The organism is Micromonospora sp. RP3T (assembly GCF_003027925.1).
In the GTDB taxonomy this organism is placed as follows: Bacteria; Actinomycetota; Actinomycetes; order Mycobacteriales; family Micromonosporaceae; genus Micromonospora.
Genome location: NZ_PYPS01000001.1, coordinates 169168 through 280281 on the forward strand (window position 1 = coordinate 169168; position 111114 = coordinate 280281).

Sequence of the window (111114 nt, forward strand, 5' to 3'; positions counted from 1 at the left end):
GCACGCTGATGGCGGTCTTCCTGTCCAACTCCGGCGGCGCCTGGGACAACGCCAAGAAGCTCGTCGAGGACGGCGCGTACGGCGGCAAGGGCTCCGAGGCGCACTCCGCCACCGTCATCGGCGACACCGTCGGCGACCCGTTCAAGGACACCGCCGGCCCGGCGATCAACCCGCTGATCAAGGTGATGAACCTGGTCTCGCTGCTGATCGCCCCGGCCGTGGTGGCCTGGAGCGTGGGCGACGACAAGAACCCCGCGCTGCGGATCACGATCGCCGTGGTGGCCGCGCTGATCATCGCGGCGGCGGTGGTGTTCAGCAAGCGCAAGGGCGTGGTGATGGACAGCTCGGACCACGGTGCGGGCACCTCGGACCAGCACCCGGAGACGGTGGGCGCCTGACCGACGGGACGGTTCCCGGCCGGCCCCGGTCGGCCGGGAACCGTCCCGTGCACGAAACCTGACCGGTGGCGGTTCCCCCCGGAGGTCGTACGCTGCAACGCATGCGTACGCGCCGGGCGGCAACCGCCGGAAAGCTCACGGTGGTCCTGGCCACGCTGGTCCTCGTCGCCGCCGGCTGCGGCGGCCCCAGCCCACGGGCCTGGGCCGCGTCGGTGTGCCAGGCGCTCACCCCGTGGCGCGCGGAGATCTCCAAGCTGACCAGCAGCACCCGGCAGCAGATGACCGCGCAGACCACCCCGCCGCAGGCCAAGGAGAACCTGGTGCGGTTGTTCGCCGGGGCGGAGCAGGCCAGCGAGACGGCCCGACGCAAGGTCGAGGAGGCGGGCGTGCCGGAGGTCGACCACGGCCCCGAGGTCTCCGCCGGGTTCCGTGGCTCGCTGAGCAAGATGCGGGACGCGTACGGGCGGGCCCGGACCACCATCGACCGGCTCGACACCGCCCAGGCCGGCCCGTTCTACGACGGCGTGCGCGCCGCCGTGGACACCCTGAACCAGGAGTACGACGCGAGCGCGCTGGACACCAGCAAACTCAACTCACCCGAGCTCAAAGAGGCCTTCGACGAGGTCCCGGAGTGTCGCTGACGCCACCCTCCCCGAATCCGAACCCGGCCCGCCAGCCCTCGCTGTTCTCCACCGAGGCGGCCGATCCCGCGCTGGCGGACCTCGCCGGCCTGCTCGCCGGGCCGGGTGAGGTGGTGCGGATGGGCGGCACGGCCCGGCTCTCCGTGGTGGTGGACGCGGCCTGGCGGGTGCACGTGCTGGTGGCCGAGTTGGGCGCCCGGGGTGTGCCGGCGGGCTGGGAGCCGACCGGGGACGGCCGGTACCGGGTGCGCACCGCGTACGCGAGCACGTTGACGCCGCTCGCCCGGGGCTGGCTGCTCGGCGCGGTGAAGCGACCGCCGGCCCGGTTCCACCTCGACGGGCGGCGGTTGCGGCTCTGGGCCGCCGCGGCCGGGGCCGCCGAACCGGCCGGGTTCCGGCTCGGGCTCGGCCCGGCCGACGAGCAGTGCTGGCCGGCGGTGCGCGCCGCGTTGGCCGTGGTGGGGCTGCCGGCCGCGTTCGTGGAGCCGGGCGAGGGCGGGCCCGCGTACCGGATCGGTGGGCGGCGGGTGACCCGGCTGGCGGAGTTGGTGGGGGAACGGCCGCCGGCCGCGCCGGCCGCCGACTGGCCGGGCCCGCACGGCTGACCCGCCGGCGCAACCCCGCCGGCTGTCCGATCGCCGACCGTTCCGGCGGCGGTTTGCGCAGGAATTCGACTGGAGCCGCCTCCGCCGGGGGGTGTGTGATCGTCACAGTGACCCGCCCGGCGCCCTACCCACGGTGTACGGTGGCGCCGTCCGGCAGGGTGCGGCCGGCGACCGCCGGGGAGGCGGGCCCGTTCGCCGCCCACGAAACCCGGGGCGCGGACGGCGCGTTACGTTGGACGTCCGGGCCGACCGCGGTCCGGGCGGGGCAACACGGCCCGGAGTGGGCGTGGCGTAGGAGTGAGGTCGGGGAGAGACGTGCCGAGCAACGCTGGAACCACCCGTCTGGTCATCGTCGAGTCACCGGCGAAGGCCAAGACGATCTCGGGCTACCTCGGCCCGGGGTACGTCGTGGAGGCCAGCTTCGGCCACGTCCGGGACCTGCCCCGTAACGCCGCCGACGTGCCGGCGAAGTACAAGGGCGAGCCGTGGGCGCGGCTCGGCGTCGACGTCGACAACGGCTTCCACGCGCTCTACGTGGTCTCGGCCGACCGCCGCCAGCAGATCAACAAGCTGGTGAAGCTGGCCAAGGAGGTCGACGAGATCTTCCTGGCCACGGATGAGGACCGCGAGGGCGAGGCGATCGCCTGGCACTTGGTGGAGACGCTCAAGCCCAAGGTGCCGGTCAAGCGGATGGTCTTCCACGAGATCACCAAGCCGGCCATCCAGGCTGCGGTGGCCAACCCCCGGGAGATCGACCGCGATCTGGTCGACGCCCAGGAGGCCCGGCGCATCCTGGACCGGCTCTACGGCTACGAGGTCTCCCCGGTGCTGTGGAAGAAGGTCATGCCGAAGCTCTCGGCGGGCCGGGTGCAGTCCGTGGCGACCCGGATCGTGGTCGAGCGGGAGCGCCAGCGGATGGCGTTCCGCACCGCCGAGTACTGGGACATCCTGGCCACCCTGGCGGTGGCGAAGCCGGGCGAGGGCCCGCGCACCTTCAACGCCACGCTCGTCGCGCTCAACGGCGACCGGATCGCCACCGGCAAGGACTTCGAGCCGACCACCGGCCGGGTGCGCGCCGGCGCGGGCGTCGTGCACCTCGACGAGGGCGGCGCCAGAGGGCTGGCCGCCCGGCTGGCGGACCGGCCGTTCACGGTCACCCGGGTCGAGGAGAAGCCCTACCGCCGTCGCCCGTACGCGCCGTTCATCACCTCCACGCTCCAGCAGGAGGCGGCCCGCAAGCTGCGGTTCTCGTCCCAGCAGACGATGCGCACCGCGCAGCGGCTCTACGAGAACGGCTACATCACCTACATGCGTACCGACTCGGTGAACCTGTCGGAGACCGCCATCGCGGCGGCCCGCCGGCAGATCGTCGAGCTGTACGGCGAGCGCAGCGTGCCGCCGGAGCCCCGCCGCTACACCGGCAAGGTGAAGAACGCGCAGGAGGCGCACGAGGCGATCCGCCCGGCGGGCGACAACTTCCGCACCCCGGGCGACGTGGCCAAGGAGCTGTCCGGCGAGGAGTTCAAGCTCTACGAGCTGATCTGGCGGCGCACCATCGCCTCGCAGATGACCGACGCGGTCGGCTCCAGCGTGTCGGTGCGCATCCGGGCCGTCTCCTCCGCGCAGGAGGAGGCCGACTTCGGCGCCACCGGCAAGACCATCACCGACCCGGGCTTCCTGCGCGCGTACGTCGAGTCGAGCGACGACGAGAACGCCGAGGCGGAGGACGCCGAGCGGCGGCTGCCCACCCTGGTCAAGGACCAGCCGCTGACCGCCGACGAGCTGGCCGCGCAGGGCCACCACACCCAGCCGCCGTCGCGCTACACGGAGGCGTCGCTGGTCAAGGCGCTGGAGGAGCTGGGCATCGGCCGCCCCTCCACGTACGCCTCGATCATGCAGACCATCCAGGATCGCGGGTACGTCACCAAGCGTGGCCAGGCGATGATCCCGACGTTCCTGGCGTTCGCGGTGATCGGGCTGATGGAGCGGCACTACCCGCGTCTGATCGACTACGACTTCACCGCCAGCATGGAGAACGAGCTGGACGAGATCGCCGGCGGCGACCACGCCGCGGTCGACTTCCTCACCTCGTTCTACTTCGGCAGCGCCAACGGCGCCGGCGACCAGGCCATCGCGCACGCCGGTGGGCTGAAGAAGCTGGTCACCGAGAACCTCAGCGAGATCGACGCGCGCAGCGTCAACTCGATCCCGCTGTTCACCGACGACGAGGGGCGCGAGGTCGTCGTCCGGGTCGGCCGGTACGGGCCCTACCTCCAGCGCGCGGTACCCGGCGAGCAGCAGGCGCCGGCCGCCCCGGCCGAGGGCGAGGAGGGCGGCTCCCAGGGCGACCGGGCGCCGATCCCGGAGGGCCTGGCGCCCGACGAGCTGACCCCGGAGAAGGTGCACGAGCTGTTCCTCGGCGGCGGGGGCGAGCGCAAGCTCGGCGACGACCCGTCGACCGGCGAGCCGATCCTGCTGAAGTCCGGCCGGTTCGGCCCGTACGTGGCCAGCGGGGAGCGCAAGTCGTCGCTGCTGCGCTCGCAGTCGCCGGACGACCTCACGCTGGAGCAGGCGCTGCGGCTGCTCAGCCTGCCCCGGCTGGTGGGCGTGGCCCCGGACGGCGGGGAGGTTCTCGCCAACAACGGCCGCTACGGCCCGTACGTCAAGCGTGGTGACGAGTTCCGCTCGCTGGACTCGGAGGACAAGATGTTCACCGTCACGCTGGACGAGGCGCTGGCGCTGCTGGCCGCCCCGAAGACCCGCCAGCGTCGGGCCGCCGCGCCGCCGTTGCGGGAGATGGGCGTCGACCCGCTCACCGAGAAGCCGCTGGTGATCAAGGACGGGCGCTTCGGGCCGTACGTCACGGACGGGGAGACCAACGCGTCGCTGCGGCGCGCGCAGACCCCGGAGGCGCTGACGCTGGAGGAGGCGTCGGAGATGCTCGCCGAGAAGCGGGCGAAGGGCCCGGCGCCGAAGAAGGCCACCAAGAAGGCCGCCGCCGCGAAGAAGACCACGGCCGCGAAGAAGACGACGGCCGCGAAGAAGACGACGGCCGCGAAGAAGACCACGGCTGCGAAGAAGGCCCCGGCGAAGAAGGCGGCCCCCCGGAAGGCGACCTCAACCCCCAGCGAGTGATCTTGGTTCGGATCCGCCCCAGATCCGGGTGGTGGGCGTGGGCGGTGGGCGTGTCGCGCCGGAAGCGAGGCATCGCTGGTGAGCGGTATGCCTCCTGGTCATAATTATGACCAGGAGGCATACCGCATTTCCCTCGAGTTTCTTCCGCCGCACCACACGGAGGGTGGACCCGGAAGATCCCACAAGATTTCGGTCAGGAGCCGAGGACCTGGCGCAGGTAGGGGTTCTCGAAGACGCTCTGCGGGTCCAGGCGGGCGCGGAGGGCCTGGAAATCCGTGAACTTCGGGTAGGCGGGGGCGAGCGAGGCGGCGTCGCGCCAGTGCAGCTTGCCCCAGTGCGGGCGACCACCCAGCTCGGTGGCCACCTGCTCGAACGCGCGGAAGTACGGCTCGTACGGCAAGCCCACGTACTGGTGGACCGCCACGTACGCGGAGTCCCGCCCGTACGAGTGGGAGAGCCAGATGTCGTCGGCGGCGGTGAACCGCACCTCGACCGGGAACAGCACCTTGAACGGCAGCCGGTCCACGATCCGGCGCAGCTCGGCCAGCGCGGTGGGCAGTGCGTCGCGCGGCAGGCCGTACTCCATCTCCACGAACCGGACCCGGCGCGGGGTGCAGAAGACCCGGTCGGAGCGACCGGTGTAGGTGCGTTCGGTGAGCGCCCGGGCGGAGACGGCGCTGATGCCGGGCGCGAGCGCCGGCACCGCGCGGCCGAGGCGGCAGGCCCCGGCGAAGACGGTGTTGGCGAGGAACTCGTCGTCCAGCCAGCCGCGCCAGCGGGGCAGCGGCCGGTCGTCGGCGGGCACCCGGTCGTTGGTCTTGACCTGCACCCGGTCGGTGTACGGGAACCAGTAGAACTCGGCGTGGTCGTGCGCTCCCCACAGGCCGGGCAGGTCGGCCAGCACGTCGGCGAGCGCGGCCGGCCGTTCGTGTGCGCGCAGCACGAAGGCGTCCACGCAGCGCAGCGTGACCTCGACCAGGATGCCGACCGCGCCGAGCCCGACCCGGGCGGCGTCGAACACGTCGGGGTGCTCGTCGGCGGAGCAGCGCAGCACCTCGCCGGTGCCGGTGACCAGCGTCAGGCCGGCCACGAACGTGGAGAGGCAGCCGAGTGTCGCGCCGGTGCCGTGGGTGCCGGTGGAGATCGCGCCGGCGATGGTCTGCGCGTCGATGTCGCCGAGGTTGGGCACCGCCAGACCGTGGCCGGCGAGCAGGTCGTTGAGCGCGTGCAGCGTCATCCCGGCCGGTACGGTGACGAGGCGGCGCGCCACGTCGACGGTGACGTCGGTCGCCAGGTCGGCGAGGTCGAGCCGGTGCCCGTCGGCGACGGCGGTGGCGGTGAAGGAGTGACCGCTGCCGACCGCCCGGATGGTGGTGCCGGCGGCGGCGGCCCGGCGGACCGCCTCGGCGACGTCCGCCACGCTCCGGGGTCGCGCGGTGACCAGTGCCGTGCTGCGTTGGTTGCCGGCCCAGTTGGACCAGTCGGCGGGGCTACCGGCCATGGCGAACACTCCTCGACATGAATATGAACTGAATTCATATCAGGAACGTTGTGCCTGGTAAATACCGCAATCGAGGTCGGCTCGTTGTACCGGTAGTCACAGACTCGTGACGTGCGGATATGTTCAACCGTCGAAGGGGGGTGGCGCCGAGTGTCCACACCAGCCGCCACGACCGGGCCGCTGCGTCGGGTACCGGTGCAGGGTCGAAGTGTCGCGCGCGTCCAGCGGATGCTGGACGCCTGCGCCGAGCTCGTCGACGAGGTGGGGTACGAGGGGTTGACCACGACCCTGCTCGCCGAGCGTGCCGAGGTGGCGATCGGGTCGGTCTACCAGTTCTTTCCGGACAAGCGGGCGATCGTGCAGGCGCTGACGTTGCGGACCATGGAGTCCTACCTCCAGCGGCTCGACGAGCGCTTCGCCTCGGACGATCTGACCCACTGGTGGGACGGGGTCGACGCGGCGATCGACGAGTACATCTCGATGCACCGCACGGTGCCCGGTTTCCGTACCCTGCACTTCGGCGACGTGGTCGACCTGCACCTGCTGGACGACCAGCGCGACAACAACGGGGTCATCGCGGAGCAGCTCGCCCGCGTGCTCACCGAGCGGTTCGGTCTGGCCGGCGTGCCCGACCTGCGGTTCCACCTGGAGGTCGCGGTGGAGGCCGCCGACGCCCTGATCAAGCTGGCGTTCCGCCGCCGTGCCGACGGCGACGAGCGGGTGCTGGTCGAGGCGAAGGCGCTCATCCGGGAGTACCTGCACCGTCAGGTCGACGCCCCGACCGAGGCCGTCCCACAGGCCTGAGCGGCACGCCGAGCGGCGGGTACCCGAGTGCGCCGGGGCCCGCCGTCGTCATGTCCCGACCTGTTCCCGCCCGGTCAGAGGAACGCGTGGCCCTCGCCCCGGTAGGTGGGCACGGTCGCCACCACGGCGTCACCGTCGACCAGGTGCACCTCGTTGACGTGCTCGCACACCTCGCCCGCCTTGGCGTGGCGGAACCACACCCGGTCGCCGACCCGCAGGTCGTCCGCGGCGTCGCCGGCGAGCGGGGTCTGCACCTCGCCCGCGCCCTCCGCGCCGAGCAGCTTCAGCCCTTCCGGCAGCCACGGCCGGGGCAGCCGGCTCTCCGCCGCCGGGCCGGAGGCGATCCAGCCGCCGCCGAGCACGGTGGCCAGCCCGGGTGCCGGCCGGCGGACCACCGCGCAGGCGAAGAACGCCGCCGGGGTGGGCCGCCAGGCGCGGTACGCGTCGAACAGCGTCGGGCCGTACAGGCCGGAGCCGGCGGTGACCTCGGTGACCGCCGGGTCGGCGCTGGTGGCGGCCACGCTGCCGGTGCCGCCGCCGTTGACGAACTCCAGGTCGGCGTGCTCGCGTACCGCGGCGACCGCGGCCGATCGGCGGGCCAGCAGTTCCCGGTACGACCCGCGCTGCGCGACCCGGATCGCCGAGCCGAGCGCCGCCTGCCCGGGTGGGGCGTCCCCGAGACCGGCGATCTGTGCCTCGTACGACATCAGACCGACCAGTCGGAAGCCCGGCCGGCCGGCGACGGCGGCGGCGAGCGCGCCGGCCGCCCGGGCGCTGTGCACCGGGGAGCGGCGCACGCCGACGTGCACCCGGCCGCGCAGCGGTCGCCAGGAGGCGTCCAGGTCGAGGCAGACGCGCAGCGCGGGCCGGCTGCCGGGCGGGCACACCCGGTCGATCAGGTCGAGCTGCCCGGCGTCGTCGACCATCAGCGTGACCGCGTCGGTGAGCGCCCGGTCGGCGGCCAGTTCAACGAGCGCCCCCCGATGTGCGGTCGGGTACGCGACCAGCACGTCGTCGGCGACGCCGGTGCGGGCGAGCCAGAGCGCCTCGGGCAGCGTGAAGGCCATCACACCGTGCCAGCCGGGGCGCTTGAGCGCGCGGGTGAGCAGCTCGCGGACCCGCACCGACTTGCTCGCCACGCGCAGCGGCTTGCCCCCGGCCCGGTCGGCCAGCGCGTCGGCGTTGTCGTCGAACGAGGAGAGGTCGACCACCGCGTACGGCGGGTCGAGGTGGGCGGTCGCCCGGTCGAGACGATCGCGAAGTTCGGCACGGTCGATGGCCACGTCTGCACGCTAACTGTCCGGACGGCAATGCGAAATACCCTCGCGTCTGTCCGGGCTGCGGGTGGTGGTCCCGGCGGCCTAGGCTCGGCGAACAGGCGATGTCACGGGGGGCGACACCCTCCGCGCGGCTAGAGTGTTCCACCGGGGATGCCCAGACCTGGGCCGGCACGTGGAGGTACGGCCATCGAAAGCCAGAAGAACGGCGAGTCGTCCGGCGTGTCGTCGTCCGGGACAGCCGCCGACCGGTCCGGGTTCGCCGCCATCCGCTCGGTGCTGCGCATCCGGCCGTTCCGCCGGCTGTGGATCGTGCTCAGCGCCGCCTCCTTCGGTGACTGGCTCGGCCTGCTCGCCACCGCCCTGTTCGCCGCCTCGCAGGTCTCCGGCAGCACCGCCCAGGGCGCGGCGTTCGGCGGCGTCACCGCGATCCGGCTGCTGCCGGCGCTGGTGCTCGGCCCGGTGGCGGGCGTCTTCGCCGACCGGTTCGACCGCCGGTGGACGATGGTCATCTGCGACGTGCTGCGCTTCGTGCTGTTCGCCTCGATCCCGCTCTACGCGCTCACCGGCGCGGCGGGCGGCCTGGTGGTCGGCTGGGCGCTGATCGCCACCTTCCTGATCGAGTCGATCACGCTGCTGTGGATTCCGGCCAAGGAGGCCGCGGTCCCCAACCTGATCCCGCGTACCCGGCTGGAGGCCGCCAACCAGCTCACGCTGATCACCACGTACGGCCTGACGCCGGTGGCCGCCGCCATCGCGCTGGCGGTGCTGACCCGCGGCCTGCCCGGCGCGGTCGGCGGCAACCTGCCCGACTGGGCCCAGCCGGCCCAGCTCGCGCTCTGGTTCAACGCCTTCTCCCGGCTGGCCACCGCGCTGGTGGTGGCGTTCGGGATCAAGGAGATCAGCGAGGCCCAGCGCGGCGAGGCCCAGCGCACCGAGCAGAGCATGTTCCGCCAGTTCGCCGACGGCTGGAAGTTCATCGGCCAGACGCCGCTGGTCCGTGGCCTGGTGCTGGGCATCTTCGGCGCGTTCGCCGGCGGCGGCATCGTGGTCGGCACCGGCAAGTTCTTCGCCAACTCGCTCGGCGCCGGCGACGCCGCGTTCTCGCTGCTCTTCGGCGCGATCTTCGTCGGCCTGGCGCTCGGCATCGGGCTGGGGCCGATGATCGTGCGGGACATGTCCCGGCGCCGCTGGTTCGGTATGAGCATCGTGCTGGCCAGCGCCTCCGTGCTGGTGCTGGCGTTCGCCATCCACCTGTCCATGGCCATCCTCGGCGCGATCCTGGTCGGCGCCGGTGCCGGCATGGCGTTCCTGGCCGGCACCACGCTGCTCGGCGGCGAGGTCGCCGACGAGGTGCGCGGCCGGGTCTTCGCGGTGGTGCAGATCGGCACCCGGCTGGTGCTGATCCTGGCCATCGCACTGAGCAGCCTCCTGGTCGGCGTCGGCGGCTCCCGTCAGCTCACCATCGCCGACCTGGGCATCTCCATCTCCTCGACCCGCCTGCTGCTGCTCGCCGCCGGTGCGGCCGGGATCTTCGCCGGGATCAGCGCGTTCGGCCAGATGGACGACAAGAAGGGCGTGCCGGTCCTGGCCGACCTCTGGGGCTCGATCCGGGGCCGCCCGCTGATGCCGGCCGAGTCGTTCGTCTCCTCCGGCCTCTTCGTGGTCTTCGAGGGCGGTGAGGGCGCCGGCAAGTCCACCCAGCTCGCCGCGCTCGCCGAGCGGCTGCGCGGCGGCGGGCGGGACGTGGTGGTCACCCGCGAGCCGGGCGCCACCGGGATCGGTGAGCGGATCCGCTCGCTGGTGCTGGGCACCACCTCCGACGACGCGCCGTCGCCGCGTGCCGAGGCGCTGCTCTACGCCGCCGACCGGGCCCACCACGTGGCCACCGTGGTCCGCCCGGCGCTGGTGCGGGGCGCGGTGGTGATCAGTGACCGGTACGTCGACTCGTCGCTGGCGTACCAGGGCGCCGGCCGGACGCTGCCGGTGGACGAGGTCTCGTGGCTCTCCTCCTGGGCCACCGGGGGGCTCAAGCCCGACCTGGTGGTCCTGCTCGACGTCGAGCCGCACACCGGGCTCGGCCGGGTGACGGCCCGCCGGGAGGGCACCGACCGGCTGGAGGCCGAGTCGCTGGCGTTCCACGAGCGGGTCCGGTACGCGTTCCTCGACCTGGCCGCCGGCGACCCGAAGCGTTACCTGGTCCTCGACGCGTCCCGCCCGGCCGAGGAGATCGCCGACGCGGTCGCCCGCCGGGTGGACGAGTTCCTCGTCGACCCGGCCGGCATCGTGCACCCGCGTCCGGCCCAGGGCCCGGACACCTCGGTCCAGCCCGAGTTATCCGAATCGGAGCTGGTGACGATGGAGCAACGCCGACGATGACGGACGTCTTCGGCGATCTGGTCGGGCAGGACGAGGCGGTGGCCACGCTGCGGCACGCCGCCGCCTCGGCCGCCGCGCTGCTGCGCGCCGCCACCCTCGCGGTGGCCGGCACGGGCGCCCCGACCAACGGCGGAGACCCCGGCGGGTACGACGACCTCGACGCGCTCGCCGAGCAGTTCGACGAGCCGGGTGACCCGGACAGGGCCGGTGCGACCGGTGACCCGGGCGCGACGACGTCCACTGCCGACCCCGTCTCCGCCGACCCCGGTGCCGGGATGACGCACGCGTGGATCTTCACGGGGCCACCCGGTTCGGGCCGGTCGGTGGCCGCCCGGGCGTTCGCCGCCGCGCTCCAGTGCGTGCACGGCACCGGCTGCGGGCGCTGCCCCGGCTGTCACACCACGCTGGCCGGCACCCACGCCGACGTGCGGCTCGTGGTGCCCGAAGGGCTCTCCATCGGCGTCGGCGAGATGCGCGCGCTGGTGCTGCGGGCGGCGAGCACGCCCTCCGGCGGTCGCTGGCAGATCGTGATCATCGAGGACGCCGACCGGCTCACCGAGGCCGCCGGCAACGCGTTGCTGAAGGCGGTCGAGGAGCCGCCTCCGCGTACGGTCTTCCTGCTCTGCGCCCCGTCCACGCACCCGGACGACGTCTCGGTGACCATCCGGTCGCGGTGCCGGGTCGTGCCGCTGCGCCAGCCGCCGGCCGGCGCGGTGGCCGAGGTGCTGGTCCGTCGGGACGGCATCGCCCCGGACGTGGCCGGGTGGGCCGCCGCAGCCGCGCAGGGGCACGTGGGCCGGGCCCGGCGGCTGGCCCGCGATCCGGAGGCCCGGCAGCGGCGGGACGCCGTGCTGGCCGTGCCGCGCCGGCTCACCGGCGTGGGCGCCGCGTTCGACGCCGCCTCGGCGCTGATCGAGGCCGCCGAGGCGGAGGCCGCCGCCTCGGTCGCCGAGGTTGACGAGGCGGAGCGGGCGGCGTTGCAGACCGCGCTCGGCGCCGGCGGCACCGGCCGGGGTGCGGCCGGGGCCATGCGGGGCGCCGCCGGCCAGCTCAAGGACCTGGAGAAGCGGCAGAAGTCGCGGGCCACCCGGGCCCAGCGGGACGCGCTGGACCGGGCGCTCGTCGACCTGGCCGCCTTCTACCGGGACGCGCTCACCATGGCGCTGCGGGCGCCGGTCGCCCCGGTGCACACCGACACCGCGTCGCTGGCCGCCGCCGGCGCCCAGAAGTGGGACGCCGAGGGCTCGTTGCGCCGCCTGGAGGCGGTGCTGGAGTGCCGGGCGGCGATCGAGACGAACGTCAAGCCGCGGATCGCGGTCGAGGCGATGATGGTGTCGCTCTGGCGGGGCTGACCCCACCCCACCCCACGCTGTCCACAGGGCATCGACACGCGCGATTGACGTGCGGTACGGTCCGGGGAATGCCGTGGTCACCGAGGCGGCACGCTCAGTGAGGGTGGCGTCGGGGTGGGGCGGCGGCGCCGACCGGGGAGGAGTCCGCCGATGGCGCGGGGGGAGATCGACGAGGCCTGGATCGAGGAGGCGGTACGGCGTTACCGCCGCATCGAGATGCTCCAGGCCGAGTTCGACCAGGCGGTCGCCACGGTGGAGGTCACCGTCCGTTCGCCCGACGGGCTCGTCGAGGTGGTGGTCACGGCCGGTGGGCGGATCACCGACGTGCGCTTCCTCGGCCCGCTGCACCAGCGCAACCCGCGTGACGTGGCCGGTTCGGTGCGGGCCGCGGTGAGCGCCGCCGCGGACGCGGCGCAGTGGGCCCGGGAGAAACTGCACAACGAGACGTTCGCGGCCTACCGGCCGCTCGCGGGAGCCTGACATGGAATCGCTGCGTGCGCTGGCCGCCCGCCTCGACGAGGCCGCCGCCGGTCTCACCACGCTGGCCCGCACCGTGCCCGCCACCGACCCGCCGCACCCCGCGTTCGGCGCCCACGCGGCCGGCCGGCCCGGCGAGGTCGGGCGTGCGCTGCACCGGCAGTGGACCGCCGCCACCGCCGACCGGGCCCGCGAGGCGCAGGCGGCCGCGAACCGGCTGGCCGCCGCCGCAGCGGCGCTGCGGAGCGCCGCCGAGCGCTACGCGGCCACCGACGACGCGGTCGTCCGCCGGCTGGCCCGGGAGGCCTGATGGACGCGCTGGACCGTCTCGCCGAGCCGGGCCTCGACCTGCTCACCCGCGTCGACGCGCTGCTCGCCGCCGGCGCGCCCGAGGGCCACCGGCTCTGGCCGCTGCTGCGCCGCATGCAGGTGCTCCCCGGCGTGGCCGTGCGGGAGTTCCTCGACCTGCACCCGGCGCCGCTGACCGGCGCCGGCCACGCCGTGCGCCGGCTCGTCCGGGGGTACGACGACACCTGCGCCGTGCTCACCGACCCGGTCGCCTGGTCCGGGTCCGCCGCGTCGGCCTACGACGAGGCGCGCACCGCCCTGCTCCGGCATCTCGACGAGGGGCCGGAGAGCCTGGTCGGGCGGCTGGAGTCGACCGCTGGCTACGCGGACGCGCTGGCCGGCTGGGTGGAGAGCAGCCGGGCCGCGCTGGCGCGGGCGCTCGCTGAGGTGGTCGGCTCGGCCGAGGCGGTCGCCGTGCACGCCGCGAGCCGGCCGGGCGTCGAGCCCGGCCCGGTCGGCGCGTCGGCGGCGGCCGAGATCGCCACCCGGGTGCTGGGGGTGCTCGGGGTGGCCTACGACGGCGCCGAGACGCTGCTGCGCCAGTGGGGGCCGAGCCTGACGGAGACGACCTGGCGGGACCGCGCCGTCTCCGCGCCGCGCTACGGCGGCACCACCCGGATCGGCTACTGACGGCCCACGGCGTCGCACGCCGCTCCGACCGTGGCCGGGCACCGGCGTGCGACGCCGTGGCTTTCCCCTGCACCCCCCGCAGGTATGCCTTCACTCAACGCGGTGGATGGGCGTTTGTCCCGGGGGCGGCCCAGGTTTCAACCGTCCGGGCGAGGCGCGGGGGCCGGTTCGGTCGGGTCGACCGGGATGGATCGCTGCGCGGTGTGACCGGACGGCGACCGGTGGACCGTCCGACCGCTCCGGTCCGCGTAGGGTAGGCGCATGGGCATGCTCTGCGCGGTCAGCTTCAACCGGTACGGGCGCCTCTACTACCTCGATCCCGGTGAGTTCCGCCCCCAGGTGGGGGACCGGGTCCTGGTGCCCACCGACGAGGGCCCCGAGGTGGCCGAGTGCGTCTGGGCCGCGCAGTGGGTCAGCGAGGACACCGACGTTTTCCCGAAGCTGGCCGGGCTGGCCGGCGAGGACGACCTGCACCGCGACGAGCTGCTGCGCCGGCGCAAGGCCGACGCGAAGGTGGCCGCCAAGCGGCTGATCCGCGAGCACGGCCTGCCGATGAAGGTGGTGGCCGTCGACCACGTCCTGGCCACGCCGGAGTCCGGCAGCGACCGCACGACCATCTACTTCACCGCGCCGCACCGGGTGGACTTCCGTTCCCTGGTCCGCGATCTGGGCGCGACGCTGCACTGCCGGGTCGAGCTGCGGCAGCTCTCCGCCCGCGACTCGGCGCGCGTGCAGGGCGGCATCGGCTCGTGCGGTCGTGACCTGTGCTGCGCCACGTTCCTCACCGACTTCGAGCCGGTGACGATCCGGATGGCGAAGGACCAGGACCTCCCGCTCAACCCACTGCGCATCTCCGGCGCGTGCGGCCGGCTGATGTGTTGCCTGAAATACGAACATCCCCTGTACCAGCGTTTCCAGGAGTCCGCTCCGGCGGTCGGCACCCGGGTGGAGACCCCGCAGGGCGAGGGCAAGGTGGTCGGCCACAGCGTTCCGCGCGACGCCGTCACGGTCCGCCTGGACGCCGACGGCTCCCGCTGCCAGTGCAGCCGGGCCTCCGTCTGCGCCCCCCGTCAGTCCCACGACCAGCACTACAACCCCACCCCCTGACCGCCCGGCGGGGGTGGGCGGTCAGCGGAGCGTGATGGGAGGTTCGGCCAGGCGGGGCGTCAGCGGGGTCTTCGGGGTCAGCCACGGGGCCGTGGCGGACGGGTCCGGGTTGAGCTGCCAGGCGTGGGACACCCGGTCCAGCGCGACCGGGTAGATCGTCACCGTGCCGTCGGGGTCGAACCGGAACCGGAGGAACGCCTTCGAGTCCTCGATGCCCTGACCGGCGAACAACTCGTTCAGGTTCACTCCGAACGCGCCCGCCACCAGCAGGTAGAGCGCCACCAGTTGACTGGCGACCAGCCCGCTGACCGGGCCGTAGAGCACCGCCGCCGCGACCGCCGGCAGCGGCCACGGCCAGTCGTAGAACGGCAGGTGCAGCCAGAGCCAGGTGCCGCCGGCCGCCAACGCCACCTGCGCCACCCCGTGCGCCACCCCGAGGATCCAGTGCCGGGCGTGCCGCTTGCCGCCCGCGCTGGGCGGCTTCGCGAAGAACGCCGCGCCCAGCAACGTCACCGCGAGCATCGCCACCAGCGGGACGCTGAACAGCCGCTGCGCGGTGGTGTCGGCGCGCTGTGCCGTCACACCGGCCATGGCCAGCATCAGCAACGTGTGCAGCGTGCCGAGCAGCGTGGTGAAGCCCGGGTTGCGCAACGGCAGCCGACGGAAGATCCCCCAGCCGTACCGGCGGGAGCGGGCCTTCTCCGGATAGCGGGCGGCCAGCTCGTACTCGCGGGTGCGGCTGGCCCGTCGGGTCAGCGTGTCCCGCGGCGGCACCTCCAACCGCTCCGGAAGCTGGTGCGTCGGATAGAGGTACGCGCCACCGCCACCGCAGGTGATGAGCTGCCGCTCCGGACCGGAATACCGGGCGTAGTGGTGCAGGTCGCCGGAGACCAGCAGCCGGACCTGGGCGCCGGTGGGCGCCACGATGGTGCGGATGAAGTAGTCGACCGAGTCGTACGCGTTGGGGTGGTCGGCGGCCTTGACCCACGTCGGCGCCGGCACCGCCACGATCACCCGCGACCGCGGGGTGAGCTTGCGGGCCACCGCGTCGAAGTAGGTGAGCTGCGGATCGTCCAGGTACGAGCCGGACTGGTCGTCGAGGCCCAGCAGCCACCACCCGGCCGGCAGCTCCACCGCGAAGTAGGAGCGGGACTGGCCGGTGCCCCAGCCGGCGAAGTGGCGGTCCCGGGAGCGCACGAACAGCCGCAGGAACGCGGTCAGGCCGTCGTACCAGTCGTGGTTGCCGGGGACCGCGAAGAGCGTCGGCCGCTCCGGCGGGGCGACCGGCAGCGCCGCCTGGTACGGGCCCTTGCACCGGTCCTCGTACGCCTCGTAGCCGGCCGACGGATAGACCTGGTCGCCGCCCATCACCAACGTTTGCGCCCGGGGCAGCCGGTGCCCGTCCACGGTCAGCTCCGGCTGGGCCAGCAGGTACGCGATCGAGTAGGTGGCGTCGAAGCCGTCGCCCAGGTCGGCCACGTAGTCGAGCCAGAGCCCGCCGTCCGGCCCGACCTGCCGGAACGTGTCGTCGCCGAACGCGTTCTGCAACTCCCGCTTGTCCAGGTACGCCCCGAACAGCATGGCCAGCAGCGTCCGCAGGCCGGTGCTGATCAGCAGCAGCGGCGCGAGCCAGGGCACCGGCCGGCGTGGGGTGAACCCCAACTCCCGCGGGTCCAGGCTGTGCGGCCGACGGCTGGCCCGCTCGCCCGGGCGCACCTCCGGATCCGGCTGTCGCGGCGGTACGTGGTCGTCGCTCACCCGCCGCAGGGTAGTCCGGACCGGCCGGGAAGTCTCTCCCGTGTCGGGGCCGAGGGGCCCCGGTTGTCCGGTTCCGGACGAGGGGGATCCGGTTCGGCTCCCGGCGGCGCGTGCCGTACACTTGGCGGTCGTTGCCGCCTTAGCTCAGTCGGCTAGAGCGACGCACTCGTAATGCGTAGGTCGACGGTTCGATTCCGTCAGGCGGCTCGGTAGCGAAGCCCAGGTCATCGACCTGGGCTTCGCCGTTTCCCGAGGTTGACCGCGCCGCTGGTGGTGGAGCAGGCGGGCGGACCAGATGCGCAGCCAGCCGAGCCGCCTTCCGCGATGATTCCTGACCGGCTGGCCGGTCCATCCGGTGACCGCTCCTTCCACCCGAGACCTGGAGTCGCCACCGTGCCCACCTCGCCCGTGACCGTCAGTCTGCCGATCGCCGACCGTGTGACCGCACACCGCTTCTACGCCGAGGCGCTCGGCTGGCCGACGGTCGGTGAGCCGGCGGCGGACGGCATTCCCGAGCCGCTCCAGTTCGCCGTGCACGACGGCCTGCGCCTGATGCTGGTGCCGAGCGGCGGTTTCGGCTGGGTCATCGGCGACCACGAGGTCGCCGAGCGGGGCCGCAGCGAGTGCGTGCTCGGCCTGACCGCCGCGGATCCCGCCGAGGTGCGGCGGGTCGTCGACCGGGCCCGGGCCGCGGGCGCCCGCGTCGTGACGGCGCCGGCGGAACAGCCGTGGGGGTACGCCGCCACGTTCGCCGACCCGGACGGCCACCTGTGGATGGTCACGGCGTCCTGACGCACGCTCCGGAACCGGCGCGCGGAGCCCGGGACGACGGGGGAAACGGTACCGGCCCGACCAGCCGGTACGACATTGCCCGCATCCGTGAGAGCCGCTATCGTTCCCTGGCCAGACGCCCCCGGAGTTCGAGGATCGCGGTGACTTCCCCGGAGTTGACGAACCAGGTTGCCCGGCACGATCCCCGCACCGAGGAGAAGACGACCGAGCGCGTCCCGAGCCGGTTCCGGGGCGACGTCGCCGGCCTCCGCGCCGTGGCCGTCGCGGTGGTGCTGCTCTACCACGCCGGGCTGTCGTTCCTGCCCGGTGGTTTCGTCGGCGTCGACGTCTTCTTCGTGATCTCCGGCTTCCTGATCACCGGGCAGATCGTCGCCGAGATCGAGCGCACCGGCCGGCTCTCCCTCGTCGGGTTCTACGCGCGCCGGGCCAAGCGGATCCTGCCCGCCGCGACGGTGGTGCTCGCGGCGACCGCGGTGGCGGTCCGGCTCTTCGTGCCCCGCGGCGACTGGCAGGCCATCGGCGGCGACATCGCCGCCGCGGCGGTCTACGTGGTGAACTGGCGGTTCGCCGACCGGGCGGTCGACTACCTCGCCGCCGACAACGCGGTGGTCTCGCCGGTGCAGCACTACTGGTCGCTCGCCGTCGAGGAGCAGTTCTACCTGGTCTGGCCGTTGCTGATCGTGCTGGCGCTGCTCGCCGCGCGGGCGCTGCGGCGGGCCAACGTGCGGCCGGTCCTGTGGGTCGGTCTCGCGGTCCTGGCGGTGCCGTCGTTCGTCTGGTCGATCGTCGAGACGGCGAACTCGCCGGCGCGCGCGTTCTTCGTCTCCACGACGCGGTTGTGGGAACTCGCCGTCGGGGCGGGCGTCGCGCTGATCGCGACGCGGGCCGCGCGGATGCCACGGGCGGTGGCGGTCGTCCTCGGGTGGCTCGGGCTGGCCGCGATCGTCGCGGCGGCGGCGCTGGTGAGCGGCAAGACGGCCTGGCCCGGGTACGCTGCCGCGCTGCCCACGCTCGGTGCCGCCGCGGTCGTCGCGGCCGGCCCGGCGGCGGGCTCGCGGGGGCCGGTGGTGCTGCTCGGCACCGCCCCGTTCCGCTGGGTCGGTGACCTGTCGTACTCGCTGTACCTGTGGCACTGGCCGATGCTCATCGTGGCCGCGGCCCGCTTCGGCGAGTTGTCGACGGTCGAGGGACTGGCGGTGGCGCTCGCCTCGGTGGTGCCCGCCTGGCTCACGTTCCGGCTGGTGGAGAACCCGCTGCGGTACTCCCGGAAGATCGCCACGTCGCCGCGGCTCGCGTTGAGTCTCGGCGGCAACTTCACCATGGCCGGGATCTGCGCCGGCCTGGCGCTGGTCCTGCTCGGCGCCTGGGCGGCCGCCGCGGTCCCCACCAGGAGCCGGTACGCGCCGGGCGCGGCGCTGCTGTCCACCACGCCCGGCACCGCCCCGATCGGCCCGGTGCCGGAGCGGTTCGACGTGATCACGCCGGATCCGCTGCAGATCCGGCAGGGGTTCCTGGACGTGCCCGTCACGAAACGGGACAACTGCTTCCAGCAGGTCGAGGGCGCCGAGGTGTTGTGGTGCACGTACGGCAACCCGCAGGGCGCCACCACCGTCGCCCTGGTGGGTGACTCGAAGATGGACCAGTGGCTGCCGGCGTTCCAGGTGCTCGCCGAGCAGAACGACTGGAAGCTGGTGATCGCCGCCAAGGCCGGGTGCGCGTTCACCAGCGCCAAGGTGCTCAAGGGTGACAAGTCCGGCAAGCCCTACACCGACTGCATCGAGTGGAACCGGGCGCTGCTGAGCCGGCTGCTGCGGGAGCGTCCCGACTACGTGGTCACCTCGCAGTCGGCGCCGACCGCCCTGAATGCCACCGGCCGGGGAGTCTCGGTCGACGCGATGGTCGCGGGCGTACGGGCCTCCTGGAAGAAGCTCGACTCGGTGGGCGCGCAGGTCGTCGTGATGGCGAACAACCCGCTGCCGCCGGGCGCACCGGTGGCGTGCGCCGACGAGAACCGCAAGCGGCTCTCCACCTGCGCGTTCGACCGCGTGCTCCACGACCAGGACCAGGCCTACCGGATGCAGCGGCGGGCGGTGACCGGGGTGCCCGAGGTCAGGATGATCGACCTGTTCGACGCCATCTGCCCGACCGAGCGGTGCCCGGTGGTGTTCGGCAACGTGCTGATCTACCGAGGTGGATCGCACATCGGCGCCGCCTACGTGAAGACCACCGCCCCGCATCTCGCCCGCGCCCTGTCCGACGTGGGCGTGCCGGCGGTGTACGCGCCGCAGAAGTGACCGCTCAGACGTAGAGCTTCTTGGCGTAGTCGGGGCCGTAGTGCCGCTCCAGGTCGGCCAGGCTCTCCGCCGGGGCCTCCACCTCCTTGACCAGTCGGGGCCGCGACGGTAGCGCGTCCGGCCGCCAGGTCTCCGGCTGCCACAGCTCGGAGCGGAGGAACGCCTTCGCGCAGTGGTAGAAGATCTGCTCGATCGCCACCTCGACGGCGAGCAGCGGCCGGTGGCCCTTGACCTCCAGGTCGGCGAACCACGGCGCGTCCCGGACCAGCCGGGCCCGCCCGTTGATCCGCAGCGTGTCGGTGCGGCCCGGAATCAGGAAGACCAGCCCGACGTGCGGGTTGGCCAGGATGTTGAGGTAGCCGTCGGCGCGTCGGTTGCCCGGCCGCTCCGGGATCGCGATGGTGGTGTCGTCCCGCACCAGCGTGAACCCGGGCGGGTCACCCTTGGGGGAGACGTCACAGGTGCCGTCCGCGCCGGCGGTGGCGATCAGGCAGAACGGCGAGGCGGCCAGCCACTCCCGGTCCCGCTGGTGCAGCGCGCGGCGCTCCTTGGTGGCAGCGCGCGGCGTCGGCACCCCGATCAGCTCACGCAGCTCCGCCTCGTCGGTGATCTCCCGCGTCGTCACGTCTTCCTCCCCCGTCCGTTGACCTTGACGGCGGTTCCGGCCCGCGACGGGTCGGAATCCGTCATCGTCAGTCTAGGGGCGCGTCGGACGCCGGGTTTGCCCCCGGGAGCGGCGGGTATCGACCGGAACACAGCGCGTGTCCGGAATGTGACGGATGGAGGCCGCGATGGAGAGCCGACTGAAAGTGCTCGGCCATCCCGTGCACCCGATGCTGGTGATGTTCCCGGTGGCGCTCCTGGTCACCGCGGTGATCTTCGACGTGGTCGACACGGTGGGCGGGCCGGACCTCCTCGGCGAGGTCGCGTACTGGAACATCACCGTCGGCCTGATCGGTGGGCTGCTCGCCGCCGTGGCCGGCGCGTTCGACCTGCTCGCCCTACCGACCGGCACCCGCGCCAAGCGGGTCGGGCTGCTCCACGCCGCCGCCAACATCGCGGTGATCCTGCTCTTCGCCGCCGTCTGGGTGGTCCGGCTCAACGCCGGGTCGCGGAACGCCGGCGGCGCGCTGATCGCGATCGAGGTGGTGGCCGTGGCGATCCTCGGGATCAGCGCCTGGCTGGGCGGCGAGCTGGTGGACCGGCTCGGCGTCGGCGTCGACCCGGACCACGACCTCAACGCGTCCAGCTCGCTGCGGCCCACCTCGACCACCCACCGGATCGGAGACGTGCGATGACCGAGCTGGACGGCGGCCGGGGCTGGCGGGGCCGCCAGCAGGGCTGGGACCCGATGGGCGAGTTGCAGGCGCTGCGCGCCGAGCTGAGCCGTCTGGTCGGCGGCCGTTCCGGCACCCCCGACGTGGACGTCACCGAGGTGGCGGACGGCTGGGAGGTGACGGTCCGGCTGCCCGGCGTGGCGCCCGAGGAGGTGGCCGTCGAGCTGGACGAGCGGGAGCTGTGCGTACGGGCCCGGTCGGAGGCCGAGGTCAACGCCGACCAGGGCATCCCGGGCGGGTTCACCACCCGGGGCTTCGAGTACCGCGTCGACCTGCCGTCGCGCGTCGACCCCGAGCGGATCGACGCGGTGATGGACCACGGCCTGCTCCGGGTGCGGCTGCCCCGGGCGGCCCGGCCCGCGCCGCGCACCATCACCGTCGGCCGCACCGGCCCGCGCGACACCGTCGGCCGTACGCCGGCCCCGGTCGACCCGGCCGCGGACCGGGAACTGCACCACCCGGACACCACGCTCGACGAGACCGACCGGCCGTAGGGGCGGCGTGACCAGCCTCCCCCTCGGTCCGGTGGGCGCGCGGGTGCCGGACGTCGAGCGGATCGCCGTGCTCCGGGCCAACGCGCTCGGCGACTTCATCTTCGTGCTCCCCGCGTTGGCGGCGCTGCGGGCCGCGTACCCGTCGGCGGAGATCGTGCTGCTCGGCGCGCCGTGGCACGCGAAGCTGTGGCGCGACCGGCCCGGCCCGGTGGACCGGGTGCTGGTGGTGCCGCCCGGGCCGGGCATCCGCGACGCCGGCCCGGACGAGTCGCCGACCGGCCCGGCGGACTTCCTGGCCGCCGCCCGCGCCGAACGGTTCGACCTGGCGTTGCAGGTGCACGGCGGCGGCGCCAACTCCAACCCGTTCGTCACCGCGCTCGGCGCCCGGGTCACCGCCGGGCTGCGCGCCGACGACGCGCCGCCGCTGGACCGCTGGCTGCGGTACGTCTACTACCAGCACGAGGTGATCCGCTACCTGGAGGTGGCCGCGCTGGTCGGGGCGCCGGCCACCACGATCACCCCGGCGCTGACGGTGACCGACGCGGACCGGGCCGAGGCGGCGGCGGTGCTCGGCGCGCCCGGCCGACCCCGGGTGGCGCTGCACCCGGGCGCCACCGACACCCGGCGCCGCTGGCCGGCGGAGAGCTTCGCCGAGGTCGCCCGCGCGCTGGTCGGGGACGGGTACGAGGTGCTGGTCACCGGCACGCCCGCCGAGCGGGAGACGGTCGACGCGGTGGTCGCGGCGGCCGGGGTGCCGGTACGCCCGCAGGTCGGCACGCTGAGCCTCGGCGCGCTCGCCGCCGCGTACGCGGACTGCGCGCTGGTGGTCTCCAACGACACCGGACCGCTGCACCTGGCCGCCGCGGTGGGCGTGCCCACGGTGGGCATCTTCTGGGTCGGCAACCTGATCAACGGCGCGTCCCCGCTGCGCGGCCGGCACCGCCCGATCGCCGCCTGGACGACCCGCTGCCCGGTCTGCGGCGTCGACTGCACGCCCGGGATCTACCCGCACCGCCCCGGGGACGGCGACTGCCCGCACCGGGTGTCGTTCGTGGCCGACGTGCCGGCCGTCGAGGTGGTGGAGGCGGCCCGCGAGCTGCTCACACCTCCGCGCCCGACTCGTTGAGCACGACCTCCCACGCCTCCACGTCCCGCTCGGTGACCGTGGTCGGCGACTCCAGGTGGTAGGCCCCGCTGGGCAGCACGCCGGCGCCGCCGTGCCGCTCCAGCACCGCGAGCTGCGCGGCCACGTCCTCGCCCTGGTGCCGCTCGGGCAGCCGCTCCCAGAAGTCGAAGCCACCGGCGTCGACCAGCTTCGCCCGGTCGTAGAGCACGCAGCCGCCGATCCAGGAGACCTTGTACGCCCGCCACGCGCCCACTGGCAGGTCGAGCTTCTCGGTGACGTGCAGCAGGTTCGCCGCCGGGTGGATCGACGCCCGGTGCCACTCCGGCGTGCCCGGCCGGATCCGCTCCGGTTCCGGCCGGCCCGACCACTCCTCGTAGTGCCGGTGCGTGTCCGGGCGGACGTCCTCGGTGTAGGAGAGCCCGTGCACCGCGTTGCCGACGAACCCGCAGCCCAGCTCGTGCAGCGCGGTGACCAGCCGGGACAGCGTGCCCGGCTCCAGCCAGACGTCGTCGTCGAGGCAGAGCACGGCGTCGGCCGCCGAGCGGGACAGCAGGTAGGAGCGGTGCTCGGCCAGCCCGCGCCGGGGCAGCCGCCGGGTCAGCAGCACCGGGTGTCCCCGGTGGCGCAACGCCCGGACCATGGTGGCCGCCGCCGGGTGCGCGTACGCGGGGTCGCCGTCGGACTGGTCGCTGACCACCACCCCGAACCCGGGCACGCCCTCCTGGGCGGCCAGCCCGGACAACGTGACCGCCAGCTCGGCCGGCCGGTTGCGGGTGGGGATCAGCACGTCGAGCGGTCGGGGATGCCGGAACCGCTCCGGGGTGTCCGGGTCGAGCGGTCGGGTCACGCCGGCCTGCTCTCGCCGACCGACTGGTTCCGGATCCGGTCGATGATGGCCGAGGTGGAGCGGTCCGGCACGTAGCCGAGCGTGCGGACCTGGCCGCCGAGCCGGCGGACCAGCGGCGCCTCCGGCACCATCTCCGGCGGGTAGTCGCCGCCCTTGACGTAGACGTCCGGGCGGACCGCCTCGATCAGCCGGGCCGGAGAGTCCTCCTCGAAGACCACCACGTGGTCCACGCAGGCCAGCGCCGCCAGCAGCGCGATGCGGTCCTCGACCGGGTTGACCGGCCGGTCCGGGCCCTTGAGCCGGCGTACGCTGCCGTCCGAGTTGACCGCCACGATCAGCAGGTCGCCGAGCGCGCGGGCCTGGGTCAGGTAGCGGACGTGCCCCGGGTGCAGCACGTCGAAGCAGCCGTTGGTGAACACCACCGACCGTCCCGACCGCCGGTGCTCGTCGACGAGCGCGGCCAGTTCGTCGGCGCCGACCAGGGCCGGGTGCCCGGCCTCCTCGCCGCCGGTGCCCAGCGCGGTGAGCAGGTCCTCCCGGCGGCACACGCAGGTGCCGGTGTCGGCGACCGTGATGGTGGCGGCGAGCTGGGCGAGCTGCGCGGCGGTCGGCAGGCCCGCCTCGGCGGCCAGCGCCAGCGTCATGGCCGCCAGGTACGCGTCCCCGGCGCCGACCGCGTGGCTGGCCGGGACCGGCGTGCTGTGACTGCGCCGGGGTGAGCCGTCGGCACCGCCGACCACCGCGCCATCGGTGTCCAGGGTCACCGCGACCACGTCCGCGCCGGTGTGCGCGCGCAGTTCGGACAGGCGCGACTCGGCCAGCTCGGCCCGGTCCACGCCCTCGCCGACGGCCGCGTTCACGGTCACCCCGGTGCCGGTGACGCTGAGCCCGTCGCCGGTCAGCGCCACCCGTTCCTCGCCCGGAGTCGGCTCGCCGGTCGGCCCGGGCGAGCCCCCGGTGGACCCGTGCACGGGCGCGCCGGAGGCGGGGTGCGGACTGCCCGGCGCACGTTCGCCGGGCATGGCGTGCGTCGCCCGTTCACCGGCCTCGCCGGGGCGCGCGTCCACCGCCCGTTCGCCGGCTCCGCCGGGTGCGGCACCGACCACCAGCTCGGACGGGCCGTCGGCCGTCGCCGGATGATCGAGGTGCAGGTCACCGGCGCGGACGACGCCGCGTTCGGCGTGGGCGAACCCGGCGGCGGCGCGGGCCAGCAGTCGGGTCGCCTCGGCGAAGCTCGGCGTCACCACCGTCGGGTTGAGCCCGCGCCAGTCGGCCAGGTCGTGCGCGTCGAGCGCCACCGTGCCGTACCGGTCGCGGTTGGCGACCAGCCAGGCGCGTACCGCCGACGGCAGCGCACCCAGCCCGTAGTCGCAGACCACGAGCGTGAGCGGCTGCCCGGCGGCCACCGCGCGCAGCTCCTCGGTGGCGCAGTGCAGCGCGGTCAGCAGGCGGGCCACCCCGTCGTCGTCGAGCGTGTCCTCCGGGCCACCGGAGTCCTCCCGGAGCAGGATCTGGTTGCCGGCGAGCATCCGGCGCTTGACCGGGGTGGGGCGGCCGGGCTGGCTGACCGTCCGGTCCCAGACCGTCGCCCGGTCCAGGCAGTCGTGCAGCTCGTCGCCGGCGACGTCGGCGCCGACCGGGGCGACGAGCGCGGCCCGGCCGCCGAGCGCGGCGACGTTGACCGCGGTGTTGGCGGCACCGCCGGCGGCGGAGATCCGGCGGCGCAGCGTGAGGACCGGCGCGGGCGCCTCCCGGCAGAGTCGCTCCGACTCGGCGAACCGCCACTCGTCCAGCATGGCGTCGCCGACGACCAGCACGGGACGCCCCTGCCAGCTCGCCACCACGGTGGCCAGCCGGCGCTCTTCCGCTGCTGCTCCTGCCATGCCCTGCCGGGTCCCCCGGCGTCGGCCGGCCAAACCAGTCCGGTCTCGGCCCGGCTGCGACGCGGGCCACCCGGCGCGTCCGGTTTCCGGGCACCGGCCGGGGGAATCGTCCAGACACACCCCGGAGAGGAGAAGCAGCATGGCAGCGACACTTCAGGGCAAGCGGATCGCGTTCCTGGCCGCCGACGGCGTCGAGGAGGTCGAGTACACCAAGCCGCGCGAGGCGGTGGAGAACGCCGGCGCCCGGGTGGAGCTGGTCTCCCTCGAGTCCGGCTCGATCCAGGCGTTCAACCACCTGGACCACGGCAAGCAGTACCAGGTCGACGTCACCACCAAGGAGGCGGACGCCGGCGCGTACGACGGGTTGGTGCTGCCCGGCGGCGTGGCGAACCCGGACTTCCTGCGGGCCGACCCGGACGCGGTCCGGTTCGTGAAGGCGTTCTTCGACGCCGGCAAGCCGGTCGGGGTGATCTGCCACGGCCCGTGGACGCTGGTCGAGGCGGACGTGGTGCGCGGTCGCCGGATCACCTCCTGGCCGAGCCTGCGCACCGACCTCACGAACGCCGGCGCCACCTGGGTCGACGAGGAGGTCGTCACCGACAACGGGCTGGTCAGCAGCCGTAAGCCGGACGACCTGCCGGCGTTCTGCGCCAAGATCGTCGAGGAGTTCGCCGGGGGCCGGCACACCGCCGGCTAGAAAACTCATCCGCCCACCGGGGGCATGATCCGCCCCCGGTGGGATAGGAAGCGGGATGACCGCCCAGGCCGCTGCACCCGCGTTGCCCGCCCGCCAGATCCGGCTGCTGATGTTCGGTCTGATGACCGGCATGCTGCTGGCCGCGCTCGACCAGACCATCGTCGGCACCGCGCTGCCCACCATCGTCGGAGAGCTGGGCGGCATCGACCACTACTCGTGGGTGGTCACCGCGTACCTGCTGGCGTCGACCGCCTCGACGCCGCTCTACGGCAAGATGGCCGACCTGTACGGGCGCCGGCCGGTCTTTCTGTTCTCCATCGGCGCGTTCCTGGTCGGCTCGCTGCTGGCCGGGATGTCGCGGGACATGACCCAGCTGATCGTCACCCGGGGCGTGCAGGGGCTCGGCGCGGGCGGCCTGATGACGCTGGCGTTCGTCATCATCTCGGACGTGGTGCCGCCCCGGGAGCGGGGCCGCTACCAGGGCCTGTTCGGGGCCGTGTTCGGCGTGTCGTCGGTGGCCGGCCCGCTGGTCGGCGGCTACTTCGCGGAGACCAACTGGCGGTGGATCTTCTACCTCAACGTGCCGCTGGCGATTCTCGCCATCGTGGTCTGCTGGCACGTGATGCGGCTGGTGCCGTTCCAGCGCCGCGAGCACACCGTCGACTGGCTCGGCGCGGCGTTGCTGGTCGCCGGCGTGAGCTGCCTGCTGCTGGCGCTGAGCTGGGGCGGCACCTCGTACGCCTGGGGCTCCGGCGTGATCGTCGGGCTGTTCGTGGCCGGTGCGGTGCTGGGCGTGGCGTTCCTGCTCCAGGAGGCCCGGACCCGGGAGCCGATCCTGCCGCTGCGGCTGTTCCGCAGCCGCACGTTCGCGCTGGCCAACACCGCCGGCTTCGTGCTCGGCCTGGTGATGTTCGGGTCGATCATCTTCATTCCGCTCTACCTCCAGATCGTCAAGGGCGCCTCGCCGACCCGTAGCGGCCTGCTGATGCTGCCGATGATGGCCGGCATCATCGTCACGTCGATCCTGACCGGCCGGGCGATGAGCCGGATCGGCAGGTACAAGTGGTTCCCGGTGACGGGCGCCGCCGTGCTGGTGGTCGGCATGCTGCTGTTCCGCCAACTCCAGGTGGGCACGTCGTTGTGGGCCGCGTTCGGTTACATGGTGGTGATCGGCGTCGGGCTGGGCCTGTGCATGCAGTCGCTGATCCTGGCCGTGCAGAACGCGGTGGACGTCCGCGACCTGGGCGCGGGCACCTCCTCGGCCACGTTCTTCCGCTCGCTGGGCGGGTCGTTCGGGGTGGCCATCCTGGGCGCGGTGCTGTCCACGCGGCTCACCGGCGCGCTGGCCGACCGGCTGCCGGGCGCGCTGGCCCAGCTCCCGCCGCAGCAGCGGGCGGCGGTGGCGGCCGGCGGCGCGGAGAACATCTCGATCAACGACCCGGCCACCATCCTCGCGTTGCCCGGCCCGGTACGCGCCGCGATCCAGTCCTCGTTCGTCGACGCGCTGCACCTGGTCTTCCTGACCACCGGGCTGATCGCGGTGCTGGCGGTGCTGGTCACCCTGGCCATGCCGAACCACCAGCTCCGCGGCGCCGGCCCGCAGGGCGCCACCGGCGGCGCGGACCCGCTGGGCGGGAAGGCCGCCGCGCCGGGTGGCAGGCCGTTGCCGAAGGAGTCGAAGGACGAGGCCGCCGCCGAGATGGAGGCGAAGTCGCAGACGATGCTCTGAGCGGGCCCGCCCCGGTCGGGGCCGCCCGGCCTACTTGAGGATCAGGCGGTTGGTCTGCTCGAAGACGTCCAGGTCGGCCAGCGTCTCGGTGACGCTCGACGAGAGCGGGGTGGGGAACTCCGCCCGGTGGAAGAAGCCGGCGTCGGTGGTCTCGTCGGTGAACCGGGACAGCTCGCCGTCCCACTCGTCGACCCGGAACGCGGCGGTGAAGACCTGATAGGTGTGCCCGTACATGTTGGTGTGGGTGCGGTCCGGGCCGGTGTAGAGCGCGAACGCGCTGACCCGCAGCGCGCGGAGGCCGGTCTCCTCGCGGACCTCGCGGACCGCGCAGTCGGCGATCGACTCGCCCAGCTCCATCGCGCCGGCCGGCAGCGCCCACTGGCCGTTGTCGGAGCGCCGGATCAACAGCACCCGGGCGGCGTTGTCGCGCACCACGGCGCGGGCGCCGACGAACATCAGCGTGCGGTCACCGGCCAGCGCGCGGAGCTGCCCGACGTACGAGTCGGCCCAGGAGATGCTCACCCGGACAATCTACGCAGCATTGCCGGCCGGCTCGGCCGTTCCGGGGGTTCCGCTGGTGTGAACGGCGACACTACGTTGTTACCCATGCGTAGCACGATGATGGACGCCCCGCTCCAGGTAGCCCGCATCCTCGAACACGGCGCCACCGTGCACGGCACGGCCGAGGTGGTCACCTGGACCGGCGCCGAACCCCGCCGGATGACGTACGCGGAGGTGGGGCGCGCCGCCGCCCGGCTGGCCCACGCGTTGCGTGACGAGTGCGGGGTGACCGGTGACGAGCGGGTCGCCACCTTCATGTGGAACAACAACGAGCACCTGGTGGCCTACTTCGCGGTGCCGAGCATGGGCGCGGTGCTGCACACGCTCAACCTGCGGCTCTTCCCGGACCAGGTCGCCTACATCGCCAACCACGCGCAGGACCGGGTGGTGCTCGTCGACAGCACGCTCATCCCGCTGCTGGCCCGCGTGCTCGGCGAGCTGGCCACGGTGCGCCACGTGGTGGTGGTGGGCGGCGGTGACCCGGCCCCGCTGGTGGCCGCCGCCGGCGACCGGATCACCGTGCACCACTGGGACGCGCTGCTGGCCGACCGGCCGGAGGTGTTCGACTGGCCGGAGGTGGACGAGCGGGACGCGGCGGCGCTCTGCTACACGTCCGGGACCACCGGCCACCCCAAGGGCGTGGCCTACTCGCACCGTTCGATCTACCTGCACTCGCTGCAGGTCTGCATGCCGGAGGGCTTCGGTCTCGGACCGGGCGACCGGGAGCTGGCCATCGTGCCGATGTTCCACGCCATGTCGTGGGGCCTGCCGTACGCGGCGTTCCTCTCCGGCGCCTCGCTGATCATGCCGGACCGCTTCCTCCAGGCCGAGCCGATCGCCGCGATGATCGCCGCCGAGCGGCCCACACTGGCCGGCGCGGTGCCGACCATCTGGACCGACCTGCTGGCCTACCTGGACACCCACGACGTGGACACCTCCTCGCTGACCGAGGTGATCGTCGGCGGCTCGGCGTGCCCGCCGGCGCTGATGCACGCGTTCCGCGACCGGCACGGCATCGAGGTCATCCACGCCTGGGGGATGACCGAGATGTCGCCGCTGGGTTCGGTGTCCCGAGCCCCGGCCGGTGCGACAGGCGACGACGCCTGGCGCTACCGCTACACCCAGGGCCGCGTCCCGGCCGGGGTGGCGGCGCGGATCGTCGGGCCGCTGGGTGAGCCGCTGCCCGCGGACGGGACGTCCGTGGGCGAGCTGGAGGTGCGGGGGCCGTGGGTGACCGCCCGGTACGTCGGCGACGACGAGCCGGATCCGGAGAAGTTCCGGGACGGCTGGCTGCGGACCGGGGACGTCGGCACGCTCTCGCCGGACGGGTTCATCACGCTCACCGACCGGGCCAAGGACGTGATCAAGTCCGGCGGGGAGTGGATCTCCTCCGTCGAGCTGGAGAACGCGCTGATGGCGCATCCGGCGGTGCTGGAGGCGTGCGTGGTGGGTGTGCCGGACGAGCGCTGGGACGAGCGCCCGCTGGCCACCGTGGTGGTCCGCGAGGGCACCTCGGTCACCGCGGAGGAGCTGCGGGACTTCCTGGCCGGCTCGGTGGCCCGCTGGCAGTTGCCGGAGCGCTGGGCGTTCATCGACGCGGTCCCGAAGACCAGCGTCGGCAAGTTCGACAAGAAGGTGGTGCGCTCGCGGTACGCCGACGGCGGGCTTGAGGTGCGGGAACTGTCCGCGCCGTAACGCTTTCCGGCGTACCGTCGCCTACACAGGTAGGAACACGTTTCCCACGGACATTCCTCCCAGAGGGCGGCCCCGGCGTTCGCACCGCGCCGGGGCCGCCCGTCCGTTACGGGGTGACCCGCACCGCCATTGTTGCGAAACTTGTTCGCCTCTGTCCCGATGTCGGGGAAATCCCCTACTCCTCGGCGGTGCTGACCAGCACCTTGCCCACCGCGCCGTCCCGTACCGCCTGCTGCGCCGCCGCGGTCTCCGCAAGTGGATACCGGTGCAGCGGCAGCCCGGCCTCCGCGCCGACCCGGATCGCGCCCTGCGCCACCGCCGCCGCGATGTCGGTCACCGCCTGCGCCTTGGCCACCTTCGGCGCGGTGTAGACCAGCACGAACTGCCAGCGCGCGTTCGGCCCCATCAACGGCCGGATCGGCAGCGTCACCTCGTCGCCGCCGTCGTCGGCGTAGACGCAGACCGCGCCACCGGTACGCAGCATCCGCACGTCGCCGGCGGCGTTGCGGGCGGCGGAGACCTCGACGATGGTGTGCACCCCGTCGGGCGCGACCTTGCGGACCTCCTCCACCACGTCCTGCTCGCGGTAGTTGATCACGAAGTCGGCCCCGGCCGCGGCGGCGAGCTGCGCCTTCTCCGGCGTGCTCACCGTGGTGATCACGCAGGCGTCGGCCCAGCGGGCGAGCTGGATCGCCGCGTTGCCCACCGCGCCCGCCCCGCCCTGCACCAGCACCACGTGGTCGCTCAACGCACCGGCGTGCAACGTGTCCGGCATGAACTCGCCGACGGTCAGGCAGCGGTGCGCGGTCATGAACGGGATGCCCAGCGCCGCGCCCAGGTCGAACGACGCCGAACCGAGCGGCACCGCGTGCCGGACCGGGACCACCGTGTACTCCGCCGCGGTGCCCCACGGGCGCTGCCAGGCCGCCTCCCACAGCCAGACCCGCTCGCCGATCAGGATCCGGTCGACGCCCTCGCCGACCGCCTCCACCACCCCGGCGCCGTCCTGGTGCGGGATCTGCCAGCCGGCCGGCAGCGGCCACGCCTCGCGCGCCTTCCAGTCCGTCGGGTTCACCCCCGAGACGGCCATCCGCACCAGCACCTCACCCGGGCCCGGCTCGGGCACCGGCCGCTGAACCACCTGGAGCACCGAGGCGTCCCCGCTGCGCTCGTACACGATCGCCCTCATCGCCGTCCCTCCGCCGTCGTTACCCCCACCGTAAGGCGGGGCCCCCGCTTAACGCTTCCGGTAGAGGAAGGGGCCCCGCTTAACACCCCAACCCCGTGAGCAGCTCCGGGGTCAGCGCGCCGATCGAGGGCAGCCGCACGGCGGCGAGGGCCGCCGCGTCCGGATCCAGCGGGTACGACAGGTGCGGCACCGCCACCACCCGACACCCGGCCGCCGCCGCCGACCGAACGCCGTTGGACGAGTCCTCCACCGCCACGCACCGGGCCGGGTCGACGCCCAACCGGGCCGCCACCGCCAGCCAGACGTCCGGCGCCGGCTTGCCCCGGGCGGTCTCCTCCGTCGACAGCGTCGCGCCGAACGCGTCGACCAGGCCCGTCGCCTCCAGCGCCGCCGCGATCAGCCGGGTCGGCGAGGAACTGGCCAACCCCAGCGGCCACCGCGCGGCCGTCCGGCGCACCACCGCGTCCGCGTCGTCGATCAGCGGTACGCGCTGCGCGTACCGCCGGGTCATCTCCGCCACCACCTCGGCGGCGACCTGTTCGGCCGACCGGTCCACGCCCAGCTCACCGCTCAGGTAGGCGGCCCACTCGCCGGTGCTCATGCCCATCAGCCGGCGCTGGGTGTCCGGCTGCCAGACGCCTCCGTGCTCGGCCACGTACGCCCGGCGGACCTCCTCCCAGACCGGCTCCGAGTCCACGATCACGCCGTCCAGGTCGAAGAGCACCGCGTCCACCATGCCGCCATCCTGCCCCAGCCGGCGGCCCGGCTTACCCCGGCAGCGTCGCTCCGACCGAACGCTGCGCCGGCAACCCGATCGGGGCCTGGGCCGGGATGATCGTGCGGCAGCGCGTCGCGACCGGTTCGAGCAGCTCCCGCAGCCGTTGCGTACGCTCCGCGCCCAGCGCCCGCCACGGGCCCGCCGCAGCCCGGTCGGTGGCCTCCTCGACGGCCCGGAACGTGGCGCTGGCCTGCGGGGTCGGCAGCCGGTCGGCGGTCAGCCAGCCCTTGTCGACCAGCCGCTCCTCGGCGGCGGACCACTCCTCGTCGGTCCAGCCCCGGGCCGGCTGGTGGAACTCGCGCGACTGGTCGACCCGGCACCGCCAGGCCACCACCTCGACCGGCTCCAGCCCGGTGCCGACCAGCGCGGCCACGTGCCCGTCGCCCCGGTGCTCGCGCAGCGTGGCGGCGGCCTGCCAGAGCCGGGCCAGCGGGTACTCCCCGCGCGGCAGGGCGGCGTTGACCGCGCCGAGCACCCGCCCGGCGGTGTCCACCCGGTCCGCCGCCGCCTCCAGCAGTTCGGCGGCCTCGACCAGGTGCGACTCGGGCAGCTCGTAGGTGAACTCGGCGAGTGCCTGCACCGCGCCGGTGAGCCGGGCGCGCAGCGCCTCCTCCGGGGTGGCCAGCCGCCACACCGACGGCACCGCGCGGGCCACCATCGGCGGCGCGAAGCTGAAGAACGCGGCCGTCACCGTCGGGGCGTCGACCGGCCCGAGTGGCGCGGCCCGGCCGGCGAAGTAGCCGCGCCAGTAGCCGCGCAGCCCGACCGCCTCGAACGCGGATCGGGCGCGCGGGTGGAAGTAGGTCACCGCGTGGACCGGCTCGAACAGCGTCCACATCTGCCGGGCCACCCCGGGGTCGTCCAGCGCCGCCACGTGCACCTCCGCGTCGGTGGTCAGGTCACCGCGGACGGACGGACCGCCCGCGGTGACCACGAACCTACTGCCGTTGGGTGACCGGACGGAAGCCTGGAGTGATCTACTGCGCAGCCAGCACGTCGACGACGAAGCGCAGCGGCCCGGCCGGACGACCGCCCTCGGCCTTGTCGCCGTACGCCAGGTCGGCCGGGAGGTCGAGCTGCACGCGGCTGCCCACCGGCACGCCGACCAGGCCCTGGTCCCAGCCCTTGATGACCTGGCCCACGCCGATCTGGAAGGTGGCCGGCTGGCCGTTGTCCCAGGACGCGTCGAACTGCTTCCCGTCCTTGTAGAAGACGCCCACGTAGTTCGTGGTGATCGTCTGCCCGGCCTTCACCGCCGGCCCCTTGCCCTTGACCAGCGTGGTGACGGTCAGCTTCTTCAGCTCACCGGAGCCGGCCTTGACCGCCGGCTTGGTCTTCAGCGCCGGGTCGACGTTGGCGGGCAGCTCCGGCGCGGGCGGCGCGGTGGGCTCCGCCTGGTCGGCGGGGGCGCTGGGGCTGGCCGAGGAGGACGTGTTTGCCGGCTTGTCGTCGTCCCCGCTGTTCAGCCAGACCAGGCCACCGACCAGGGCCACCACGGCGAGCACACCGGCGGCCGCGCCCAGCATCGACTGCCGGCGCCGGCGCGCCTCGGCGGCCTTCTTCTCGGCCAGCTGGGCGGCCAGCCGCCGCCCGGCCTTGGTGGCCGGGGCGGCCTGGTCCTCCGACCGGTTCTCCACACGCTCGCTCACGTCGACTCCCTGCAGGTGGGGGGTGGGTACGCCCCCGGCGGGCCGCCGCCGAGGCCAGCGCACACGGTACCCGCCCGCACCCCCACAGCGACGAAAGGCGGGGGCCCTTCTTAACGCATTCGGTATAGGCGGGGCCCCTTCTTCACACCCCGGGCTGGACCGGACACCGAGCGGGTACGTTCTCGGACATGGCGATCCTCACCGCAGAAGACCTGGCCCTGCTCGGCGAGCCGCAGCTCGCGCACGTGGCCACCATCGAGTCCGACGGCACCCCGCACGTCACCCCGGTCTGGGTGGACACCGACGGGGAGCACATCGTGTTCAACACCGCCAAGGGCCGGCAGAAGTACCTCAACATGTCCCGTAACCCGGTCGTCGCGGTGTCGGTGGTCGACAAGGCGGACGACTACCGCACGCTCTGGGTGAAGGGCACTGTCGAGTTCGTCACCGAGGGCGCCGACGAGCACATCGACCGGATGGCGAAGAAGTATCTCGGCCAGGACACCTACCCGTGGCGGCGTGCGGGCGAGGAGCGCGTCATCGTCCGCGTCACCCCGACGGAGAAGCTTGGCCGCGGGTGATAAGCGGGGGCCCCGCCTATACCGAATACGTTAAGCGGGGCCCCTTCCTTACCCCTCAGGCGGTCTTCTTCTTGGCGGCGGTCTTCTTCGCCGGCTCGGCCTTCTTCGCCGCCGTCTTCTTCTTCGCGGCGGTCTTCTTCGCCGGGGTGGCCTTCTTCGCCGGTTCGGCCTTCTTGGCCGGGGTCTTCTTCGCGGCGGTCTTCTTCGCGGAGCGGGCCGACGAGATCGGGGTCGGCTCGGCCCCGCCGCCGGACGGCGCCTCGCCCCGGGCCGCCCGGGCCCGCTCGACGGACGCCTTCAACGCGGCCATCAGGTCCACCGCGGCGGCCGGCGCGGCCTCTTCCTCCTCCGGCTGCACCACCTCGCGGCCCTCCACCTTCGCGTCGATGACCTCCTGCAACGCGGCCCGGTAGTCGTCGGTGAAGGCGTCCGGCTCGAACTCGCCGGCCATCGAGTCGATCAACGAGCTGGCCATCGCCAGCTCCGGCGGGCGGACCTTCAGGTCCTCGTCCAGGAAGCCGAAGTCGGGCTGACGGATCTCGTCCGGCCAGAGCATCGTGTTGAGCAGCAGCACGCCCTCGCGGACCCGCAGCGTCGCCAACTGCTCCCGCTGGCGCAGCGCCACCTTGACGATCGCCACCCGCTCCGAGTCGGTCAGCGCGTCCCGCAGCAGCACGTACGGCTTGGTGGCGGTCCCCTCCGGCTCCAGGAAGTAGGCCTTGTTGTAGAGGATCGGGTCGACCTGCTCGGCCGGCACGAACTCCAGCACGTCGATCGCGTGCGAGGTGCTCAGCGGCAGTTCGGCGAAGTCCTCGTCGGTCAGGATGACCATCTCGCCGCCGCCGAGGTCGTAGCCCTTGGCGATGTCGTCGTAGGTGACCTCCTCGCCGCAGACCGAGCAGGTGCGCTTGTAACGGATACGGCCGCCGTCCTCGCGGTGCACCTGATGGAACCGGATGTCCTTCTCCTCGGTTGCCGAGTAGACCTTCACCCCGATCGACACCAGGCCGAACGACACCGCTCCTTTCCAGATGGCCCGCATTCCCGCGCTCCTCTCCCCGGTTGTAGACCAGAATCCCAAACGATCGAACGGCACGCACGCTCTTCCGTGCCCTACTACAGTCAGGAGGTGCCCGGCGCGCCGTTGAAGCCGATGCTCGCGATGACCGGGCAGCTCCCGGCCGGTGCCGCATGGGCGTACGAGTTCAAGTGGGACGGCATCCGCGCGCTCGCCGACATCTCCCACGGCGACCGGCACTTCTACGCCCGCTCCGGCGTCGAGATCACCACCGCGTACCCGGAACTGCTGAACCTGGCCGAGCAGGTCGACGACGCGCTGCTCGACGGCGAGGTGGTGATCTTCACGGACGGGCAGCCGTCGTTCACCGCGCTGGCCGAGCGGATGCACGTGCGCAACCCGGCCAAGGCGGCACGGCTGGCGGCGACCGCCCCGGTGACGTACATGATCTTCGATTTGCTGCGGCTCGACGGCGTGGACCTGACCGCCCGGCCCTGGCACGAGCGGCGGGCGGCGCTGGAGGCGCTCGGGCTCGGCGCCGCCCGGTGGACGGTGCCGCCGGTCTTCACCGACGGGCCGGCCACCTACGCGGCGGCCGGTGAGCACGGGTTGGAGGGCGTGCTGGCCAAGCGGGCCGACTCGGCCTACCGGCCCGGGGTGCGCTCGCCGGACTGGGTGAAGGTCAAGCTGGAGGTCACCGGCGACTTCGTGGTCGGCGGCTGGCGGCCGGGCGCGCGCCGGGTCGGCGGGCTGCTGGTCGGCGTGCCCGGCCCGGACGGGCGGCTGGTCTACCGGGGGCGGGTCGGCGGCGGCATCGGCGCGGCCGTCGAACGGGAACTGCTGCGCGAGCTGGAGCCGTTGCGCGCCGGCGCGTCGCCGTTCGCCGGGGACGTGCCGCGCGAGGATGCGCGCGGCGCGATCTGGGTATCACCCCGGGTGGTGGTGGAGGTCAAGTACGGCCAACGCACCCCGGACGGGCGGCTGCGCTTCCCCCGGGTCCTGCGGCTGCGCCCGGACAAGCCGCCCGAGGAGGTCGAGGATGCCGGCTGACCGGTTCAAGGTCGAGGTCGAGGGGCGCGCCCTGGAGCTGTCCAACCTGGACAAGGTGCTCTTCCCGCAGGCCGGCTTCACCAAGGGCGAGATGATCGACTACTACACCCGGATCGCTCCGGTGCTGCTGCCACACCTGCGCGACCGTGCGCTCACCCGGATCCGCTTCCCCAACGGTGTCGACGGCGGCTCGTTCTTCGAGAAGAACGCACCGGCCGCGACCCCCGGTTGGGTACGCACCGAGAACCTGCCCGTCCCCGGGTCGACCAAGGGGCGGGAGACCATCGACTTCGTGGTCTGCGACGAGTTGCCCACGCTGGTCTGGCTGGCGAACCTGGCCGCGCTGGAGCTGCACACGCCGCAGTGGAAGGTCGGCGAACACCCGGACATGATGGTCGTCGACCTGGATCCGGGTGCCCCGGCGGCACTGCGACAGTGCTGCCAGGTGGCGCTGCTGATGCGCGACCGGCTGGCCGACGACGGGATCGACGCGTACCCGAAGACGTCCGGGAAGAAGGGCATGCAGCTCTGCTGCCCGATCGCCGGCACCCAGGACGCCGACGTCGTCTCCGGCTACGCCAAGCGCATCGCGCAGGAGCTGGAGCAGGCGCACCCGAAGCTGATCGTGTCGAAGATGGCGAAGAACCTACGCCCCGGCAAGGTCTTCATCGACTGGAGCCAGAACAACGCGGCGAAGACGACAGTGGCGCCGTACTCGCTGCGCGCCCAGCCCGTACCGGCCGCCTCCACGCCGCTGACCTGGGACGAGGTGGCGGCCGGTGCGGCCGGGAAACGGCCGGCGACGCGGCCCTACACGGCCACCGAGGTGCTCAGGCGGGTGGCGAAGCAGGGCGATCTGCTGGCGCCGCTGCTCGACGGCGGTCCCGAGCTGCCCGCCCGCTGACCCGCCACCACGCGCCGCCGACCAGCAGCAGCACGAGCACGCTGATCGCCACGTCACCCACCAGGTCGGCCGCCGGGCCCGCCGGGGTGTAGGTCGGCACGTCGTACGCGAAGACGGCCGCGACGACCACGGCGGCCGAGCCGGCGGCGAGCACGTGGCGCTGCCCCCAGCCGGCCCGCCGGGACCAGCGCGTCAGCAGCGCGGCGGTGACCACGGCGAGCGCCAGCGCGACGCCGATCCCGGTCCACCCCGGCACGGTGCCGGCCCCGGCGTAGGCGACCAGCACCACCAGCCCCGCCCAGACGGGTCGCGGCGCGGTCCTGGCGGTCCGGTCGCCGGGCGTGCCGGCGGCTGGGTCGATGCGCGCGTCGGCGGCGCGTCCGACGCGCGGCAGCGCGGCGGCGATCAGGGCCAGCGCCACGCCGGCGGCGAACGTGAGCTGGACCGGCGAGGCCAGGAAGCCCTTGCGCCCGCCGTCGTCGGCGAAGACCAGCAGGCTGCCGCCGAGCCAGAGCAGCGCGGCCACGACCAGGCCCGGACGACCCAGCCAGGGCCGCGACCGGCGACCCACCCCGAGGTACGACTCGACGAGCGCGATCGACGCGCAGATGGTCAACGCCACGTGGTTGCCCACGTAGTCGACCGCCTGCCGGGCGCTGAACCCGAGGCCGGGCACCAGCGTCGCCTCGGCGACGGCGCGGGCGTCGGCGAACTGGGTGTCGTCGAGGTAGTCCGGATTGAACAGCGACTGGTCGACCAGGCCGGCCTGGACCACGCCGAAGGCGGTGGCGAGCAGCACGATCCCCGGCCAGCCCAGTCCGAGCCGCCGGGCGGTCTCCCGGATCAGCAGCGCGGCCCCGCCGTACATCGGGGCGAGCACCAGCACCACGAACGGCATGCCGGCGAGCGTGAATCCGCCCCAGGAGCACTCGGCGGTCCAGGGTGCGAGCAGCAGCAACGCGACGGCCGGCGCGAGCCGCCGGCGCAGGGGTTCGGTCGTCATGCCCGCACCGTGCCGCAGCCGGCCGGCCCGTCGATACGGCCATCGGCCGAGGGGCCCGTGACCAAAGTCGACGGTCACGGACCCGCGCGGCGGTGGCTCGGCTAGAGCGCGAACAGCAGGGCGGCGTCGAGGAGGATGACCAGCGCGGTGGCGAAGTGGATGCCGAAGGCGACGGCCCGGGTGCCGCCGTGCCGCAGCACGATGACGGTGTCGCCCACGGGGGCGAGCGCGACGACAAGCATGAACCAGGCGACGGCGTCGGCGTTGGTGAAGGCGATCAGGGCGAGTCCGACCAGGCCGTAGGTGAGGTCGCGGACGCCCTTGACGGTGAGGTAGGCGGATTCGGCCCCACCCGCCGACGCCGGAACGCCGTAGCCGGCGGCGGCGTTCCGGGGCGTCGTCAGGAAGCGGACGCCGATGAAGACGATGAACAGGCTGAGGACGACGGCGAGCCCGTAGGCGAGGACATTGAGCATGGTCGACTCCGAATCTAGCGGTGCTAGGGGTGGGAGCGACGCTAGCAGAGCGCCGATAGATTGACTAGCGGTGCTAGAGTTGCGGTCATGTCCATCCAGGCACGCCGAGAGCGGGAGCGGGCCGAGCGCGAGCGGGCCATCGTCGCCGCCGCCCGGGACCTTGCCGAGTCGGAGGGCTGGGACGCGGTCACCACCCGCCGGCTCGCCGCCGAGATCGAGTACAGCCAGCCCGTCCTCTACAGCCACTTCAAGGGCAAGGACGCCATCATGGCGGCGGTCGCCGTGGAGGGCTGCGGCGAGATGGCCGCCGAACTCGCCGCCGCCCGCGCCGCCGCGCCCGACCCCCGGCAGGCGGTGGCCGGCATCGCTACGGCGTACGCCGCTTTCGCCGAACGTCGGCCCGCGCTCTACGACGCGATCTTCAGGCTCCCCGTCGCCCTCTCCTTCGCCAGCCAGGAGGCCCCGGTCGAGCTGGCCCGAGCCTTCGCCGAGCTGGCCGAAACGCTGCGCCCGTTCGCCGGTGGGGACGACCTGGAGACCTTCACCGAGACTTTCTGGAGCGGGCTGCACGGCCTGGTCACGTTGATGCGCGACGGTCGGCTGCGGCGGGCCGAACACGAGCGTCGACTGGCGCTCCTGGTGGACCGGTTCGCCCCGCTAGGCTGAGCCGGTCGTCCGGGAGGAGCGCATCCGATGGCCGTCCACGCACCCGCACCCGCTTCCGTCGTCACCGACGAGCCGCTGCTCAGCTACCTCGACGACGCCACCGGTGAACGCACCAACCTGACCGCGTCGCAGCTCGGCGCGTGGGCCGCCCGCAGCGCCGGGCTGCTGCGGGACGGCTGTGGGCTGCGCCCCGGTGACCGGGTGGCGGTGCTGCTGCCGCCGCACTGGCGTACCGCGGCAGTGCTGCTCGGCGCGTGGTCGGTCGGGCTGACGGTGTCCTTCCGGCCCCGGGCGCTGGCCGGGTTGCCGGCGCTGGAGCCAGGCGCGGACCGGCCCTTCGACGCGGTGTTCGTGACCCCGGAGCGCCTGGACGACTGGCTGGAGGACGTGCCCGAGGGGACCCACCGCTACCTGGTCGGCGTCCGTCCCGGCCCGGTCGACGAGGTGCCGCCGGGCTGGCTGGACTGGTCCGCCGAGGTGCCGCGGCACCCCGCCGACCCGCCGGACCACACGGCCGTGGACCCGGCCGACCCGGCCACCCCGGACGGCACCAGCTTCGGCGCGTGGCGGCGGCTGGCCGCGGAGGTCGCCGCGCAGCTCGACCTGCGCCCCGGCGACCGTCTTCTGGTCGACCCGGTCGAACACGAGCAGCCCGTGAAGTGGCTGCTCGCCCCGCTCGCCGCCCGCGCCACCCTCGTGATCCACGCCAACCCCACCCACCCCGCCCCACCCCATACCCGCCGCCTCTGACCCTCCCCGCCGTCCCTCCCGCGCCCCCGCGTCGATCTTCAGTCGTGGCCCGGCAAATGCCGTTTTCGTGGCTTCTGCCGGGGCGTAAACTGCAAGATCAACGATGCTGGGAGGGGTGCGTGGTGGGGCGGGGGGACGGGCTGGTCTGGCGGGCTCACGGGGAGGGTGACCTCGCCGCGTTGACCGGGCTGGTCGAGGCGTGTCTCGCCTTGGACGGTGGACTGCCGCTGTTCACGCGTACTCCGCTGGTGCGGGCGCGGCTGCTCCAGACGCGTACCCTCGGCGCCTGGCACGACGGTGACCTGGTCGCGGCCGTGAGCGTCGACGCGGACCGCACTCCGGTCACCGCGTGCGGGCTGGTGCATCCAGCGTGGCGGGGGCGGGGGATCGGCACCCGGCTGCTGGACTGGGTCGACGGGCAGGCCGACGACGCGGGTCTGCTGCTCACCACCGAGACGTGGACCGCCGACGCGGAGGCGCTGTTCGTCGCGCGTGGACTACGGCGGACGTTCCTGGAACGGGTGCTGCGGCACGACCTCGACGCGCCGCCCGACGTGGCCGCGCCGGACGGCGTCACGTTGGAGCCGGCCACGCTCTCGCCGGAGCTGTTCGACACGTACCGCGTGTCGTTCGCCGACCGGCCCGGCTTCGTCGAGCCGGCGGCCGAGGAGTGGTTGGGTGACCTGCGCGACGACGAGGACTACCGACCGGAGCTGTCGATGGTCGCGCGTGGGCCGGACGGCGGCGCGGTCGGCTTCGTCACCGTGCTCGACACCTGGATCGACCAGGTCGGCGTGGTGCCCGGCTGGCGCGGCCGGCGGGTCGGCGCGTACCTGGTGGCTCGCGTGCTGCGCGGGCTCGCCGAGGCGGGCGCGGACGCCGCGTGGCTCTGCGTCAACGACGACAACCCGGCGGCCGGGCTGTACCGACGGCTCGGCTTCCGCGAGACCGGCCGTCGCGCCCGCTACCTGCGCCGCTGACGGACGACCCGGCGCCCTCCGATGCTCTCGCCTACGAACTTGATGGCGTGGACGGGTCAGCGTCGTCGGAGCCAGGGCGCGCGACGGGCGCACGCCGAGACGTGATCCGCCGGTAGCGCGCACCGCCCGCCGCCGTCCGGCAACGGCCGATCACAGAAGACCCAATGGTGTACGCGCTGCGCGTCCTCCGCCGACACGGTCACCCCGCCCGGCTTCACCCCGGCGCTGAGCTGGGCCAGCACCCGGGCGGCGGTACGAGACCGGTACGAGGGGCGCCAACCGACTGCAAGGGGCCCTGACGTGCCTATCCCGCCCACCATGGACGAATTGCTCGCTGACCTCTCGAGGAAGATCAAGGACGGTACGTATCCGTCGGGTTCTCAGCTCCCCTCCGGCCGGAAGCTCGCGGACGAATTCGACGTTTCGAAGTCCACGATCAGCCGGGCGGTGGCGCTGCTGCGCGAGCATGGCGTGCTGGTGGGTCGCCCTGGCCGAGGCGTCTTCGTCGCCGAGTCCGATCGCCGCTGACCGCACGAGATCTTGGTAGGAATCGGCCCCTGGAGGGGCCATTTCGCACCAAGATCTCTGCCTCGTCCGGGGAGGTGGGACAGCGATCTCTCCTGTTGGAAGTGGGTGCGCGGCGGCGCGGTGGGTGGCGAGTCGTTGCTGCTGTCAGCTCGAAAGGGAGTGGAAAGCGATGCCACTCCGAGCACCGGGCGCCCGGCCGGGCGGGGACTGTTGCGGAGGCCGCTGACGTGGTCTTATGTCGGAACGACGACGTCATCGACCCGCAGCTTTGACAACCCCGCGTCGGTTCCGTGTTCCTTTCATGCCTCTCGAAAGGTGCAGCGATGCACAGGAGACCGACAATCCACCTGGCGGTGCTGGCCACGGCCGCCGCCACGTTCCTGACCGGCGGAGCGCACGCCACGGCCGCACCCGTGACCGCCTCCGCCCAGGTCGCCGCCTGCCAACCGGGCGCCGACCAGCACAGCGTCGCCCGGGTGAGCGAGGGCGCCACCGCCCAGGAGCCGGAGCTCTACTCGAAGAACGAGGCCAACGCGTACGGCGTGATCAAGGACGTGCCGCGCCTGGCCAACGGCAGCGTCACCGTGCCGACGGTCTTCCACATGATCTCCGACCACGAGCTGGGCGCGGCCGAGAAGGCCCGGTGGAACACGCTGATCGCGGCGCAGATGACCGTGCTCAACGACTCGTACGCCGGCCGCACCGCCGCCGACGCCTCGGACACGCCGTTCCGCTTCTCGCTCGTCGACACCACCTGGACCGTGAACAGCACCTGGTACACGGTCGAACCGGGCAAGAACGAGCGGGACATGAAGAAGGCGCTCTACACCGGCGACTCCCGCACGCTCAACGTCTACGCGGCGAACATCGGCGGCGGGCTGCTCGGCTGGGCGTACTTCCCGAAGGGCTACAACAACGGCCGCGACTACATCGACGGCGTGGTCATGCTCGACGAGTCGATGCCGGGCGGCACCGCCGGCAAGTACGCGCTCGGCGACACGCTCACCCACGAGGTGGGGCACTGGCTGATGCTGGAGCACACCTTCGCGCACGGCTGCTCCGCCTCCGGCGACTTCGTCGCCGACACGCCGCGTGAGGCGGCGCCGCAGTTCAACTGCCCGGTCGGCGCGGACACCTGCACCGCGCCCGGCCTCGACCCGATCCACAACTTCATGGACTACACGCAGGACTCCTGCATGGACATGTTCACCCCGGGCCAGGCCGACCGGATGAGCGACGCCTGGGTCGCGTTCCGCGCCGGCGGCCAGGGCTAGACCCGACAGCGGCGACCGGACGGGTGGGCCCTCACCTCGTAGGCCCACCCGTCCGGTCCCTCGGTCGGTTCATCCAGCCTGGCCGTTCCCGCGCTGTAGTCGTGGTGGTAGCCGGGTCCCCCGATCCGTCCGGGCGCCCGCGAGATCTTCAGCGTCCAGCCCGTGGACGGGATTCCGGCCGTTCGCGTCACAGAGCCGGGCCATCCGTAGGTCGGTGCCTCTGATGTCCGCGCCCGACAAGTTCGCCCCGGCCAGATCGGCGCCCATGAGAGTGGCGCCCCTGAGGTCCGCCTCGCTCAGGTCGACCCCTCTCATCTGGGCTCCCACGAGACGCGCGTCGCGCAGGTCGGCGGATTCCAGAATGGCCTGATTCAGGCTGGAGAATCCGAAGTTCGCCTGCGCTGCCGAAACATGGGCCAGGTTCGCCCCGTCGAAGTGGGAATCGCGAGCCTCCGTCTGACGTAGCGATGCGAAACTCAGGTTTGCGTTGTGGAGGCGGCAACGGTTCAAACGTGCCTGGCTCAGGTCCGCCCAGGTCAGGTCCGCCAATTGCAGGTCGGAGAAGGAGAGATAGGCTCCGCGTAGTCTGCACTTCGACAGGCAGGCATCGAGCAGTAGCGCGTGTGAGATGTTCGTACCCACCAGGCTGGACAGCGTGAGGTCGGCCCCGTTGAGCGATGCCGCGAACAGATCGGCGTGGTCGATGAGAGCCAGATGCAGCTTGGCGAAATTCAGGCTGCTGCGGCTGAGTTCGGCGCCCCGCAGGTCGGCTTTGCTGAACTCGGCGTAGTCCAGCACTGCCCGGTACAGACGGGCTTCCCGCAGCCTGCACCCGGAGAAGTCCGAGTTCCGGAGACGGCCGTACGGAGCGTGCAGGTAGTCGAGCCTCAGGTCGTGCAGGTCCAGTCCCGTCCGCTCGGTCGCGCGGCGGGGCGGCCGGTAGGCAAGCGCGGTTGTGGTTGCCCGGACGTCCTCCGGTAGTTCCTGCGGCAGGTCTTCCGACGGGTCCGTCGACTCGGGACTGGACGCGCTACGGTCGCGCAGAAAGGCGATGAGCACGTCGACCGTGTCGTTGTGGTGGGACGGCGAATCCTGGAGCACCCGAGCGAGGGCGTGCACGCCACCGATGCGAATATGGGTTTTCGTGGAGTCCAACCGCTCAAGTGCCTTCGTGAAGCGATCGGTGACCTGACCTCGATTAGCCAGCCGGTAGTTGCGTGCGGTGTACAAGAGGCCGATGGCGACGACGAACGCCCCGCCGAGCGACGTCACCAGCAGGCGGGCATTGTGATAGGCGCCGAGGCGGGCATCCGGGCTCGCTTGGCGCAGGACGTCTCGATCCAGCAGCCGTGGCGCTTCGGCAATCGCCCAGCCGTAGGCGACAAGCGTCGCGCCGACAGCCAGCGCCGACAGCAACACCGTCCACCAGCGTGCCGAGCCTCGGGCGACGTTCGGAGTGTGCCGTCTGTCCCAGCCGAAGTCCCGAATCAGAAGTCGGACCGCTGCCTTGATCCGCCACCAACGCGCGCGCAGCCTCGCCATCACGACGCAGTTCTAGCGCACCACCGCCAGAACGTCAGTCGACCGTCGGCAGTTTCGGGCCGAGCACGTCGTCGGCGTCCACGATCGTGTACGCGTACCCCTGCTCGGCCAGGAAGCGCTGCCGGTGCGCGGCGTACTCGGTGTCGATGGTGTCCCGCGAGACCACTGTGTAGAAGTGTGCCTGCCGGCCGTCGGCCTTCGGCCGCAGCACCCGGCCCAGCCGTTGCGCCTCCTCCTGCCGCGACCCGAACGTGCCGGACACCTGGATCGCCACCGCCGCCTCCGGCAGGTCGATCGAGAAGTTGCCCACCTTCGAGATCACCAGGGTGCGGATCTCACCGGAGCGGAACGCGTCGAACAGCCGCTCACGCTCCTTGTTCGTGGTGGACCCCTGCACGATCGGCGCGTCCAGATATTCCCCGAGCTGGTGCAACTGGTCGAGGAAACCACCGATCACCAGCACCTGCTCCTGCGGGTGCCGCTCCACCAGCGCGCGGACCACCGGCAGCTTGGTGCGGGCGGTCGCCGCCATCCGGTAGCGCTCCTCCGCCTCCGCCGTCGCGTACGCCAGCCGCTCCGCGTCGGTGAGCGTCACCCGTACCTCGGTGCACTCCGCCGGCGCGATCCAGCCCTGCTGCTCGATGTCCTTCCACGGCGCGTCGTACCGCTTCGGGCCGATCAGGCTGAACACGTCGCCCTCCCGGCCGTCCTCGCGTACCAGCGTCGCGGTGAGGCCCAGCCGGCGGCGGGCCTGGAGGTCCGCCGTGAAGCGGAAGATCGGCGCGGGCAGCAGGTGCACCTCGTCGTAGACGACCAGGCCCCAGTCGCGGGCGCCGAACAGGTCCAGGTGGGTGAAGGCGCCGCCGCGCCGCGAGGTGAGCACCTGGTACGTGGCGATGGTGACCGGACGGATCTCCTTGCGCTCGCCCGAGTACTCGCCGATCTCCTCCTCGGTCAGCGACGTGCGGGCGATCAGCTCCCGCTTCCACTGCCGGCCCGCCACCGTGTTCGTGACCAGGATCAGCGTGGTCGCCTTCGCCTCCGCCATCGCCGCGGCCCCGACCAGCGTCTTGCCGGCGCCGCAGGGCAGCACCACCACGCCCGACCCGCCGGCCCAGAACGCCTCCACCGCCTCCCGCTGGTACGACCGCAGCGTCCACGGCCTGCCGCCGTCGGAGCCGGACTCGGCCAGCTCGATCGGGTGCGCCTCGCCGTCCACGTACCCGGCCAGGTCCTCCGCCGGCCAGCCGAGCTTGAGCAGCGCCTGCTTGAGCCGGCCCCGCTCGGACGGGTGCACCGCGATGGTGTCGTCGTCGAGTTTCGCGCCGAGCATGCCGGCGAGCTTCTTGCTCTTCGCCACCTCGATCAGCACCACCCGGTCCAGGGCGCGCAGCACCAGCCCGTGCACCGGGTCGTTGGCGAGCTGGAGCCGGCCGTACCGGTCCATCGTCTCGGCCACGTCGACGAGCAGCCCGTGCGGCACCGGGTAACGCGAATACTTGATCAGCGAGTCGACCACGCCCTCCGCGTCGTGACCGGCCGCCCGCGCGTTCCACAACCCCAGCGGGGTGAGCCGGTACGTGTGCACGTGCTCCGGGGAGCGCTCCAGCTCGGCGAACGGCGCGATGGCCATCCGGCAGGCCTGCGCGTCCGGGTGGTCGATCTCCAGCAGCAGCGTCTTGTCCGACTGCACGATCAGTGGTCCACCGCTCACGCCGCGTCCTCCTCGCCTGGGCCTGGAAACCTGCCCGCACCGCGGCTGACCTGCCGGAGGCGGACCATCCAGTGTTGCACGCCGGGGAATGTCAGAAAAAAGTCTCGGTGGACAGGCAACGTCATACTCCTCTCACACGTCTAGCAAGCGGGACAACTGTCCAGGGAGGGCCCATGAAGCGTGTCCGGTTTCTCGCCCGGGTCGCCGGCCTGGCGGTGGTCGTGCTGGTCGGCGTCGGCGCGTGCGCGCTCGATCCGCAGACGGAGGGCGCCGGGGTCACCACCCCCGCGCCGGTCGGGCTGACGGAGGGAGCATCGGGGGCGAGCGCGCCGCCCACGCCCGAACGGTCGGCCACGTCCCCGTCGGCGCAGCCGAGCCGGACGGCCACGCCGAAACCCTCCCGGTCGCCGTCGGCGACCGCCGCCCCGAAGCCCAAGCCGAAGCCGAGCCGCTCCGCCGGGTGCCCGCAGGGCGAGCACCAGCGGGCCGTGGAGCGCTACCTGAGCCGGCTGGGCGGGTTCGGGACGCTGACCGTGGACGGCGCGCAGTCCGCCGCCGACTGCGTCGCGATCAAGAAGTTCCAGACCCGGTACGGCATCAGCCCGGCCTCCGGTCGCGCCGGCCCCACCACGTACGACGTGGCGAAGCGGCTCGCCGACACCGACGTGTCCCGCTGCCGGGCCGGCGCCCGGCTCACGTTCTGCGTGGACCTGACCCGGCAGACCGTGTGGGCGATGCGCGGCGGCACGGTGGTGCTCGGCCCGACCGTCACCCGCACCGGCATGTCCGGCTACGCCACGCCGGCCGGCACGTACTCGGTCGGCTGGAAGAACCTGCGCGAGTGGTCCAACCCGTACGAGGTGTGGCTGCCGTACTGGCAGCAGTTCAACGGCGGCATCGGCTTCCACGAGACCACCACCTACCTGCACAACGGCGCGATCGGCTCGCACGGCTGCGTCAACCTGCTGCACCGCGACGCGGTCCGCCTCTGGGAGCTGGGCTCGGTCGGCACCCGCGTGGTGGTGATCGGCCGCCGTCCCGGCACCTGAGCTGCCGGTACCCTGGGAGCCGGGTCCACCACGGGCGGGGAGGGGCTGGCATGACCGTCGATCAGGACGTGCTTCCCGAGGGCGAGCGGACGCCACCGCAGGTCTCCACCGCGGTGCTGGTCGGTTACGCGACCGCCGCCGCGGGCGTGTTCGGTTGGTTTCTCTTCGGGCTGCTGGTGCAGCGGCAGGGCTTCGTCGACTCGGTCGGCGAGTCCGCCGGCGCGGCGTTCACGCTGCTGCTGGCGATCTCGGTGATCGGCACGTTGCGCCGCAACGGGGAGTGACTCACTCCTCCAGCACGGCGGCCGTGATCCGGTGCAGCGCGAAAGTGTGCAGCATCTCGGTGCGGTCGTCCTCGGCGCGCAGGTAGCCGGCGCCGATCGAGACCGGCCGGACCAGCCGGGACGCGGTCGCCCCGTGCGCGTCGACGTAACCCACCCAGACCCGTGCCTTGTCCCGTACCGCCTGCTGGAGCACGGCCAACGCGTCGCCGTGCCCGGGCACCGCAGTCGGGCCGGTGACCGCCGGTCCGCCGCGGACGACCGCCGGGGCCCGCCGCGCCGCCCGGGCCGCCGCCTCGCCCCGGCGGATCTGCTCCACCACGCCGAGCAGGCGGGGCATCGGTAGCCTCGGGGTGGCCAGCGGGTCCACGGCCCGGCCGGTGAGCGGCGTGCGGGCCGGCGCACGCCGGTTCTTCGGCCGGGACAGCACCGTCGCGCCGGTGGCGTCCTCGGGCACCGGCGCGTACCCGGCGTCGCGCAACGCGAGCAGCATCCGGTTGACCTGGTACGGGGTGACCAGCACGGTCGGGGCCAGCCGGCGGAACGCCAGCGACTCCAGCCGCCGGTCCGCCTGCACCTCGGTGAGCAGCGCCTCGTCGTCGCTGCGCACGTAGCCCCCGGCCGAACCGACCCGCAGCCCGCCGTGCTTGCGGGCCACGTCGTCCACCAGATAGGTCAGCCCCTGCGGCACCGGGGTACGCGACCGGCGACGGAACAGCGCGTGCAGGTCGTCGGCGGTGTACCCGGCGTCCAGGGCCCGTCGGATGCTGGCCGTGGTCACCCGGTGCACGCTCGCCCCGCCCGCCGACTCGTGCTCGGCCACCACGTCCAGCTCGGCGGCGAGCGCCGGGTCGGGCGGGCCGGGCACCACCACGCTCAGGTCGGCCTGCACGAGGACGTGGTCGACCGGGGCGGGCAGCAGCCCGTCCAGCGCGCGTACCGCCGTCGACGGGTCGCCCGACTCGGCGTCGGAGCGCAGCCCCAACGGGTCGTCGCCGCGCTCGTCGGCGTCGGCCAGCTCGGCCAGCAGCAGCCGCCCGTACGAGGTGAGCGCGCCCAGCCCGGTCACCCCGAGCCGGGCCGCCTCGGCCAGCACGTCGCGGTGCGCCGTCTCCCGTCCCCGGGCCCGCCGGGGCGCTCGCCACTCCAGCAGCGCCAGCACCTCGTCCGGGGTCGGCGCGGTGGCTGCCGGCAGGTCGGCCAGCACGGCGAGCACCGCGCGGCGGGCGGCCGGCGCGCCGGCGCGTTCCGCCTCCGGCGAGAGCACCGAGATCGGCCGGTCCCGGTCGTCCCGCTGACCGACCAGGCCCACCTGCCGGGTCATCGCCAGCCACGCCCGGGCGAGCTGCTCCCAGCGCTGGGCGAGCGACGCCGCGCGCCACACCTCGTACCCGCCGGTGGGCGCGATCTGCTGGTCGCCGCCGTACCGGGTGGTGGCCGCGCCGGTCAGCTCCAGCTCACCGGTCAGCCCCGCCGCGTACGCCACCTCGAAGATCAGCGCGGTGGTCGGCTCGTCCAGCCCGAGCACCCGGGCGAGCCGGCGCAGGTCGCGTACGCCGACGCCGCCGGACCGCAGCACCGGGGCCGGCTCGACCACGAGCGCCTCCAGCAGCGCCTCGGTGTGCCGGACCACCTCCATGGTCTGCCCGGCCCCGGCCGAGTCGACGGCCTTGGTCTCCCGGGGCGGGGCGGACACCTCGGGCGGGCTGGTGCGCAGCGGGCCGAGCGGACCGGTGTCGCGACGCAGCACCAGCCCCACCTCCCGGGGCAGCTCGACCGTGCCGTGGGGACCGCCGGACATCCGCACCAGCAGGTGGTGCTCGACCAGCCAGCGGATCGGGGAGCCGGTGGGCGCGCCGCCGTTGACCAGGTCGGGCGGGAGCACGTCCTCGCCGCCGGTGGCGGGGGCCTCCAGCGCGCCGGGCGCCACGGTGCCGACCGGCGGCCCGGCGGCGAGCCGGTCCAGGACCGCCCGGGCCGACGGCGGCGCGGCGAGCAGCGCCCGCCGCAGCTTCGCCGGGTCCGCGCAGAGGGCCGCCGCGCGCGTGTCCAGCTCCGCCGCCGGGCGACCCAGCCCCGCCGGGTACGGGGACACCTCGTCGACGCCGCCGACCACGGTCAGGTCGTGCTCGGGGCCGTACAGCAGGAACCGCGCCCGGAGCCGGTCGACGGCGGCCCGGACCGCGGTCGGGGCGGGCGGGTGCGGCCCGGCGGTGGCCGTGGCGAGGATCTGGTCGGTGGAGGTGGCGCCGTCGGGGCCCCGGGTGAGCCGGGCGGCGTCGAGGATCTGGAGGGTGAACTGGTCCAGCCCGTCGAGCGCCCGGGCCACGGAGACCCGGGACTGGGCGCGCAGGGCGAGAGCGGACACGTCCGCCGGCACCGGCACGACGAGGTCCGGCCGCAGTTGGAGCAGGGCGGCCAGCGACTCGTCGGGGAGGGCCCGCAGATGGTCGGCGAGTGAGGTGGTCATCGTCGTACCACGCTAGCCCGCTGGGTACGTTCTCGGCATGCCTCCGCTGATGGTCGGCTTCGACCTCGACATGACCCTGGTCGACTCCCGTCCCGGGATCGCCGCCGCCTACCGCGCCCTGACCGAGCGCACCGGCGTGCCGGTGGACGCGGAACTGGCGGTGTCCCGGCTGGGCCCGCCGCTGCGTACCGAGCTGGCGCACTGGTTTCCGCCGGAGCGGATCGAGGAGGCGGTGACGCTCTACCGCGAGCTGTATCCCGCGTACGCGATCACGCCGACGGTGCCGATGCCGGGTGCGGAGGCCGCGGTGCGCGCGGTGCACGAGCGCGGGGGGCGGGTGATGGTGGTGACCTCGAAGATCGGCCGGCTGGCGAAACTACACCTGGACCACCTCGACCTGGCGGTCGACGAGCTGGCCGGCGACCTGTTCGCCGAGCAGAAGGCGACCGCGCTGCGGGAGCACGGCGCGACGCTCTACGTGGGTGACCACGTGGCCGACATGGCGGCCGCACAAGCAGCGGGAATCCCAGGCGTGGGAGTGGCGACGGGCCCCTGCTCGGTGGCCGAGCTGAGCGCGGCCGGGGCCGAACTGGTGCTTGATGATCTCGGCGAATTCCCGGCGGCGGTGGACCGGATCATCGGGCTAGCCTTGGAGGGGTAGACGTTTCGAGTGGAGCGGGGTTCGACAGGTGCCGACGGGTCGAGTGAAGTGGTACGACGCGGCCAAGGGATACGGGTTCGTCACCAGTGACGAAGGTGGCGACGTGTTCCTGCCCAAGGGCGCGCTACCGGCGGGTGTCGCCGACCTGAAGGGTGGTCAGCGGGTCGATTTCAGCGTGGTGGACAGCCGGCGGGGCGCCCAGGCCATGGGCGTGAAGCTGCTGGAGGCGCCGCCGTCCGTGGCGGAGCTGCGTCGCCGGCCGGCCGAGGAGCTGCACGGCCTGGTCGAAGACATGATCAAGGTGCTGGAGGCGAAGGTCCAGCCGGACCTGCGCCGGGGGCGCTTCCCGGATCGCAAGGCCGCGCAGAAGATCGCTCAGCTGGTCCACGCGGTGGCGCGCGAGCTGGAGGTCTGAGGGACGAGCCCGGCGTCGGCGGCCCGGCCCAGCAGCGCCTCCACGGCGGCGAAGCCGGCCTCACCCAGGTCGGCGGTGAACTCGTTGACGTAGAGGCCGATGTGCCGGTCCACCACGTCGGGCTCCATCTCCTGCGCGTGCGCGAGGACGTACCCGCGGCTGGCCTCCGGGTCCGCCCAGGCCTGCCGCACCGACTCCCGGATCCAGGCGGCGGCCTCGACCGGGTCGACCGCGCCCCGCCGGGCCAGGATCGCGCCGAGCGGGATCGGCAGCCCGGTGTCGCCCTCCCACCATTCGCCCAGGTCGACCAGGGCGGTCAGCCCGTGGCGCGGGTAGGTGAAGCGGGCCTCGTGAATCACCAGACCGGCGTCGTACCGGCCGGCCGCCACGCCCGGCATGATCTCGTGGAACGGCACCACCTCGATCCGCGCCGGCGCCTGGTCCGCCGCCCAGAGCCGGAACAGCAGGTACGCCGTGGTCCGCTCGCCGGGCACCGCCACCGTCGCGCCGGACAGGTCGGTCCGGTCGCCCCGGGTGAGCACCAGCGGGCCGCAGCCCCGGCCCAGCGCGCCGCCGCAGGGCAGCAGGTGATAGTCGTCGAGCAGCCACGGCAGCGCCGCGTAGCTCACCTTCACCAGGTCGAACGCCCCCCGCTCGGCGGCCGTGTTGGTGACGTCCACGTCGGCGTAGGTCACCTCGACCGGAGGCGCCCCGGCCACCCGGCCGTGCACCAGCGCGTCGAAGACGAACGTGTCGTTCGGGCAGGGGGAGATCGCCAGGGAGAGCGCCACCCGTTCACCGTAACTCCGTCGCCGGCGCCGGCCGCCACCCCGGCCCGACCGGTGTGACCGACGCGGCTCGCTCGCTCCCGGGTGGCGGAGAGGTCGTTCGCCGGCCCCTGCGAACTTGATGGCGTGAACGGGTCGGCCATCGGTCCGGTCGTTCACCCCGCCCACGCGGGTACACCCCAGCCGGGTCGGTCCCCGCTCGGCAGCCTCGCCTGTGCTGGTCACGCCGGGGCGTGCACCGCCGGCGGAAGACCTGACTCACTTCTGCCCTCAAGTTTGCAGGGCCCGCGCGCGACCACCTCGTCCCCAACGGCACGGCTTTTCCACATGGTTATCCACAGGTCATGGTTATCCACAGGAAAATGCCGCAGGGTGGAGGACGGCGCGGTGACGGTCGACCATGGCACGGTGACTGACGCCGAACCGAACACCGATCCGCGGGCGCCAGATCCGGGAGCGACGGATCCGGGAGCGACGGATCTGGGAGCGACGGATCTGGGAGCGACGGATCTGGGAGCGACGCTGCGGGCGTTACGCCGGGCGGCCGACCTGAGTCAGCGTGAGCTTGCCGAGAGATCGGGAGTCCCGCAGACGACGGTCGCCCGCATCGAGTGCGGGCGGTCGGTGGGGCCGAGCTTCCGCACCGTCGAACGGCTGGTCGTGGCAGTGGGCGGACGGGTCACCATCGCGCCCCCGAGCGAGAGGCATCGGCCGCTGCCGACGGTGTCGGAACAGTTGCGGGACGCGGCCGGGCGGCACTGCCCGGCGCACCTGGACGCCCGAGAGGTCCGCGAGCCGAAGGACTGGCCGGGGGCCTGGTGGGCGCACTTCCCGGCCCTCTCCGGTTACGCGTCGGCCCTGCCGGCCGTGACCTACCGACTCGACCGCGCACACCGGGACCGCGACCGGGCCCGGGCCCGGGTACGCCGGGAGTGCCAGGTCCGGCGACACCTCGACCCGACGCTGCCGGCGACGTCCTGGCGATTCGTCGCCGAGCTGCCGGACGGCGAGTTGATCGGCGAGCTGCGCGCACACGAGCGCAGCGACGAACTGCTCCTCGGCTTCCCGTTGCCGGGCCGGTGCCACCTCGCGCTGGACGGGGTGCTCGTGGCACCGGCATACCGGCTTCTCGGAATCGGTCGGCGGCTGGTGGCTGCGTTGACCGCCGAAATGGCCCGTTGCGACATGCCCTCGGCACACGCCGTCGCCGACGAGGCGGGAGTGGGCCTGCTGCGCAGATGCGGCTTCCGGGTCGAGTCGGGAGGGGCCGCGGTGATGCGGTTCGAGCTGCCGGTCAGTGGAGAGCCGCGGCTGCGGTGGTGAGCGCGGCGAACGCCTCGCGCATGCGCCACGCGCCACGGTCGCGGGGGCCGATCGGGTTCGAGATGGTCCGCAGCTCGGCGAAGGGGACCCCGGCGTGGGCGGCGGCCACGGCGACGCCGTACCCCTCCATGGCCTCGGCCACGGCGTCCGGGTGCCGGTCGACGAGCGTGGCGGTGCTGGCGGCGGTGCCGGTCACGGTGCTGACCGTGAGCACGGTGCCGACGGTGGCCGCGGGCAGCGCGGCGCGCAGCGTGCCGAGCAGGGCCGGGTCGGCGGGCACGGTCCGGCCGCCGCCCAGCAGCTCGGGCGCCATGCCCAGCTCCTCGACCGGGATGAACCCGGCCGGCGACTCGGCGCCGAGGTCGGCGGCGACGCTGCGGTCGGCCAGCACGGTGCCGCCGACCGCGACCCGGCCGACGAAGCCGCCGGCGACACCGGCGCTGACCACCGCCCGGAACGGCCGGCCGGCCGCCTCGGCCAGCGCCAGCAGGCGCGCGGTGGCGGCGCCGGCGACGGCCGGGCCGACGCCGACCGGTCGTACCGTCACGGTCGGGTCGGTGAGGCCGGCGCGGACCGCCTCGGCCTCGGCGGGCACCGCCGTAACCACCAGCAGACCGGTCACGCCACCGGTCCCCGCGGATCGCGCCGGTTCTCGTCCTCCGCCGCCCCGATCCCGCCGACCGACGAGGAGGGGCGGTAGATGTGGAAGCCGGGCGGAGCGAGCGCGTCGTCGTCCAGCGGGGGCGGGTCGACCCGCTGCGGCGCCGGCGAGGTGGGCGCCGGGTCGTCGAACGAGGTGACCGGCGGTGCCGCCCCCTCGTCGCCGCCGGTCACCTCGTCGTCGCCGAGCGGACGACCGACCAGATGTTCGCCGCGCAGTCGGCCGGCGATCAGCACACCGCGTACGGCCACGAGCGCGGCCACGCCGGCGGCTACCGCCACTCCGATCAGGCCGGTGAACGGCACCAGCCCCAGCCCGCCGCCGGCCACGAACGCGAGCATCAGCGCGGTTTCCGAGTGCGCGAAGGAACTGGCCCGCAGCCGCTCCGGGATGCGTTCCTGGATCGAGGCGTCCACCGCCAACTTGGCGATCCCGCTCATCAGCGCCGCCACCAGGCAGAGCAGCGCCACCATGGGCAGCGAGAACTTGATCGCGGCGAGCAGTGCCACGCCGGCCACGATGATCGAGCCGCTGGACTGGATCGCGGTCGGCCGGTGGATGCGCAGCCGGGTGCCGAGCGCGGTGGCCAGGAACGTGCCCACCGCCAGCGCACCGCCGACCAGGCCCAACGCCGCCTGGGCGCCGAGTTCACGGCCGAAGAAGTCGGTGGTCAGGTCGCCGGCCTTGATGGCGAAGGCGAGGAAGAGCAGCAGGAACCCGTAGATCCCGCGTAGCGCCGCGGCCCCGATCAACGTGGCGATCACCAGGCGGCCGGCGGGGCGACCCCGCCCCAGCGGGCGCTCGCCGTCGCGGCGGCGCATCGCCCGCAGCGGATGCGGCATCCGCTCCGGCGGCTCCGAGTCGGCCTTGGGTGGCAGCCGGAGCGAGATGACCATGCCGATCAGGAAGATCACCGTGGCGACCCGGAGCGGCCACTGCGGTCCGAACCAGAACGCGGCCAACCCGATCGGGGCGACCAGCGCGCCGGCCACCGTGCCGTAGACGCTGGCTCGCGCGCCGACCTGGGACAACCCCAACCCGTCGGGGAGCAGCCGGGGCACCGCCGCGGAACGGGCCACCCCGTAGGCGCGGGAGAGGGCGAGGACTCCGAAAGCCGCCGGGTAGAGCCCCAGCCCGCCCATGTAGTCGGAGATCAGCCAGGCCAGGAACGCCCGGCCGAGCATGGTGGTGGCCAGCGCGTACCGCCGGCCGTGGCGGAAGTGGTCGAGCAGCGGGCCGACCACCGGTGCGAGCATGGCGAACGGGACCATGGTCACCAGCAGGTAGAGCGCGACCTTGTTGCGTGCTTCGCCCAGCGGCACGTCGAAGAAGATCGTCCCGGCCAGGCCGATGGCGATCAGCGTGTCGCCGGCGCAGGAGAGCGCGTGCAGGTCGAACAGGCGGACCATGCCCACCTCGTTGCCGGCGCTGCGGGCCCGGGCGGTGCCGGCCCGGCGGGTCATCCAGCGCCCGCCGTGCAGCGAGCCCCGCAGCAGCAGCCGGGTGGCGCGGATGCCGGTGCCCACGGTCCGCCCGAGAAAGGAGCGGCCGGAGCGGGAGGACAGCGCCATGTGTCCCATCCTGACCCATCTACTCCGTGCGTGCCGCATCACCCGGAGAGAACCCGCCGACGGGCATGGGGAACAATGGTGGAGTGACCAGGCCCGCCTCCGCCCGCGCCCCCCGGCTCGACCAGGTCTGCGCCGCCGCCGTCGAGGTGGCCCGCGACGCCATCACCGAGGTGGAGCCGACCGACGTCGGTGACCACCTCCAGGCTGTCGCCGAGGGCGACCGGGTCGTCACCCACTACTTCGACTGCCGGATGGCCGGTTACCGCGGCTGGCGCTGGGCCGTCACGGTGACCCGGGTGCCGCGCAGCAAGCACGTCACCATCTGCGAGACCGTGCTGCTGCCCGGCCCGGACGCGATGCTCGCCCCCGGCTGGCTGCCCTGGCAGGAGCGGCTCCAGCCCGGCGACCTGGGCCCCGGTGACCTGCTGGTCACCCCGGCCGACGACGAGCGGCTCGCCCCCGGCTACCTGCTCTCCGACGACCCGGCCGTGGAGGAGACCGCCTGGGAGTTGGGCCTCGGCCGGGCCCGGGTGCTGTCCCGGGAGGGGCGCGCGGACACCGCCCAGCGGTGGTACGACGGCGACCACGGGCCGGACGCCGCCATCTCGGCCGCCGCTCCGGCCGCCGCCCGCTGCGGCACCTGCGGCTTCTACCTGCCGCTGGCCGGCTCGCTGCGGCAGGCCTTCGGGGCGTGCGGCAACTTCTTCGCCCCGGACGACGGGCGGGTGGTGAGCGCCGACCACGGCTGCGGCGCGCACTCGGAGACGCTCGTCGACACCGCCGAGACGCCGGTCGCCGAGCTGCCCACCATCTACGACGACAGCGCGGTCGAGGCGGTGCCGGTCGGCCGGGCCAGCGGCGCCGTGGAGGCGGCCGAGCCGGCGGAGCCGTACGCGCACCCGTGACCGGTCAGCGCTGACGCTCGGCGGCCGCCCGGCGGCGACGCCGGTTGGCGTCGTGCCGCATCATGGTGGCCAAACCGGGAAAGCCCCACAGAAAACCGGCAAGGCAGGTCCAGAGCCAGTTCTGGTGGCCATGCGCGGTGAGCCAGCCCCGACAGAAGATCAGCAGCACCAGACCGGCCACCGCCCAGGCGATCAGCCCGGCGACGGCGAACGGCACCATCGGCGGGTCGAGCGGCTCCGGCCGCGGCTGTTGCTCCTGGGGCACCGGCCCAGCGTACGTGATCGTTCTTTCCTGTCCGCCGGGTGATCTGGCACGATGCGCGCGACAAAACCGGTTGATCGACAAGATGAGGACCCGATGGCCATTGCCCCGCCGGCGGACCACGGCACACCGCCCGATCCCGCGCACCCGCGCAACGCGTTCGACCGTTTCTTCGAGATCTCCGCCCGCCGGTCCACCACCGGCCGGGAGATCCGAGGTGGCTTCGCCACGTTCTTCACGATGGCGTACATCGTGGTGTTGAACCCGCTGATCCTCGGCGGCGCGGAGGACGCCGACGGGCGTACCCTCGCCATCCCGGCGCTGGCCGCGGCGACCGCGCTGGTCGCGGGCCTGATGACCATCCTGATGGGGGTGGTGGCCCGGTTCCCGATCGCGCTGGCCGCCGGGCTGGGCGTGAACGCGCTGGTGGCCTTCGAGATCGCGCCGCAGATGACCTGGGCGGACGCGATGGGTCTGGTGGTCATCGAGGGTGTGCTGATCGGCATCCTGGTGCTCACCGGGCTGCGTACCGCGGTGTTCCGTTCGGTGCCGACGCAGCTCAAGACCGCCATCGGCGTCGGTATCGGCCTGTTCCTGACCATCATCGGCCTGGTCGACGCCGGGTTCGTGCGGCGGGTCCCGGACGCCGCGAACAGCACCGTGCCGGTCGGGCTGGGCATCAACGGCAAGATCGTCAGTTGGCCGATGCTGGTGTTCGTGGTCGGCCTGCTGATCACCGTGGTGCTGGTGGTACGCCGGGTGCGCGGCGCGATCCTGATCGGCATCCTGGCCTCCACCGTGCTGGCCGTCGTGGTCGAGGCGGTCGGCAACATCGGCCCGTCCTTCGTCGACGGCAAGCCGAACCCGAAGGGCTGGGCGCTGAACGTGCCCGAGCTGCCGAAGCAGGTGGTGGACCTGCCGGACCTGTCGCTGCTGGGCAACTTCAACGTGCTGGACTCGTGGACCCGGGTCGGCTGGCTGGTCCCGCTGATGTTCGTCTTCACGCTGCTGATCACGGACTTCTTCGACACCATGGGCACGATGGTCGCGATCGGCCAGGAGGGGGACATGCTCGACGAGCAGGGCACCCCGCCGCGCGCCAAGGAGATCCTGCTCGTCGACTCGATCGCCGCCGCCGCGGGTGGCGCGGCCTCGGTGTCGAGCAACACGTCGTACATCGAGAGCGCCGCCGGTGTCGGTGAGGGCGCCCGGACCGGCGTGGCGAACCTGGTCACCGGCGGCCTGTTCCTGCTGGCCATGTTCCTCGCGCCGCTGTCGGCGATCGTGCCGTTCGAGGCCGCGTCGACCGCGCTGGTGGTGGTCGGCTTCCTGATGATGACGGCGGTCCGGACCATCGACTGGACCGACTACGAGATCGCGATCCCGGCGTTCCTCACCATCGTGCTGATGCCGTTCACGTATTCCATCTCGAACGGCATCGGGGCCGGCGTGATCAGCTACGTGCTGGTGAAGCTGGCGAAGGGCAAGGCCCGGGAGGTCCACCCCCTGCTGTACGGCGTGGCCGCGCTCTTCATCCTCTACTTCCTGCGCGGGCCGATCGAGTCCGTGCTGCTCTGACGCTGGTGAGCCTGGTCATAACGGACGTCGTTAGCCAGGCTCATTAGTTAAGCTAACGAGTGTGACGGAGCGGACGGTGACGGCGAAACGCGTGCCACCGGCGCAGCTGGCCCCCCAGCTGCGTGATGCGATCACCCGGCTCAACCGGCGGGTCCGACAGGCCCGACCGGTCGGCGACCTCACGGTCACCCAGCTGTCGGCGCTCACCAGCCTCAAGCTGGCGGGCGCCCTCACGCCACGGGAACTGGCCGACGTCGAACGGGTGCAGCCGCCGACGATGACGAAGATCGTCGCGAAGTTGGAGGAGCGTGGCCTCGTGCAGCGCACTCCCCATCCGACCGACGGACGGCAGGTCATCCTGGCGGCGACCGAGGGGGGACGGGCCGTGCTCGACCAGTTCGAGCGCGCCCGCAACGAGTGGCTGGCCAGCCGACTGGCCGCGCTCACCGAGGAGGACCGCGACACGCTGCGGCGGGCCGCCGACATCCTCCAGGGCATCGCCCGCGGCTGACCCCGCGTCGCGCGGTCCGCTTCGTCAGTTGTCGATGAGGCGTACCTGACGCGAGGAGGCGCACCTAGAGTGCAGGCCAAGCTGAGCACGATGTTCCAGTCCCTAGGAGTCCGCAACTACCGACTCTTCGCCACCGGGCAGCTGATCAAACTGATCGGCGTCTGGATGATGTTCATCGCCCAGGACTGGCTCGTCCTCGAGCTGAGCGACAACTCCGCCACCGCGCTCGGCGTGGTCACCGCGTTGCAGTTCACCCCCGTACTCCTGCTCACGCTGCTCTCCGGCCGCCTCGCCGACCGGTACGACAAGCGGATGCTGCTCTTCGTCGCCAACGCGTTCTGGACCGTGCTGGCGCTGGGAATGAGCATGCTGGTCGTCACCGGCGTGGTGCGGCTCTGGCACGTGTTCGCGTTCGCCGCGCTGCTCGGTGTCGCCAACGCGGTCGAGACCCCGGTGCGGCAGGCGTTCGTCTCCGAGCTGGTCGGCGTGACGCTGCTGCCGAACGCGCTCTCGCTCAACGCGGCCGTGTTCAACTCCGCGCGGATCGTCGGCCCCGCCGTCGCCGGCCTGGCCATCGCCGCGTTCGACGTCGGCCCGGTCTTCCTGGTCACCGCGCTCAGCTCCATCGCGCCGCTGGTCAACGTGGTCAAGATGCGCCCCGCCGAACTGCACCGCAAGGACCTGCCGCCGGCCGGTGAACGCGACCAGGCCCGGGTGGTGGACGGCCTGCGGTACGTGGCGCGCCGCCCCGACCTGCTGCTGCCGATGGTCGTCATGTCGGTGATCGGGATGAGCCTGTTCAACTTCCAGCTCACCCTCGCCGCGCTGGCCAAGACCGTGTTCCAGACCGGGGCCGCGTCGTTCGGCCTGTTCAGCACCGTGCTGGCGGTCGGCGCGCTGGTCGGCGCGCTCGCCGGCACCGGCCGGCGCAGCCGCCCCTCGGTCTGGCTGGTGCTGGGCGCCGCCATCGGCTGCGCCAGCTTCGGCACACTGGTCGGGCTCGCCCCGGCGTACTGGATGGTGGTGGCGCTGCTGCCGCCCACCGGGTTCTTCATGATCTTCTTCGCCCAAGCCGCCAACCAGCGGGTGCAACTCGGCGTCGACGCCTCCTTCCGGGGCCGGGTGATGGCGCTGTGGGTGCTGGTGTTCCTGGGCACCAACCCGGTCGGCGCTCCGATCATCGGGTGGACGGCCGAGACGTTCGGCGCCGGCGCGAGCATCTGGATCGGCGGTCTCATCTCGCTGGCCACCGCGCTGCTGGCGCTCACCTGGCAACTGCGTCGCTCCGGCGCGCGCCTGCGGCTGCGGGTGCTCCCGATGCCCCGCTTCTACGTGGTGTCCCCCCGGGCCGAGTGAAAGGAGGGGCCCCCTCTTAACGCATTCTGCATAAAAGGGGGCCCCGCTTAACACCGCACAAATGCGTACCGCCCGGTTTCGGCAATCGGGTGGCGGGTGCGTCCGACAGGGCTTAGCGTCGATGTGTGGGATTGGGGCAGGGGCTGCTGCTGGCGCTGGCGATCCTCGCTGTCTGCTGCCTCCCTGCCGTGTTCGCGCTGATCTTCTGCGCCGACGAGATCATCGACCGGTTCGCGTGCGGGTGGGCCGAGTGGCGCGAGCAGCGCCGTGAGCGCCGCACCATCGCCCGGCTCGACCGCGCCATCGAGGCCGAGGCGCTGACCCGCGACATCGACCTGACCGAGTTCGAGCGGGCGGGCCGCCGCTCGCTGGAGCAGCTCGCCGCCGATCTGCGCCGGCTCGGCGGCCACCGGCTCGCCGCCGCCGACCGCTCCGTGGTGTGGCACGGCGCGGTCATCGAGGCGTACGACGAGCGGCTGCGCGCCGCCTGCCACGCCCTCGGCATCGCCGAGCACCTGGCCGAGCTGAACGGTGTCGACCGGGAGATCGAACGGGTCCGAGTGGAGGGCCTCCTGCACGCCGCCGGGCTGACGCTGCCGGCCGCCCGCGCGGCGCACCACCAGCGGCACCGCTGACCGGGTGCGGCTCTTCGCGGCGGTCTACCCGCCCCCGGCGGCGGTCACCGACCTCGCCGCCCGGGTCGTCGGGCTGCGCGTCGGTGTCGCCTCCGCCGCTGGCGTGCGCGTCCGGCTCGCCGACCCCGCCCACCTCCACCTCACGCTCGCCTTCCTCGGTGAGGTGCCGGACGACCGGCTGGTCGAGGTGACGAGCGCACTTGGTCTGGCCGCGGAGTCCTTCCGGGACGATCGGGGCAGCGCACCGCGGCTGCGCCTCGGCGGTGGGGGCAGTTTCGGCCAGGGCCGCTCCACCGTGCTCTGGGTGGACGTGCGTGGCGAGACCGACGCGCTGGACGCGCTGGCCCGCCTGGTCCGTCACGCGTTGCGACGGGCCGGACTGCCGCACGACGACAAGCCGTTCCGACCTCACCTGACCATCGCCCGCCCCGGCGACCGCGTCGACGTGCGCGCCGACCGGGAGACGCTGCACGGGTACGCCGGCCCGGAATGGCCCGCCGAGGAGCTGGTCCTGGTCCGCAGCCACCCGGGTGCCCGCACCCACCACGCCCGCCTCGCCGCCTGGCCCCTGTGACCGCCGGGCATGGCAAGGTCCGACCTGTCAACGGTCGATCAGGAAGGCTAGCGGGGCCGGTGACCGTCGGGCACGTCGAGTGCCCGACCTGTCACCGGTTGCTCAGGAGGACTCGCGGGCCGCCGGGCCGCTGCCGAAGAGGACGTCGTCCCAGCTCGGCAGCCGCTTGCGTGGCTTGCCGCCGGCCTCACCGGACTCGGCGCCGGAGCCGCCGGACGCCGGCGGGTTGCCGGTGCGCCGAGGCCGCAGCACGGCCAACGACGGCACGGCGGGGATCTCCTTCGGCGCGTCCGAGTCGTCGTCGAACGCCGAACCCTGCCCGCCGCCGCCGAGCAGCGCCGCGGCACCCCCGGCGACAGCCCGCTGGCGGGGTGCCTCCGAACCGGCCAGCGCGGCCGGGGAACGGGTGTCGAGACCGCGCCCGGACGTGCCGCCGAGCGGCCGGTCCAGCGAGGCGAGCAGCGCGTCCCGGCCGGCACGGATCGGGTCGCGCCCCGGACGGGCCTGCTCGACCCCGGACGGTAGGCCGTGCCCGCCGCGGCTCGGCTCGCCGCGCGACGGGCCGGGCAGTGCGTGGCCGCCCCGCTCGGGTGCCGGCTCCTGGCCGAGGATCGGCGTGGGCCGCTCGGCGCAGAGGTATTGCGCCATGTCGTCGTGCGCGATGACGTTCTGCCGGGACTTGTCGAGATCCCACACCGCCTGGGCGGTGGCCTTGCCGGACGGCCAGGTGGCGATGATCCGCCAGGTGCCGTCGTCGCGGCGGTAGGCGTCCCAGGAGATCTTCTCGGTGTCGATGCCGTGCTGGGCCAGCCGGCCGTTGACCACCTCGGCCAGCGGGGTCGGCTTCTCGGCGCCCTTGAGCCGGGTGCGGCGGGCGTGCTGGGCGAGCATGGCCCGCTCCTGGAGCACCGGGCCGGCGTAGCGCAGCACGCGGTCGACCGGCACGCCGGCGATGCGGGCGACGTCCTCAGCGGACTCGCCGGAACGGATCCGGGCCTGGATGTCGCGCGGGGACAGCGACGGCGTGGGATCGGTGGAGGCCGGCACCACCGCGAGCGGGGTCGCGCCCGGCTCGGCGTGCAGCACCGAGGCCACGCGCTCGTCGATGGGGAGTGCGAGCAGGCGGCCCACCTCGTCGGTGAGCACCAGGGCCTGGCCGTCCTCGGAGAGGGCGACGAAGCGTACTGGGCGCATGGGCTTGCCTCCGTCCCGCTTCGCTGGCCGTCACGCCACGAGCCGGCCACCCGGGGCGTCTCCACCACCGTACGCTCATCTACCCGACGATGGGGACTGCGACACCCCGGCATGTCGCGACTGAGCTGCGGCGATGATCACGGTGGGTGGCCGCCGGAGCCCCGACGACCACCCAGCGTCACGGCGTGATCAGAGTCGCTCGACCACGTAGTCGATGGACGCGGTGAGCGCCTCGACGTCGGCCGGCTCGACGGCCGGGAAGAGCGCGACCCGGAGCTGGTTGCGGCCGAGCTTGCGGTAGGGCTCGGTGTCCACGATGCCGTTGGCACGCAGCGCCTTGGCGATCGCGGTGGCGTCCACCCCGTCGGCGAAGTCGACGGTGGCGACCACGTTGGAGCGCAGCGCCGGGTCGGTCACGAACGGGGTGGCGAACGAGGAGCGCTCGGCCCAGCCGTACACGATGCCGGCGCTCTCGGCGGTGCGCTTGGCCGCCCAGGCCAGCCCGCCCTGGGAGTTCATCCAGTCGGTCTGCTCGGCGGCCAGGAAGATGGTGGCCAGCGCCGGGGTGTTGTAGGTCTGCTCCAGCCGCGAGTTGTCGATCGCGGTGACCAGGTCCAGGAAGGCCGGGATGTAGCGGCCCGAGGACTTGATCTCGGTGGCCCGGGCGAGCGCGGCCGGCGACATCAGCGCCAGCCAGAGGCCGCCGTCGGAGCCGAAGCACTTCTGCGGGGCGAAGTAGTAGACGTCGGTCTCGGCGACGTCGACGTCCAGCCCGCCGGCGCCGGACGTGGCGTCGACAAGCAGCAGGGAGCCCTCGTCGGCGCCCGGCACCCGGCTGATCGGCACCGCCACACCGGTGGAGGTCTCGTTGTGCGGGGTGGCGTAGACGTCCACGCCCGCCTCGGCGATCAGGGACGGCGCGCTGCCCGCCTCGGACTTGCGGACGGTCGGCTCGCCCAGGAACGGCGCGTCCTTGACCGACTTGGCGAACTTCGCGCCGAACTCGCCGAAGCTGGCGAACTGGGCCCGGTCGCGGACCAGGCCGAACGTGGCGACCTCCCAGAACGCGGTGGTGCCGCCGTTGCCGATGATCACCTCGTAGCCCTCGGGGAGGGAGAAGAACTCGGCGATGCCCCGGCGCAGCCGGGCGACCTCGTCGCGGACCGTCTTCTGCCGGTGCGACGTGCCCAGGTAGCTGGTGGCGACGTCGGCGAGCGCGGAGACCGCCGCCGGACGGACCTTGGACGGGCCGCAGCCGAAACGGCCGTCGGCGGGCTTGAGGTCGTCGGGAATCCGGATGGTCGGTGCGTCAGCCACGGTTTTCTCGATCCTTCCGCATGGGGCGAGGGCGGGCCCTTCCTGCGGGCGCGGACCGACGACCGGCTCGTGCGCCGGGCGCACGGGGCGGCCGGGATCCGAACCCGGCCGGCAGCGCTGCCGGCCTTCATCCTCGCACCCGCCCCGCCGGCACCACCCGCTGGTCCCACCGCGAGTGCTGAGGCGTACGCCACAGGGCGGGCGTTAAGAAGGGGCCCCGCCTATGCAGAATGCGTTAAGCGGGGGCCCCTCCTTACCGCTCAGACGCCGTGCGGGATCGCGTCCCAGCCCTCGACCTGCTGCGGCTTGCGGGTGCCCGGGCCGACGTAGGTGGCGGACGGGCGGACCAGCCGGTTCAGCTTCTTCTGCTCCAGGATGTGCGCGGACCAACCGCCCATCCGGGCGCAGGTGAACATCGAGGTGAACATGTGGGCCGGCACCTCGGCGAAGTCCAGCACCACGGCCGACCAGAACTCGACGTTGGTGGCGAGGACGCGGTCCGGGCGGCGGGCCTGCAACTCGGCCAGGGCGGCCTTCTCCAGCGCCTCGGCCACCTCGAAGCGGGGCGCGCCCAGCTCCTTGGCGGTCCGCCGGAGCACGCGGGCGCGCGGGTCCTCGGCCCGGTAGACCCGGTGCCCGAAGCCCATCAGCCGCTCGCCGCGGTCGAGCACGCCCTTGACGTACCCCTCGGCGTCGCCGCTGCGCTCGACCGCCTCCAGCATGCTGAGCACCCGGGACGGGGCGCCGCCGTGCAGCGGGCCGGAGAGCGCGCCGATGCCGGAGGAGATGCAGGCCGCGGCGTCCGCGCCGGTGGAGGCCACGATCCGGGCGGTGAAGGTGGAGGCGTTCAGGCCGTGCTCGGCGGCCGAGATGAAGTACGCGTCGACGGCCTTGACGTGCCGGGGGTCGGGTTCGCCGCGCCACCGCTTCATGAAGCGCTCGACGATCGTCTCCGCCTTGTCGATCTCCTTCTGCGGCACCGCCGGCAGGCCCAGCCCGCGCGCCGACTGGGCGACGAAGGAGAGCGCGGTGACCGACACCCGGGCGAGGTCCTCGCGGGCCTGGGCGTCGGAGATGTCGAGAAGCTGACTGAGCCCCCAGTACGGGGCCAGCATGGCGACCGCGGACTGCACGTCGACGCGGATGTCGCCGGAGTGCACCGGCACCGGGAACGGCTCGGCCGGCGGCAGGCCGGGGCCGAACCGGCCGTCCACCAGCAGCGCCCAGACGTTGCCGAAGGAGACCTGGCCGATCAGATCCTCGATGTCCACGCCCCGGTAGCGCAGCGATCCACCCGCGCGGTCGGGTTCGGCGATCTGGGTCTCGAAGGCTACGACGCCCTCCAGGCCCGGCTTGAAATCGGACATGTCGTCTCCTGGCTTCCGGCTCGGTGCGCCCGGGCGGGCTGATCCAGCCCCGTAGCTCAGGCGACCCTCAGGGATGTGGTTCGAAACATCTTGCCCGGTGGGTAACCGGCTGCGCGACCCGCAGCGACTGTGCGCCACGCGACATCCCCGCCGGTGGACGCGCATGCGGACAGGAGAAGACTAGGCGTCGGGGCCTGGCCAGCGTCGGGGGACGCCGGTACGCCCGGGAGAAGGACGGCCAAAGTGACAGGCGACACACCCGCTCCGGCCGGCATGCGTAACGAGTACGCCGCCGACCTGGGCCTGACCGAACCGGACCTGGCGTCGGACTGGCACACCCAGTTCGCCCGCTGGTTCGCCGACGCGGTGGCGCACCCGCTGCCCGAGCCGAACGCGATGGTGCTCGGCACCGCCGACGACCAGGGCCGGCCCAGCGGACGCACGGTGCTGCTCAAGGGCTTCGACGCGGAGGGCTTCGTCTTCTACACCAACCACCGCTCGCGCAAGGGCGCCGAGGTGACCGCCAACCCGTGGGCCAGCCTGGTCTTTCCGTGGTTCCCGATGCAGCGGCAGGTGACCGTCACCGGCCGGGTGGCGCACGTGGACCGGGCGGAGACCGAGGCGTACTTCGCCAGTCGGCCGCGCGGTTCGCAGCTCGGCGCGTGGGCCAGCACCCAGTCGGCGGTGGTGCCGGACCGGGCCGCGCTGGACGCGGCGTACCGGGTGGCGGCGGAGCGGTTCGCCGGCGTCGGGTCGATCCCCGCCCCGCCGCACTGGGGCGGGTTCCGGGTCCGCCCGGAGACGGTGGAGTTCTGGCAGGGCCGGGCCGGCCGGCTGCACGACCGGCTGCGGTTCCGGCGTACCGCCGACGGGGTGTGGGTCGTCGAGCGGCTCGCACCGTGACGGAGGTCACCAAGGCCCGGTCGCGCGGCCCCCGCCGCTGGGCGATCGACCTGCGCCCGCTGCGCGTGCCCGCCTACCGGCGGGTGTGGCTCGGCAACGCGGTGGCGATGTTCGGCTTCCAGTTCACCGCCGTGGCGGTGCCGGTGGAGATGTTCGACCTGACCGGCGGCTCGTTCTGGGTCGGGCTGCTCGGCGTCGCCGGGTTCGTGCCGCTGCTGGTCTTCGGGCTCTGGGGCGGCGCGGTCGCCGACGCCCGGGACCGGCGGCGGGTGCTGCTCGCGGGCGGCGCGCTGCTCTGGGCGGCGACGCTCGGGCTGCTGGTGCAGTCACTGGTCGGCGCGCGCAGCCCGGTGCTGCTCCTGCTGCTGGTGGGCGTGCAGTCGGTGGCGTTCGCGATCACCTCACCGGCCCGCAGCGCGATCCTGCCCCGGCTGGTGCCGGCCGACCTGGTCCCGGCCGCGACCACGCTCAACTACACCACGTTCACCGCCGCCGCGGTCGCCGGGCCGCTGGCCGCCGGGCTGATCTTCGCCGCCTGGCGGGTCGACGCGGCGCTGCCCATCGCGTACGGGTTGGACGCGCTGCTGTTCACCGTGTCGCTCTGGGCCACCCTGCGGCTGCCGGCGATGCCGCCGGAGCCGGAGCCGGGCGGCGGCGTCCGCCGGGCCGGGCTGCGCAGCGTCGTCGACGGCTTCCGCTACCTGGCCACCACGCCGGTGCTGCTGCTCTCCTTCGCCATCGACCTGATCGCGATGATCCTGGCCATGCCGCGGGCGCTCTTCCCGGAGCTGGCGCAGGAGCGCTTCGGCGGTGGCGCGGCGGTCGGCTGGCTCTACAGCGCCATCGCCATCGGCGCGATGCTCGGCGGCCTCACCTCCGGCTGGATCGGCCGGGTGCGCCGGCAGGGGCTGGCGCTCACCGTGGCGGTGGTCGGCTGGGGCGTGGCCATCGCGCTGGCCGGGCTGGCCGGCCGGCTCTGGCTGGCGGTGCTGCTGCTCGCCGTGGCCGGCGCCGCCGACCTGGTCAGCGCCACCCTGCGGCAGTCGATGCTGCTGGTGTACGCGCCGGACCGGATGCGCGGCCGGCTCCAGGGCGTGAACACGGTGGTGGTGGCCGGCGGCCCGCGCCTGGGCGACCTGCGGGCCGGCGTGACCGCCGCCGGGTTCGGCACCGGCGTCGCCATGGTCGGTGGTGGCATCGCCGCCGCCGTGCTGGCGGTGCTGCTGGTGACGGCGTTCCCCGCGTTGCTGCGCTATCGCGCCACCGCTCCCACCGAGAACCGTCGGTGACGGTAGGGTCGCCGAATGGGGATCGACGAGCGGGCACCGTCCGGAACACAGTGGACCATCTCCGCCGACGGCCACGAGGCCGTCGTGGTGGAGGTCGGTGGCGGGCTGCGGGCCTATCGGCACGACGGGGTGGACTACCTCGACGGGTACGCCGAGGACGAGCTCAGCCCCGGCTCGGCCGGGCACGTGCTGGCGCCCTGGCCGAACCGGATCCGGGACGGCGCGTACACGTTCGGGGACCGCTCGCTCCAGCTCGACCTGACCGAGCCGGAGCGCCACAACGCGCTGCACGGCCTGGTCAACTGGGTCCGGTGGGAGCTGGTCGAGCAGTCGCCGGCGAGCGTCACGCTCGGCTACGACCTGCCGCCCACCCCGGGCTACCCGTGGGCGCTGCGGCTGCGTAGCCGGTGGAGCGTCGGCCCGGACGGCCTGCGCGCCGAGCACGAGGTGACGAACCTCTCCGCCGAGCCGGCGCCGTTCGGCTTCTCCGTGCACCCCTACTTCCAGCTCCCCAAGGTGGGCGTGGACGAGCTGGTGCTGCGGGTGCCGGGGCGGAACCGGGTGCTGGTGGACGGCCGGCTGTTGCCGGTGGGCGCCAGCCCGGTGGCCGGCACCGAGTACGACTTCACCACGCCCCGGCCGATCGGCGACCTGGTGCTCGACCTGGCCTTCGGGGACGTGGAGCGGGACGCCGACGGCGGCTCGGCGGTGACGCTCGGCGCGCCGGACGGCTCGTCCGGGCTGGCGGTCTGGGCGGACCGCGAGTTCGGCTGGTGGCAGGTGTTCACCGGGGACACGCTCGGCGGTGAGCGGCACCGCCGCTCGGTGGCGGTGGAGCCGATGACGTGCCCGCCGGACGCGTTCCGGTCCGGCCGGGACGTGATCACGCTGGACGCCGGGCAGACGTGGCGCGGCGCCTGGGGCGTCCGGCCGGGGCGCTGAGCGTGGAGTTCGCCGAGGTCGTCCGGCGTCGCCGGATGGTCCGCAACTACGACCCCGACCGGCCGGTGCCGCCCGAGGTGGTGGACCGGCTGCTGGCGCACGCGGTCCGGGCCCCGTCGGCCGGGTTCGCGCAGGGCTGGGGCTTCCTGGTGCTGGAGGAGCCGGCGGACCGGGCCCGGTTCTGGGCGGCCACCACGCCGGACCGCGGCGGTCGGGAACGCTGGCTGGCCGGGATGCGCCGGGCCCCGCTGATCGTGGTGCCGCACGCCAACCGGGACGCCTACCTGGACCGGTACGCCGAGCCGGACAAGGGCTGGACGGACCGCGCCGAGGACCGCTGGCCGGTGCCCTACTGGTACGTGGACGCCGGTTTCGCGGCGTTGCTGATGCTGCTCACCGCCGTGGACGAAGGGCTGGGCGCCTGCTTCTTCGGCATCCCGCCGCAAGGCGTCGGGGCGTACCGGGAGGCGTTCGGGGTGCCCCCGGAGCTGCATCCGATCGGCGCTGTCACTGTTGGCTACCGAGCCGTCGACCATCGGTCACCGTCGCTGCGCCGGGGGCGGCGCCCGGTGGATGATGTGGTCCGACGGGGGCGGTGGAGCTGAGCGGTTAGGCTGGCAGCCACATCGTCAGCCCGGCCTGGGGGAGGAGAGCACGCGGTGATCTTCAGGGCGGTCCGGGACGGGCGTCCCTACCCGGAGCACAACTTCACGCTGAAGCAGTGGGCCGAGATCCCACCGCGTCCACTGCGGCTGGCCGAGCTCATCACCACCAAGCGGGAGTTGGCGCTGGACAAGCTGCTCGCCGAGGACTCCACCTTCTACGGCGACCTCTTTCCGCACGTGGTGCAGTGGAACGGCGGCCTGTACCTGGAGGACGGCCTGCACCGGGCGTTGCGCGCGGCGTTGCAGCAGCGCAACCAGATCCATGCCCGGGTGCTGGTCCTCGGCGACCAGGGGGAGTGACGACGTGACCACGCTCGACCTGCTCGACGTCGACGCCTCGCTGAGCGAGGAGGAGCGGCAGATCCGGGCCGTCGTCCGCCAGCTCGTGACCGACCGGGTCCGTCCGCACGTCGCCGGCTGGTACGAGGAGGGCGACGTGCCGGCCCGTGAGCTGGCCCGCGAGTTCGGCAAGCTGGGCCTGCTCGGCATGCACCTGACCGGGTACGGCTGTGCCGGCGCGTCGGCGGTCGCGTACGGGCTGGCCTGCCTGGAGCTGGAGGCCGGCGACTCGGGCGTCCGCTCGCTGGTCTCGGTGCAGGGCTCGCTGGCCATGTACGCGATCTGGCGCTTCGGCAGCGAGGAGCAGAAGCAGCGCTGGCTGCCGGCCATGGCGACCGGCGACGCGATCGGCTGCTTCGGGCTGACCGAGCCGGACCACGGCTCCGACCCGGCGTCGATGGCCACCCGGGCCCGTCGGGACGGCGACGACTGGATCCTCACCGGCGGCAAGATGTGGATCACCAACGCGCCGATCGCCGACGTCGCGGTGATCTGGGCCCGCACCGACGACGGCGTGCGGGGTTTCGTCGTGCCCATGGACACGCCGGGCGTGACGACGCGGGAGATCCGCCGGAAGATGTCCCTGCGTGCCTCGCTGACCGGTGAGATCACGCTCGACGACGTGCGGCTGCCGGCGGATGCGCGGCTGCCCGAGGCGACCGGGCTGAAGGCGCCGCTGAGCTGCCTGACCGAGGCCCGGCACGGCATCGTCTGGGGCGCGCTCGGCGCGGCCCGCGACTGCCTGGAGACCACCCTGGCGTACGCGACCACCCGCACCCAGTTCGGCCGGCCGCTGGCCGGTTTCCAGCTCACCCAGGCCAAGCTCGCCGACATGGCGGTGGAGTGGAACAAGGGGCTGCTGCTGGCGCTGCACCTGGGCCGGCTCGCCGACGCCGGGTCGCTGCGGCCCGAGCAGGTGAGCGTGGGCAAGCTGAACAACGTCCGGGAGGCGCTGGCCATCGCCCGGCAGTGCCGCACCATCCTCGGCGCGAACGGCGTCTCCGGGGAGTACCCGATCATGCGGCACGCCGCCAACCTGGAGAGCGTGCTCACCTACGAGGGCACCTCGGAGATCCACCAGCTCGTCATCGGCCAGCGGCTGACCGGGCTCTCCGCCTTCGCCTGACCTGCGGTTTCACCCGATCGGGGCACTCGACGAGCGAGTGTCGCACAGTCCCCGTACCGTCATTGTCAGTCGATGTGTCGGACGAGGACGGTGAGGGCGATGGCCCGCGACGGTGACACCCAGCAGCCCACCAGGGAGTTCCCGGAATACCCGACCAGTGAGTCCCGGCCCGACCGGGCGGACGCCCCGCCCGAGCCCGGGCCGGGCGCCCGGCCCTCGGCCGGCGGGGCCGCGCGGGGCCTGCTCTGGGTGCTCGGTGCGGCGGCACTGGCGGTGGTGGTGCTGCTCGGCGTGCAGGCGACCGGCCTGCTGCCGGACTTCCGCAACCCGTTCGCCAAGGAGCAGACCGACCGCAGTCAGCCGCCGCTGCTCAAGTCGATCCGTGACCTGAGCCGTTACGTCGCGGCGGAGGGCAACTTCCAGGTGGTGGTCGACGTGCAGAAGGACCGGCGCAACGTGCCGGACTTCCTGCTGAACGAGCGCACGCTCTTCGTCGGGGCGGGCCGGGTCGAGGCGTACGTCGACTTCGCGAAGATCGCCGACGGGGCGGTGGTGGCCTCCGACGACGGCAAGTCCGTCGAGATCAAACTGCCCGCGCCGCAGCTCGGCGAGACCGACCTGGACATGGACAAGAGCTACGTCTTCGCCGAGGAGCGCGGTCTGATCAACCGGCTCAACGACCTGGTGGCCGGTGACCCCAACCGGCAGCAGCAGGTCTACAAGTTGGCCGAGGACCGGATCACCGCGGCGGCCCGGGACAGCGGGCTCGCCGCCCGGGCGCAGGAGAACACCCGCAAGATGCTGGAGGGGCTGCTGCGCTCCCTCGGCTACCAGCAGGTGACGGTCACCTACACGGCGCCCTGACCTCGCACGACGCGCCCGCCTTCCGGGGCGGGCGCGTCGTCGTGTGCGGGTCAGCGGGTGGCGAGGTGGCGGTCCTCGTTCGGCATCAGCACCCACAGGATCAGGTAGACGATCACCTGGGTGCCGGGCAGCAGCAGCGACAGCAGGAACAGCAGCCGGACCATGCCGGCCGACATGCCGAAACGCCTGGCGAGGCCGGCGCAGACACCGGCGAGCATGCGCCCCTCACGAGGCCGGACCAGTTTGCGACTCATCGTCGTCTCCCACTTCTGCGGCGATCCGCCGCGCTGATTCCACGCTAGGTCTCCGGTGCGCGTCGCGCCCTCGGCCCCGAGGAGGATCGGCGACCCGGGCACCCGTAGGTACATACCCCCGCACACCCCTTCCGACGCCCCCACCGGCCACTCCTTGATCACCCGTTCGCTCCCGCCCCTACAGGTGGTTCGCGTAGAAGCTGGTGAGTCGGTCGACGGCGGCGTCGACGTGTGCGGGTTCGTCGTACATCTCGTAGTGGCCGGCGCCGTCGATCACCATGAGGTCGACGGGGTTGGGGGCCAGCTTCCACAGCCGCATGCCGGTGTCGTAGGAGCCGGTGTTGCCGACGCGTCCGGCGAGGATGACCTGGAGTGGCTGGGTCATGAGCCGATCGGCCAGGTGGAACGCGTCGTAGCCCAGCAGGAGGGAGTCGCTGCGCAGGAGGCGCCGGTTCGTGGAGTGTTCGTTACGGCCGCGCTCGGTGCGGTAGTAGGTGACGGCCTGAGTGGTGTCGATGTCGGTCAGGCCCGCTGTGGTGGCGTCCTCCAGGGTGTCGGGCAGCCAGTTCACGCGGGTCGTCTCGCCGGAGCGGGCCTCTTCGGTCCGCTCGTCGGCGAGGGCGTCGAGTGCTGCGGCCGGGCCGTCGGGGGAGAAGCCGCGGAACGCCGCGCCGATGTCGACGGGGACGACCGTGCCGACTGCCTTGATGCGATGGTCCGTGCGGGCGGTGTGCACGGCGTAGCCGCCACCGGCGCAGACGCCGAGGACGCCGATGCGCTGCGGGTCGATGCCAGGGATGGTGGCGAGCACGTCGATGGCGTAGGAGATGTCCTCGCCTCGGCGGTAGGGGTCTTCGAGGTCGCGCGGCTCGCCCTCGCTCCGACCCTGATGGGCGGGGTCGAGGACGAGCGCCGCGATGCCGCCGGCGGCGAGACGGGAGGCGTAGTTGGCGCCGATCTGCTCCTTCACGCTGCTGCCCGGCGTGGAGAGCACCACGGCGCGCAGCGGTGCGCTGCCGTCGGCGTGGTCGGGCAGGTGGAGGTCCGCGGCGAGGTTGATGGGCCCGCGCGGGATCGTGAGGTGCTCAAGCATGGGCCGGCTTCCTTCGTGGGATTATGTTCCATAGGAGTCAAGTACAAGTAAACACATTGTACGAGATGGAACTAGTACGAGACTGTACCACGTGATGGAGGGGTCGCATGTCGGTCGACGGGGCGCAGCTGTGGACGCTGAACCAGCGGCTGCTGGGCGAGGTGATGGATGCCTGCACGGGGGAGCTGGCCGAGGTCGGGTTGGAGACGAAGGAGTTCTTCGTCCTGGCCGAGGTGGAGGCGTCGCCGTACCCGGCCGAGATCGCGACGGCACTGCTGCTCCCCAAGGCGAGCGTGACGGTCTACGTCCGCAACCTCGTCGCCAAGGGGTTCATCCGGCGCGAGATCGACGACGCGGACCTGCGGCGGCACCGGCTCGTACTGACCGCTGAGGGCACAGCGGTGCGGGATCGCGCGCTCGCCGCCCTCGCGGCGGAGTACGACCGCAGGCTGGCGAGGATCACGCCGCGCGACCGCACCGAGCTGCGGCGCATCCTCCAGGAGATGCTCGCGCCCGCCGGGGAGCCGGGAGCCGGGAGCCGGGCGTGGGGCGGGGTGAGGGCGGGTACTGAGCTGGGCGGGTAGGCTCGCCGGTCGGCGCCTCCACCCTTGGCGCCGGCCGTTCGAACCCTGCTGAACCAGGGGCGCGGCATCGCACCGGTTCGGAACCGCACAACGGGGACGACGGCGAGGAAAGTGCAGCAGCCATGATCAGTGTTTTCGACCTCTTCAGCGTCGGTATCGGGCCGTCCAGCTCGCACACCGTCGGGCCGATGCGGGCCGCCCGGACGTTCGTGGGTGGCTTGAAGGCCGACGGGCTGCTCGCCGACGTGGCCCGGGTGCAGGCGGAGCTGTTCGGCTCGCTCGGCGCCACCGGCCACGGCCACGGCAGCGACCGGGCGGTGCTGCTCGGGCTGGAGGGCGAGGCCCCGGAGACCGTCGACACCGACACCGTGGGCGAGCGGATCACGCGGATCCGGGACGCGCGGCGGCTGCGCCTGCTGGGCAGCCAGGAGGTCGACTTCGACCCGGACCGGGACCTGGTGCTGCACCGCCGGCGCTCGCTGCCGTACCACCCGAACGGAATGACGTTCGCGGCGTACGACGCGGCCGGGCGCGAGGTGCGGGCGCGCACCTACTACTCGGTGGGCGGCGGGTTCGTGGTGGACGAGGCGGCGGCCGGGGCGGACCGGATCAAGCCGGACACCACCCGGGTGCGGCACCCGTTCCTCACCGGGGCGGAACTGCTCGACGTCACCACCCGGACCGGCCTGTCGATCAGCGAGGTGATGCTCGCCAACGAGCTGTCCTGGCGCAGCGAGGCGGACGTCCGCGCCGGGCTGCTGGACATCTGGCGGGTGATGCGGGAGTGCGTGGAGAGCGGCTGCACCCGCGACGGCGTACTCCCGGGTGGGTTGAAGGTCCGGCGCCGCGCCGCCGAGCTGCGGCGCGGCCTGGAGGCGGAGACCGGCGCGGACGACCCACTGCGCGCGATGGACTGGGTGACGTTGTTCGCGCTGGCGGTCAACGAGGAGAACGCGGCCGGCGGGCGGGTGGTGACCGCGCCGACGAACGGCGCCGCCGGGATCATCCCGGCCGTGCTGCACTACTACACCCGCTTCGTGCCCGGCGCCTCCGACGAGGGCGTGGTCCGGTTCCTGCTGGCGGCCGGCGCGATCGGCGTGCTGTTCAAGGAGAACGCCTCGATCTCCGGCGCGGAGGTGGGCTGCCAGGGCGAGGTCGGGTCGGCGTGCTCGATGGCGGCGGCCGGGCTGGCCGAGGCGCTGGGCGGCACGCCGGAGCAGGTGGAGAACGCCGCCGAGATCGGCATGGAGCACAACCTGGGGTTGACCTGCGACCCGGTGGGCGGGCTGGTGCAGATCCCGTGCATCGAGCGCAACGCGGTGGCCAGCATCAAGGCGATCACCGCGGCCCGGCTGGCGCTGCGCGGCGACGGCGTGCACCACGTGTCACTGGACAAGGTCATCAAGACCATGCGGGAGACCGGCGCGGACATGAAGGTCAAGTACAAGGAGACGGCGCGGGGCGGGCTCGCGGTCAACGTGATCGAGTGCTGACCCCGTTGGGGTGATCCGGTGCCCGAGCCGGGAGGTGCCGCGAAGAACAGCGCGACGATGGTGCGGTGACGTCCGGCGTCGCGGCGCTCTGGTCCGCCCGCACCTCGCTGCGCATCCTGGTCCGGCGGGATCTCGCGGTGAAGTACCAGCAGTCGGTGCTCGGCTACCTCTGGTCGCTCATCGAGCCGCTCGGCATGGGGCTGATCTACTGGTTCGTCTTCGGCGTGCTCTACTCCGGCGCGACCCGGCGGCACCTGGGCGAGGCGGCCGGCTCGTACCCGCTGTTCCTGATCACCGGGATCTTCGCCTGGATGTGGGCCAGTTCGGCGCTGACCGAGGCGGCCGGCGCGCTGACCGGGCAGGCCCGGCTGATCACCACGATGAACCTGCCCCGGCCGATCTTCCCGATCGGCCGGGTCGCCGGCCGCTTCGCCGAGTACCTGGCCGGCCTGCCGATCCTGGCCGCCATCGCGGGGCTCTACGCCAGCCAGGGGAAGATCCACCCCGGGTGGAGCCTGCTCGCCCTGCCGTTGGCGGTGGCCGTGCAGTTCGTGCTGCTGGTGGGCCTGGCGCTGCTGCTGTCGGCGGGCAACGTGCTGATGCGCGACATCGAGCGGACCATGCGGCTGGTCATCCGGCTGCTGTTCTACGCCACCCCGATCATCTATCCGTTCAACCTGGTCCGGGACTCCGGCATGCCCGGCTGGCTGAAGCTCGCGTACGAGCTGAACCCGCTGGTCGGGATCTTCCAGTTGCACCACGCGGTCTGGTACCCGGACGAGTTCCCGGACGCCCGGCTGCTCACCGTGACCGTGGCGGGCAGCGGGCTGGTGCTGGTGTTCGGCTGGTGGGCGTTCCGCCGCCTGGAACCGGCCGTGCTGAAGGAACTCTGAGTGCCGCCGATCATCGAGGCGGACGGGCTGGGCATCCGGTTCGTGCGCAACCGGCGGCGGCAGTTGCGGCTGCGGGAGCTGATCGTGCACCGGGGCGCGCGGGACCCGGACGCCGGCCGGTTCTGGCCGCTGCGGGACCTGTCGTTCCGGATCGAGCCGGGTGAGACGGTCGGCGTGGTGGGGCGCAACGGCACCGGCAAGAGCACGCTGCTGCGGTTGATCGCCGGGGTGCTCATCCCGGACGAGGGCACGATCTCGGTGCACGGCCGGGTCGCGCCGCTGCTGGAGTTGTCCGCCGGGTTCTCCGGCGACCTGACCGGCCGGGAGAACCTGTACCTGGTGGGCGGGCTGCACGGGCTCTCCCCGGCGTACCTGCGGCGGCACTTCGACGAGATCGTCTCGTTCGCCGGTGAGCAGGTGGAACGCGCCATCGACACGTCGGTGCGGCACTACTCGTCGGGGATGAAGGTGCGATTGGGCTTCGCGGTGATCGCGCACCTGCCGCACCCGGTGTTGTTGGTGGACGAGGTGACCGCGGTCGGGGACGCGGAGTTCCGCGCCAAGTGCTATGCGACCATCGAGCGACTTCTCGCGGAAGGACGCACGTTGGTGCTGGTGTCACACAACGACAAGGACCTCACCCGGTTCTGCCGTCGGGGGCTCTACCTCGACGCCGGACGGCTGATCGTCGACGGGACGATCGACGAGGCGCTGGCGGCCTACGCCGACGCGGCGCAGCGGTGACGCTCGCGATCGTGCTCGCCGCCGGGCCGGCGGCGGGCGGAGCCACCGAGGGCGCGGAGCCGCCGGCCGACCGGCTGGCCGCGCAGTGGCGGCGGGCCGGGGCGGAGCAGGTGCGGGTGGCCGCCGACCTGGGCGAGCTGGCCGACCTGGTGGCCGGCGCGACCGGCCCGGTGCTGGTCAGCGGCGTCGATCTGGTGGCGCACACCGCCGTACTCCGGCATCTCGCGACCAGCCCGGTCGGGCCGACGGTGGCGTTGGTGCTCACCGACCCGGCGGCCGCAGGGCAGGCGGTGGTGCGCGAGGAGCGCGGCCAGGTGGTCGCGGTCGGTGACGCGGCGGACGCGACGGGCGTGTTCGGCGGCGCGCTGCGGGTCGGCGCGGCCGACCTGCCGGCGCTCGTCGACGCGGCCCGCGCGGCGTCCGCGTCCGCCCCGGCCGCGCCCGCGGCCTCCGGCGTCGAGCCGGGTGGGCTGCTCACCGCGCTCGCCGGGGTGGACCGGCTGGTGGCCGGGCTCGCCGCCCGGGGCGCCCTGATCTTCGCCCATCGGGTACGCCTGCTCGTCGCGCACCGGGTCGGCGACGCGGCCGGACGGGCGGCGGCCGAGGCTGAGGTGGCGGCCGTCGACGAGGACCGGGCCGAGCTGAAACTGTCGGTGAAGGAGCGGGACGACTTCTTCACCACGTTCTTCGTCAGCACCTGGTCGCCGTACGTGACGAAGGCGGCGGCCCGGATCGGGATCGGCCCGACCGGCGTCACCATGGTCTCGGTGGCGTTCGCGGTGGCGGCGGCGGTGCTGTTCGGCGTCGGTGGCCGGCCCGCGCTGGTGGCCGGCGCGGTCCTGCTCTACCTGGGGTTCGTGCTGGACTGCGTGGACGGGCAGTTGGCCCGCTACACCCGGCACTTCAGCGCCTGGGGCGGCTGGCTGGACACGATGGCCGACCGGTTCAAGGAATACGTCGTCTACGCCGGTCTCGGGTTCGGCGCCACGCACGCCGGGTTCCGCTACGGCTGGGCGCTGGCGCTGGCCGCGATGACGTTGCAGACCGTGCGGCACATGACCGACACCTGGTACGGCGCGCTGCACGACGAGGCGGCCCGCCGGCCGAAGGTGGTGTCCGGCGACGCGGGCGGCATCGGCGGGAAGCTGAACGCCGCGTCGACGAGGGTGCAGGCGGACACCGGCTCGGTGTCGTACTGGCTGAAGCGGACCGTGGTGTTCCCGATCGGTGAGCGGTGGGCGCTGATCGCGCTGGCCGCCGCGCTGTTCGGGCCGCTGGTGGCGCTCTGCGCGGTGCTGGTCTGGGGCACGTTGGCGTTCGCGTACACCGGGGCGTTGCGGACGCTGCGGGCCCGGTGGATGCGGGTGCCGGTGCTGACCACTGTCGACACCGGCCTGCACCGCGACGACGGCCCGCTGGTGCGGACGCTGCCCCCGGCGCGGGGGCCGCTGCTGCTGGCGGTGCTCGGCGCGCTCGGCGCGGCCGGGATGCTGGTGTGGGCGCTGCGCGCGGTGCACGGCGGGGGCGACCTGCCGATCTGGGCGCCGGTCCTCGCGCTGGTGCTGCTGCTGGGCGCGGCGCAGGGCGCGCGGACGCCGCACGCCGGGGCACTGGACTGGCTGGTGCCGGCCGCGTTGCGGGCCGCCGAGTACCTGTTCGCCATCGCGGTCGGCGTGGCCGGGCGCGCGCCGGCCTGGTTGATCTTCGGGTACGTCCTGGTGCTGACGCTGCACCACTACGACCTGACCGCCCGGCTGGAGAAGCGGCAGTCGGCCCCGCCGCTGCACGTCGCCACGCTGGGCTGGGAGGGACGTTCGGCGGTGCTGGCAATCGCGCTGATCGCCGGAATCGCGAGTATTGCTCTGGCTACACTCGGTGCGTACCTTTTCGTGGTTTTCGTCGTGAGCGTGGTCCTCGCCTGGGTGGTCCTGCCGGCCCGCGCCCGTGGGGGTGTGCGCTCGCCGGGCTGACGGAGGGCGGGCCGGCATGACCCTGATCAGCTTCGTCGTGCCGGCCTACCGGGTGCAGGGCTACCTGCGGGAATGCCTCGACTCGATCCTCGACCAGCCGTTCGGCGACGTCGAGGTGATCGCTGTGGACGACGCCTCCCCGGACGCCGGTGGCGAGATCCTGGCCGAGTACGCGGCCCGCGACCCCCGGGTCCGCCCGGTGCGGCTCGCCGACAACGTCGGGCTCGGTCCGGCCCGCAACGCCGGGCTGGACCGGGCCACCGGCGAGTACGTGTGGTTCGTCGACGGGGACGACTGGCTGGCGCCCGGCTGCCTGCCGCACGTCGCCGACCGGCTCCGCGACACCCGCCCGGACGTGCTGGTCGTGGACCACGTCCGGGCTCACTGGAACTTCGTCGGCACGCGCAGCGCCATGCGGGACGTCTTCCCGGAGTCGCCGGGCCCGGCCACGTTCACGCTGCGGGACCGGCCGGAGACGTTGCGGCTGCTGCACACCGCCTGGAACCGGCTGGTCCGCCGCGAGTTCCTGGTCGAGCACGGGCTGCGTTTCGCACCCGGCTGGTACGAGGACGTCTCGTTCAGCTATCCCGCGCTGATGGCCGCCGACCGGATCGGCGTGCTGGACCGGGTCTGCCTCAACTACCGGCAGCGCCGCACCGGCGCGATCACCCGGACCCGGGGCGACCGGCACTTCGAGGTGTTCGCCCAGTGGCACCGCGTGTTCCGGCTGATGGACCGGTGGGCCCCGGCGGTGGACGGGCTGCGGCCGGTGGTCTTCGAGCGGATGATCTGGCACTACCTGACCGTGCTCGGCAACGGGGAGCGGATCGCGCCGGAGCTGCGCGCGCCCTTCTTCGCCCAGATGCACCAGGACTACAGGCGGTTCCGGCCGTCCGGCGGCTACCCGGTGCCGCCCGGTGTGGAAGGGCTGAAACACCGACTGGTGGCGGCGGGCCGGTGGCGGACGTTCAGCGCGCTGCGCGGTGCCCACCAGGCCGGGGAGACCGCCCGGCGGACGGCCGGCCGGGCCCGGCGGCGGGTGACGCCGGTGGTGCGGCGGACCGCCCGGCGGGCCCGCGACACCGCGTTGCACGAGTACTACCGGGCCGAGCTGCGCCGCCCGATCGACCCGACGCTGGCCGTCTACGCGGCCTACTGGTACCGGGGGTACGCGTGCAACCCGGCCGCCGTCTACGAGGCCGCCCGCCGGCTCGCCCCGCAGGTACGCGGCGTCTGGATCGTCCGGCGGGACCGGGTCGCCACGCTGCCGCCGGGCGTGGAGTACGTGGTCGCCGGCACCCCGGAGTACCACCGGGTGCTGGCCCGCGCCCACTGGCTGGTCAACAACGTCAACTTCCCGGACTTCGTCCGCAAGCGTCCCGGCTCGGTGCACGTGCAGACCCATCACGGCACGCCGGTGAAGGTGATGGGTCTGGACCAGCAGCGCTACCCGGTGGGCGCGATGGGCATGGACTTCGCCGGCCTGCTGCGCCGGGTGGACCGCTGGGACTACAGCGTCACCGCGAACGCCTTCTCCACCCAGATGTGGGAGCGGGCGTACCCGGCCGACCACACCACGCTGGAGGTCGGCTACCCGCGCAACGACCGGCTGGCCCGGGCCACCGCCGACGAGTGCCGCCAGGTCCGTGCCGCGCTGGGCATCGGCGCGGACGAGTACGTGGTGCTCTACGCGCCGACGCACCGCGAGCACCTGCCCGGCTGGCGTCCGCCGTTCGACCCGGACCGGATGCGGGACGTGCTCGGCCCGGCCGGGCGGCTGCTGATGCGCAGCCACTACTTCCACGACCGGGAGCGACGGCCGCGTGGGCCGGCCGCCGGCGGGGTGCTGGACGTCAGCGACCACGAGCGGGTGGAGGACCTCTACCTCGCCGCCGACGTGCTGGTCACCGACTATTCGTCGGCGATGTTCGACTACGCCGTGCTGGACCGGCCGATCGTGGTCTACGCGCCGGACTGGGACGCGTACCGGGTGGCCCGGGGCGTCTACTTCGACCTGCTGGCCGAGCCGCCGGGCGCGGTCGCGACGGACTTCCCCGGGCTGCTGGACGTCTTCGGCTCCGGCGCGGTGAACGGCGGGGCGGCCGAGCGGGCGCGGGCCGCGTTCCGGGCCCGGTTCTGCGCGCTGGAGGACGGGCACGCTGCGGATCGGGTGGTCCGCCGCGTGTTCCTCGGCGAATCCACGTAATAAGACTGTCACGAGCCGAACATGGCACGTTTACCCGATGTGCGAACCGGATGATCCTGGTCACAGTCATTCCCGGGTTCGGGCGAGCGACTGGGGAGGTGACGGTGGCCACCGTCGCGCTCAAGGATGTCACCAAGGTGTTCCAGGACGGAACAATCGCGGTCGACAACATAAATCTGGACGTCAACGACGGCGAGTTCATGGTGCTGCTGGGCCCGTCGGGCTGCGGCAAGTCGACAGTGCTGCGGATGGTGGCCGGCCTGGAGGATCCGACCTCGGGCGCGGTCATGCTCGGCGGCGAGCTGGCCAACGACCTGCCGCCCCGGGACCGGAAGATCGCCATGGTCTTCCAGGACTTCGCGCTCTATCCGCACATGACCGTCGGTGACAACATCGGCTTCCCGCTGCGGCTCTCCGGCATCGAGCCCGGGGCGCGCGGCGAGCGGATCCAGGACGTGGCGGGCGCGCTCGGCATCGGCGACGTGCTCGCGCGCAAGCCCAGCCAGCTCTCCGGCGGCCAGCGGCAGCGGGTGGCGATGGGCCGGGCGATCGTCCGGCGGCCCGGCCTGTTCCTGATGGACGAGCCGCTGTCCAACCTGGACAGCGGGCTGCGCGCCGAGCTGCGGGCCGAGATCTCCGCGCTGACCCGGGAGCTGGGCGTCACCACCATCTACGTCACCCACGACCAGGCCGAGGCGCTCACCATGGCCGACCGGGTGGCCATCATGCGCAAGGGCGTGCTCCAGGACGTCGGCACCCCCACCCAGGTGTACGGGCGACCGGCCACGCTCTACGTCGCCGCGTTCCTGGGCAGCCCGCGGATGAACCTGCTGGAGGCGTCCGTCTACGTCCACCTCGACCGGTACGTCACGCTGAGCCTCGGCGACCAGGCGCTCTACCTGCCCTGGGACGACATCCGCAGTCGCGCGGTGGCGCACTACCACGGCGAGCGGATCGTGGTCGGGCTGCGCGCCGAGGCGCTCACCCCGGTCGCCCCGGACACCCCGGGCGACGTGCTGCACGGCCGGATCCGCTACCTGGAGCACCACGGCCACGAGTCGCTGGCCTTCCTCGACATCGGCGCGACCGCGATCGTGGTCGACGAGATGGGCACCCCGGTCGAGCGGACCGCTCCCGGCCAGCGCGGCCTGCGCCGGTTCGGCCAGGTGGTGCAGCGGCTCACCGGCCGGTCCGCGGAGGCCGCCCCGCCGACGCCGGCCCCGAACGGCGGCGGCAACCGCACCAGCGTGCTGCCCGACCCGGGCCGGCACCACCGCCGCCCGGCGGAACTGGCGGTACGACTGGCCCCGTACCCGCAGGTGTCGGCCGGACATTCGCTGGCGGTGCAGGTGCGGATGGACGCGTTGCACTTCTTCGACGAGCGCGGCGACCGCATCGACGTCGGCTGGCGATGAAAGGAGGGGGCCCCTCTTAACGCTTTCTGCATAGGAGGGGGCCCCGCTTAACACCGCGCGGCAAGCCAAGATGTCTTGGCCAAGGTATGTTGGCTTTCATGTCACCCCAGCAGAAGCGGCAGATCACCGACCCGCAGGCGCTGCGCGCGCTCGCCCACCCGCTCCGGCTCACGCTCCTCGAACTGCTGACCGTCGACGGACCGGCCTCCGGCCGGAAACTGGCGGACCGGACCGGCGAGTCCACGGCTTCCGTCAGCTACCACGTCGGCCAGTTGGCCAAGTGGGGCCTGGTCGAGCCGGCACCCGAGTTGGCGGAAGGCCGCGAACGGCCCTGGCGGGCAACCAGCCGGGGGATCACCTGGTCCGCGACCGGCGACGGATCACCGGAGTTCGTGGCCGCGTCCCGGGCGCTGCGGGAGCAGTTCATCGCGCAGCGGCTCGCCGCGCTGGAGGCGTACCAGCGTCACCAGGACGACTTCGACCCCGCCTGGCAGGAAGCGGCGTGGGTCGGCGAGGACGTGGGCCATCTCGACCCGGACGAGCTGGTCGAGATGACCGAGCGCATCAAGGCGGTCGTCGGCGAGTACACCGCCGCCGCCCGGCCGCGCAGCGCCCGCGCCCGCCGCGTCGCTTTCTTCGGGTACGCGGTCCCGAGCCCCGACGGACCGAACTGATGCGGCGTACGCCCGGATTGTTCGCCCTGTTCGCGGCGAAGCTGCTCTCCACCTTCGGTTCCTGGCTCACCCTGCTGGCGCTGCCGTGGTTCGTGCTGGTGACCACCGGCTCGCCGGTGCGGATGAGCGCCGTGCTGGCCGCGGAGTTCCTCGGCGTGGTGAGCCTGGGCCTGCCCAGCGGTCGGCTGGTGGCCCGGCTCGGGGTGCGCCGCACCATGCTGATCTGTGACGCCGCGCGCGCACCGCTGATGGCGCTCATCCCGCTGCTGCACCAGGCGGACTGGCTGAGCCTGCCGGCCCTGCTGGTCGTCTCGTTCAGCCTCGGCGCGTTCACCGCTCCCTACGTCTCCTCGCAGCGGCTCATCCTGCCCGACCTGCTCGGCCCGGCGCGTGGCGGCGACGAGAAACTGCTGGCCCGGGCCAACGGCCTGATCGACGGCGCGACCCGGATCGCCGCCCTCGCCGGCCCCGCGCTCGGCGGCCTGCTCATCGCCCTGCTCGGCCCGGTCCAGGTGCTCTGGATCGACGCCGGCACCTACCTCGTCTCGTACCTCATCCTGCTCGCCTTCGTCCGACCGGCCGCGACCGACGAGACCGCCCCGTCCGGCGCGCAGCGGGTCGCCGACCCGGCGGGCGGGCAGGGCGGCACCTTCGCGGGCCTGCGCTACGCGCTGCGCCATCCGGCGCTGCGGCTCTTCGTGCTCGCCCAGACGTTCGTGACCCTCTCGATTCCCGCCGTGTTCATCTGCCTCCAGGTGCTGGTCCGGGAGGAGTTGGGTGGTGACCCCCGGACGTTGGGGCTGCTCACCTCGGCGAACGGCGCCGGCCTTGTCGTCGGCAGCCTGGTGGCCGTCGCCGGCCTGGGGCGGATGACCAGACCCGCGCTCACCGCCGCCGCGCTGGTGCAGTGCGCGCCGCTGTGGCTGCTGCTCGTCGATCAGGTGGCCGTGGTGGCCGGTGCGTTGTTCCTGGTCGGGCTGGCCACGCCGGTGCTGGCGGCGACCATCAACACGCGCGCCACCGTACGCGCCCCGGCGCTCCTCCGACCGCACGTGATGACCGCGGTGACGACCACCGAGAACCTGGCCGCGTTCGTCGGCTACACCGCTGCCGGGCCGGCGTTGCAGTTCAGCGGGCTGCGCCCGGTCTTCGCCGGGATCGCCGCCCTGGCTGCCCTCGGCGCGGTCACCTTCACCGCGGCCCTGCGCCTCGACCGGCCGGCAACCAAGGTGCCGGATCAGCGCCCGGCGGACGTCACCGCGTGACCGGACGCGCTCCCGAGCCCGTCTCAGCTCACGGGTTCACGCTTGACGCCCCCAGGCGACGAAGCGGGCGAACATGTCGGCGGGGTCCGGTGCGCCGGCCGGGTTCAGCCGGTAGAGGTCGCGGGTCGCCTCGTAGAACAGCCCGCACAGGTAGAGCGACAGGCTGACGTTGTTGTCCGCGTACTCGCTCTTGAGCAGCAGGCGGGCGGTCGGGCAGGGCCACTGCTGGCCGCACGCCCGGCAGCACCACATCGGACGCAGCGGTGTGTGCGGCGCGGCATGCCGGGGGTACGGGCGTTGGTTGGTCACGGGCGCTCCTGTCGGTAGCGGGTAACGGACGAGTTCAGCTCCGCTGCGTGACAGTGTCGTCACCGCGTCGCTAGGGTCGGAAGGCGTTCCACCCCCACCGTCCGGGCCGTCCGAGCGGCCGTCTTCCGTGTGCAGCCGTGTGCAGAGGTGTGCAGATGATCCGTATGGCGTTGTGGGAGCTGTTCGCCGGTGAGCTGCGCCGGCTCCGTTCCGAGGCCGGGCTGACCCAGGAGGCGCTGGGCGAGCGGGTGAGCTATTCGGCGTCGCTGGTGGCGGCCGTCGAGCAGTGCCGCCGCGCGCCGCGTGCCGAGTTCACCGAGCGCTGCGACGAGGTGCTCGACGCCGGTGGCCTGCTGGTCCGCATCCGGGCCGCGCTGGTGCAGGAGTCGCTGTTGCCGTGGTTCCGCGAGTGGGTGGGCATCGAGCAGGAGGCGACCGCGCTGCGCAGTTTCCAACCGCTGGTGGTCCCGGGCCTGTTGCAGACCGAGGAGTACGCCCGCGCGCTCTACGAGGGGGCCGCGCAGTTCGTCGGCGAGGCGCTGGAGCAGCAGGTGGCCGCGCGGCTGGCCCGGCAGGCGGTGCTGGACCAGCCCGCGCCGCCGCAGTTCGTGGCCGTGTTCGACCACTCGGTGCTGACCCGCCCGGTCGGCGGCCCGAAGGTGATGCGGGAGCAGTTGGCGCACCTGGTCGAGATGGGCCGCCGGACCCGGGTGCACCTGCACGTGGTGCCGGAGACGGTCGGCGCCCATCCGGGGCTCAACGGCGCGTTCGTGCTCGCCACCCCGGCCGACGGCGACGACGTGGGCTACCTCGACAACCAGATGCACGGCACAATCGTGGAACGGACGACGGACGTGAACTCCCTGCGGCAGACCTGGGAGTCCGTCCGCGCGGAGGCGATGCCGCACGGGGCGACCCTGGCGGCGATCTCGGAGGCGGCGAACCGATGGAGCTGACCGGCGCGACCTGGCGCACGAGCACCCGCAGCAGCGGCAACGGCGGCGACTGCGTCGAGGTGGCGGACAATCTGCCCGGCGTGGTCGGGGTCCGCGACAGCAAGGACCGGCAGGGGCCGGCGCTGACGTTCACGCCGGCGAGTTGGGCGGCGTTCGTCGCCCACACCAAGCGCGCCTGACCAGCCCCGCCACCGGCGCTTGCCTGTGACGGACGGAGGGCCGTGACCGTTGACGGGTGCCGGCGCCGACATCGGGCAGGCCGCTCGCGCTACATGGGCTCAGTCGGTGTGGCGGCCTCTGTCGCGAGCACGGCCGGCATGTCCGGGTAGGGATCCCTGATCGGTGCGCGGCCGTCATGTCCTAATGTCTCTTAATAAGAGACAACGAGCCGTCGCGCCTCGTCAGGGGACCGATGGCGGCCAGCGACGCGTGCGCCACTCGTCCCAGCTCGCGAACCCGGCCGGTGGGGCGTCGACGGGTTCACTGCCGTCGAGTTCACCGGGTGTGGGGATCTCGATGGTGGCGGCCCACCCGGCCAGTTCCTCGTCGGACATGGGCCACGTCGTGTGCGGCGCGTCGGCCTGCCGCTGATCGCGTCGCCGGCGCTGCTCGGTGGCGGTGAGTGCGAAGTAGTGCAGCTCCACGGTCGCGCCGAGGTCCGCCGCGGCCTGGCGGAGCGCGGAGCGCTCGTCCCGACTCCAGAGGCCGAAGTCGAGCACGATGTTGGTGCCGAGTTCGAGCGCGCGCAGGCCGATCTGGATGAGGCGTCCCTCGATCACGTCCTGCGCCGACGACGGGTTCTCGGGCCCGTAGAGGGCCTTCATCCACTCGTCCTTGGTGAGGCGAAGCGCCTGCCGCTCCCGTTCGATGCGCCGAGCGGCGGTGGTCTTGCCGGTGCAGGGAAGCCCCACGGTCAGATGCAGCGTCGGTCGCCTCGTCATCGCCACACCCAATGGTCACGCCTGGCGGCGTAGTTCGCGGAGTACGCCGTGCCGGCGGAGCGCCCACGCGAGGCGTCGGGCGCTCGGATGTCGGACGAACAGCACCGCCGCCCGGCGGATCAGACCGAACCGGTCGTCGCGCACCTGGCGGTCGACGGCCTGCCAGATCAGCTCGCGCACGTCGGCGCTGTCCAGCATCGTGCGCACCTCGCGGCGTACCGCGGGGTCCTCGGTCGCGGACGTGATGGCGGTGGCCCGGGCCGGTCGGTCCGCGAGCGGCTCGACCGCCGCGGCGACCAGTGGCCGGCGGACCGTGTCGCGCTCCAGCAGCAGCAACACCGCCTCCCGGACCTCGGTCGTCGCCAGGCCGGACCGCAGCAGACCCAGCAGGCTCCGCTCGACCTCGCCGTCCCGGTCCGGGCCGGACAGCGCGGCCAGCAGCACTGTCACCTCGTCGAGGTCGACGAGGTGACGCAGCCCGTCGCGGAACTCCGGCAGCCCCCAGGCCACCGTCAGCCCTCTGGCGAGATCGCGGTTCATGCGCCACTGGCTACCCGGGGTCGGCGGCCGGTGAAACGCCGGGGACGTCTTGCCATGCGGGTCGACTGGTGTTGCCCGCCAGGTTACCGGCGAGTAGCGTTCGGGCATGACCATCGACTCCCGGCAGGTGGCGGCCGGTCTCCTCGAAGCCGTGCCGTTCGCCCGTACGCTCGGCATCGAGATCGTCGAGGTGGCGCCCGAGGCCGACGGCGGGGTTCGCGCCGTGGTCCGGCTCCCCGACGACCCGGCGCACCACAACCACGTGGGCGGCCCGCACGCCGGCGCCATGTTCACGCTCGGCGAGACCGCCTCCGGCGCGGTGGTGCTGGCCGCGTTCGGGCAGGTGCTCGACCGGGCCGTACCGCTCGCCGTGACCGCCACCATCGGCTACCGCAAGGTGGCGATGGGCCCGGTGCTGGCGACCGCGCGGCTCGCCCGCCCGCCCGCCGACGTGCTGGCCGAGCTGGCCGCCGGGCAGCGGCCCGAGTTCGACGTCGAGGTCGAGATCGGCACCGAGGACGGCACCGTCACCTCGGCGCTCACCGTGACCTGGACGCTGCGCCCGAACCGCTGACCCGCGAAGCGGGTTTGCCCGGTGAGCCGCCTGGATAGATTCAGGCAATGCTGGGCCTACCCGCGCACGTGACCGCGTGTCTCTTCGATCTCGACGGGGTGCTGACGCAGACCGCCAAGGTGCACAACGCCGCCTGGGCCGAGACGTTCGACGCGCTCCTGCGACGCCGGTCCGCCGAAACCGGCGAGCCGTTCCGCCCGTTCGACAGCGGACCGGACTACAACCGGTACGTGGACGGAAAACCGCGTGCCGACGGAGTGCGATCGTTCCTGGCCTCCCGGGGCATCACGCTGCCCGAGGGCACCCCCGACGACCCGCCGGACGCCGACACCGTCAACGGCGTCGGCAACCGCAAGAACGTCGTCCTGCTCCAGCGCATCGCGCACGACGGCGTCGAGGTCTACGACGGCTCGGTGCGCTACCTGGAGGCCGCCACCGCGGCCGGGCTGCGCCGGGCGGTCGTCTCGGCCAGCGCCAACTGCGAGGCCGTGGTGCACGCCGCCGGGCTGGACCGGTGGCTGGAGGCACGGGTCGACGGCGTGGTCGCCCGGCAACGCGGTCTCCAGGGCAAACCGCACCCGGACACGTTCGCCGAAGGCGCGCGGATGCTCGGCGTCGAGCCGGCGAACGCCGCCGTCTTCGAGGACGCGCTCGCCGGGGTGGCCGCCGGCCGGGCCGGCGGCTTCGGGTACGTGATCGGCGTGGACCGGGTCGGCCAGGCCGATGAGCTGCGCGCGCACGGCGCCGACGTGGTGGTCACCGACCTCGCCGAGCTGCTGACCACGGAGTCGGCCCCGTGATCCGGGAACGGTCGTACCCGGTCGAGCCCTGGCACGTCCGCGAGGTCCGCCTCGACATGGACGTGCTGGCCCAGTCCGAGTCCGTCCTCGCGCTCTCCAACGGCCACATCGGGCTGCGCGGCAACCTCGACGAGGGTGAGCCGCACGGCCTGCCCGGCACGTACCTGAACTCGTTCTACGAGCTGCGTCCGCTGCCGTACGCGGAGGCCGGCTTCGGCTTCCCCGAGTCCGGGCAGACCATCGTCAACGTCACCAACGGCAAGCTGATCCGGCTGCTGGTCGACGACGAACCGCTCGACGTCCGCTACGGCGAGCTGATCGACCACGAGCGGGTCCTCGACCTGCGCGCCGGCACGCTCCAGCGGGAGGTGCACTGGCGGTCCCCGGCCGGCCGCGAGGTCAAGGTCCGCAGCACCCGGCTGGTGTCGTTCACCCAGCGTTCGGTGGCCGCGATCAGCTACGAGGTGGAGGCGGTCGACGGGCCGCTGCGGCTGATCCTCCAGTCCGAGCTGGTGGCGAACGAGTCACTGCCGCCGCAGAGCCGGGACCCCCGGGTCGCCGCCGTGCTGGAGTCGCCGTTGCTGGCGGAGGAGGAGCTGACCACCGACGACGGCGGCCTGCTCATCCACCGCACCAAGGTCAGCGGCCTGCGGGTCGCCGCCGCCATGGGCCACGACGTGCACGGCCCGGAACGCACCACCATCGAGTCCGAGGGGTACGAGGACTGGGTCCGCACCACAGTCGGCTGCGTGCTCAAGCCCGGCGAGAAGCTGCGGGTGATCAAGTACCTCACGTACGGCTGGTCCAGCCGACGGTCCCTGCCGGCGCTGCGCGACCAGGTCGGCGCCGCGCTCGCCGCCGCCCGGATGGACGGCTGGGACGGGCTGCGCCGGGCGCAGCGGGAATACCTGGACGCGTTCTGGGACGCCGCCGACGTCCGGGTCGAGGGCGACCCGGAGGTGCAGCAGGCGGTCCGCTTCGGTCTCTTCCACGTGCTCCAGGCCGGCGCCCGCGCGGAACGCCGGCCGATCTCCGCCAAGGGCCTGACCGGTCCCGGGTACGACGGCCACGCGTTCTGGGACACCGAGATGTTCGTGCTGCCGGTGCTCACCTACACCCAGCCGGGCGCGGTGAAGCACGCGTTGCAGTGGCGCTACGACACGCTGGCCCAGGCGCAGGAGCGGGCCCGCACGTTGAACCTCGAAGGCGCGGCGTTCCCGTGGCGCACCATCGAGGGGCCGGAGTCGTCGGCGTACTGGCCGGCCGGCACCGCCGCGTTCCACATCGCCGCCGACGTCGCCGACGCGCTGCGCCGCTACGTGCTGGTCACCGGCGACGAGGCGCTGGAGCGGGAGATCGGGCTGGAACTGCTCGTCGAGACCGCCCGGCTGTGGCGCTCGCTCGGCCACCACGACCGCGCCGGCCGGTTCCACATCGACGGGGTGACCGGCCCGGACGAGTACACCGCGGTGAAGAACGACAACGTCTACACCAACCTGATGGCGCAGCGGAACCTGCTCACCGCCGCCGACTGCGCGATGCGCTACCGCGACCAGGCGATGGACCTCGGCGTCACCGAGGAGGAGGCGGCCGCCTGGCGGGACGCCGCGAACGACATGCACGTCCCGTACGACTCGGACATCGACGTGCACGAGCAGGTGGAGGGCTTCACCAGGTTGCAGGAGTGGGACTTCGAGCACACGCCGCCGGAGAAGTACCCGCTGCTGCTGCACTACCCGTACTTCGACCTGTACCGCAAGCAGGTGGTGAAGCAGGCCGACCTGGTGCTGGCCATGCACTGGCGGGGCGACGCGTTCAGCGCCGCCGAGAAGCTGCGTAACTTCACCTACTACGAGCGCCGCACCGTCCGGGACTCGTCGCTGAGCGCCTGCACGCAGGCGGTGCTCGCGGCCGAGGTGGGCTTTCCCGAGTTGGCCCACCGCTACCTGCGCGAGGCCGCGCTGATGGACCTGCACGACCTGAACGAGAACACCCGCGACGGGGTGCACATGGCGTCCCTGGCCGGCGCCTGGATCGCGTTGGTCGCCGGCTTCGGCGGGCTGCGCGACCACGACGGGACGCTGTCCTTCACGCCCCGGCTCTCCAGCCGGCTCAGCCGCCTGGAGTTCTCGTTGCAGTGGCGGTCGATGCGGCTGCGGGTCGACGTCCGACCGCACCAGACCACGTACTCGCTGCGCAACGGCGGCCCGGACACGGTGCTGGACCTGCTGCACCACGGCGAGCCGCTGCGGGTCACCTGCGCCCGGCCGGTCACCGTGCCGGTGCCGCCCGCGCACCCGGCCGGGTCGCAGCCGGAGCAGCCGCCGGGTCGGGCGCCGCTGATGCACCTGCCGGAGCACGCCGGCTGAGGCCGCGCGGACCCGCCCCGGCGGGCGGGACCGCGCGGTCCGCGTACCTCAGAACTGGCGACCGTTCGACGGACGCCCGCCGGCGTCGCGCGGCGCGACCGCCCGCGGGTCCTCGGGGGTACGCGCCGACGCGGCCCGGTCGGCCCACTCCGGCGAGCCCTCCAGCTCCTGTTCGCGACGCTTCTGGTCGGTGAGTTCCCGGTCTCGCTCCCGGTCCTGTTTCGCCATCGGAGATCCTCGCGATCGGTCGGGGTCCGTGGTCACGCCGCGCGTTCCCGCCCGGGCGGGGCTCAACCGTCCAGGTGGCGGGCGAAGCTCTGGCGGAGGTGGTTCTTCGGCCGGGAACCGACGATCGAGCCGACCACCTCGCCGTCGCGGAAGACCAGCATGGTCGGCGCGGACATCACCCGGTGGGCCCGCGCGGCGGCCGGGTTCTCGTCGATGTTCAGGGTGACGAAGCGCAGCGCGTCGCCGAACTCCTCGGCCAACTCGGCCAGGTGCGTCGAGACCACCCGGCAGGGCGGGCACCACTCGGCCCAGAAGTCGACCACCACCGGTCGGTCGGCGGCCAGCACCGTCGCCGCGAACGTGGCGTCGGTGACCGTGGTCAGTCGGCCGGTCTGCGTGTCCTGAGGCATGTTTCCTCCCGTTGGGCGATCGCGTGGGCGAGTTGGTCGTGCAGGCGGCGGCGGACCGCGCCGAGCCGGTCGAGGTAGTCGTCCACCTCGGCGAGCTTGCGTCGCAGCACCGCCACCGAGTCCGGGCAGACGTCGCCGGAGTGGTGCCCGGCACGCAGGCAGGCGACGAACGGACGGATGTCGTCCAGCCCGAAGCCGATCGCCAGCAGGGACCGGATCTCGTGCACGACGCGCAGCTCCGCCTCGTCGTACATTCGGTAGCCGTTGGCGGACCGGCGTGGCCGGACCAGCCCCTGACTCTCGTAGTAGCGCAGCGTGCGGGCGCTCGTACCGGCCCGTTCCGCCAGCTCCCCGATCCGCATCCGTGCCCCCGCCCGCCGTCCGTCCCTCGCCCGCCGACGCTAAACCTTGTCGCCGACGTCAAGGCAACCCACGCGCCCCCGTCCCTCCCCGCTGTCTCCTCGGCGATCATGAAGTTGGCGGGGTGGGGGAGCGCTCTCCCGGCCGCCAACTTCATGATCGCCGGGGGGCGGGGTATGCCGGGGACGGAGGTGAGGGGTGTGCGTGAGGTTTCGGTACCGGTGGTGGAGGGCGGGCTCACCGGGGACGTCTCCGTTCCGTCCGGGGCCGGTGGGGTGGTGCTGTTCGCCCACGGGAGCGGCAGTTCCCGGCACAGCCCGCGCAACGTGGCGGTGGGTCGGGCGCTCAACGCGCGCGGACTGGCCACCGTGCTCGTCGACCTGTTGACGGTCGACGAGGAGGCCCGGGACGAGGTCACCGCCGAGCTGCGCTTCGACATCGGGATGCTCGCCGAACGGCTGGCCGGCATCATCGACTGGATGGGCGCCGACCCGGAGCTGGGACGCCTGCCGTTCGGGCTGTTCGGCGCCAGCACCGGCGCGGCCGCCGCCCTGGTCGCCGCCGCGGCCCGCCCGGACCGGGTGGGCGCGGTGGTCTCCCGGGGCGGCCGGCCGGACCTGGCCGGCAGCTCACTGACCGCGGTACGCGCACCCACGCTGCTGCTCGTCGGCGGGCTGGACGAGCAGGTGATCACGCTCAACGAGCGGGCGCGGGACGAGCTGGGCGAGGTGGCGGAGCTGCGGATCGTGCCGGGCGCCACCCACCTCTTCGAGGAGCCCGGCACGCTGGAGCAGGTGGCCGACCAGGCCGGCGCCTGGTTCGTCGCCCACCTGCGCCACCCGCATCCGGCCTGAGCCGAGCGACGCCCAGGGCTGCCGGCGTCGGCGGCGTGGGTGTCGGACAAGCCTTCGAGGGGCGGCGGCCGGTGGCACGGCGTGGCCGGGGCCAGCCGGGTCAGCCGGTGGCGTCCACGCCGGCGGCTCGCGTGGTTCCGCCGGACCGGTGCCGCTGCACGGTGTCGAGCACCCGCCAGAGCACCGCGGCGATCGGCACCGAGACGAACGCGCCGGCGACGCCGGCGATGAGCGTGCCGGCGGTGACCACCACCAGGATGACCGCCGGGTGCAGTTGCACCTGTCGACGCATCACGAGCGGCTCCAGCAGGTTGCCCTCGATCTGCTGCACCGCGATCACCGCCGCCAGCGTGAGCAGGGCGGTGGTCGGGCCGTTCGCGGCCAGCGCGACGAGCACTGCCACCGCCCCGGCCACGGTGGCGCCGATGATCGGCACGAAACCGCCGAGGAACGTGATCAGCGCGAGCGGCAGTGCCAGCGGGACGCGCAGCACGACCAGCGCCAGCCCGATGCCGATGGCGTCGATCGCCGCGATGATCATCGTGCCCCGGCTGTACGCGCCGAGCGTCCGCCAGCCGGCCCGGCCGGCCTCGGCGGTCACGTCGCGACGCGGCCCGGTCATCCGGCGCAGCACCCAGTGCCACATCGACCGGCCGTCCTTGAGCAGGAAGAAGAGGAGGACCAGGCCGAGCAGCAGCGCGCCGGCCACCTCGGCGACCTTCTGCGCGCCGGCGACCGGGTCGGGGGCGCCGGCGCTGACGCCCTGCCGGATCTGCTCGACCAACTTGTCGAGCTGCTGGTCGCTGACCGGCAGCGTGGACGTGACGAAGTCACGGCTGCGTTGCAGGCCCTCGTCGAGTTGCTGGCTCAGCTCGCCGAACTGACTGGCGGTCAGGTTCCAGACCAGGATGCCGGCGCCGGCCAGCACCCCGAGCAGCAGCAGGACGGTGAGCAGCGCGGCCGGCGCGGCCGGCACCCGGAGCCGGCGCAGCCGCACCAGCACCGGGTCGAGCAGCGCGGTGAGGAACAGCGTGCCGGCCAACGCCACGGCCAGCGGCGCCAGCAGCACCGCGACCTTCCCGAGCAGCCACAGCCCGGCGGCCACCACCAGGAGGCAGAGGCTCCAGGTGACCGCCGTGCGCACCGGCCAGGGCAGCCCCGCCCACGTCTGCCGGGGCCCCACCCGCGCCGGCTCGGCATGAGCATGCTCGGCATGGGCCGCCTGGGCCTGGGCCGGCTCGGGATGGGCCGGCTCGGAGCGGGTCGGGTCGAACCGGGCCCCGGCGGGGCGTGCCGGGTCGGGCGTGCCAGCGTCGTCGTCCACGTCGCCTCCTCGATCGTGGCCGTTGGTACCCGACCCGGCGGAATCCGACACCCGGGCCGTCATCGCCCGCCCGGTGTTTGCCACCCCGGCCCCGGGGAAGGCTTTCAAGGTACCGAAGGGAGATGCGACATGAGTGACTTCATGGACAAGGCCCGAGACTTCGCTGACAAGCACGACAAGCAGGTCGACCAGGGCATCGAGAAGGCCGGCGACATGGCCGACAAGCGCACCGGCGGCAAGTACGACCAGCAGATCGACAAGGGCGTCGACATGGCGCAGCAGCGCACCGGCGAGGGCGACACCGGACGCTGAGCATCCGGACGACGGATCCCGGGCCACCCCGAAGCGGGTGCCCGGGATCCGGCGTGTCCGGCGCGTGTTCCGGGCCGCCGCCGACCCCGGGCAGCGGGACCCGTCGGCGGCGGGAGCCCGGCGGGCCGCTCAGTCGGGCAGGCTGCCCAGCAGGCGGGTCACCGCGATCTCCAGCACCACCCGTTCCGGGTTCGGGCGCGGCGTGCGGTAGCGCTCGGCGTACCGGCGCTCGGCCTCGGCCACCGACTGCGCGTCACGACGCACCACCGCCCGGCCCTCCACGGTCAACCACCAGCGGCCGTCGACCTGGCACACCGCGACCGGCGTGCCCGCCGGCCCCGCGCCCGCCACGTGCCGCGCCTTCGCCGAACCGCCCGAGGTGATCACGCGGGCCAGGCCGGCGTCCGGATCGAAGGTCACCCCGACCGGTACGACGTGCGGCGTGCCGTCGGCGCGCAATGTGGTCAACGTGGCGAGGTGCCGGTCGGCGAAGAAGCGCGCGACCCGCCCGTCGTGCGGGTCCAACCCGTGCCGCCCAGCCATGCCGTCTCCTCACTCGTCCCCGGGACCGATCATCACATGCCGAACCGGCGGCGCGCCGGACGACGAGACATACGCCATGTCCGATGTCCGAAGCAAGGCTGCCAGGTGTGCGCTTCTTCACGCCTAGGTGGACAGTGGGTGTACCGAACGCTTCATAAGGTGACCCCGTGTGCCCGCCGTCGCGGTGGGCGCCGTTCGAATCGGGGGAACCGTCGTGTCACTGTCCTACCGCCGTGTCGCCGTTCGCGGTGCCGGCCTGTTAGCCATGGTCCTGCTGGCCGGGGCCGCCGCCACACCCGTGCAGGCCGTCACCGGCGGTGCCGCCGTGACCGACGGCTCCTACGCCTTCGCCGCCAAGATCTCGATCGGTCCGGCCGACCGCTCGTGCAGCGGCGCGCTCGTCGATCCGTGGTGGGTGCTCACCGCCAAGAGCTGCTTCAGCTTCGACGGTCAGCCCGTCGTCGACGGCAAGCCGGCCCGGCCCACCACGGTCACCGTGGGGCGCTCCGACCTGACCACCTCGACCGGCGCCACGTCGTCGGCCTTCCGGGTCGTGCCGCACCCCGACCGCGACGTCGCGCTGGTGCGGCTGACCCGCCGGGTGGACGTCGCGCCGGTGGCGCTCGGCACCGCGCCGGTCGTGGGCGAGCAGCTCACCGCCGCCGGCTTCGGTCGCACGGCCACCACCTGGGTGCCGGACCAACTGCACACCGGGCCGTTCGAGGTGCAGAGCGTCGGCGCCGGCACGACCGGCATCCTCGGCACCGGCACAGCCGGCATCTGCCGGGGTGACCTGGGCGGCCCGACCGTCCGCACGACCGGCGGCACGCCCCGGCTGGTCGGCCTGCACCACTCCTCCTGGCAGGGCGGCTGCCTCGCCGAGACGGAGACCCGCCGGGACGCGGTGGACACCCGGGTCGACGACCTCGGCCCGTGGCTCACCGCCACCATGCCGCAGGGGCCGGCCACCGACCAGTACGCCGACATCAACTTCCTCTACGTCTACGCCAACGGCGACATCGCGCCGCAGACGTTCCCGGCGACGTCGACCGGCGGGTTCGGCAGCCCGCTCGGTGTCTGGCGGGGCGGCGCCGGCGCGTACGCCACGGACCGGGTGAAGGTCTTCAACGACGACTTCGACGGCGACGGCGTCGACGACCTCGCGGTCATGTCCACCACCACCGCCAACGCGTTCGCGCTGGACACGTTCGTCACCCGCCCGGACGGCACCCACGGCGCACCGGTCCGCTCCTGGACCTCGCCCAACTTCGGGCACCTGACCAGCATGAAGATGGCGTCGGGCGACATCAACGGCGACGGCCGGGCCGACCTCACCGCCTTCTACGGCTACGCCAGCGGTGACGAGGCGTGGATCAACTGGCTCGCCCGGCCCGACGGCGGGTTCGACGCGCCGATCGAGGCGTGGCGGGCGTCGAACTTCGGCAACTGGGCCAACACCAGCGTCTTCGCCGGTGACGTGACGGGTGACGGGCGGGCCGACGCCAGCCTCTTCTACGCGTACGCCAACGGCTCGATGGCGGCCATCACCTGGCCGGGGCAGGCGGACGGGAAGTTCGGCGCCGGCTACACCTCGTGGTCCGTCGCGGCGGACAAGGCGCCCGGCGCCCTCTCCACCCTGAAGATCGTCGACGGCGACTTCACCGGTGACGGGCGGGCCGACGTGGCCGCCCTCCAGACCAAGGACAACAAGCTGCGCCTGCTGACCTGGACCGGCAAGCCCGACGGCAACTTCACCGACCCGGTCGAGTCGTGGTCGTCGTCGATCTTCGGGCAGTTCACCAGCATCAAGCTGGTCGGCGGCGACTACACCGGCGACCGGCGGGACGACCTGGCCGTCCTCTACAAGTACCCGGACAACGGGCTGGGCCTGCACACGTTCACCTCGACGCCGACCGGCGGGTTCAACGTGCCGCTCGCCTCCTGGCGGGTCGGCTCGGGCGTCTACGGCTGGTGGCCGAGCATGCGGATGGACGGCGAGTAGGACCGACCGGACGAGCCCCGGACCGGCGTCCCTCCGTTCCTGCGGAGCGGCGTCGGTCCGGGGCCGTTCCAGGGGTCGGGAGCCGGGTCAGGCGGGGGCCGTACCTCTACCGGAGGCGTTAACGGGGGGCCCGTGCTTGCGGGGCGGCGCGGTCAGGGGCGGCGCGGCGGGGCGGCGGGCAACGACGTGGCGGGGGCGTCACGCGTCACGCGTTGCGCCGCCCGGTGCTTGGCCGCCAGCCGGCCCAGATAGAACAGCGCACCGGCCAGCACGCCCATGTCGTCCAGGTAGATCGGGTCGGGGAGCAGGTCCACCGGCAGGATCGTGTAGATCAGCGCGCCGTAGAAGGCGACCTTGCCGCCGGCGCCGAGCGCGCCCAGCATGCGACGGGTGCGGACCACCCGGATCGCGAGCAGCACCGCGCCGACCAGCGTCGCGGCCGCGACGACGGCGGCGACGACAACGAGCACCCACGTTTCACGGGACACGACACCACGCTAGCGGAGCCGGGCCGCCGCCGCCCGGACGCTCAGTACGCCGGCACGGCCGCCCGGCCCCGGGCCACCGGCGTCAGCTCCCGGGTGGTCTCCGCGACCGGAGTCGTGGTCGGCAACTCCCGCGTGCTCTCCGGGCCGGCGAAGCCCACGATGGAGAGTGCCGCCTGCGGCTCGACGACCGGGTGCAGCGCCGCGAACGCCTCCTCGCGCAGGCTCCGCGCCGCCGCGGCGGCCGTCTCGGCGGCCCGCCAGGCGGCCTGCTCCCGCTCCGACGCGGCACGCTGCCGGGCGAGCAGATTGTCCCGTACCAGCCGGCGCAGCAGCAGCTCCTGCTCCACCGGGTGCCGGCTCGGGTCCCAGCCGCGCCCGCCGAGGATGTCGCTGAGCTGCTGCACGCTGATCTCCTTGCGCCACTGGGCGTCCAGTGCCGCCCGGTGCAGCCAGCGCTCCCGGTCCGCGTACTCGGCCGGGGTGCGGGCGGTCCGGGGCAGCGGCAGGGCCGCGGCGGCGGCCAGCCGGCGGACGTCCTCCTCCGCCGCCTGGCAGGCGAGCCACGCCGCTTCGGCCTCGTCCTGGGCGGCCAGCCACTCGGCCCGACGCCGTTCGGCGGTCACCGTCGCGCGGGACGCGGCCACCGACACCTCGTCCGCGTACCGGGCCCGTTCCCGGGTCCGCTCACGGTCCTGCTCGGCCCGGTCGATGCTGCTCGGCCGGGCGGCGTCGCTGATCCGTTCGCCGAACACCGCGCGGAACCGGGCGGGGCGGACGACGAGCGCGGCGACCACGACCGCCGCCAGGGCGAGCAGGGCCAGCCAGATCACGGCGGCGGCGGGGACGTCGGGCAGGACGGTGGAGAAGACGGTCTGCATACCAGCACCTCGCGGTGGAACTGTTCACGATCAACGGGTGGGGCCCGGGCATCGGGCGGAGTGCGCGTCGGCGCGCGACGGGTGCGCGGGTGGGGTGGCCCGTGGTGGGGCCGCGCCGAGGCGACCGGAAAAAGGTGGCCCGTCAGGCGCGCGGCGGCCCGCGGCGGGCGATGGCCGCCCGGCCCGCGTCGTCGGTGAGCGTGACCTCGACGGCCGGGATCGGCGCGACGGACGCGTCGTCGAACCGGTCGGCGACGGACGGGCCGGTGGCCGGGTGGGTGACCGCCCACGCCGCGGAGGCGCCCGGCCCGGCGACCGACGTGGTCGACGCGGCCTCGCGGCCGGCGTCGACGGTCGACGTCGCACGGGTGTCGGTGACCGTGACGACGGCGGGACGCGTCACCGTGGCGGCGTCGGCGGAGGTCACGGCGATGCCCTGGAGACCGGCGATCAGCGCCAGCGTGGTCACGGCCGTGCGGGCGATCCGGCGCAGCATCGCCGTCCAGGCGGACGAGGCGAACGCTACGGGCAGCACCCCCTCAACCTATCGGTTGATGCCGGCCCCCGCAGCTCGACGATCTTCCCGGTTACGTGAGCCGGCCCACGGATCGGTGTGGACGGACCTACTTCTTCGCTTCGGAGCAGGTCAACGGATGCATCGACGACGATGAGATTGTCGACAGTTTTCGGCCGGTCGGGCGGGGCACACTGGCGCGGACGACCCCCCACCGCGAGGAGAAACCATGGGCGTACGCCGCACCACCACCGCGCTGGTCGCCGCGCTGACCGCCGCCACCGTCCTGGGCGCAACGCCGGCCCACGCCGCGACCACCTCGGTCGACACCGGGCCGCTGCGACCGGTGGCCGCCGTCGACGTCGACCGGTACGCGGGCGACTGGTACCAGGTCGCCGCCATCCCGCAGTGGTTCGAGATCCAGTGCTTCAAGAACGTCAAGGCCCGGTACGACATCCAGCCCGACGGGACCGTCGGCGTCCGTAACACCTGCCGGACGATCCTCGGCACCACGAGCACTGTCACCGGCCGGGCCCGGAGCGAGAACCCGCCCGCCGACTCGGCGCTCACCGTCTCCTTCCTCCGGCTCGGCGACCGGTGGATCTACCTGGGCGGCCCGAACTACGTGGTGATCGGGCTGGACCCGGAGTACCGCTGGGCGGTCGTCGGCGACCCGGACCGCAGCAGCGGGTTCGTGCTGTCCCGCCAGCCCGCGCTGGACGCGGCGCAGCTCGCCGACGTGCGGGCCACGCTCACCGACAACGGCTACGACCTCTGCGACTTCCGCACCACCCGGCAGGACGGCGGCGCCCGGGCCGGCGCGTTCTGCTGACGGCCCGGCCCACTTCGGGGGATGCGCGCCCCGACGCCGAACGGCGCGGCACCCACCGGGGTGTCGCGCCGTTCAGTCGTGCGAGGTCAGTGGCCGTCGATGACCGGCGGCGGGGCGGCCCGGCCGTCCCCCCAGACCATGTCGTCCTCGGTGAGCCAGGTCAGCCGGCCGTCGGACTCGTCGTCGTCGGAGTTGCCGCGTGCGCCCAGCACCCCGTTGCGGCCGGCCGTCGCGGGCCGCCCGCCGGTGCGACCGGTCGACCTGCCCTCCGGGTCGACGGCCAGGCTCCGGCCGGAGGTGAGCCGGCCGGTGCCGGCCGCCGAGCGGCTCTCCGCGCCGGGCACGCCGCCGAACCGGCCCGGGGCGGCGGGGTTGGCGGTGCCGGCGAGCGAGCCGGTGCTCAGCACGCCGGGGCCGCCGAAGAGCCCGCCCGCGCCGGCCGGCGCGGTCGGCTGGGCGCCGCCGGGACCGAAACCCGGGCCGCCGCCGATCGCCGGGCTGCCGGGGACGGTGGTCAGCGGGCCGGCGCCGGCCAGCGACGTGCCGCTCGGGTCGACAGTGCCGCCGGTCAGGACCGGGCCCGGGGCACCCGCGCCGGGGCGACCGCCCGGGTGGCCGCCCGGTGTGCCGTCGCCCGGTATGCCGCTGGTCGGGGCCGTGTGGTGCACGCCCGAGGTGGTCGCGGTGCCGTGCGCCCCGGGGCCGAAGCTGCCCAGGCCCGGGCCGGACGACGGCGTCTTCACCGACGGGCCGTCCTGCAGCGTCGGATCCCGCGGAGCGTGGTGGCCGGGCAGTTCGCTCCCGGGCGGCTCCGGCGCGACGACCCGGCCGTACGCCGAGAAGTCGTAACCCTCGGCCAGCTTCGCCACCACCCGCACCATCCGCTGGTGCGCCTTCTCCTGCTCGGCCTCGTCCTGCTGGTGGCCGATGATGCCACCGATCACCGCGCCCGGGCCGCCGCCGAGCAGGAAGCCCTTACCGGCGCCGGAGAGCAGCTTGTCGTGGTCGTCGGTCTTCTCCGGGCTCTCCGCCTCGGCCTGGGCGGCGCGCAGGTCACCGGCCATCATGTCCAGCGCCTGCCGGATGCCGGTCATGCCCTCGGCCAGGTCGCCGGAATAGCCGGCGACCATGGTGAGTCGGCGCTGGAACTCGCGGCTCGCGTCCCCGGTCCAGGTCTTCGCCAGCGCGTCCAGGTCGGCGGTGAGGTCACGGGACAGGTCGTCGAGCGTGCCCCTGAGGGAGGTCCAGCGGGCGCTCAGCCCGTCGATCTGCGCCGGGTCGCCGGCGTTGACGCCCTGGTAGAGCTCCTCGTGGCTGACGTGCTCGTAGCGCCGGGTGTACTCAGACACGGGGATCCTCCTTCGGCTGCGTCATCGCCTCGTTCAGCCCGGCTAGGGCGGCCGCGATGTCGGCCGCGGCGGCGGCGTTGCGGGCCTCGGCGGTCCGGTAGTTCTTCATGATCGTCGCGGTCGCCTCGCGGGCGGCCAGGATCGCCCGGCGCAGCCGGCCGACGTGCTCGACGTAGCTCTGGTGCGTCTCGGCGTACCGGCGTGAGTTGTCGGTCGCGTCGGTGAACGTGCCCAGCGCGGGGGGCCGGCACTGCATCTCGGTGTCGAGCGTGCGCAACACCGACTCGGCCTCGTGCAGACGCCGTTCGAGCCGCTTGTGGAAATCCTCCAGGGAGAGAACGTCGACTGTGGTGCGCCCGGTCATGGCGGAATCCCCGTTGTCCTCGTCGAGAGCCGGTGGCCGTGCTCAGATTAGTCGAACCGCGTCCACCCGGTTGACCCTCGGACGCGACGCTCCACGTCGGCCGGTCAGCCGCCCCCGACCTGGGCCGCCGCACCGTCCGGCGGGGCCGGCACGGGTGTCGCGACGCGCTCCGGCAGCGCCGTCGCGTCGAAGTACGCCATGGCGTCCGCGCGGGCCAGGGTCGGCCCGGTCGGCACCAGCGCCAGCAGCGAGGCGGGCACCGCCACCGGGCGCACGTCGCCGTAGCCGAGGGCGCTCCGCGCGTCCCCGGCGGCGGTGCCGAGCGGGTAGCGGATCCCCTGCGCGGTGATCAGGTAGACCGTGGCGCCGGCCGCCGGCTTGCCGCTCTCCCCGGCGGTGGCCTGCACCAACGCGCCCTTGCCGCCGGGCAGCAGCACGCTTTCGGCGGTACGGACCGCGTCCCGGGCACCCTGCCGCGCCGGCAGCGCGGTCGCCGCGGTCAGCTCCGCCGGCGGGGCGTCGAAGACCTCCAGCGTGGTGGCCGGCGGCTGGCCGGCCGGACCGGACCGGTAGGTGGCGCAGAGCACGGTACGGCCGGGGCGCACCTCGTGCAGCGTGGGCATCCGGGCCGGCAGCCCGTCCGCCTCCAGCCGCTGGTCGGTGTAGAGCCGGCCGGCCTCGTCCGGGGTGATCTCGGTGATCCCGCCGCCGCCACCGAGCAGCAGCCGGGCGGTGACCTCGCCGACCGCCGCCAGGCCCTGCCGGGTGAGGACGTAGAACTGGCCGGCGGCCTGGTAGACCTGACCGACCCGGGCCGGCCGGTCGGCCACCGTCAGCCCGCTCGGGCCGCCGTCCCCGCCGATCGTGGGCCGGCGCAACGCCGGGCCCACCGGCACCGCGTTGAGCAGTTGCGGGCCGACCGTGAGGTTGGCCGCGCCAGCCATCCGCAACGCCACCAGCGCCTGCTCGTCACCGGCCACGCGCAGCCGGGCACCGCCGGTCAGCAGCCAGCGGGCGTCGCCGGTGCGGACCAGGACGGCCCGGTCGGTGAGCGGGGTGCCGCCGGACAACGGCCGGTCGATCAGCAGCCGGGTGGTCGAGCGGCGCCTGTCGTTCGGGTCCGGCACGTCGCAGACCGACCAGGGGAGCCCGACCAGCGACCCACTGTCGGGCAGGTCGTCCGGCGCGCCCACGATGCCCACCATCCGGCCGCGCGGCCGGTCCCGGATCGACGCCTGCGACACGGTACGCACCGTCGCCGACGCGTCGTCGACGACGAGCCGGGCCGAGGCGTAGTTGAGCGTCGGGTGCAGCACCCGGTCGTCACCGAACCAGTAGGTGGCGCCGGTCTCCCGCTCGATCACCACCGTGTTCGGTTCGAGCGGGGCGGAGTTGCTGGTCAGTTGCCCGTACGCGCCCACGCCGCCGAGGACCACCGCCGCGGCGATGACGCTGCCGAAGACCGCCAGGCCGAGCCGGCGCATCGGCAGGTCGTTGGTCTCCGGGTCACCGGAGAGCAGCGCCGAGACGATGCGCCGGGTGACGAAGTGGTACGCCTGCACCTGATCACGGCGGGTCCGCATGACTAACCTCCGGGCCGGGTGGGCCCGCGACGATCAGGGCCGAACGGCGTCGCGGGCTTCCCTACGATAAGGGGCCGTCGGGGGTGCGCCGGACCCCGTCCGCCGCCCGGTGCACGCCTCCACCGGCAGGTGCCCACATGTCCAGAAGGGACGCTCACCGATGACGCAGCTCCAGGCGCCACCCGGTCGTACGGCGACCGCCCCCGCCCTGGCGGACCGGCCGGTCACGCCGGCGGACAGGCGACGCCGGGGCCGCCTGGGCCCGTTCGTCGTCGGTCAGCTCGTGGTGGCCGAGTGCGCCGCGCTCGCCGTCTGGTTCGCCACCGCCGGCCCGGCCTGGCTGCTCGCCACCGTGGCGCCGCTCGCGCTGCTCTCCGTGGTGGCCGCGTTCGCCCGGCGGGGCGGTCGCTGGTGGTACGAGGACCTGATGCTCCGCCGCCGGCTGCGCCGTCGTCGGGACCGTGCCCGGGGCGCGCTGCCGGCCGGTGACCCCCGGTTGGCCGCGCTCGCGCCCGAGCTGACAGTGGTGGAGCTGACCGAGCGCGGCACCCGGCTCGGCATCGGTCAGGACGACCGGGGCTGGTTCGCGGCGGTGGCGCTGACCGGTCGGCCCGCCGCGCCCGCCGGGTCGATCGAGGCGGCGACCGTGGACCGTGCCCTCGCGGTGCTCGCCGACTTCGCCGGCCCGGTCACCCAGACCCAGGTCGTCTCGCACACCCTGGTCTGGTACCCGGCGCCGGGGGCGGCCCCGGCCGCGCACCGCACCGTGTGGGTGGCGCTGCGGCTGGCCGTGGGTGACGCCCGGGCCGAGACGGTGAGCCGCGGCGGCGGCCTGCGCGGCGTGCACCGGACGGTGGCGGCCGGCGTGGGCCGGCTCGGCAAGGCGTTGCACGCCGCCGGGCTCGGGCACCGCGTGCTGGGTCGCGACGAGCTGCACGCGGCGGTGGTCTCCGGGGCCGGGCTCGACCTGGCGCCGGAGTCCCCGACCGAGACCTGGACCGGCCTGCGCGGGGGCGGCTGGACGCAACGCTGCCTGGCGCTGCGGGTCCGTCCCCACGGCTCGCTGGGCGCGCTGGTGGACGCGGTCACCGCCACCTCCGCGCCCTCGCACACGGTCGCGGCGGTGGTGCTCCCCGGTGGCCGGCGGCTCCCCCCGCTGCTGCGGGTGGCGGCCATGGACGGGCACGCCGAGGCGCTGGTGAAGGCCGTCCGGGAGATGGCCCGACGGGCCGGGGTGCCGGCCCGCCCGCTGGACGGCCAGCACGGGCCCGGCGTCTACGCCACCGCGCCGGTGGGCACCGCGATGGGCACCGTCACGGTCGAAGGTTGACGATCCAGCCGTACGCGCCGCAGACCCAGACGGCCAGCGGCACCAGCGCGACGATCAGCAGGATCTCGACGATGTCCAGGACCCGCCCCCAGACCGGGGAGATCCGCTTGCCGGCCACGGTGAGCCCGTAGACCAGGCTGATCACGGCCACCACGGTCAGCCCGCCGAGGATCAGGCCGAGCCGCACCGGCAGCGAGCTCGCGTCGAAGACCGCCGCGGCGACGAGCCCGAGGCCGAGCGTGCCGGCGAGCAGCACCGGGGTGCGTTGGCTGCGGCCGAGGAACGGGCGGGCCCGCAGCAGCGACAGCAGCGCGAGCACCAGGCAGAGCAGCACCGCCGGGAGCCGACCGTCGGCGGCCAGCAGCAGCTCCCCGCCGAGCACCAGCAGCGCGACGGTCCACAGCAGACCGGTGAGGAACCCGTCGGCCCGCTCGCTGTCGCGCAGCACGGACGGCCCGTCCACCGACTCGGTGTCGGTCTTCAGGTCCTCCGGGCCGGTCGGGATGGACGGCACCGGCAGCCGGGCGAGCCGGTAGGCGAGCATCGGCAGCGCCGGCAGCGCGCCGAACGCCACGGCCGACACCACCGCCGCCGAGGCGGCGGCGTCGATGTCGAAGGCCAGGCTGAGCACCGCGCCGAAGCCGACCGCCGCGCCCACGCCCACCGTGCCGAGGAACCACGGCGTCCGGTCCCCGACGGCGAGCGCGGCGAGCGCGCCGAAGAGCACCACGGCGGTGCCGGCGAGCAGGACGTGCGGGCTGGCCAGTTCGGTCAGCGGCCGGTCCCCGGCGAGCACCAGCAGGCCGCCGACGCCCGCGTGGCCGACCCCGACCAGGGCCAGCACCGCGCCGGTACGGCTGTCGCCGGCCGCCCGGGACAGCACCGCGGCACCGATCAACAGGGTCACCGCGACCACCAGGGCGGCCACCGCGCCGGGTAGCTGCGGCGGCCCGGCGAGCAGCGCCGCGACCGCGCCGGCGGCCAGCGCCGAGGAGGCGAGCAGCACCGCGTACGCGCGGGTGGTGCCCACCTGCCAGGCGCCGGCCCGTTGGGTGGTGGAGGTGGCGACGGCGTCCACCACGTCGTCGAAGACGATCTCGGGCGCGGTGGCGGCGCGCGGGTTGAAGTAGAGCACCTCGCCGTCGCGGACGTCGAGCTGCGCGGCGGTACGCCCGCCGTCGAGCGGCGGCCCGCCGAGGCGGGACAGGCTCCACCCGCCGTGCCCCACGCCCTCGTCGGCGAGCTCCTCGCCGGCGTGGCGCAGCAGCGTCGGCAGCAGGTCGGCCAGCGGCACGTCGGAGGGGAGGGCCAGGTCCATCCGGGTCCGCGGCGCCACGATCGTGATCCGGCTCAGCCCGCCGGTCGCCGCCTTCGTCGCCACAGTGGCCTCCTCGCGCTCGCCTACGATCCGCCCCGGCCGTCGACGTCGTCCCCACGGGTCCACGACGCCTCCGGGAGATTACCTACGATGGCTGTCGCACAGGTCGCCCACCCGACGCTCGCGGCGGTGGCGGACCTGCGGGGAGGGGAGAGCCGTGGGTACGGTGGTGTTCCGCCGGCCACCGCGTCAACCGGGGCCGGCGATGCCGCGCGGTGAGGTGCTGCTGGAGTCCCCGCCCGAGCTGCCGGAGCCGCAGGCCAAGGGCATGGGGCAGGTGCTGATGATCCTGCCGATGCTCTGCGGCGTCGGCGCGATGGCCTTCCTCTACGCCGGCCGTGGCGGCGGCATGATGACGTACGTGGCCGGCGGCCTGTTCGGCGTGTCCATGTTGGGCATGGCGATCGGCACGCTCGGCACCGGCGGCAACGACAAGGCGGAGCTGAACGCCCAGCGCCGCGACTACATGCGTTACCTGGCGCAGATGCGCAAGCGCACCCGGCGGGCGGCCGAGCAGCAGCGCGCGGCGATGACCTGGCGGCACCCGGAGCCGGACGCGCTCTGGTCGATCGCCGCCTCCCGCCGACGGTGGGAGCGGCGGCCCACCGAGGACGACTTCGGCGAGGTACGCATCGCGCTCGGCCCGCAGCGGCTGGCGGTGGAGATCGTGCCGCCGGAGACCAAGCCGGTGGAGGACCTGGAACCGATGAGCGCGATCGCGTTGCGCCGGTTCGTCCGCGCCCACTCCAGCGTGCCGGAGCTGCCCACCGCGCTGTCGCTGCGGGCGTTCGGCCGGATCGCGGTGCGCGGCGACCGGGAGCCGGTGCTCGATCTGACGCGGGCCGCGCTGGGCCAGTTGGTGACGTTCCACGCCCCGGAGGACCTGCTGGTGGTCGTGGTGGCCGCGCCGGACCGGCAGCCGGTCTGGGACTGGGTCAAGTGGCTGCCGCACGCCCAGCACCCGGGGCGTACGGACGCGGCGGGCGCGCGCCGGCTGGTCTTCGCCGGCCTGGCCGAGGCGGAGTCGGCGCTCACCCACGAGCTGGGTGGCCGGCCCCGGTTCGTCCCCGAGGCGAAGCCGCTCACCACCGCGCCGCACGTGGTGGTGGTGCTCGACGGCGGCGAGGTGTCGGCGACCTGCGCGCTGACCGGGCCGGGGCTGCTCGGCACCACGGTGGTCGACCTGTCCGGGGCGGTGCCCCGGGACGCCGGCCGCTGGCTGCTCGGCCTGGACGTCGGCGACGGCACCGGGCTCGGCCTGATCGGGGCCGCCACCGCGCCCCGGCTCGGCCGGCCGGACCGGTTGACCCGGCCGGCGGCCGAGGGATTGGCGCGGCAGCTCGCGCCGTTCCGGCTCTCCCCGCAGCAGGGTGCCAGCACCGACGAGCCGCTGGCCCGCAGCATGGAGCTGCCCGACCTGCTCGGCGTCGGCGACGCGGCCACGGTGGACGTCCGGCAGACCTGGCGGCCCCGCAACCAGCGGGACCGGCTGCGCATCCCGGTCGGCCTGGGGCCGGACGGCAACGTGGTCGAGCTGGACTTCAAGGAGTCCGCGCACGAGGGCATGGGCCCGCACGGCCTGGTCATCGGCGCGACCGGTTCCGGCAAGAGCGAGCTGCTGCGGACCGTGGTCGGCGCGTTGGCGGTGACGCACTCCTCGGAAGAGTTGAACTTCGTCCTGGTCGACTTCAAGGGCGGCGCGACGTTCGCCTCGCTCGACGCGTTGCCGCACACCAGCGCCGTGATCACCAACCTGTCGGACGAGCTGCCGCTGGTCGACCGCATGCGCGACGCGCTGGCCGGCGAGATGAACCGGCGGCAGGAGGTGCTGCGGGCGGCCGGCAACTACGTGTCCCGCTACGACTACGAGCAGGCGCGGGCGGCGGGCGAGCCGCTGGAGCCGATGCCCAGCCTGCTCATCATCTGCGACGAGTTCTCCGAGCTGCTGGCCGCCAAGCCCGACTTCATCGACCTGTTCGTGATGATCGGCCGGCTCGGCCGGTCGCTCGGCGTGCATCTGCTGCTCGCCTCGCAGCGGCTGGAGGAGGGGAAGCTGCGCGGGCTGGACACGCACCTGTCGTACCGGATCGGCCTGCGGACGTTCTCGGCCGTGGAGAGCCGTATCGTGCTGGGCGTACCGGACGCGTACGAGCTGCCGAGCGCGCCCGGGCACGGCTACCTCAAGACCGACACGGCCACCATGCTGCGGTTCCGCGCCGCCTACGTCTCCGGCCCGTACCGGGCGCCGGGGCAGGTGCGGCGCTCCGCCCGGGCGCAGGTGCAGCGCCGGATCGTGCCGTACGGCGTCGACCACGTGCCGGTGCCGGCGCTGCCGACCGCGGCCGAGACCGCGCCGGAGCCCGAGCAGACCGGCGACGGCAAGGCGGTGTCCACGCTGGACGTGCTGATCGGCCAGCTCGCGGGCCGGGGCCGTCCGGCGCACCAGGTCTGGCTGCCGCCGCTGGCCGAGCCGTCCGGGTTGGCCGAGCTGCTGCCGCCGTTGAGCGTGCACCCGACGTTCGGCCTGACCACCGCGGAGTGGTCGGGCCGCGGCCGGCTCGCCGTGCCGGTGGGCATCGTGGACCGGCCGTACGAGCAGCGCCGCGACCCGATGATGGTCGAGCTCGCCGGCGCCGGCGGCAACGTGGTGATCGTGGGCGCCTCGCTCAGTGGCAAGAGCACCATGCTGCGCTCCCTGCTGGCCGCCCTGGCGCTCACCCACACGCCGCGCGAGGTGCAGTTCTTCTGCCTCGACTTCGGTGGCGGCGCGCTGCGCAGCCTGGACGCGCTGCCGCACGTCGCGGGCGTGGCCGGCCGGCGCGACACCGAGGCGGTCCGCCGGACGGTGGCCGAGGTGGTGGCCGTGCTCGACGAGCGGGAGAACCGGTTCACCCAGCACGGCATCGACTCGGTGGCGAGTTACCGCCGGCGGCGGGCGGCCGGGGAGTTCGCCGACGACCCGTTCGGGGACGTCTTCCTCGTCGTGGACGGCTGGAACACGCTGCGCCAGGAGTACGAGGAGCTGGAGCAGACCATCACCAACCTGGCCAACCGGGGGCTGGGCTTCGGCGTACACGTGGTGGTCACGGCGGTGCGGTGGGCGGAGATCCGGATCAGCATGCGGGATCTGCTCGGCACCAGGCTGGAGCTGCGGCTGGGTGACCCGGCCGAGTCGGAGATCGACCGGCGGGCCGCGCAGAACGTGCCGGTCGGCGCGCCGGGCCGCGGCCTGACCCGCGACAAGCTGCACTTCCTGACCGCGGTCTCGCGGATCGACGGCAGGCGCGACATCGAGGACCTGACCGAGGCGTCGGTCGCGTTGGCCGGGCACGTGGCGGCGAACTGGCCGGGCCGGCCGGCGCCGAAGGTCCGGCTGCTGCCCCGCAAACTCACGGTCGGCGAGCTGGCCACTGTGGTCGACCGGGCCGTCCCGGGCATTCCGATCGGGGTGAACGAGTCGGCGTTGGCCCCGGTCCACCTGGACCTGGCGGGCGAGCCGCACCTGACCGTCTTCGGCGACGCCGAGTGCGGCAAGACCAACCTGCTGCGGCTGATCGCCCGGGGGATCGCCGAGCGGTACACGCCGGCGCAGGCGCGGTTGGTCATCGCCGACTACCGGCGCGGCCTGCTGGGCGCGGTCGAGGGTGACCACCTGCTCGACTACGCGCCGTCCAACCAGGTGTTCAGTCAGGGGCTCGGCTCGATCCGCAGCGCCCTGCAGAACCGGCTGCCGGGCCCGGACGTGACGACCGCGCAGCTCCGCGACCGGAGCTGGTGGAAGGGGCCGGAGCTGTACATCCTGGTGGACGACTACGACCTGGTCGCCTCCGGTGGGAGCAACCCGCTCAGCGCGCTGCACGAGCTGCTGCCGCAGGCGCGGGACATCGGCCTGCACCTGATCGTCACCCGGCGGGTGGGCGGCGTGGCCCGGGCGCTCTACGAGCCGGTGCTGCAACGCCTGCGCGAGCTGGACTCGCCGGGCCTGCTGATGTCGGGCAGCCGGGAGGAGGGCGCGGTCTTCGGCAACCTGCGGCCCGGCCCGCAGCCGCCGGGCCGGGGCACCCTGGTCCGTCGCCGCGACGGCCAGCAGTTGATCCAGACCGCCTGGGCGGAGCCGGCCTGACGGGTCGGACGGGTCGGACGGCAAACCGTCGGTCCGGTAGCGTCGGCGCGACGTCGCGAGTGTGGAGGGGAGCCCGTGGTGAGCAGCCCGTCGGGTATCGGTGGAGCCGTGGAGAGCCTGTTGCGGCAGGCCCAGGAGCAGCAGCGCCGGCTGGCCGAGCTTCAGCAGCAGCGGGCGGAGCTGCGGGTGGCCGGGGAGAGCCCGGACGGCCTGGTCCGGGTGACTGTCGACGGGGAGATGAAGGTCGGGGACATCGAGCTGAACGCCCGGGCCATGCGGCTGGACAGCTTCTCGCTGGCGGAGTCGGTCCAGGCCGCCGTCGACGCGGCGTACGCGGCCTTCGCGGAGCGGCAGCGGGAGATGCTGGCCGAGACGCTCGGCGATTCCGACCTGGCCCGCCGCGCGCAGGACGGCACGCTGACCCCGGAGGACTGGTTCCGCCAGTTCGGGGTGGACCTGTCCGACCCGACCCGCGGTCTGCGGCGCTGAGCGGGGGCCGACGATGGCGAACACGGTGGACGTCGACGCGATCCGCAAGGCCGGCCGGATGCTCGACGCGCCGGACGGCCCGATCCAGTACCTGCGCAACGTGCAGGCGCTGCTGGGGGACGTGAAACTGCCGGGCGGCGCGTTGAGCATGTTCGGCCACGGTGCGGTGGAGCGGCACAACGCCTCGGTGGACGGGCACCTCGACAATGTCCGGGCCGGTATCGAGCACCTGCACCGGGCCGCGGAGCAGCTCGAACAGAGCGCGAAGAACTGGGAGAAGTCGGATCAGCCCTGGGTGGTCAAGTGACCGGCCGGGCCGACCAGGGGGAGGACGCCTGATGCCACCGGAGATCTTCATCGCCAACGCCTCCGGCTCGGTGACCGGCACGGTCTCGGTCGCCGAGACGACCGCGCCGGTCCGGTCGGCGGCGGCGATCGCCCGGGGCAACCTGATGTGGATCGCCGCCTCGGCGGGGCTGATCGGCGCCATCCTCTACCTGGAAATGTTCGACAACCAGCAGGTCAACGAGACGATCAAGAAGTGGGAGGAGGCCGCGCGTCTGCTCGGATCGGACCAGTTCGGCGCCGCGATGGCGGCGGTCCCGCCGGACGCGAAGGAGTGGGACTTCGACGACCGCGACGCGTTCGACCTCTTCGTCCGCAAGCTCGGCGCGGAGATCGACTCGCTGGCCGACGCGTTCAACACCAACAAGGAGACGCTCACCTCGGCCCGGGACGCCTACAACGACGCGGTCTCCGGGTTCGCCCAGGCGATGATGCCGGTCCTGGTGGCGGTGATCGCCTCGATCGCGCTCCAGTTCTTCCCGGCCACCTCCGCGTTGGCGCAGGCCATCGGCATCGCCGGCCTGACGGCGACCGCCGCCATCCTGGTGATGGTCTTCGGTGACATCGGTGCGCTCCTGCACGCCGTGATGGCCGGGTTCAACACCGACAGCCGGGTGATGTTCGCGGCGGAGTCCCGGCCCGGCTGGGCGCCCACCGGCACCGACCCGGGGATCAAGGACATCAAGATCGACTGGGTCAAGGACAGCAAGTTCTACCAGTGACGGGAGCCGACCACGTGGACACGCTGATCACCTGGTTGTTCGTCTACTTCGTGCTCACCATTCCGGGCTTCCTGGTGCTGGCCCTGGTCGCCGGGCTGACCCGCTCGCCCCGGCTCCGGCTGGCCGCCGAGGTGGTGGTGCTCAGCGGCTGTGCCGCGCTGCTGGTGGTGGTGGTCGAGCGCGCCTTCGACAAGCCGTTGCTGTGGCTGGCTGTCGCGCTGCTGGTCGCGGTGCTGGTCTTCGGCGTGACGCTGCTGGCCAGGACGCGCCGCGACCGGTTCTGACCACGACTCCCATGTCCGGTTCGGACGGTCCGCTTCGGATCGTTCGGCAGGGCTGCGCGGTTTGGACGTCGTCCGCTACGGTTCGCTTGATGTGCCGTCGGTGGGGTGGGTTCGCCTTGCCGCGGGGGAGGGCGCGGCGGATCCGCCGCCACAAGATGACGGAAGGGTGTGAAGCATGGCGTTCGAGGTCAGTGCAGCGAGTCTGCACACCGCCGCGAGTGACGTGCGGTCCACGCGCAGCGATGTCGACGGTGAGCTCAAGAAGCTGTGGAACGTGGTCGACGACCTGGCCATGGCCTGGAAGGGG

General features: G+C 73.4%; 112 protein-coding genes, 1 tRNA gene and 1 pseudogene (2 of these 114 cut by a window edge). 72 read left to right on the forward strand and 42 right to left on the reverse strand.

What is annotated here, in order from left to right; translation table 11 throughout:
- From C8054_RS00790 to topA, 4 genes are all read left to right on the forward strand, one after another.
- Nucleotides 1–398: the final stretch of a sodium-translocating pyrophosphatase gene (locus tag C8054_RS00790; protein WP_107154713.1), read on the forward strand. 1951 nt of this gene lie to the left of the window's left edge; only the last 398 of its 2349 coding nucleotides appear in the window; its start codon lies off the left edge, out of view; the stop codon is at nt 396–398.
- Nucleotides 399–499: 101 nt separating this feature from the next.
- A complete protein-coding gene (locus tag C8054_RS00795; RefSeq protein WP_107154714.1) occupies nt 500–1039 on the forward strand; it encodes a hypothetical protein in 540 nt (179 codons plus the stop codon).
- A complete protein-coding gene (locus tag C8054_RS00800; protein ID WP_107154715.1) occupies nt 1030–1644 on the forward strand; it encodes a hypothetical protein in 615 nt (204 codons plus the stop codon). Before C8054_RS00795 ends, C8054_RS00800 begins: the two co-directional genes overlap by 10 nt.
- Before the next feature lie 315 nt (nt 1645–1959).
- Nucleotides 1960–4779 carry a type I DNA topoisomerase gene (topA, locus tag C8054_RS00805; RefSeq protein ID WP_107154716.1) on the forward strand — a complete coding sequence of 940 codons (2820 nt, stop codon included), beginning with the start codon at nt 1960–1962 and terminating at the stop codon, nt 4777–4779.
- A 193-nt stretch (nt 4780–4972) separates the two neighbouring features.
- On the opposite strand, the gene C8054_RS00810 is transcribed toward topA, so the two are convergent.
- Entirely contained in the window at nt 4973–6289 is a 1317-nt protein-coding gene (locus C8054_RS00810; protein ID WP_199199444.1) for a D-arabinono-1,4-lactone oxidase, read from the reverse strand.
- 219 nt (nt 6290–6508) lie between these two features.
- Here C8054_RS00810 and C8054_RS00815 point away from each other — a divergent pair, with 219 nt between their 5' ends.
- Nucleotides 6509–7084 (forward strand): TetR/AcrR family transcriptional regulator, encoded by a 576-nt coding sequence (locus tag C8054_RS00815; RefSeq protein WP_107154718.1) that lies wholly within the window; start codon nt 6509–6511, stop codon nt 7082–7084.
- Nucleotides 7085–7158: 74 nt separating this feature from the next.
- Here C8054_RS00815 and C8054_RS00820 read toward each other — a convergent pair whose 3' ends face one another.
- Nucleotides 7159–8367 carry an amino acid deaminase/aldolase gene (locus C8054_RS00820; RefSeq protein ID WP_107154719.1) on the reverse strand — a complete coding sequence of 403 codons (1209 nt, stop codon included), beginning with the start codon at nt 8365–8367 and terminating at the stop codon, nt 7159–7161.
- Between the two features lie 216 nt (nt 8368–8583).
- Between C8054_RS00820 and tmk the strand changes: the two genes are divergently transcribed.
- From tmk to C8054_RS00850, 6 genes are all read left to right on the forward strand, one after another.
- Nucleotides 8584–10740, forward strand: coding sequence for a dTMP kinase (gene tmk / locus C8054_RS00825; protein ID WP_255562906.1), 2157 nt, complete (start codon nt 8584–8586; stop codon nt 10738–10740).
- On the forward strand, nt 10737–12092 hold the full coding sequence (locus tag C8054_RS00830; protein WP_107154720.1) for a DNA polymerase III subunit delta': 1356 nt from the start codon (nt 10737–10739) through the stop codon (nt 12090–12092). The genes tmk and C8054_RS00830 overlap by 4 nt, the downstream gene beginning before the upstream one ends.
- Before the next feature lie 150 nt (nt 12093–12242).
- Nucleotides 12243–12572, forward strand: coding sequence for a YbaB/EbfC family nucleoid-associated protein (locus C8054_RS00835; RefSeq protein ID WP_107154721.1), 330 nt, complete (start codon nt 12243–12245; stop codon nt 12570–12572).
- Nucleotide 12573: 1 nt separating this feature from the next.
- Complete coding sequence (locus tag C8054_RS00840) at nt 12574–12879, forward strand: hypothetical protein (protein ID WP_107154722.1); 306 nt, start codon at nt 12574–12576, stop codon at nt 12877–12879.
- Entirely contained in the window at nt 12879–13547 is a 669-nt protein-coding gene (locus C8054_RS00845) for a hypothetical protein (protein ID WP_107154723.1), read from the forward strand. The genes C8054_RS00840 and C8054_RS00845 overlap by 1 nt, the downstream gene beginning before the upstream one ends.
- A gap of 261 nt (nt 13548–13808) precedes the next feature.
- Nucleotides 13809–14654, forward strand: a complete 846-nt coding sequence (locus tag C8054_RS00850) for a regulatory iron-sulfur-containing complex subunit RicT (RefSeq protein ID WP_107154724.1) — start codon at nt 13809–13811, stop codon at nt 14652–14654.
- A gap of 21 nt (nt 14655–14675) precedes the next feature.
- Here the strand turns inward: C8054_RS00850 and C8054_RS00855 are convergent, their stop codons facing one another.
- Nucleotides 14676–16370 carry a metallophosphoesterase gene (locus C8054_RS00855; protein ID WP_233219433.1) on the reverse strand — a complete coding sequence of 565 codons (1695 nt, stop codon included), beginning with the start codon at nt 16368–16370 and terminating at the stop codon, nt 14676–14678.
- A gap of 175 nt (nt 16371–16545) precedes the next feature.
- Between C8054_RS00855 and C8054_RS00860 the strand changes: the two genes are divergently transcribed.
- From C8054_RS00860 to C8054_RS00870, 3 genes are all read left to right on the forward strand, one after another.
- A tRNA-Thr gene (locus C8054_RS00860) sits at nt 16546–16619 on the forward strand.
- 201 nt (nt 16620–16820) lie between these two features.
- Complete coding sequence (locus tag C8054_RS00865; protein WP_233219412.1) at nt 16821–17204, forward strand: VOC family protein; 384 nt, start codon at nt 16821–16823, stop codon at nt 17202–17204.
- Between the two features lie 140 nt (nt 17205–17344).
- Complete coding sequence (locus tag C8054_RS00870; RefSeq protein WP_233219413.1) at nt 17345–19498, forward strand: acyltransferase family protein; 2154 nt, start codon at nt 17345–17347, stop codon at nt 19496–19498.
- 4 nt (nt 19499–19502) lie between these two features.
- Here the strand turns inward: C8054_RS00870 and C8054_RS00875 are convergent, their stop codons facing one another.
- The gene (locus tag C8054_RS00875; RefSeq protein WP_107154727.1) at nt 19503–20123 is read right to left on the reverse strand and encodes a pyridoxamine 5'-phosphate oxidase family protein; all 621 of its coding nucleotides are present in this window, start codon (nt 20121–20123) and stop codon (nt 19503–19505) included.
- A 166-nt stretch (nt 20124–20289) separates the two neighbouring features.
- Here C8054_RS00875 and C8054_RS00880 point away from each other — a divergent pair, with 166 nt between their 5' ends.
- From C8054_RS00880 to C8054_RS00890, 3 genes are read left to right on the forward strand one after another with little or no spacing between them, the layout of a single operon-like run.
- The gene (locus tag C8054_RS00880) at nt 20290–20796 is read left to right on the forward strand and encodes a DUF2231 domain-containing protein (protein ID WP_107154934.1); all 507 of its coding nucleotides are present in this window, start codon (nt 20290–20292) and stop codon (nt 20794–20796) included.
- Nucleotides 20793–21329: an Hsp20/alpha crystallin family protein gene (locus C8054_RS00885; RefSeq protein ID WP_107154728.1), complete on the forward strand. Its 537-nt coding sequence runs from the start codon at nt 20793–20795 to the stop codon at nt 21327–21329. Before C8054_RS00880 ends, C8054_RS00885 begins: the two co-directional genes overlap by 4 nt.
- Nucleotides 21330–21336: 7 nt before the next feature.
- Complete coding sequence (locus tag C8054_RS00890) at nt 21337–22455, forward strand: glycosyltransferase family 9 protein (protein WP_107154729.1); 1119 nt, start codon at nt 21337–21339, stop codon at nt 22453–22455.
- On the opposite strand, the gene C8054_RS00895 is transcribed toward C8054_RS00890, so the two are convergent.
- Both C8054_RS00895 and rfaE2 read right to left on the reverse strand, forming a co-directional pair.
- Nucleotides 22430–23302: a glycosyltransferase family 2 protein gene (locus C8054_RS00895; protein ID WP_107154730.1), complete on the reverse strand. Its 873-nt coding sequence runs from the start codon at nt 23300–23302 to the stop codon at nt 22430–22432. The two genes, C8054_RS00890 and C8054_RS00895, sit on opposite strands and share 26 nt — an antisense overlap.
- The gene (gene rfaE2, locus C8054_RS00900) at nt 23299–25185 is read right to left on the reverse strand and encodes a D-glycero-beta-D-manno-heptose 1-phosphate adenylyltransferase (RefSeq protein WP_107154731.1); all 1887 of its coding nucleotides are present in this window, start codon (nt 25183–25185) and stop codon (nt 23299–23301) included. Before rfaE2 ends, C8054_RS00895 begins: the two co-directional genes overlap by 4 nt.
- A gap of 139 nt (nt 25186–25324) precedes the next feature.
- Here rfaE2 and C8054_RS00905 point away from each other — a divergent pair, with 139 nt between their 5' ends.
- Nucleotides 25325–25882, forward strand: a complete 558-nt coding sequence (locus tag C8054_RS00905) for a type 1 glutamine amidotransferase domain-containing protein (protein WP_107154732.1) — start codon at nt 25325–25327, stop codon at nt 25880–25882.
- Nucleotides 25883–25937: 55 nt separating this feature from the next.
- Complete coding sequence (locus C8054_RS00910) at nt 25938–27611, forward strand: MDR family MFS transporter (RefSeq protein ID WP_107154733.1); 1674 nt, start codon at nt 25938–25940, stop codon at nt 27609–27611.
- Nucleotides 27612–27641: 30 nt separating this feature from the next.
- Here C8054_RS00910 and C8054_RS00915 read toward each other — a convergent pair whose 3' ends face one another.
- Entirely contained in the window at nt 27642–28133 is a 492-nt protein-coding gene (locus C8054_RS00915; protein WP_107154734.1) for an NUDIX domain-containing protein, read from the reverse strand.
- Nucleotides 28134–28217: 84 nt separating this feature from the next.
- Between C8054_RS00915 and C8054_RS00920 the strand changes: the two genes are divergently transcribed.
- Entirely contained in the window at nt 28218–29867 is a 1650-nt protein-coding gene (locus tag C8054_RS00920) for a fatty acid--CoA ligase (protein WP_107154735.1), read from the forward strand.
- 175 nt (nt 29868–30042) lie between these two features.
- Here C8054_RS00920 and C8054_RS00925 read toward each other — a convergent pair whose 3' ends face one another.
- The 4 genes from C8054_RS00925 to C8054_RS00940 form a co-directional block, all read right to left on the reverse strand.
- Nucleotides 30043–31056, reverse strand: coding sequence for an NADPH:quinone reductase (locus C8054_RS00925; RefSeq protein WP_107154736.1), 1014 nt, complete (start codon nt 31054–31056; stop codon nt 30043–30045).
- A 79-nt stretch (nt 31057–31135) separates the two neighbouring features.
- A complete protein-coding gene (locus tag C8054_RS00930; protein ID WP_107154737.1) occupies nt 31136–31792 on the reverse strand; it encodes an HAD family phosphatase in 657 nt (218 codons plus the stop codon).
- Nucleotides 31793–31823: 31 nt separating this feature from the next.
- Nucleotides 31824–32672, reverse strand: coding sequence for a hypothetical protein (locus C8054_RS00935; protein WP_199199467.1), 849 nt, complete (start codon nt 32670–32672; stop codon nt 31824–31826).
- 139 nt (nt 32673–32811) lie between these two features.
- Nucleotides 32812–33483, reverse strand: coding sequence for an FKBP-type peptidyl-prolyl cis-trans isomerase (locus C8054_RS00940; RefSeq protein WP_107154739.1), 672 nt, complete (start codon nt 33481–33483; stop codon nt 32812–32814).
- Between the two features lie 188 nt (nt 33484–33671).
- On the opposite strand from C8054_RS00940, the gene C8054_RS00945 reads away from it, so the two are divergent.
- On the forward strand, nt 33672–34064 hold the full coding sequence (locus C8054_RS00945; RefSeq protein ID WP_107154740.1) for a PPOX class F420-dependent oxidoreductase: 393 nt from the start codon (nt 33672–33674) through the stop codon (nt 34062–34064).
- A 55-nt stretch (nt 34065–34119) separates the two neighbouring features.
- On the opposite strand, the gene C8054_RS00950 is transcribed toward C8054_RS00945, so the two are convergent.
- On the reverse strand, nt 34120–35106 hold the full coding sequence (locus C8054_RS00950) for a Ku protein (RefSeq protein WP_107154741.1): 987 nt from the start codon (nt 35104–35106) through the stop codon (nt 34120–34122).
- Between the two features lie 87 nt (nt 35107–35193).
- On the opposite strand from C8054_RS00950, the gene ligD (C8054_RS00955) reads away from it, so the two are divergent.
- A complete protein-coding gene (gene ligD, locus C8054_RS00955) occupies nt 35194–36132 on the forward strand; it encodes a non-homologous end-joining DNA ligase (protein WP_107154935.1) in 939 nt (312 codons plus the stop codon).
- On the forward strand, nt 36122–37036 hold the full coding sequence (gene ligD, locus C8054_RS00960) for a non-homologous end-joining DNA ligase (RefSeq protein WP_107154742.1): 915 nt from the start codon (nt 36122–36124) through the stop codon (nt 37034–37036). Before ligD (C8054_RS00955) ends, ligD (C8054_RS00960) begins: the two co-directional genes overlap by 11 nt.
- On the opposite strand, the gene C8054_RS00965 is transcribed toward ligD (C8054_RS00960), so the two are convergent.
- Both C8054_RS00965 and C8054_RS00970 read right to left on the reverse strand, forming a co-directional pair.
- A complete protein-coding gene (locus tag C8054_RS00965; protein ID WP_107154743.1) occupies nt 36963–38039 on the reverse strand; it encodes a hypothetical protein in 1077 nt (358 codons plus the stop codon). The genes ligD (C8054_RS00960) and C8054_RS00965 overlap by 74 nt on opposite strands.
- A gap of 101 nt (nt 38040–38140) precedes the next feature.
- Nucleotides 38141–38515: a DUF4267 domain-containing protein gene (locus tag C8054_RS00970; RefSeq protein ID WP_107154744.1), complete on the reverse strand. Its 375-nt coding sequence runs from the start codon at nt 38513–38515 to the stop codon at nt 38141–38143.
- Nucleotides 38516–38602: 87 nt separating this feature from the next.
- On the opposite strand from C8054_RS00970, the gene C8054_RS00975 reads away from it, so the two are divergent.
- The 3 genes from C8054_RS00975 (at nt 38603) to C8054_RS00985 (ending at nt 40911) form a co-directional block, all read left to right on the forward strand.
- A complete protein-coding gene (locus C8054_RS00975) occupies nt 38603–39181 on the forward strand; it encodes a TetR/AcrR family transcriptional regulator (protein ID WP_107154745.1) in 579 nt (192 codons plus the stop codon).
- A 27-nt stretch (nt 39182–39208) separates the two neighbouring features.
- Complete coding sequence (locus C8054_RS00980) at nt 39209–39931, forward strand: TIGR03089 family protein (protein WP_107154746.1); 723 nt, start codon at nt 39209–39211, stop codon at nt 39929–39931.
- Between the two features lie 119 nt (nt 39932–40050).
- A complete protein-coding gene (locus C8054_RS00985; protein WP_233219414.1) occupies nt 40051–40911 on the forward strand; it encodes a GNAT family N-acetyltransferase in 861 nt (286 codons plus the stop codon).
- A 56-nt stretch (nt 40912–40967) separates the two neighbouring features.
- On the opposite strand, the gene C8054_RS00990 is transcribed toward C8054_RS00985, so the two are convergent.
- Nucleotides 40968–41231, reverse strand: a complete 264-nt coding sequence (locus C8054_RS00990; RefSeq protein ID WP_107154748.1) for a hypothetical protein — start codon at nt 41229–41231, stop codon at nt 40968–40970.
- Between C8054_RS00990 and C8054_RS00995 the strand changes: the two genes are divergently transcribed.
- Complete coding sequence (locus C8054_RS00995; RefSeq protein ID WP_107154749.1) at nt 41230–41439, forward strand: winged helix-turn-helix domain-containing protein; 210 nt, start codon at nt 41230–41232, stop codon at nt 41437–41439. The genes C8054_RS00990 and C8054_RS00995 overlap by 2 nt on opposite strands.
- A gap of 323 nt (nt 41440–41762) precedes the next feature.
- Nucleotides 41763–42713, forward strand: coding sequence for a zinc metalloprotease (locus C8054_RS01000; protein WP_107154750.1), 951 nt, complete (start codon nt 41763–41765; stop codon nt 42711–42713).
- 69 nt (nt 42714–42782) lie between these two features.
- Here C8054_RS01000 and C8054_RS01005 read toward each other — a convergent pair whose 3' ends face one another.
- Nucleotides 42783–44255, reverse strand: a complete 1473-nt coding sequence (locus C8054_RS01005; protein ID WP_233219434.1) for a pentapeptide repeat-containing protein — start codon at nt 44253–44255, stop codon at nt 42783–42785.
- A 34-nt stretch (nt 44256–44289) separates the two neighbouring features.
- On the reverse strand, nt 44290–45969 hold the full coding sequence (locus C8054_RS01010) for a DNA repair helicase XPB (protein WP_107154752.1): 1680 nt from the start codon (nt 45967–45969) through the stop codon (nt 44290–44292).
- A gap of 173 nt (nt 45970–46142) precedes the next feature.
- Here C8054_RS01010 and C8054_RS01015 point away from each other — a divergent pair, with 173 nt between their 5' ends.
- Complete coding sequence (locus C8054_RS01015) at nt 46143–47018, forward strand: L,D-transpeptidase family protein (protein WP_107154753.1); 876 nt, start codon at nt 46143–46145, stop codon at nt 47016–47018.
- 50 nt (nt 47019–47068) lie between these two features.
- Nucleotides 47069–47302, forward strand: a complete 234-nt coding sequence (locus C8054_RS01020; RefSeq protein WP_107154754.1) for a hypothetical protein — start codon at nt 47069–47071, stop codon at nt 47300–47302.
- A gap of 1 nt (nt 47303) precedes the next feature.
- Here C8054_RS01020 and C8054_RS01025 read toward each other — a convergent pair whose 3' ends face one another.
- Complete coding sequence (locus tag C8054_RS01025) at nt 47304–49769, reverse strand: helicase-associated domain-containing protein (RefSeq protein WP_107154755.1); 2466 nt, start codon at nt 49767–49769, stop codon at nt 47304–47306.
- A gap of 37 nt (nt 49770–49806) precedes the next feature.
- On the opposite strand from C8054_RS01025, the gene C8054_RS01030 reads away from it, so the two are divergent.
- On the forward strand, nt 49807–50430 hold the full coding sequence (locus C8054_RS01030) for an HAD family hydrolase (RefSeq protein WP_107154756.1): 624 nt from the start codon (nt 49807–49809) through the stop codon (nt 50428–50430).
- Between the two features lie 28 nt (nt 50431–50458).
- Entirely contained in the window at nt 50459–50845 is a 387-nt protein-coding gene (locus tag C8054_RS01035; protein ID WP_073826071.1) for a cold-shock protein, read from the forward strand.
- Here the strand turns inward: C8054_RS01035 and C8054_RS01040 are convergent.
- Nucleotides 50806–51636, reverse strand: coding sequence for a 1,4-dihydroxy-6-naphthoate synthase (locus C8054_RS01040; RefSeq protein ID WP_107154757.1), 831 nt, complete (start codon nt 51634–51636; stop codon nt 50806–50808). The genes C8054_RS01035 and C8054_RS01040 overlap by 40 nt on opposite strands.
- Before the next feature lie 324 nt (nt 51637–51960).
- On the opposite strand from C8054_RS01040, the pseudogene C8054_RS32475 reads away from it, so the two are divergent.
- A pseudogene (locus C8054_RS32475) lies at nt 51961–52293 on the forward strand (helix-turn-helix domain-containing protein); the annotation flags it as partial.
- Between the two features lie 63 nt (nt 52294–52356).
- Nucleotides 52357–52956, forward strand: a complete 600-nt coding sequence (locus C8054_RS32480) for a GNAT family N-acetyltransferase (RefSeq protein WP_233219435.1) — start codon at nt 52357–52359, stop codon at nt 52954–52956.
- On the opposite strand, the gene C8054_RS01050 is transcribed toward C8054_RS32480, so the two are convergent.
- Both C8054_RS01050 and C8054_RS01055 read right to left on the reverse strand, forming a co-directional pair.
- Nucleotides 52928–53578, reverse strand: a complete 651-nt coding sequence (locus C8054_RS01050) for a futalosine hydrolase (protein WP_107154759.1) — start codon at nt 53576–53578, stop codon at nt 52928–52930. The genes C8054_RS32480 and C8054_RS01050 overlap by 29 nt on opposite strands.
- Nucleotides 53575–55188: an MFS transporter gene (locus tag C8054_RS01055; protein WP_107154760.1), complete on the reverse strand. Its 1614-nt coding sequence runs from the start codon at nt 55186–55188 to the stop codon at nt 53575–53577. Before C8054_RS01055 ends, C8054_RS01050 begins: the two co-directional genes overlap by 4 nt.
- A 65-nt stretch (nt 55189–55253) precedes the next feature.
- Between C8054_RS01055 and C8054_RS01060 the strand changes: the two genes are divergently transcribed.
- Entirely contained in the window at nt 55254–56093 is an 840-nt protein-coding gene (locus C8054_RS01060; RefSeq protein ID WP_107154761.1) for a DUF3027 domain-containing protein, read from the forward strand.
- A gap of 4 nt (nt 56094–56097) precedes the next feature.
- On the opposite strand, the gene C8054_RS01065 is transcribed toward C8054_RS01060, so the two are convergent.
- Nucleotides 56098–56358, reverse strand: coding sequence for a DUF2530 domain-containing protein (locus C8054_RS01065; RefSeq protein WP_107154762.1), 261 nt, complete (start codon nt 56356–56358; stop codon nt 56098–56100).
- 51 nt (nt 56359–56409) lie between these two features.
- Between C8054_RS01065 and C8054_RS01070 the strand changes: the two genes are divergently transcribed.
- The 5 genes from C8054_RS01070 to thpR all read left to right on the forward strand — a co-directional run bounded on the left by C8054_RS01070 (nt 56410) and on the right by thpR (nt 61009).
- On the forward strand, nt 56410–57933 hold the full coding sequence (locus C8054_RS01070; RefSeq protein WP_199199448.1) for an NCS2 family permease: 1524 nt from the start codon (nt 56410–56412) through the stop codon (nt 57931–57933).
- Between the two features lie 61 nt (nt 57934–57994).
- A complete protein-coding gene (locus tag C8054_RS01075) occupies nt 57995–58444 on the forward strand; it encodes a MarR family winged helix-turn-helix transcriptional regulator (protein WP_199199450.1) in 450 nt (149 codons plus the stop codon).
- A gap of 69 nt (nt 58445–58513) precedes the next feature.
- Complete coding sequence (locus tag C8054_RS01080) at nt 58514–59800, forward strand: MFS transporter (protein WP_107154764.1); 1287 nt, start codon at nt 58514–58516, stop codon at nt 59798–59800.
- A gap of 125 nt (nt 59801–59925) precedes the next feature.
- A complete protein-coding gene (locus C8054_RS01085; RefSeq protein ID WP_107154765.1) occupies nt 59926–60435 on the forward strand; it encodes a hypothetical protein in 510 nt (169 codons plus the stop codon).
- Between the two features lie 4 nt (nt 60436–60439).
- On the forward strand, nt 60440–61009 hold the full coding sequence (gene thpR / locus C8054_RS01090; RefSeq protein WP_107154766.1) for an RNA 2',3'-cyclic phosphodiesterase: 570 nt from the start codon (nt 60440–60442) through the stop codon (nt 61007–61009).
- Between the two features lie 102 nt (nt 61010–61111).
- Here the strand turns inward: thpR and sepH are convergent, their stop codons facing one another.
- The 3 genes from sepH to C8054_RS01105 all read right to left on the reverse strand — a co-directional run bounded on the left by sepH (nt 61112) and on the right by C8054_RS01105 (nt 64887).
- The gene (gene sepH, locus C8054_RS01095) at nt 61112–62203 is read right to left on the reverse strand and encodes a septation protein SepH (protein ID WP_107154767.1); all 1092 of its coding nucleotides are present in this window, start codon (nt 62201–62203) and stop codon (nt 61112–61114) included.
- A 189-nt stretch (nt 62204–62392) separates the two neighbouring features.
- Nucleotides 62393–63520: a phosphoserine transaminase gene (gene serC, locus C8054_RS01100; RefSeq protein WP_107154768.1), complete on the reverse strand. Its 1128-nt coding sequence runs from the start codon at nt 63518–63520 to the stop codon at nt 62393–62395.
- Nucleotides 63521–63780: 260 nt separating this feature from the next.
- A complete protein-coding gene (locus tag C8054_RS01105; protein WP_107154769.1) occupies nt 63781–64887 on the reverse strand; it encodes a citrate synthase 2 in 1107 nt (368 codons plus the stop codon).
- 273 nt (nt 64888–65160) lie between these two features.
- Between C8054_RS01105 and pdxH the strand changes: the two genes are divergently transcribed.
- From pdxH to C8054_RS01140, 7 genes are all read left to right on the forward strand, one after another.
- Nucleotides 65161–65790, forward strand: a complete 630-nt coding sequence (gene pdxH / locus C8054_RS01110; RefSeq protein WP_199199469.1) for a pyridoxamine 5'-phosphate oxidase — start codon at nt 65161–65163, stop codon at nt 65788–65790.
- Complete coding sequence (locus tag C8054_RS01115; RefSeq protein WP_107154771.1) at nt 65787–67079, forward strand: MFS transporter; 1293 nt, start codon at nt 65787–65789, stop codon at nt 67077–67079. Before pdxH ends, C8054_RS01115 begins: the two co-directional genes overlap by 4 nt.
- Before the next feature lie 15 nt (nt 67080–67094).
- Nucleotides 67095–68021 carry an aldose 1-epimerase family protein gene (locus tag C8054_RS01120; RefSeq protein WP_107154772.1) on the forward strand — a complete coding sequence of 309 codons (927 nt, stop codon included), beginning with the start codon at nt 67095–67097 and terminating at the stop codon, nt 68019–68021.
- Nucleotides 68022–68023: 2 nt separating this feature from the next.
- Nucleotides 68024–68626 (forward strand): nitroreductase family protein, encoded by a 603-nt coding sequence (locus tag C8054_RS01125; RefSeq protein WP_107154937.1) that lies wholly within the window; start codon nt 68024–68026, stop codon nt 68624–68626.
- A gap of 54 nt (nt 68627–68680) precedes the next feature.
- On the forward strand, nt 68681–68986 hold the full coding sequence (locus C8054_RS01130) for a type II toxin-antitoxin system VapB family antitoxin (protein ID WP_107154773.1): 306 nt from the start codon (nt 68681–68683) through the stop codon (nt 68984–68986).
- Between the two features lie 4 nt (nt 68987–68990).
- A complete protein-coding gene (locus tag C8054_RS01135) occupies nt 68991–70151 on the forward strand; it encodes an acyl-CoA dehydrogenase family protein (protein WP_107154774.1) in 1161 nt (386 codons plus the stop codon).
- Nucleotides 70152–70250: 99 nt separating this feature from the next.
- Entirely contained in the window at nt 70251–71015 is a 765-nt protein-coding gene (locus C8054_RS01140) for a DUF4230 domain-containing protein (protein WP_107154775.1), read from the forward strand.
- A 50-nt stretch (nt 71016–71065) separates the two neighbouring features.
- Here C8054_RS01140 and C8054_RS01145 read toward each other — a convergent pair whose 3' ends face one another.
- Nucleotides 71066–71269 carry a PspC domain-containing protein gene (locus tag C8054_RS01145; RefSeq protein ID WP_107154776.1) on the reverse strand — a complete coding sequence of 68 codons (204 nt, stop codon included), beginning with the start codon at nt 71267–71269 and terminating at the stop codon, nt 71066–71068.
- Nucleotides 71270–71447: 178 nt separating this feature from the next.
- A complete protein-coding gene (locus C8054_RS01150; RefSeq protein ID WP_107154777.1) occupies nt 71448–72362 on the reverse strand; it encodes an alpha/beta hydrolase in 915 nt (304 codons plus the stop codon).
- Nucleotides 72363–72469: 107 nt separating this feature from the next.
- On the opposite strand from C8054_RS01150, the gene C8054_RS01155 reads away from it, so the two are divergent.
- The 9 genes from C8054_RS01155 (at nt 72470) to C8054_RS01195 (ending at nt 83606) form a co-directional block, all read left to right on the forward strand.
- A complete protein-coding gene (locus C8054_RS01155; protein ID WP_107154778.1) occupies nt 72470–72946 on the forward strand; it encodes a MarR family winged helix-turn-helix transcriptional regulator in 477 nt (158 codons plus the stop codon).
- A 122-nt stretch (nt 72947–73068) separates the two neighbouring features.
- Nucleotides 73069–74439, forward strand: a complete 1371-nt coding sequence (locus C8054_RS01160; RefSeq protein WP_107154779.1) for an L-serine ammonia-lyase — start codon at nt 73069–73071, stop codon at nt 74437–74439.
- Nucleotides 74440–74504: 65 nt separating this feature from the next.
- Nucleotides 74505–75332: an ABC transporter permease gene (locus C8054_RS01165; RefSeq protein WP_107154780.1), complete on the forward strand. Its 828-nt coding sequence runs from the start codon at nt 74505–74507 to the stop codon at nt 75330–75332.
- On the forward strand, nt 75333–76076 hold the full coding sequence (locus tag C8054_RS01170; protein WP_107154781.1) for an ABC transporter ATP-binding protein: 744 nt from the start codon (nt 75333–75335) through the stop codon (nt 76074–76076).
- A gap of 11 nt (nt 76077–76087) precedes the next feature.
- On the forward strand, nt 76088–78046 hold the full coding sequence (locus tag C8054_RS01175; RefSeq protein WP_199199471.1) for a DUF5941 domain-containing protein: 1959 nt from the start codon (nt 76088–76090) through the stop codon (nt 78044–78046).
- Between the two features lie 16 nt (nt 78047–78062).
- Nucleotides 78063–80252 (forward strand): bifunctional glycosyltransferase family 2 protein/CDP-glycerol:glycerophosphate glycerophosphotransferase, encoded by a 2190-nt coding sequence (locus tag C8054_RS01180; protein WP_107154783.1) that lies wholly within the window; start codon nt 78063–78065, stop codon nt 80250–80252.
- Nucleotides 80253–80356: 104 nt separating this feature from the next.
- Entirely contained in the window at nt 80357–81667 is a 1311-nt protein-coding gene (locus tag C8054_RS01185; RefSeq protein ID WP_107154938.1) for an ABC transporter ATP-binding protein, read from the forward strand.
- Between the two features lie 98 nt (nt 81668–81765).
- Entirely contained in the window at nt 81766–82341 is a 576-nt protein-coding gene (locus C8054_RS01190; protein WP_158273774.1) for a winged helix-turn-helix domain-containing protein, read from the forward strand.
- Nucleotides 82341–83606: an MFS transporter gene (locus tag C8054_RS01195; protein WP_107154785.1), complete on the forward strand. Its 1266-nt coding sequence runs from the start codon at nt 82341–82343 to the stop codon at nt 83604–83606. The genes C8054_RS01190 and C8054_RS01195 overlap by 1 nt, the downstream gene beginning before the upstream one ends.
- A gap of 36 nt (nt 83607–83642) precedes the next feature.
- Here the strand turns inward: C8054_RS01195 and C8054_RS01200 are convergent, their stop codons facing one another.
- Nucleotides 83643–83858: a hypothetical protein gene (locus C8054_RS01200; protein WP_233219436.1), complete on the reverse strand. Its 216-nt coding sequence runs from the start codon at nt 83856–83858 to the stop codon at nt 83643–83645.
- A 212-nt stretch (nt 83859–84070) separates the two neighbouring features.
- Between C8054_RS01200 and C8054_RS01205 the strand changes: the two genes are divergently transcribed.
- The gene (locus tag C8054_RS01205; RefSeq protein WP_107154787.1) at nt 84071–84871 is read left to right on the forward strand and encodes a helix-turn-helix transcriptional regulator; all 801 of its coding nucleotides are present in this window, start codon (nt 84071–84073) and stop codon (nt 84869–84871) included.
- The gene (locus C8054_RS01210; protein WP_107154788.1) at nt 84862–85050 is read left to right on the forward strand and encodes a DUF397 domain-containing protein; all 189 of its coding nucleotides are present in this window, start codon (nt 84862–84864) and stop codon (nt 85048–85050) included. Before C8054_RS01205 ends, C8054_RS01210 begins: the two co-directional genes overlap by 10 nt.
- A gap of 222 nt (nt 85051–85272) precedes the next feature.
- On the opposite strand, the gene C8054_RS01215 is transcribed toward C8054_RS01210, so the two are convergent.
- Both C8054_RS01215 and C8054_RS01220 read right to left on the reverse strand, forming a co-directional pair.
- Nucleotides 85273–85812, reverse strand: coding sequence for an ATP-binding protein (locus tag C8054_RS01215; protein WP_107154789.1), 540 nt, complete (start codon nt 85810–85812; stop codon nt 85273–85275).
- 15 nt (nt 85813–85827) lie between these two features.
- Nucleotides 85828–86352 carry a hypothetical protein gene (locus C8054_RS01220; protein ID WP_107154790.1) on the reverse strand — a complete coding sequence of 175 codons (525 nt, stop codon included), beginning with the start codon at nt 86350–86352 and terminating at the stop codon, nt 85828–85830.
- A 106-nt stretch (nt 86353–86458) separates the two neighbouring features.
- Here C8054_RS01220 and C8054_RS01225 point away from each other — a divergent pair, with 106 nt between their 5' ends.
- From C8054_RS01225 to C8054_RS01235, 3 genes are read left to right on the forward strand one after another with little or no spacing between them, the layout of a single operon-like run.
- Nucleotides 86459–86926, forward strand: coding sequence for a DUF4442 domain-containing protein (locus C8054_RS01225; protein ID WP_107154791.1), 468 nt, complete (start codon nt 86459–86461; stop codon nt 86924–86926).
- A 47-nt stretch (nt 86927–86973) separates the two neighbouring features.
- The gene (locus tag C8054_RS01230) at nt 86974–87726 is read left to right on the forward strand and encodes an HAD family phosphatase (RefSeq protein WP_107154792.1); all 753 of its coding nucleotides are present in this window, start codon (nt 86974–86976) and stop codon (nt 87724–87726) included.
- Entirely contained in the window at nt 87723–90095 is a 2373-nt protein-coding gene (locus C8054_RS01235) for a glycoside hydrolase family 65 protein (RefSeq protein ID WP_107154793.1), read from the forward strand. The genes C8054_RS01230 and C8054_RS01235 overlap by 4 nt, the downstream gene beginning before the upstream one ends.
- Before the next feature lie 48 nt (nt 90096–90143).
- Here C8054_RS01235 and C8054_RS01240 read toward each other — a convergent pair whose 3' ends face one another.
- The 3 genes from C8054_RS01240 to C8054_RS01250 all read right to left on the reverse strand — a co-directional run bounded on the left by C8054_RS01240 (nt 90144) and on the right by C8054_RS01250 (nt 91095).
- A complete protein-coding gene (locus C8054_RS01240; protein ID WP_107154794.1) occupies nt 90144–90323 on the reverse strand; it encodes a hypothetical protein in 180 nt (59 codons plus the stop codon).
- A gap of 62 nt (nt 90324–90385) precedes the next feature.
- Nucleotides 90386–90733 carry a thioredoxin gene (trxA, locus tag C8054_RS01245; protein WP_107154795.1) on the reverse strand — a complete coding sequence of 116 codons (348 nt, stop codon included), beginning with the start codon at nt 90731–90733 and terminating at the stop codon, nt 90386–90388.
- Complete coding sequence (locus tag C8054_RS01250; protein WP_107154796.1) at nt 90703–91095, reverse strand: MerR family transcriptional regulator; 393 nt, start codon at nt 91093–91095, stop codon at nt 90703–90705. The genes trxA and C8054_RS01250 overlap by 31 nt, the downstream gene beginning before the upstream one ends.
- Nucleotides 91096–91269: 174 nt before the next feature.
- Between C8054_RS01250 and C8054_RS01255 the strand changes: the two genes are divergently transcribed.
- Complete coding sequence (locus C8054_RS01255) at nt 91270–91947, forward strand: dienelactone hydrolase family protein (RefSeq protein ID WP_107154797.1); 678 nt, start codon at nt 91270–91272, stop codon at nt 91945–91947.
- A 100-nt stretch (nt 91948–92047) separates the two neighbouring features.
- On the opposite strand, the gene C8054_RS01265 is transcribed toward C8054_RS01255, so the two are convergent.
- Nucleotides 92048–93271, reverse strand: coding sequence for an AI-2E family transporter (locus tag C8054_RS01265; RefSeq protein ID WP_233219415.1), 1224 nt, complete (start codon nt 93269–93271; stop codon nt 92048–92050).
- A 129-nt stretch (nt 93272–93400) separates the two neighbouring features.
- On the opposite strand from C8054_RS01265, the gene C8054_RS01270 reads away from it, so the two are divergent.
- Nucleotides 93401–93583: an antitoxin gene (locus C8054_RS01270; protein ID WP_107154798.1), complete on the forward strand. Its 183-nt coding sequence runs from the start codon at nt 93401–93403 to the stop codon at nt 93581–93583.
- Nucleotides 93584–93712: 129 nt separating this feature from the next.
- Here C8054_RS01270 and C8054_RS01275 read toward each other — a convergent pair whose 3' ends face one another.
- Nucleotides 93713–94126, reverse strand: a complete 414-nt coding sequence (locus C8054_RS01275; RefSeq protein ID WP_107154799.1) for a pyridoxamine 5'-phosphate oxidase family protein — start codon at nt 94124–94126, stop codon at nt 93713–93715.
- 265 nt (nt 94127–94391) lie between these two features.
- On the opposite strand from C8054_RS01275, the gene C8054_RS01280 reads away from it, so the two are divergent.
- Nucleotides 94392–96128, forward strand: a complete 1737-nt coding sequence (locus C8054_RS01280; protein ID WP_107154800.1) for a trypsin-like serine protease — start codon at nt 94392–94394, stop codon at nt 96126–96128.
- Nucleotides 96129–96280: 152 nt separating this feature from the next.
- Here the strand turns inward: C8054_RS01280 and C8054_RS01285 are convergent, their stop codons facing one another.
- The 3 genes from C8054_RS01285 to C8054_RS01295 form a co-directional block, all read right to left on the reverse strand.
- The gene (locus C8054_RS01285) at nt 96281–96616 is read right to left on the reverse strand and encodes a YkvA family protein (RefSeq protein ID WP_107154801.1); all 336 of its coding nucleotides are present in this window, start codon (nt 96614–96616) and stop codon (nt 96281–96283) included.
- A 41-nt stretch (nt 96617–96657) separates the two neighbouring features.
- Nucleotides 96658–97494, reverse strand: coding sequence for a hypothetical protein (locus C8054_RS01290; protein ID WP_107154802.1), 837 nt, complete (start codon nt 97492–97494; stop codon nt 96658–96660).
- Nucleotides 97495–97636: 142 nt separating this feature from the next.
- Entirely contained in the window at nt 97637–98029 is a 393-nt protein-coding gene (locus tag C8054_RS01295; RefSeq protein WP_107154803.1) for a hypothetical protein, read from the reverse strand.
- Nucleotides 98030–98237: 208 nt separating this feature from the next.
- Between C8054_RS01295 and C8054_RS01300 the strand changes: the two genes are divergently transcribed.
- The gene (locus C8054_RS01300) at nt 98238–98840 is read left to right on the forward strand and encodes a lipocalin family protein (RefSeq protein WP_107154804.1); all 603 of its coding nucleotides are present in this window, start codon (nt 98238–98240) and stop codon (nt 98838–98840) included.
- Between the two features lie 86 nt (nt 98841–98926).
- Here the strand turns inward: C8054_RS01300 and C8054_RS01305 are convergent, their stop codons facing one another.
- The 3 genes from C8054_RS01305 to eccB all read right to left on the reverse strand — a co-directional run bounded on the left by C8054_RS01305 (nt 98927) and on the right by eccB (nt 102136).
- On the reverse strand, nt 98927–100189 hold the full coding sequence (locus C8054_RS01305; RefSeq protein WP_107154805.1) for a WXG100 family type VII secretion target: 1263 nt from the start codon (nt 100187–100189) through the stop codon (nt 98927–98929).
- Nucleotides 100182–100553: a hypothetical protein gene (locus C8054_RS01310; protein WP_107154806.1), complete on the reverse strand. Its 372-nt coding sequence runs from the start codon at nt 100551–100553 to the stop codon at nt 100182–100184. The genes C8054_RS01305 and C8054_RS01310 overlap by 8 nt, the downstream gene beginning before the upstream one ends.
- A gap of 104 nt (nt 100554–100657) precedes the next feature.
- Nucleotides 100658–102136 carry a type VII secretion protein EccB gene (eccB, locus tag C8054_RS01315; RefSeq protein ID WP_107154807.1) on the reverse strand — a complete coding sequence of 493 codons (1479 nt, stop codon included), beginning with the start codon at nt 102134–102136 and terminating at the stop codon, nt 100658–100660.
- A 160-nt stretch (nt 102137–102296) separates the two neighbouring features.
- On the opposite strand from eccB, the gene C8054_RS01320 reads away from it, so the two are divergent.
- A complete protein-coding gene (locus C8054_RS01320; protein ID WP_107154808.1) occupies nt 102297–103466 on the forward strand; it encodes a type VII secretion protein EccE in 1170 nt (389 codons plus the stop codon).
- Here C8054_RS01320 and eccD read toward each other — a convergent pair.
- Nucleotides 103450–104847, reverse strand: a complete 1398-nt coding sequence (gene eccD, locus C8054_RS01325) for a type VII secretion integral membrane protein EccD (protein ID WP_107154809.1) — start codon at nt 104845–104847, stop codon at nt 103450–103452. The two genes, C8054_RS01320 and eccD, sit on opposite strands and share 17 nt — an antisense overlap.
- 154 nt (nt 104848–105001) lie before the next feature.
- Here eccD and eccCa point away from each other — a divergent pair, with 154 nt between their 5' ends.
- The 6 genes from eccCa to C8054_RS01355 form a co-directional block, all read left to right on the forward strand.
- Nucleotides 105002–108967: a type VII secretion protein EccCa gene (gene eccCa / locus C8054_RS01330; protein ID WP_107154810.1), complete on the forward strand. Its 3966-nt coding sequence runs from the start codon at nt 105002–105004 to the stop codon at nt 108965–108967.
- Nucleotides 108968–109045: 78 nt separating this feature from the next.
- The gene (locus C8054_RS01335) at nt 109046–109456 is read left to right on the forward strand and encodes a YbaB/EbfC family nucleoid-associated protein (protein ID WP_107154940.1); all 411 of its coding nucleotides are present in this window, start codon (nt 109046–109048) and stop codon (nt 109454–109456) included.
- A 13-nt stretch (nt 109457–109469) separates the two neighbouring features.
- A complete protein-coding gene (locus tag C8054_RS01340; protein ID WP_107154811.1) occupies nt 109470–109763 on the forward strand; it encodes a hypothetical protein in 294 nt (97 codons plus the stop codon).
- A 31-nt stretch (nt 109764–109794) separates the two neighbouring features.
- Nucleotides 109795–110523, forward strand: coding sequence for a hypothetical protein (locus C8054_RS01345; RefSeq protein ID WP_107154812.1), 729 nt, complete (start codon nt 109795–109797; stop codon nt 110521–110523).
- Between the two features lie 14 nt (nt 110524–110537).
- Complete coding sequence (locus C8054_RS01350; RefSeq protein WP_107154941.1) at nt 110538–110807, forward strand: hypothetical protein; 270 nt, start codon at nt 110538–110540, stop codon at nt 110805–110807.
- 175 nt (nt 110808–110982) lie between these two features.
- On the forward strand, nt 110983–111114 hold the start of the coding sequence (locus tag C8054_RS01355; RefSeq protein WP_107154813.1) for a WXG100 family type VII secretion target. The gene runs 177 nt beyond the window's last position; only the first 132 of its 309 coding nucleotides appear in the window; its start codon is at nt 110983–110985; the stop codon falls past the right edge of the window.

Excerpts from the sequence above, each read along its gene's own strand:
- C8054_RS00795 (WP_107154714.1), top strand. The coding sequence starts at position 500 with ATGCGTACGCGCCGGGCGGCAACCGCCGGAAAGCTCACGGTGGTCCTG.
- C8054_RS00815 (WP_107154718.1), top strand. The coding sequence starts at position 6,509 with ATGCTGGACGCCTGCGCCGAGCTCGTCGACGAGGTGGGGTACGAGGGG.
- C8054_RS00830 (WP_107154720.1), top strand. The coding sequence starts at position 10,737 with ATGACGGACGTCTTCGGCGATCTGGTCGGGCAGGACGAGGCGGTGGCC.
- C8054_RS00835 (WP_107154721.1), top strand. The coding sequence starts at position 12,243 with ATGGCGCGGGGGGAGATCGACGAGGCCTGGATCGAGGAGGCGGTACGG.
- C8054_RS00840 (WP_107154722.1), top strand. The coding sequence starts at position 12,574 with ATGGAATCGCTGCGTGCGCTGGCCGCCCGCCTCGACGAGGCCGCCGCC.
- C8054_RS00845 (WP_107154723.1), top strand. The coding sequence starts at position 12,879 with ATGGACGCGCTGGACCGTCTCGCCGAGCCGGGCCTCGACCTGCTCACC.
- C8054_RS00850 (WP_107154724.1), top strand. The coding sequence starts at position 13,809 with ATGGGCATGCTCTGCGCGGTCAGCTTCAACCGGTACGGGCGCCTCTAC.
- C8054_RS00880 (WP_107154934.1), top strand. The coding sequence starts at position 20,290 with ATGGAGAGCCGACTGAAAGTGCTCGGCCATCCCGTGCACCCGATGCTG.
- C8054_RS00885 (WP_107154728.1), top strand. The coding sequence starts at position 20,793 with ATGACCGAGCTGGACGGCGGCCGGGGCTGGCGGGGCCGCCAGCAGGGC.
- rfaE2 (WP_107154731.1), bottom strand. The coding sequence starts at position 25,185 with ATGGCAGGAGCAGCAGCGGAAGAGCGCCGGCTGGCCACCGTGGTGGCG.
- C8054_RS00905 (WP_107154732.1), top strand. The coding sequence starts at position 25,325 with ATGGCAGCGACACTTCAGGGCAAGCGGATCGCGTTCCTGGCCGCCGAC.
- C8054_RS00910 (WP_107154733.1), top strand. The coding sequence starts at position 25,938 with ATGACCGCCCAGGCCGCTGCACCCGCGTTGCCCGCCCGCCAGATCCGG.
- C8054_RS00920 (WP_107154735.1), top strand. The coding sequence starts at position 28,218 with ATGCGTAGCACGATGATGGACGCCCCGCTCCAGGTAGCCCGCATCCTC.
- C8054_RS00925 (WP_107154736.1), bottom strand. The coding sequence starts at position 31,056 with ATGAGGGCGATCGTGTACGAGCGCAGCGGGGACGCCTCGGTGCTCCAG.
- C8054_RS00930 (WP_107154737.1), bottom strand. The coding sequence starts at position 31,792 with ATGGTGGACGCGGTGCTCTTCGACCTGGACGGCGTGATCGTGGACTCG.
- C8054_RS00935 (WP_199199467.1), bottom strand. The coding sequence starts at position 32,672 with ATGTGGACGCTGTTCGAGCCGGTCCACGCGGTGACCTACTTCCACCCG.
- C8054_RS00945 (WP_107154740.1), top strand. The coding sequence starts at position 33,672 with ATGGCGATCCTCACCGCAGAAGACCTGGCCCTGCTCGGCGAGCCGCAG.
- C8054_RS00950 (WP_107154741.1), bottom strand. The coding sequence starts at position 35,106 with ATGCGGGCCATCTGGAAAGGAGCGGTGTCGTTCGGCCTGGTGTCGATC.
- ligD (WP_107154742.1), top strand. The coding sequence starts at position 36,122 with ATGCCGGCTGACCGGTTCAAGGTCGAGGTCGAGGGGCGCGCCCTGGAG.
- C8054_RS00965 (WP_107154743.1), bottom strand. The coding sequence starts at position 38,039 with ATGACGACCGAACCCCTGCGCCGGCGGCTCGCGCCGGCCGTCGCGTTG.
- C8054_RS00970 (WP_107154744.1), bottom strand. The coding sequence starts at position 38,515 with ATGCTCAATGTCCTCGCCTACGGGCTCGCCGTCGTCCTCAGCCTGTTC.
- C8054_RS00975 (WP_107154745.1), top strand. The coding sequence starts at position 38,603 with ATGTCCATCCAGGCACGCCGAGAGCGGGAGCGGGCCGAGCGCGAGCGG.
- C8054_RS00980 (WP_107154746.1), top strand. The coding sequence starts at position 39,209 with ATGGCCGTCCACGCACCCGCACCCGCTTCCGTCGTCACCGACGAGCCG.
- C8054_RS00995 (WP_107154749.1), top strand. The coding sequence starts at position 41,230 with ATGGACGAATTGCTCGCTGACCTCTCGAGGAAGATCAAGGACGGTACG.
- C8054_RS00990 (WP_107154748.1), bottom strand. The coding sequence starts at position 41,231 with ATGGTGGGCGGGATAGGCACGTCAGGGCCCCTTGCAGTCGGTTGGCGC.
- C8054_RS01000 (WP_107154750.1), top strand. The coding sequence starts at position 41,763 with ATGCACAGGAGACCGACAATCCACCTGGCGGTGCTGGCCACGGCCGCC.
- C8054_RS01005 (WP_233219434.1), bottom strand. The coding sequence starts at position 44,255 with ATGGCGAGGCTGCGCGCGCGTTGGTGGCGGATCAAGGCAGCGGTCCGA.
- C8054_RS01015 (WP_107154753.1), top strand. The coding sequence starts at position 46,143 with ATGAAGCGTGTCCGGTTTCTCGCCCGGGTCGCCGGCCTGGCGGTGGTC.
- C8054_RS01020 (WP_107154754.1), top strand. The coding sequence starts at position 47,069 with ATGACCGTCGATCAGGACGTGCTTCCCGAGGGCGAGCGGACGCCACCG.
- C8054_RS01025 (WP_107154755.1), bottom strand. The coding sequence starts at position 49,769 with ATGACCACCTCACTCGCCGACCATCTGCGGGCCCTCCCCGACGAGTCG.
- C8054_RS01030 (WP_107154756.1), top strand. The coding sequence starts at position 49,807 with ATGCCTCCGCTGATGGTCGGCTTCGACCTCGACATGACCCTGGTCGAC.
- C8054_RS01055 (WP_107154760.1), bottom strand. The coding sequence starts at position 55,188 with ATGGCGCTGTCCTCCCGCTCCGGCCGCTCCTTTCTCGGGCGGACCGTG.
- C8054_RS01060 (WP_107154761.1), top strand. The coding sequence starts at position 55,254 with ATGGGGAACAATGGTGGAGTGACCAGGCCCGCCTCCGCCCGCGCCCCC.
- C8054_RS01070 (WP_199199448.1), top strand. The coding sequence starts at position 56,410 with ATGCGCGCGACAAAACCGGTTGATCGACAAGATGAGGACCCGATGGCC.
- sepH (WP_107154767.1), bottom strand. The coding sequence starts at position 62,203 with ATGCGCCCAGTACGCTTCGTCGCCCTCTCCGAGGACGGCCAGGCCCTG.
- C8054_RS01105 (WP_107154769.1), bottom strand. The coding sequence starts at position 64,887 with ATGTCCGATTTCAAGCCGGGCCTGGAGGGCGTCGTAGCCTTCGAGACC.
- pdxH (WP_199199469.1), top strand. The coding sequence starts at position 65,161 with ATGCGTAACGAGTACGCCGCCGACCTGGGCCTGACCGAACCGGACCTG.
- C8054_RS01120 (WP_107154772.1), top strand. The coding sequence starts at position 67,095 with ATGGGGATCGACGAGCGGGCACCGTCCGGAACACAGTGGACCATCTCC.
- C8054_RS01140 (WP_107154775.1), top strand. The coding sequence starts at position 70,251 with ATGGCCCGCGACGGTGACACCCAGCAGCCCACCAGGGAGTTCCCGGAA.
- C8054_RS01145 (WP_107154776.1), bottom strand. The coding sequence starts at position 71,269 with ATGAGTCGCAAACTGGTCCGGCCTCGTGAGGGGCGCATGCTCGCCGGT.
- C8054_RS01150 (WP_107154777.1), bottom strand. The coding sequence starts at position 72,362 with ATGCTTGAGCACCTCACGATCCCGCGCGGGCCCATCAACCTCGCCGCG.
- C8054_RS01155 (WP_107154778.1), top strand. The coding sequence starts at position 72,470 with ATGTCGGTCGACGGGGCGCAGCTGTGGACGCTGAACCAGCGGCTGCTG.
- C8054_RS01160 (WP_107154779.1), top strand. The coding sequence starts at position 73,069 with ATGATCAGTGTTTTCGACCTCTTCAGCGTCGGTATCGGGCCGTCCAGC.
- C8054_RS01180 (WP_107154783.1), top strand. The coding sequence starts at position 78,063 with ATGACCCTGATCAGCTTCGTCGTGCCGGCCTACCGGGTGCAGGGCTAC.
- C8054_RS01190 (WP_158273774.1), top strand. The coding sequence starts at position 81,766 with ATGTCACCCCAGCAGAAGCGGCAGATCACCGACCCGCAGGCGCTGCGC.
- C8054_RS01195 (WP_107154785.1), top strand. The coding sequence starts at position 82,341 with ATGCGGCGTACGCCCGGATTGTTCGCCCTGTTCGCGGCGAAGCTGCTC.
- C8054_RS01200 (WP_233219436.1), bottom strand. The coding sequence starts at position 83,858 with ATGTGGTGCTGCCGGGCGTGCGGCCAGCAGTGGCCCTGCCCGACCGCC.
- C8054_RS01205 (WP_107154787.1), top strand. The coding sequence starts at position 84,071 with ATGATCCGTATGGCGTTGTGGGAGCTGTTCGCCGGTGAGCTGCGCCGG.
- C8054_RS01210 (WP_107154788.1), top strand. The coding sequence starts at position 84,862 with ATGGAGCTGACCGGCGCGACCTGGCGCACGAGCACCCGCAGCAGCGGC.
- C8054_RS01215 (WP_107154789.1), bottom strand. The coding sequence starts at position 85,812 with ATGACGAGGCGACCGACGCTGCATCTGACCGTGGGGCTTCCCTGCACC.
- C8054_RS01220 (WP_107154790.1), bottom strand. The coding sequence starts at position 86,352 with ATGAACCGCGATCTCGCCAGAGGGCTGACGGTGGCCTGGGGGCTGCCG.
- C8054_RS01225 (WP_107154791.1), top strand. The coding sequence starts at position 86,459 with ATGACCATCGACTCCCGGCAGGTGGCGGCCGGTCTCCTCGAAGCCGTG.
- C8054_RS01230 (WP_107154792.1), top strand. The coding sequence starts at position 86,974 with ATGCTGGGCCTACCCGCGCACGTGACCGCGTGTCTCTTCGATCTCGAC.
- C8054_RS01240 (WP_107154794.1), bottom strand. The coding sequence starts at position 90,323 with ATGGCGAAACAGGACCGGGAGCGAGACCGGGAACTCACCGACCAGAAG.
- trxA (WP_107154795.1), bottom strand. The coding sequence starts at position 90,733 with ATGCCTCAGGACACGCAGACCGGCCGACTGACCACGGTCACCGACGCC.
- C8054_RS01250 (WP_107154796.1), bottom strand. The coding sequence starts at position 91,095 with ATGCGGATCGGGGAGCTGGCGGAACGGGCCGGTACGAGCGCCCGCACG.
- C8054_RS01255 (WP_107154797.1), top strand. The coding sequence starts at position 91,270 with ATGCCGGGGACGGAGGTGAGGGGTGTGCGTGAGGTTTCGGTACCGGTG.
- C8054_RS01270 (WP_107154798.1), top strand. The coding sequence starts at position 93,401 with ATGAGTGACTTCATGGACAAGGCCCGAGACTTCGCTGACAAGCACGAC.
- C8054_RS01275 (WP_107154799.1), bottom strand. The coding sequence starts at position 94,126 with ATGGCTGGGCGGCACGGGTTGGACCCGCACGACGGGCGGGTCGCGCGC.
- C8054_RS01280 (WP_107154800.1), top strand. The coding sequence starts at position 94,392 with ATGGTCCTGCTGGCCGGGGCCGCCGCCACACCCGTGCAGGCCGTCACC.
- C8054_RS01290 (WP_107154802.1), bottom strand. The coding sequence starts at position 97,494 with ATGCAGACCGTCTTCTCCACCGTCCTGCCCGACGTCCCCGCCGCCGCC.
- C8054_RS01300 (WP_107154804.1), top strand. The coding sequence starts at position 98,238 with ATGGGCGTACGCCGCACCACCACCGCGCTGGTCGCCGCGCTGACCGCC.
- C8054_RS01310 (WP_107154806.1), bottom strand. The coding sequence starts at position 100,553 with ATGACCGGGCGCACCACAGTCGACGTTCTCTCCCTGGAGGATTTCCAC.
- eccB (WP_107154807.1), bottom strand. The coding sequence starts at position 102,136 with ATGCGGACCCGCCGTGATCAGGTGCAGGCGTACCACTTCGTCACCCGG.
- C8054_RS01320 (WP_107154808.1), top strand. The coding sequence starts at position 102,297 with ATGACGCAGCTCCAGGCGCCACCCGGTCGTACGGCGACCGCCCCCGCC.
- C8054_RS01340 (WP_107154811.1), top strand. The coding sequence starts at position 109,470 with ATGGCGAACACGGTGGACGTCGACGCGATCCGCAAGGCCGGCCGGATG.
- C8054_RS01345 (WP_107154812.1), top strand. The coding sequence starts at position 109,795 with ATGCCACCGGAGATCTTCATCGCCAACGCCTCCGGCTCGGTGACCGGC.